This is a genomic window from Streptococcus sp. 27098_8_91 (genome assembly GCF_041432385.1).
Lineage (GTDB): Bacteria > Bacillota > Bacilli > Lactobacillales > Streptococcaceae > Streptococcus.
Window position 1 is genome coordinate 288,357 of the sequence record NZ_JAPVZN010000001.1, and the last position, 112,679, is coordinate 401,035.

92 protein-coding genes and 1 pseudogene (1 of these 93 only partly in view) are annotated in these 112,679 nt (G+C 40.9%); 16 read left to right on the forward strand and 77 right to left on the reverse strand.

The window, feature by feature from the left end:
- From upp to O3611_RS01375, 3 genes are all read right to left on the reverse strand, one after another.
- Window positions 1-31, reverse strand: the start of a protein-coding gene (gene upp, locus O3611_RS01365) for a uracil phosphoribosyltransferase (RefSeq protein ID WP_000517029.1). The gene continues 599 nt to the left of window position 1, outside the view; only the first 31 of its 630 coding nucleotides appear in the window; it begins with the start codon at window positions 29-31; the stop codon falls past the left edge of the window.
- Window positions 32-118: 87 nt separating this feature from the next.
- Window positions 119-586 carry a deaminase gene (locus O3611_RS01370; RefSeq protein WP_000136981.1) on the reverse strand — a complete coding sequence of 156 codons (468 nt, stop codon included), beginning with the start codon at window positions 584-586 and terminating at the stop codon, window positions 119-121.
- 18 nt (window positions 587-604) lie between these two features.
- A complete protein-coding gene (locus O3611_RS01375; RefSeq protein WP_000840874.1) occupies window positions 605-1,162 on the reverse strand; it encodes a TetR/AcrR family transcriptional regulator in 558 nt (185 codons plus the stop codon).
- A 124-nt stretch (window positions 1,163-1,286) separates the two neighbouring features.
- On the opposite strand from O3611_RS01375, the gene O3611_RS01380 reads away from it, so the two are divergent.
- The 4 genes from O3611_RS01380 to O3611_RS01395 are packed head-to-tail and all read left to right on the forward strand — an operon-like array spanning window position 1,287 to window position 4,393.
- Window positions 1,287-2,132, forward strand: a complete 846-nt coding sequence (locus tag O3611_RS01380; protein ID WP_371607574.1) for a DegV family protein — start codon at window positions 1,287-1,289, stop codon at window positions 2,130-2,132.
- A 56-nt stretch (window positions 2,133-2,188) separates the two neighbouring features.
- Window positions 2,189-3,355, forward strand: a complete 1,167-nt coding sequence (locus O3611_RS01385) for an NAD(P)/FAD-dependent oxidoreductase (RefSeq protein ID WP_371607575.1) — start codon at window positions 2,189-2,191, stop codon at window positions 3,353-3,355.
- Window positions 3,356-3,405: 50 nt separating this feature from the next.
- Window positions 3,406-3,927: a DUF1697 domain-containing protein gene (locus tag O3611_RS01390; RefSeq protein WP_075227125.1), complete on the forward strand. Its 522-nt coding sequence runs from the start codon at window positions 3,406-3,408 to the stop codon at window positions 3,925-3,927.
- 49 nt (window positions 3,928-3,976) lie between these two features.
- A complete protein-coding gene (locus tag O3611_RS01395) occupies window positions 3,977-4,393 on the forward strand; it encodes an 8-oxo-dGTP diphosphatase (RefSeq protein WP_371607624.1) in 417 nt (138 codons plus the stop codon).
- A 120-nt stretch (window positions 4,394-4,513) separates the two neighbouring features.
- On the opposite strand, the gene O3611_RS01400 is transcribed toward O3611_RS01395, so the two are convergent.
- Window positions 4,514-5,254, reverse strand: coding sequence for a MerR family transcriptional regulator (locus O3611_RS01400; protein WP_371607576.1), 741 nt, complete (start codon window positions 5,252-5,254; stop codon window positions 4,514-4,516).
- A gap of 231 nt (window positions 5,255-5,485) precedes the next feature.
- Here O3611_RS01400 and O3611_RS01405 point away from each other — a divergent pair, with 231 nt between their 5' ends.
- Window positions 5,486-6,826: a sodium-dependent transporter gene (locus O3611_RS01405; RefSeq protein WP_371607577.1), complete on the forward strand. Its 1,341-nt coding sequence runs from the start codon at window positions 5,486-5,488 to the stop codon at window positions 6,824-6,826.
- A 42-nt stretch (window positions 6,827-6,868) separates the two neighbouring features.
- Here the strand turns inward: O3611_RS01405 and manA are convergent, their stop codons facing one another.
- Together manA and O3611_RS01415 are read right to left on the reverse strand one after the other, a co-directional pair.
- Window positions 6,869-7,813 (reverse strand): mannose-6-phosphate isomerase, class I, encoded by a 945-nt coding sequence (manA, locus tag O3611_RS01410; RefSeq protein ID WP_371607578.1) that lies wholly within the window; start codon window positions 7,811-7,813, stop codon window positions 6,869-6,871.
- A gap of 150 nt (window positions 7,814-7,963) precedes the next feature.
- Window positions 7,964-8,542 carry a DUF3592 domain-containing protein gene (locus O3611_RS01415; RefSeq protein WP_371607579.1) on the reverse strand — a complete coding sequence of 193 codons (579 nt, stop codon included), beginning with the start codon at window positions 8,540-8,542 and terminating at the stop codon, window positions 7,964-7,966.
- 255 nt (window positions 8,543-8,797) lie between these two features.
- Here O3611_RS01415 and O3611_RS01420 point away from each other — a divergent pair, with 255 nt between their 5' ends.
- A complete protein-coding gene (locus O3611_RS01420) occupies window positions 8,798-9,142 on the forward strand; it encodes a lipopolysaccharide assembly LapA domain-containing protein (RefSeq protein ID WP_049503129.1) in 345 nt (114 codons plus the stop codon).
- A 177-nt stretch (window positions 9,143-9,319) separates the two neighbouring features.
- Here O3611_RS01420 and O3611_RS01425 read toward each other — a convergent pair whose 3' ends face one another.
- The 6 genes from O3611_RS01425 to lctO all read right to left on the reverse strand — a co-directional run bounded on the left by O3611_RS01425 (window position 9,320) and on the right by lctO (window position 16,189).
- Window positions 9,320-9,667, reverse strand: a complete 348-nt coding sequence (locus O3611_RS01425) for a glyoxalase/bleomycin resistance/extradiol dioxygenase family protein (RefSeq protein WP_020901924.1) — start codon at window positions 9,665-9,667, stop codon at window positions 9,320-9,322.
- A gap of 110 nt (window positions 9,668-9,777) precedes the next feature.
- Window positions 9,778-11,553: a pyruvate oxidase gene (gene spxB, locus O3611_RS01430; protein WP_371607580.1), complete on the reverse strand. Its 1,776-nt coding sequence runs from the start codon at window positions 11,551-11,553 to the stop codon at window positions 9,778-9,780.
- A gap of 217 nt (window positions 11,554-11,770) precedes the next feature.
- Window positions 11,771-13,993 carry a heavy metal translocating P-type ATPase gene (locus O3611_RS01435; protein WP_371607581.1) on the reverse strand — a complete coding sequence of 741 codons (2,223 nt, stop codon included), beginning with the start codon at window positions 13,991-13,993 and terminating at the stop codon, window positions 11,771-11,773.
- A 9-nt stretch (window positions 13,994-14,002) separates the two neighbouring features.
- The gene (locus tag O3611_RS01440; RefSeq protein WP_315639682.1) at window positions 14,003-14,374 is read right to left on the reverse strand and encodes a cupredoxin domain-containing protein; all 372 of its coding nucleotides are present in this window, start codon (window positions 14,372-14,374) and stop codon (window positions 14,003-14,005) included.
- 10 nt (window positions 14,375-14,384) lie between these two features.
- Complete coding sequence (locus O3611_RS01445; protein ID WP_315639683.1) at window positions 14,385-14,780, reverse strand: CopY/TcrY family copper transport repressor; 396 nt, start codon at window positions 14,778-14,780, stop codon at window positions 14,385-14,387.
- 272 nt (window positions 14,781-15,052) lie between these two features.
- Window positions 15,053-16,189, reverse strand: coding sequence for an L-lactate oxidase (gene lctO / locus O3611_RS01450; RefSeq protein ID WP_075232218.1), 1,137 nt, complete (start codon window positions 16,187-16,189; stop codon window positions 15,053-15,055).
- 217 nt (window positions 16,190-16,406) lie between these two features.
- Between lctO and O3611_RS01455 the strand changes: the two genes are divergently transcribed.
- The 4 genes from O3611_RS01455 to O3611_RS01470 are packed head-to-tail and all read left to right on the forward strand — an operon-like array spanning window position 16,407 to window position 19,368.
- Window positions 16,407-17,087: an amino acid ABC transporter permease gene (locus tag O3611_RS01455; RefSeq protein WP_000384100.1), complete on the forward strand. Its 681-nt coding sequence runs from the start codon at window positions 16,407-16,409 to the stop codon at window positions 17,085-17,087.
- Entirely contained in the window at window positions 17,047-17,724 is a 678-nt protein-coding gene (locus tag O3611_RS01460; RefSeq protein WP_075232219.1) for an amino acid ABC transporter permease, read from the forward strand. Before O3611_RS01455 ends, O3611_RS01460 begins: the two co-directional genes overlap by 41 nt.
- Window positions 17,725-18,483, forward strand: coding sequence for an amino acid ABC transporter ATP-binding protein (locus tag O3611_RS01465; protein WP_004252334.1), 759 nt, complete (start codon window positions 17,725-17,727; stop codon window positions 18,481-18,483).
- 18 nt (window positions 18,484-18,501) lie between these two features.
- Window positions 18,502-19,368, forward strand: coding sequence for a cysteine ABC transporter substrate-binding protein (locus O3611_RS01470; RefSeq protein WP_371607582.1), 867 nt, complete (start codon window positions 18,502-18,504; stop codon window positions 19,366-19,368).
- A gap of 60 nt (window positions 19,369-19,428) precedes the next feature.
- On the opposite strand, the gene pyrE is transcribed toward O3611_RS01470, so the two are convergent.
- From pyrE to miaA, 15 genes are all read right to left on the reverse strand, one after another.
- Window positions 19,429-20,061: an orotate phosphoribosyltransferase gene (gene pyrE / locus O3611_RS01475; protein WP_248034757.1), complete on the reverse strand. Its 633-nt coding sequence runs from the start codon at window positions 20,059-20,061 to the stop codon at window positions 19,429-19,431.
- Between the two features lie 39 nt (window positions 20,062-20,100).
- On the reverse strand, window positions 20,101-20,796 hold the full coding sequence (pyrF, locus tag O3611_RS01480) for an orotidine-5'-phosphate decarboxylase (protein ID WP_371607583.1): 696 nt from the start codon (window positions 20,794-20,796) through the stop codon (window positions 20,101-20,103).
- 240 nt (window positions 20,797-21,036) lie between these two features.
- Entirely contained in the window at window positions 21,037-22,311 is a 1,275-nt protein-coding gene (locus O3611_RS01485; protein ID WP_248034755.1) for a cell division protein FtsQ/DivIB, read from the reverse strand.
- A 9-nt stretch (window positions 22,312-22,320) separates the two neighbouring features.
- Window positions 22,321-23,379 (reverse strand): UDP-N-acetylglucosamine--N-acetylmuramyl-(pentapeptide) pyrophosphoryl-undecaprenol N-acetylglucosamine transferase, encoded by a 1,059-nt coding sequence (locus tag O3611_RS01490; protein ID WP_371607584.1) that lies wholly within the window; start codon window positions 23,377-23,379, stop codon window positions 22,321-22,323.
- 1 nt (window position 23,380) lies between these two features.
- Window positions 23,381-24,733, reverse strand: coding sequence for a UDP-N-acetylmuramoyl-L-alanine--D-glutamate ligase (gene murD / locus O3611_RS01495; RefSeq protein ID WP_371607585.1), 1,353 nt, complete (start codon window positions 24,731-24,733; stop codon window positions 23,381-23,383).
- A 95-nt stretch (window positions 24,734-24,828) separates the two neighbouring features.
- A complete protein-coding gene (locus O3611_RS01500; RefSeq protein ID WP_371607586.1) occupies window positions 24,829-27,534 on the reverse strand; it encodes an FtsX-like permease family protein in 2,706 nt (901 codons plus the stop codon).
- Between the two features lies 1 nt (window position 27,535).
- Window positions 27,536-28,237 carry an ABC transporter ATP-binding protein gene (locus O3611_RS01505; RefSeq protein WP_371607587.1) on the reverse strand — a complete coding sequence of 234 codons (702 nt, stop codon included), beginning with the start codon at window positions 28,235-28,237 and terminating at the stop codon, window positions 27,536-27,538.
- Between the two features lie 350 nt (window positions 28,238-28,587).
- Window positions 28,588-36,096, reverse strand: a complete 7,509-nt coding sequence (locus O3611_RS01510) for an SIALI-17 repeat-containing surface protein (protein WP_371607588.1) — start codon at window positions 36,094-36,096, stop codon at window positions 28,588-28,590.
- 409 nt (window positions 36,097-36,505) lie between these two features.
- On the reverse strand, window positions 36,506-37,063 hold the full coding sequence (locus O3611_RS01515; protein ID WP_371607589.1) for an SMI1/KNR4 family protein: 558 nt from the start codon (window positions 37,061-37,063) through the stop codon (window positions 36,506-36,508).
- A gap of 14 nt (window positions 37,064-37,077) precedes the next feature.
- Window positions 37,078-38,826 carry a glycoside hydrolase family 13 protein gene (locus O3611_RS01520; RefSeq protein WP_371607590.1) on the reverse strand — a complete coding sequence of 583 codons (1,749 nt, stop codon included), beginning with the start codon at window positions 38,824-38,826 and terminating at the stop codon, window positions 37,078-37,080.
- Between the two features lie 166 nt (window positions 38,827-38,992).
- The gene (locus tag O3611_RS01525; RefSeq protein ID WP_075232410.1) at window positions 38,993-39,748 is read right to left on the reverse strand and encodes an SDR family oxidoreductase; all 756 of its coding nucleotides are present in this window, start codon (window positions 39,746-39,748) and stop codon (window positions 38,993-38,995) included.
- Between the two features lie 20 nt (window positions 39,749-39,768).
- Window positions 39,769-40,698, reverse strand: coding sequence for a ribonuclease Z (gene rnz / locus O3611_RS01530; protein ID WP_075232411.1), 930 nt, complete (start codon window positions 40,696-40,698; stop codon window positions 39,769-39,771).
- Window positions 40,699-40,712: 14 nt separating this feature from the next.
- Window positions 40,713-41,336 carry a cystathionine beta-lyase gene (locus O3611_RS01535; protein WP_075232412.1) on the reverse strand — a complete coding sequence of 208 codons (624 nt, stop codon included), beginning with the start codon at window positions 41,334-41,336 and terminating at the stop codon, window positions 40,713-40,715.
- Entirely contained in the window at window positions 41,329-42,567 is a 1,239-nt protein-coding gene (hflX, locus tag O3611_RS01540) for a GTPase HflX (RefSeq protein ID WP_075232413.1), read from the reverse strand. The genes O3611_RS01535 and hflX overlap by 8 nt, the downstream gene beginning before the upstream one ends.
- Window positions 42,560-43,444, reverse strand: a complete 885-nt coding sequence (gene miaA / locus O3611_RS01545; protein ID WP_248034742.1) for a tRNA (adenosine(37)-N6)-dimethylallyltransferase MiaA — start codon at window positions 43,442-43,444, stop codon at window positions 42,560-42,562. Before miaA ends, hflX begins: the two co-directional genes overlap by 8 nt.
- 120 nt (window positions 43,445-43,564) lie before the next feature.
- Between miaA and O3611_RS01550 the strand changes: the two genes are divergently transcribed.
- Window positions 43,565-43,735 carry a DUF3042 family protein gene (locus O3611_RS01550; RefSeq protein WP_060956055.1) on the forward strand — a complete coding sequence of 57 codons (171 nt, stop codon included), beginning with the start codon at window positions 43,565-43,567 and terminating at the stop codon, window positions 43,733-43,735.
- 116 nt (window positions 43,736-43,851) lie between these two features.
- Here O3611_RS01550 and O3611_RS01555 read toward each other — a convergent pair whose 3' ends face one another.
- The 20 genes and pseudogenes from O3611_RS01555 to O3611_RS01650 form a co-directional block, all read right to left on the reverse strand.
- Complete coding sequence (locus O3611_RS01555) at window positions 43,852-44,691, reverse strand: thymidylate synthase (protein WP_248034741.1); 840 nt, start codon at window positions 44,689-44,691, stop codon at window positions 43,852-43,854.
- Window positions 44,692-44,792: 101 nt separating this feature from the next.
- Window positions 44,793-45,752: an ROK family glucokinase gene (locus tag O3611_RS01560; protein ID WP_075232415.1), complete on the reverse strand. Its 960-nt coding sequence runs from the start codon at window positions 45,750-45,752 to the stop codon at window positions 44,793-44,795.
- Between the two features lie 47 nt (window positions 45,753-45,799).
- On the reverse strand, window positions 45,800-46,417 hold the full coding sequence (locus O3611_RS01565; RefSeq protein ID WP_075232416.1) for an alpha/beta fold hydrolase: 618 nt from the start codon (window positions 46,415-46,417) through the stop codon (window positions 45,800-45,802).
- Window positions 46,418-48,139 (reverse strand): aminodeoxychorismate synthase component I, encoded by a 1,722-nt coding sequence (gene pabB / locus O3611_RS01570; RefSeq protein ID WP_075232417.1) that lies wholly within the window; start codon window positions 48,137-48,139, stop codon window positions 46,418-46,420. It lies immediately after the preceding gene.
- A gap of 134 nt (window positions 48,140-48,273) precedes the next feature.
- Window positions 48,274-49,170, reverse strand: a pseudogene (locus tag O3611_RS01575) (ZmpA/ZmpB/ZmpC family metallo-endopeptidase); the annotation flags it as partial.
- A gap of 166 nt (window positions 49,171-49,336) precedes the next feature.
- Window positions 49,337-50,452, reverse strand: a complete 1,116-nt coding sequence (gene msrB / locus O3611_RS01580) for a peptide-methionine (R)-S-oxide reductase MsrB (protein ID WP_371607591.1) — start codon at window positions 50,450-50,452, stop codon at window positions 49,337-49,339.
- Between the two features lie 9 nt (window positions 50,453-50,461).
- Window positions 50,462-51,022 carry a redoxin family protein gene (locus tag O3611_RS01585; protein ID WP_311523737.1) on the reverse strand — a complete coding sequence of 187 codons (561 nt, stop codon included), beginning with the start codon at window positions 51,020-51,022 and terminating at the stop codon, window positions 50,462-50,464.
- A 158-nt stretch (window positions 51,023-51,180) separates the two neighbouring features.
- Entirely contained in the window at window positions 51,181-57,396 is a 6,216-nt protein-coding gene (locus tag O3611_RS01590) for a ZmpA/ZmpB/ZmpC family metallo-endopeptidase (protein ID WP_371607592.1), read from the reverse strand.
- A gap of 1 nt (window position 57,397) precedes the next feature.
- Window positions 57,398-57,961 (reverse strand): TIGR01440 family protein, encoded by a 564-nt coding sequence (locus O3611_RS01595; RefSeq protein ID WP_371607593.1) that lies wholly within the window; start codon window positions 57,959-57,961, stop codon window positions 57,398-57,400.
- Between the two features lie 780 nt (window positions 57,962-58,741).
- Window positions 58,742-59,479 carry an adaptor protein MecA gene (gene mecA, locus O3611_RS01600; protein WP_371607594.1) on the reverse strand — a complete coding sequence of 246 codons (738 nt, stop codon included), beginning with the start codon at window positions 59,477-59,479 and terminating at the stop codon, window positions 58,742-58,744.
- Window positions 59,480-59,847: 368 nt separating this feature from the next.
- Window positions 59,848-61,107 carry a TRZ/ATZ family protein gene (locus O3611_RS01605; RefSeq protein ID WP_371607595.1) on the reverse strand — a complete coding sequence of 420 codons (1,260 nt, stop codon included), beginning with the start codon at window positions 61,105-61,107 and terminating at the stop codon, window positions 59,848-59,850.
- A 238-nt stretch (window positions 61,108-61,345) separates the two neighbouring features.
- Window positions 61,346-63,094, reverse strand: a complete 1,749-nt coding sequence (locus O3611_RS01610) for an ABC transporter ATP-binding protein (protein WP_371607596.1) — start codon at window positions 63,092-63,094, stop codon at window positions 61,346-61,348.
- Between the two features lies 1 nt (window position 63,095).
- A complete protein-coding gene (locus O3611_RS01615) occupies window positions 63,096-64,820 on the reverse strand; it encodes an ABC transporter ATP-binding protein (RefSeq protein ID WP_371607597.1) in 1,725 nt (574 codons plus the stop codon).
- Between the two features lie 49 nt (window positions 64,821-64,869).
- Window positions 64,870-65,808 carry a peptide-methionine (R)-S-oxide reductase MsrB gene (msrB, locus tag O3611_RS01620; protein WP_281335361.1) on the reverse strand — a complete coding sequence of 313 codons (939 nt, stop codon included), beginning with the start codon at window positions 65,806-65,808 and terminating at the stop codon, window positions 64,870-64,872.
- Between the two features lie 230 nt (window positions 65,809-66,038).
- Window positions 66,039-66,908, reverse strand: a complete 870-nt coding sequence (thrB, locus tag O3611_RS01625) for a homoserine kinase (protein ID WP_371607598.1) — start codon at window positions 66,906-66,908, stop codon at window positions 66,039-66,041.
- Window position 66,909: 1 nt separating this feature from the next.
- Complete coding sequence (locus tag O3611_RS01630) at window positions 66,910-68,196, reverse strand: homoserine dehydrogenase (protein ID WP_371607599.1); 1,287 nt, start codon at window positions 68,194-68,196, stop codon at window positions 66,910-66,912.
- Between the two features lie 140 nt (window positions 68,197-68,336).
- Window positions 68,337-69,059 (reverse strand): peroxide stress protein YaaA, encoded by a 723-nt coding sequence (yaaA, locus tag O3611_RS01635; RefSeq protein ID WP_371607600.1) that lies wholly within the window; start codon window positions 69,057-69,059, stop codon window positions 68,337-68,339.
- Window positions 69,060-69,138: 79 nt separating this feature from the next.
- Window positions 69,139-69,303 carry a DUF3953 domain-containing protein gene (locus O3611_RS01640; RefSeq protein ID WP_075231422.1) on the reverse strand — a complete coding sequence of 55 codons (165 nt, stop codon included), beginning with the start codon at window positions 69,301-69,303 and terminating at the stop codon, window positions 69,139-69,141.
- Between the two features lie 159 nt (window positions 69,304-69,462).
- Entirely contained in the window at window positions 69,463-69,873 is a 411-nt protein-coding gene (locus O3611_RS01645) for a peptide deformylase (protein WP_075231423.1), read from the reverse strand.
- A 107-nt stretch (window positions 69,874-69,980) separates the two neighbouring features.
- Window positions 69,981-72,665, reverse strand: coding sequence for a cation-translocating P-type ATPase (locus tag O3611_RS01650; RefSeq protein ID WP_371607601.1), 2,685 nt, complete (start codon window positions 72,663-72,665; stop codon window positions 69,981-69,983).
- Between the two features lie 266 nt (window positions 72,666-72,931).
- Here O3611_RS01650 and O3611_RS01655 point away from each other — a divergent pair, with 266 nt between their 5' ends.
- Complete coding sequence (locus tag O3611_RS01655; protein WP_371607602.1) at window positions 72,932-74,122, forward strand: cation diffusion facilitator family transporter; 1,191 nt, start codon at window positions 72,932-72,934, stop codon at window positions 74,120-74,122.
- Window positions 74,123-74,162: 40 nt separating this feature from the next.
- On the opposite strand, the gene scrK is transcribed toward O3611_RS01655, so the two are convergent.
- Window positions 74,163-75,050, reverse strand: a complete 888-nt coding sequence (gene scrK, locus O3611_RS01660; protein WP_371607603.1) for a fructokinase ScrK — start codon at window positions 75,048-75,050, stop codon at window positions 74,163-74,165.
- A gap of 140 nt (window positions 75,051-75,190) precedes the next feature.
- Complete coding sequence (locus tag O3611_RS01665; RefSeq protein ID WP_000185532.1) at window positions 75,191-77,071, reverse strand: sucrose-specific PTS transporter subunit IIBC; 1,881 nt, start codon at window positions 77,069-77,071, stop codon at window positions 75,191-75,193.
- Between the two features lie 364 nt (window positions 77,072-77,435).
- Here O3611_RS01665 and O3611_RS01670 point away from each other — a divergent pair, with 364 nt between their 5' ends.
- Both O3611_RS01670 and O3611_RS01675 read left to right on the forward strand, forming a co-directional pair.
- The gene (locus tag O3611_RS01670) at window positions 77,436-78,890 is read left to right on the forward strand and encodes a sucrose-6-phosphate hydrolase (RefSeq protein WP_049528003.1); all 1,455 of its coding nucleotides are present in this window, start codon (window positions 77,436-77,438) and stop codon (window positions 78,888-78,890) included.
- Entirely contained in the window at window positions 78,871-79,836 is a 966-nt protein-coding gene (locus O3611_RS01675; RefSeq protein ID WP_049528006.1) for a LacI family DNA-binding transcriptional regulator, read from the forward strand. Before O3611_RS01670 ends, O3611_RS01675 begins: the two co-directional genes overlap by 20 nt.
- 244 nt (window positions 79,837-80,080) lie before the next feature.
- On the opposite strand, the gene O3611_RS01680 is transcribed toward O3611_RS01675, so the two are convergent.
- The 27 genes from O3611_RS01680 to O3611_RS01810 form a co-directional block, all read right to left on the reverse strand.
- On the reverse strand, window positions 80,081-80,254 hold the full coding sequence (locus O3611_RS01680) for a hypothetical protein (protein ID WP_371607604.1): 174 nt from the start codon (window positions 80,252-80,254) through the stop codon (window positions 80,081-80,083).
- 253 nt (window positions 80,255-80,507) lie between these two features.
- The gene (locus O3611_RS01685) at window positions 80,508-81,782 is read right to left on the reverse strand and encodes a hydroxymethylglutaryl-CoA reductase, degradative (protein WP_371607605.1); all 1,275 of its coding nucleotides are present in this window, start codon (window positions 81,780-81,782) and stop codon (window positions 80,508-80,510) included.
- Window positions 81,782-82,954, reverse strand: coding sequence for a hydroxymethylglutaryl-CoA synthase (locus O3611_RS01690; protein WP_371607606.1), 1,173 nt, complete (start codon window positions 82,952-82,954; stop codon window positions 81,782-81,784). Before O3611_RS01690 ends, O3611_RS01685 begins: the two co-directional genes overlap by 1 nt.
- Before the next feature lie 176 nt (window positions 82,955-83,130).
- Window positions 83,131-83,580 (reverse strand): threonine/serine exporter family protein, encoded by a 450-nt coding sequence (locus O3611_RS01695; RefSeq protein ID WP_049503410.1) that lies wholly within the window; start codon window positions 83,578-83,580, stop codon window positions 83,131-83,133.
- Window position 83,581: 1 nt separating this feature from the next.
- On the reverse strand, window positions 83,582-84,340 hold the full coding sequence (locus O3611_RS01700) for a threonine/serine exporter family protein (protein ID WP_075230622.1): 759 nt from the start codon (window positions 84,338-84,340) through the stop codon (window positions 83,582-83,584).
- An 88-nt stretch (window positions 84,341-84,428) separates the two neighbouring features.
- A complete protein-coding gene (gene pknB / locus O3611_RS01705) occupies window positions 84,429-86,312 on the reverse strand; it encodes a Stk1 family PASTA domain-containing Ser/Thr kinase (RefSeq protein WP_371607607.1) in 1,884 nt (627 codons plus the stop codon).
- Window positions 86,309-87,049, reverse strand: coding sequence for a Stp1/IreP family PP2C-type Ser/Thr phosphatase (locus O3611_RS01710; protein ID WP_371607608.1), 741 nt, complete (start codon window positions 87,047-87,049; stop codon window positions 86,309-86,311). Before O3611_RS01710 ends, pknB begins: the two co-directional genes overlap by 4 nt.
- Before the next feature lie 15 nt (window positions 87,050-87,064).
- Window positions 87,065-88,378 carry a 16S rRNA (cytosine(967)-C(5))-methyltransferase RsmB gene (rsmB, locus tag O3611_RS01715; RefSeq protein WP_371607609.1) on the reverse strand — a complete coding sequence of 438 codons (1,314 nt, stop codon included), beginning with the start codon at window positions 88,376-88,378 and terminating at the stop codon, window positions 87,065-87,067.
- The gene (fmt, locus tag O3611_RS01720; RefSeq protein ID WP_371607610.1) at window positions 88,371-89,306 is read right to left on the reverse strand and encodes a methionyl-tRNA formyltransferase; all 936 of its coding nucleotides are present in this window, start codon (window positions 89,304-89,306) and stop codon (window positions 88,371-88,373) included. The genes rsmB and fmt overlap by 8 nt, the downstream gene beginning before the upstream one ends.
- 12 nt (window positions 89,307-89,318) lie before the next feature.
- Window positions 89,319-91,715: a primosomal protein N' gene (locus tag O3611_RS01725; protein WP_371607611.1), complete on the reverse strand. Its 2,397-nt coding sequence runs from the start codon at window positions 91,713-91,715 to the stop codon at window positions 89,319-89,321.
- Between the two features lie 84 nt (window positions 91,716-91,799).
- Complete coding sequence (rpoZ, locus tag O3611_RS01730; protein ID WP_006146546.1) at window positions 91,800-92,114, reverse strand: DNA-directed RNA polymerase subunit omega; 315 nt, start codon at window positions 92,112-92,114, stop codon at window positions 91,800-91,802.
- A 24-nt stretch (window positions 92,115-92,138) separates the two neighbouring features.
- The gene (gene gmk, locus O3611_RS01735; protein ID WP_248035250.1) at window positions 92,139-92,765 is read right to left on the reverse strand and encodes a guanylate kinase; all 627 of its coding nucleotides are present in this window, start codon (window positions 92,763-92,765) and stop codon (window positions 92,139-92,141) included.
- 136 nt (window positions 92,766-92,901) lie between these two features.
- Entirely contained in the window at window positions 92,902-94,515 is a 1,614-nt protein-coding gene (locus tag O3611_RS01740; protein ID WP_371607612.1) for a ribonuclease Y, read from the reverse strand.
- Between the two features lie 342 nt (window positions 94,516-94,857).
- Entirely contained in the window at window positions 94,858-97,605 is a 2,748-nt protein-coding gene (locus tag O3611_RS01745) for an SIR2 family protein (protein ID WP_371607613.1), read from the reverse strand.
- A gap of 338 nt (window positions 97,606-97,943) precedes the next feature.
- Window positions 97,944-98,198, reverse strand: a complete 255-nt coding sequence (locus O3611_RS01750) for a Txe/YoeB family addiction module toxin (protein ID WP_371607614.1) — start codon at window positions 98,196-98,198, stop codon at window positions 97,944-97,946.
- A 3-nt stretch (window positions 98,199-98,201) separates the two neighbouring features.
- Window positions 98,202-98,456 carry a type II toxin-antitoxin system Phd/YefM family antitoxin gene (locus O3611_RS01755; RefSeq protein ID WP_371607615.1) on the reverse strand — a complete coding sequence of 85 codons (255 nt, stop codon included), beginning with the start codon at window positions 98,454-98,456 and terminating at the stop codon, window positions 98,202-98,204.
- A 130-nt stretch (window positions 98,457-98,586) separates the two neighbouring features.
- The gene (locus O3611_RS01760) at window positions 98,587-99,684 is read right to left on the reverse strand and encodes a nucleotidyltransferase (protein ID WP_371607616.1); all 1,098 of its coding nucleotides are present in this window, start codon (window positions 99,682-99,684) and stop codon (window positions 98,587-98,589) included.
- 9 nt (window positions 99,685-99,693) lie between these two features.
- On the reverse strand, window positions 99,694-100,434 hold the full coding sequence (locus tag O3611_RS01765; RefSeq protein ID WP_281335341.1) for a class I SAM-dependent methyltransferase: 741 nt from the start codon (window positions 100,432-100,434) through the stop codon (window positions 99,694-99,696).
- Between the two features lie 110 nt (window positions 100,435-100,544).
- Window positions 100,545-100,898, reverse strand: coding sequence for a ribosome silencing factor (gene rsfS, locus O3611_RS01770; protein ID WP_281335340.1), 354 nt, complete (start codon window positions 100,896-100,898; stop codon window positions 100,545-100,547).
- 12 nt (window positions 100,899-100,910) lie between these two features.
- Entirely contained in the window at window positions 100,911-101,411 is a 501-nt protein-coding gene (locus O3611_RS01775; protein ID WP_281335339.1) for a cysteine hydrolase family protein, read from the reverse strand.
- Window positions 101,412-102,005: a bis(5'-nucleosyl)-tetraphosphatase (symmetrical) YqeK gene (gene yqeK / locus O3611_RS01780; protein WP_281335338.1), complete on the reverse strand. Its 594-nt coding sequence runs from the start codon at window positions 102,003-102,005 to the stop codon at window positions 101,412-101,414.
- Entirely contained in the window at window positions 102,005-102,634 is a 630-nt protein-coding gene (locus O3611_RS01785) for a nicotinate-nucleotide adenylyltransferase (protein ID WP_000963691.1), read from the reverse strand. The genes yqeK and O3611_RS01785 overlap by 1 nt, the downstream gene beginning before the upstream one ends.
- Before the next feature lie 51 nt (window positions 102,635-102,685).
- On the reverse strand, window positions 102,686-102,997 hold the full coding sequence (gene yhbY, locus O3611_RS01790; RefSeq protein WP_000060171.1) for a ribosome assembly RNA-binding protein YhbY: 312 nt from the start codon (window positions 102,995-102,997) through the stop codon (window positions 102,686-102,688).
- A 210-nt stretch (window positions 102,998-103,207) separates the two neighbouring features.
- The gene (gene yqeH, locus O3611_RS01795) at window positions 103,208-104,314 is read right to left on the reverse strand and encodes a ribosome biogenesis GTPase YqeH (protein ID WP_248035260.1); all 1,107 of its coding nucleotides are present in this window, start codon (window positions 104,312-104,314) and stop codon (window positions 103,208-103,210) included.
- Between the two features lie 2 nt (window positions 104,315-104,316).
- A complete protein-coding gene (locus O3611_RS01800; protein ID WP_248035262.1) occupies window positions 104,317-104,844 on the reverse strand; it encodes a YqeG family HAD IIIA-type phosphatase in 528 nt (175 codons plus the stop codon).
- Between the two features lie 16 nt (window positions 104,845-104,860).
- Window positions 104,861-105,766 (reverse strand): magnesium transporter CorA family protein, encoded by a 906-nt coding sequence (locus O3611_RS01805; protein ID WP_075231455.1) that lies wholly within the window; start codon window positions 105,764-105,766, stop codon window positions 104,861-104,863.
- Window positions 105,767-105,817: 51 nt separating this feature from the next.
- Window positions 105,818-106,384 carry a mechanosensitive ion channel family protein gene (locus O3611_RS01810; RefSeq protein WP_001154834.1) on the reverse strand — a complete coding sequence of 189 codons (567 nt, stop codon included), beginning with the start codon at window positions 106,382-106,384 and terminating at the stop codon, window positions 105,818-105,820.
- 150 nt (window positions 106,385-106,534) lie between these two features.
- On the opposite strand from O3611_RS01810, the gene sstT reads away from it, so the two are divergent.
- Window positions 106,535-107,740 (forward strand): serine/threonine transporter SstT, encoded by a 1,206-nt coding sequence (sstT, locus tag O3611_RS01815; protein ID WP_371607617.1) that lies wholly within the window; start codon window positions 106,535-106,537, stop codon window positions 107,738-107,740.
- Window positions 107,741-107,953: 213 nt separating this feature from the next.
- Entirely contained in the window at window positions 107,954-108,928 is a 975-nt protein-coding gene (locus O3611_RS01820; RefSeq protein WP_371607618.1) for an aromatic acid exporter family protein, read from the forward strand.
- Window positions 108,929-109,058: 130 nt separating this feature from the next.
- Here O3611_RS01820 and O3611_RS01825 read toward each other — a convergent pair.
- Window positions 109,059-112,679 (reverse strand): ZmpA/ZmpB/ZmpC family metallo-endopeptidase (locus tag O3611_RS01825; protein WP_371607619.1); only part of this gene is annotated, 3,621 nt, incomplete at its 5' end.

The window sequence follows — 112,679 nt, forward strand, 5'->3', positions numbered from 1 at the left end:
GTGGATGATTAATGACTTCAAGTTTTCCCATTTTCTGAATTCCTTCTTTCAATTTATTCTTCTTATTATATCAAAAAATGGTTTAAAAATCCTTCTAAACCATCTTTTTTTTTAATTTTTAAATCAAGTTAGCTTCTTGAAGAGCTGCTTGTACTGTCTCAAGTGGTAAATGGGTCAACTCGGTCCCTTTTTCACGATAGAGATACTGGGCGTAGTCGTCCATACGGTACTGGTTAATATAAACGACACGCTCACATCCTACCTGAAGCAATTGCTTGGTGCAGTTGAGACAAGGAAAATGAGTAACGTAAGCTGTAAATCCTTTTGGAACGCCACGTTCGGCTCCTTGTAAAATAGCATTAACCTCAGCATGAAGAGTGCGGACACAGTGGCCCTCAATCACCAAACAGTCATGGTCAATACAATGCTCCGTTCCTGATACAGAGCCATTATAACCTGTTGAAATAACCTTATTATCCTTGACTAAAACAGCTCCTACCTTGGCGCGTTTACAGGTTGAACGATTGGCAATCAATAAGGCTTGAGCAGCAAAATACTCATCCCAAGCCAGTCTTTTTTCTGTCATAACTTCTCTCCTTCTGATCTATTTTTTGAAAAATGGTAGGCGTAAATCTGCGATTTTTTCAGCAGGAACCTTCATTCCATCCTTGATCCATTTAAGCAAAACTGATACGATGGCAGAACTCCAAAAAGAATGCAGGTAAGAGCTGACTCCTTTTGATTTTCCATAGTATTTTTCTAAAAACTCTTGCATGGCTTGCACAAAGATTTTTTCCAAGTGGTAGTCCAAGGCAAGCTGAATAACCTTGGCTTCTTTTCTGGCTTCACGAAAGAGATGAACCCAAACCAGATAGAGATCTGTTTTGACATCATAATGACTGAGCTGCTCCATGATATTATGGACACTGCGTTTAAAGACGCTTTCTAAAATCTCTTCTTTGGAGTCATAGTTTCGATAAAAGGCGGCACGAGAAACACCAGCTCGTTTTACCAATTCGGAAATGCTAATCTTTGTCAACTCCTTTTTCTCCAAAAGTTGCAAAAGAGCTGTTTCGATAGCTTCTCTGGTCAGTAAATTGGATTCTTTGTTTGATTTTCTGAGATTTTCAAGTGAATTTTCAGAAATTCTTCGTTCGGCCATAACACTTCCTTTCTACTTGTGACAACAGAGTGACGAGACTTTTGTTTTAAGATTTTTCATGATATAATTGTAAAAAAAGACAGAACCTTTGTCAATGTATAAGTGATAAAGATGGAGAATTTCTATGACTTGGAAGATTGTAGCTGACTCTGGTTGTGATTATCGTCAACTGGCAAATCCAGCAATTGATACTGAATTCATCAGTGTTCCCTTAACCATTCAAGTAGCTGATCAAGTCTTTATTGACGATGCTAGTCTTGATATTGACAAAATGATGGAAACCATGTATGCAACTTCTGAAGCTTCAAAATCAGCTTGTCCTAGCCCTGATGATTACTTGCGAGCATTCGAAGGTGCAAACCATATTTTTGTAGTGACCATTACCGGAACTCTTTCTGGTAGTCAAAACAGCGCTCAATTAGCTAAGAATCTCTATCTCGAAGAACATCCTGATACTCAGATTCATGTCATTGATAGTTTATCTGCTGGTGGGGAAGTTGATCTAATCGTAGAGAAAATCAATGATTTGATTGACCAAGGACTTTCTTTTGAAGAAGTGGTTAAAGCTATTACTGCCTACCAAGAAAAAACTAAGTTACTATTCGTCCTCGCTAAGGTTGATAACCTCGTTAAGAATGGTCGCTTGAGTAAGCTAATCGGTACAGTTGTTGGGCTCCTTAATATTCGTATGGTCGGGGAAGCAAGTGAAACTGGAACCTTGGAACTCCTCCAAAAAGCCCGTGGTGCTAAGAAGTCCCTCCAAGCTGCTTATGAAGAGTTAATCAAGGCTGGTTACGCTGGTGGGAGTATCGTCATGGCTCACCGCAGTAATGATAAATTCTGCCAACAACTCTCAGAACTCTTACGTGAAAAATTCCCACAGGCTGAAATTAAGATTATCCCAACCTCTGGGCTCTGCAGTTTTTATGCAGAAGAAGGTGGACTCCTCATGGGATATGAAATTGACTAATAAATCAAACAGGAGATGACTTATCATCTCTTGTTTTTTTATGGTACAATACTTTTATGAAACATTTTGACACTATTGTAATCGGGGGAGGCCCTGCTGGTATGATGGCTACCATTTCCAGTAGCTTTTATGGGCAGAAAACACTTCTCACTGAAAAGAATCGAAAACTCGGAAAAAAATTAGCTGGTACTGGTGGTGGTCGCTGTAACGTGACCAACAATGGAACTCTAGATGACCTATTAGCTGGCATCCCTGGGAATGGTCGCTTTCTATACAGTGTCTTTTCCCAGTTTGATAACCATGATATCATCAACTTTTTTACTAAAAATGGCGTAAAACTCAAGGTCGAAGACCATGGCCGCGTCTTTCCAGCCAGCGACAAATCTCGGACCATTATCGAAGCTTTGGAAAAGAAAATCACTGAGCTAGGTGGGCAAGTTGCCACTCAAACAGAGATTGTTTCTGTTAAAAAGATTGACGACCAGTTTGTCCTCAAGTCAGCAGACCAAACCTTTACTTGTGATAAACTCATTGTCACAACAGGTGGAAAATCCTATCCTTCTACTGGCTCTACTGGTTTTGGTCATGAAATCGCCCGACATTTCAAACACACTATTACCGAACTCGAAGCTGCTGAAAGTCCATTGTTGACTGATTTCCCGCATAAGGCCTTGCAGGGAATTTCCCTAGACGATGTAACCCTAAGCTATGGCAAGCACGTCATCACCCATGACCTGCTCTTTACCCACTTTGGTTTGTCAGGTCCTGCTGCACTACGCATGTCTAGCTTTGTCAAGGGTGGGGAAACTCTCTCTTTAGATGTCTTGCCACAACTTTCTGAGAGAGAATTAGTTGACTTTTTAGAAGAGAACCGTGAAAAATCCTTGAAAAATGCCTTAAAAACCTTGCTCCCTGAACGCTTGGCAGAATTTTTTGTCCAAGGATATCCTGAAAAAGTCAAACAACTAACAGAAAAGGAACGCGACCAACTTGTCCAGTCCATCAAGGCTCTTAAAATCCCTGTAACTGGCAAAATGTCATTAGCTAAATCCTTTGTAACTAAAGGTGGCGTTAGTCTCAAGGAAATCAATCCTAAAACGCTGGAAAGTAAGCTAGTGCCTGGACTCCACTTTGCTGGCGAAGTACTAGATATCAATGCCCATACGGGGGGATTTAACATCACTTCCGCCCTCTGCACCGGCTGGGTGGCAGGCTCAAACTAGAACTATAAATGATATAGTATCTAAAGATATTGGATAAGAAAGGAGCTATTTTGGAACATATTATTTTACTGAGAGGTGTTACACCGAATGGACAAAATGCTATCCCTAAAATGTCTTATCTGGTAGATATCTTAACAGAGGTTGGTTTTCAACACGTTCGAACTTATATTCAAAGTGGAAATATTATTCTTGAAAGCGACTTAGCCATAGAAGAAATACGAGAACAAGTCCATACTCTAATAAAAGAAAAAATCGGAGCCGACTTGAAAATGGTCATTAAAAATAAGAGTGATTTTACAAAAATTGTCCAAGAAAATCCGTTTGGAGAACACTATCTTTATGACCGTATACATATAATTCTTTTCCAGAATGCTATCCAAAGTCTACCATTAGAAAAATTGAATATTGACTATGGTGAAGAAGAAATTTGTATCGGCAACCATTGTCTTTACCTCTATCTCCCTAGAACTGCAAAACGAAAAAAGCTTAATACCAACTATCTCGAAAAGCTGTTCGGCGTTGATCTGACCATGCGAAAGTTAAACGTGGTAGAAAAATTACTAACAAAATAGGAAAAATAAGATGAACAGAAGATAATCAGTCGAATTTGTCAATATGTGCATGATTAAAAATGGAGACATGATTCTGGTCCAAGACCGAGTTAGTCCTGACTGGCCTGGCATTACTTTTCCTGGTGGTCATGTTGAACGTGGCGAGTCCTTTGTCGATGCTGTCATTCGTGAAGTGGAGAAAGAAACTGGTCTTACCATTTCTAAACCTCAACTCTGTGGTATCAAAGATTGGTATGATGATGCAGATTATCGCTATGTCGTCCTCTTATACAAAACTGAACACTTTACTGGTGAGCTCCAATCTTCAGACGAAGGAAAAGTCTGGTGGGAAGATTTTGAAAATCTATCTCATCTTAAACTGACTACTGAGGATATGTCTGATATGCTTCGTGTTTTTTTGGAAGAATACCTCAGTGAGTTCTTTTACTATAAGGATAGGGAAGACTGGTCTTACCAACTCAAATAACAGTAAATCGGCAGAGGTCTCTCCGCCGATTTTTAGCTTGTCTAATCTTCAAGCTAGGTCTGTGTCCTCCAATTAAAATTCTGTTACTGGCTTTGTCAGTCCTAGCTTAGTCTTTGAGTTTTATCGAGTTTGTGTGCCTACATAGTGGGCAATGACGTCTGAAGTGTACTGGGCTGTTCCAGGTCCAAACTTGTCAATGTTTTCCTTAAACTCTGGATTATAGACATAGCCTTGGCCGATATGACCGAAGACTTCCATAGAGCAGTCAAATCCATAGGTACGAATGGCTTGCAAGAGCTTGGCTGCTTCCTCTTGGTTTTCAGATGCTGTTATCGGCAGATCAGATTGTAGATTTTGAGCCAAGGCTTGAAAGACTTGATTAAAGGCTGTTGTAGCTTCATCCTCTCGTCCTTTTTGACGCTCGAGAGCCTGGTCCATGACTTCTTGGCCATATTTCTCTACTGCCTCTTGGTGGTATTTTTGATTGTCTTGATAGCTAAATCCAGTGAATTTTTCTTGAATGGTCATTTTTATTTCTCCTTTTTGTTCTTGGATAGTTTTCTGTAAGGTTGAAATTAAGGTATCCAGATGTTGTCTTTCTCGAGTCAGGTAATCCAACTGTCTCGTCAAATGTGGTAACAAGTTCATCTTTTCTTCCTTCAATAGCTCTGCTATTTTTTCTAAAGAAAAGCCTAGATACTTGTAATAGAGGATAATCTGTAGTCGTTCCAAATCCTCTTGGCTGTAGGTTCGATAGCCATTTTCTGACTTTAATGGGACCAAGAGTCCTATCTTATCATAATGGTAAAGGGTCTTGATAGAGACGCCTGAAAGCTGCGCAGCTTCTTTGATATGGTACATGATTTCCTCCTCACATAAATAGTATATACCCTCCCCTTTGGGGAGAGTCAAGTATTTTATCATATTTTTTATAAAAACATGAAAATCGCTTTCTTGACAGACTTGAAAAAACATGATAGGATAATCAAGTCTATCAATCAAATAAAAAGCTCATAAAGAGCCATTGAGAGAAGGCTATTTGACAACTCAAGTAGCCTTTTCTTATTTTAAAAAATAGATCGGAGTTTAACAATGTCTGAAAAATCGCAATGGGGATCTAAGCTAGGCTTTATCCTTGCATCTGCTGGTTCTGCTATTGGTCTTGGGGCCGTTTGGAAATTCCCTTATATGACCGCTGCCAATGGTGGTGGAGGATTTTTACTGGTCTTTCTCATCTCAACGATTTTAATTGGTTTCCCGCTTTTGCTGGCGGAGTTTGCCCTTGGTCGGAGCGCTGGCGTGTCAGCAATCAAAACCTTTGGAAAATTGGGCGATAATAAGAACTACAATTTTATCGGTTGGATCGGTGCCTTTGCCCTTTTCATCCTCTTATCCTTTTACAGTGTTATTGGAGGATGGGTTTTAGTCTATCTAGGTATCGCTATTGCTAAAGCCTTCCAGGTTGGGATTAGCAGTGATTATGCCCAGCTCTTCACAGACATTATTTCAAATCCATGGATTGCCCTCGGTTCCCAAGCCCTCTTCATCTTCCTCAACATCTTTATCGTATCTAAGGGAGTTCAAAAAGGGATTGAAAGAGCATCGAAAGTTATGATGCCCCTGCTCTTTATCATCTTTGTCATTATCATTGGGCGCTCTCTCAGCTTGCCAAATGCCATGGAAGGTGTAGTTTATTTCCTCAAACCTGACTTTTCAAAACTGACAAGCGCCGGACTCCTCTATGCTCTGGGACAATCTTTCTTTGCTCTATCCCTCGGGGTTACAGCTATGTTGACCTATGCTTCTTACTTGGATAAGAAAACCAACCTAGTCCAATCAGGTATGTCCATCGTTGCCATGAACATCTCTGTATCCATCATGGCAGGATTAGCTATTTTCCCAGCTATGTCAGCCTTTAACATCCAGTCTGAAGGTGGTCCAAGTCTCCTCTTTATTGTCTTGCCACAACTCTTTGACAAGATGCCTTTTGGAAGTATTTTCTACATCCTCTTCCTCTTGCTCTTCCTCTTTGCTACGATAACTTCTTCTGTCGTGATGCTGGAAATCAATGTAGGCAACATCACCAATCAGGACAATCGTAGACGTGCTAAGTGGAGTATGATTTTAGGTGTTTTAACTTTTGTATTTGGTATCCCTTCAGCCCTATCCTACGGAGTCATGGCAGACGTTCAAATCTTGGGGAAGACCTTCTTTGATGCCATGGACTTCTTGGTTTCTAATCTCCTCATGCCATTTGGTGCACTCTGCTTGTCTCTCTTTACAGGCTATGTCTTCAAAAAAGCATTGGCTATGGAGGAACTCCAGCTTGATGAAACACCGTGGAAACAAGGACTTTTCCAAGTCTGGCTCTTCCTTCTTCGTTTTATCATCCCAATTATCATCATCGTGGTCTTTATCGCCCAGTTTATGTAACTATAAAAATGGACTTGAGTTTTTTCCTCAAGTCCTTTCTTTTTACGGATGACTAACAATCAATTCTAGACCTTGACCTTCCAGAGTCCATGCTTCAACATCACTTGGTAGGATAAAGTGGCTACCTTTTTGGATTGGATAGTTTTTCCCATCAACAGTTAGTTGACCTTGACCAGCCAAGACACTCAACAGGCTGTAATCAGCTGTCTTTTCAAAGTCAACTTTTCCAGTGATTTCCCACTTGTAAACTGCGAAAAATTCATTGGATACAAGGAGAGTTGAACGCAAATGATCTGCTTTAACAGTCACAGGACGGCTATTTGCAGGCTCACCGATATTTAAAACATCGATGGATTTTTCAAGATGAAGCTCACGCAAGTTGCCATTATCATCTCTACGGTCAAAGTCATAAACACGGTAGGTCGTATCACTAGACTGTTGCGTTTCAAGAATCAAGATTCCCGCACCGATGGCATGCATAGTTCCACTTGGAACATAGAAGAAATCCCCAGCCTTAACAGGAACCTTTGTAAGCAAGGCATCCCAGTTCTTGTCTTCAATTTGCTGGCGGAGTTCTTCCTTAGACTTGGCATTGTGACCGTAAATAATCTCTGAACCTTCATCTGCGGCGATGATGTACCAGCACTCTGTTTTTCCGAGTTCGCCTTCATGCTCTAATCCATAAGCATCGTCTGGATGAACTTGGACGCTGAGCCAGTCATTGGCATCAAGGATTTTGGTCAAAAGTGGAAATACTGGCTCTGGACGATTGCCAAATAATTCACGGTGTTCCTCATACAAAGTAGCGAGGTCTGTTCCTTGATAGCGGCCATTGGCTACCTTAGACACACCATTTGGGTGAGCTGAGATTGCCCAATACTCACCAATCTTTTCATTTGGGATGTCGTAGCCAAACTCATCACGAAGTTTAGTCCCACCCCAAATTTTTTCTTGCATTACAGAATTTAAAAATAACGGTTCTGACATCTTGATCTCCTGTCTGATTTTTCTCCCCTCATTATAGCAAAAAAAGAGTTCTAGTTGAACTCTTTTTCATATCTTATAAAGTAGGGAGAAGATTTTGTAAAAATAGTAACGATATGGATTTCATACTTTTGATAAATCTACAAGAAACTATTATTTCATAAGATTTGGAAGAATGAACATGATAAAGAAAGCTAGAGCAACCATAATAAAAACATTGAGATAGATAAAACATTTTGCCAACCATGCATATCGCCCAGGTCTTAGTGGTCTTTCTACATAGGAATGTTTTGGTTTTTTAGGATCATAATAAACAACAACTTTTCCACCAATTGGAAAGCGTTCCTTAAGAGGAGATTTTGTATAAGACAAAAAACTATTACCCTTAACTTTGTATCTTAAAACTTGTGGAATTTCACCATTTTCAAAATTATCCGTTTTTACATCAGATACGATTGAACCTAAGGGAGTACTGATTGTATTTGAAATAGCAGATAGAAATTTAGGCCCTACGACCTTGTATTGGTTTCCATCAACAGTGTATTCAACAACTGGGAGACTAATCCCATTATAAAGAGCATAGGAATATCGGATAATAACTCCTTCCGTTCTTTCGGTACACCTCTTGGCATTGCTATAATTACTAAATATAAAATAGGAAAACATAAAATAGGTGAAGGCAGCAAATCCTAAAATCATTAAGCCAATTAATAGAAAGAAAGTTGTTGGCATATTTTTCTCATTAGAACATTGTTATGAAGCTATTTTAACAAATTTAACAGCAAAGACAAGAAAAAGACTGGATTGCTCCGATCTGTTTAGTCAATCAAATATTAGAAAATGAATACTCCTTTTCAATGAATCGATTGATGGTAAATAAGCTGTTAGAAATTATTGACAGTATCGAAATTTTCTAGTAAAATGAATTTTGTTAATACCTAAATGGTGTGTAATTTTCTATCAACATAGTCAGGAGAAAAGGAACTTATGCTAAAAAAATTTAATGAATTGTCACTGAAAGATAAGGCTTATCTAATTGGCGGTTTGATCTTATTAGTCATTGTGATCTCCTTTGGTCTGCTCAATCGTCAAACAGTAACTGTCAGTCTTGTCTTTACACAACTATCTGCTCCCTTGATTTTGGTGATTTTTACTTGTCTAGTAATCGGGATCATTGTTGGTAGTGCTATTGGTTTTAGCTATCACCATGGCAAGACTCAAGAGCTGAAAAGCCGCATTGCTGAAGCAGAAACGACTATCCATAAAAAAGACAAGGAGCTTCTCCAGTACAAGGAACAGGTGCAACAATTAAAACAGGAAGCCAAACAATAAGTGTAGAAATCATAACCACCCGTCAGCGGGTGGTTTTTTGTCTCGCACCTAATGGAACGAGACGGACTGAAAATCGCATAACAGAAAAAAAACCGGATTGCTCCGATCTTTCAATAGTTCATATTCTCACATTCTGTTTTAAGAATAGTTAAGGTTATCTTCAAATGACTAAGCCCCTTATTTCATACGATAAAAATCAAGCACTAGACCAGCAGGACCTTTAACTAATAAGGACTCTGTTCCCCAATCCGTTTCACAAGGACCGTGTAAAATCTCGACACCTCTCTCTTTTAAACGTTGGTAATTCTGCTCTAGATCCTCAATCTCAATGTGAAGAATGATACCTGACTGAAAATCTTCCAAAGGAATCAAATGATTTTGGGACAACATTAGACAATGACTGCCAATCGTGAACTGAGCAAAGCCTTGATCAACATAATCTGCCTGTTTATCCAAAATACGCTCCAAGTCAGCACAGACTTGAGGAATACTTGAAACGATGATATCTAATTGATTTAAATTCATTAACTATCCTCCAGAAAAAGACCGGATTGCTCCGATCTTTTTAAGTTTCACTCTATGAAAATCAAAGAATAAATTCTACAAATTTAAAATTTGATTTTCGACGAGAGAAATTATTTAATTGCGCGTGATTGCAATCCTTCTTCTTCCAAGAAGAGGCGGAATGGTACGAGTTCTTCTGCTTCGTATTTTTCCTTGAAGGCTTTGATAGCTTCTTCTGAGTGAAGTTTTGGATCGAGTTCAAGTACTTCTACTGGAAGTGGACGGTGTTGAGTGATGTGAGCATCGATAACAACTGTTTTACCTTCTTTGTTCAATTTAACAGCTTCTGCAACAACTGCATCGATGTCTTCGATACGGTCTACTGTAAATCCAACAGCACCTTGCGCTTCAGCGATTTTCGCATAGTCAGCATTAGGGAAGTCACAACCAAACAAGTGTTTGTTTGTGTCTTCGTATTTGTCCTTGATGAAGGCATATTTACCATTTGAGAAGACAACGTTGATAACTGGAAGGTCGTATTGAACGTTTGTGATAACGTCTGGGTAGCACATGTTGAATGCACCGTCACCCATGATGTTCCATACTTGGCGATCTGGATTGTCTTTCTTAGCAGCGATACCACCAGGAAGGGCAATACCCATTGTCGCAAAGAGTGGAGATGTACGCCACATGTTCTTAGGTGTCATGTGAAGGTGACGAGTAGATGTTTGAGTAGTGTCACCTACGTCGATTGAGTAGATAGCGTCTTGATCAGCATGTTTGTTGATTGCATTGTAAACTTGATACAATTGCAATTCACCCTCAGTTTTACCTTCGAGTTTGTTCATGTAATCACGCCAGTTTTGGTTGTTCTTAACGTTTGCACGCCACCATGGAGTAGATTCAACTGGGTTCACTTTGTCGAGGATAGCTTTAGCTGCTTGGCCTGCATCACCAAGGATTGAAGCGTCAAGGGCATGACGTTTACCAAGTTTGTAAGGGTCGATATCCACTTGGATGAATTTTTCAGTGTTCTTGAATGCTTGGTAAACTTCAGCAAATGGGAAGTTTGAACCAAGGAAAAGAACTGTGTCTGCTTCAAAGACCACTTCGTTGGCTGGTTTCCAACCAACACGGTAAGCAGAACCTGTCAAACCTTCGTAGTTCCATTCAAAAGCTTCAAAGTTTTTACCAGTTGTGATGATTGGTGCTTTGATTTTACGTGACAATTCAGTGATCACTTCACCAGCTTTCACACCACCGTAACCAGCGTAGATAACTGGACGTTCAGCGTTGTTCAAAATTTCAACAGCTTTGTCGATTTCAACTTCGTTCAAAGCAGGAGCGATGAATGAACGTTCGTATGAACCTGAACCGTAGTATGAGTTTTCGTCGATTTCTTGGAAACCGAAGTTTACTGGGATTTCAACAACAGCTGGACCTTTTTTAGAAACTGCAGCACGGCAAGCTTCGTCGATTACTTTTGGCAATTGCTCAGCGTAAGCTACACGTTTGTTGTATACAGCGATACCGTTGTACATTGGGTTTTGGTTCAATTCTTGGAAAGCATCCATGTTCAATTCGTTAACTGGACGTGATCCAAGGATCGCTAGGAATGGAGTGTTATCCATAGCTGCATCGTAAACACCGTTAATCAAGTGAGTCGCACCTGGACCACCTGAACCAACTGCAACCCCGATTGAGCCGCCGAATTTAGCTTGCATAACCGCTGCAAGAGCACCTGTTTCTTCGTGGCGAACTTGCAAGAAGCGGATATCTTTGTCTTCAGCCAAAGCGTCCATCAATGAGCTGAGTGTTCCTGATGGGATACCGTAGATTGTGTCTACGCCCCATGTTTTCAATACATTAAGCATTGCTGCAGATGCAGTAATTTTCCCTTGAGTCATAATGATAACTCTCCTTCAAAATAATTTCATATATTTACAAAAAACGCTTTTATATGTTATTTGAAAACGATTCAGTAAATTTACAATCCTAATTTATCACATTTGATTTTAGATTTCTAAGTATATGCTCAGAAACTTTCATTCTCTATTACAGTACAGTTTGGAAGCGTTTTGAAAATCTGTTTTAGAATAGAAAAAAGCGGTTAAGACCGCCTTTTTAATCGACTTTAGTAAAATTAAGCATGAGAGAGCTGATTAAAACAGATACTGAACTAAAGGCCATGGCCAATCCTGCAAGTTCTGGATTGAGTACCAAACCAAGACCAGAAAACACTCCTGCTGCAATCGGAATACCAATGAGGTTATAGATAGAAGCCCAGAAAAGATTGAGTAGAATACGATTAAAGGTCTTCTTACTCATATCAAAAGCACGTGCCAATCCTAGTAAATTGTTGGTTGTAAGGACAAGATCTGCTGATTCAATGGCAATATCTGTCCCAGAGCCCATGGCAATTCCGACATCCGCTACACTGAGGGCCGGCGCATCATTGATACCATCTCCAACAAAGGCCAATTTGCCATTCTTTTGAAGCTTGTGAATTTCATGTGCCTTTTCCTCTGGCAAGACATTTGCGATCACTTCTTCGATTCCAATTTGCTCTGCAATCGCATGGGCTACTCCAGCATTATCTCCAGTAAGCATAACCGTTCTAAGACCACGTTTTTTCAATTTAGCAATAGCTTCTCGAGCATTTTCCTTAGGGACATCCTGCAAGGCAATTAAGCCTTTTAACTGACCATCTACGGATAGGAAGACAACTGTTTTTGCTTCTTTCTCAAGCAAATCAAATCGTTCTTGATAATCATGTGGAATAGCAAGGTCAGCTAAGAGCTTAGCATTCCCAAGCAAGACTTGTTTACCATTAATAATCCCAGTCACACCTTTTCCATGCAAGGCTTGGAAGTTTTCCACTGGGTAAAGGCTAATTCCTAGTTCAGATGCACGATTAACAATAGCTTGAGCTAGCGGGTGTTGAGATACATCTTCCAGTGAAGCAGCCAAACTTAGCACTTCTCTTTCATCACCAATAACATCTGTCACTACTGGCTTCCCTTCGGTCAAGGTTCCTGTCTTATCAAAAACAACCGTTTGGACCTTTTGGATTTCCTGTAAAACTGTACCATTTTTGAGAAGAATCCCCATCTTGGCACTTCGTCCTGTTCCAACCATGAGTGCTGTCGGTGTCGCGAGTCCTAGTGCACAAGGACAGGCAATTATCAAAACAGCAACTCCGTAGAGAAGTGAAGTCACAAAGCTATCTCCAAGTAAAACAAACCAGACCCAAAAAGTAAGAAGTCCTAAAATGACAACTGCTGGTACAAAAATCCCTGAAATCTTGTCGGTCAAATCTTGAATAGGAGCACGACTCGTTTGAGCTTTCTTCACAAAGTCCACAATCTGAGCCAGCATAGTCTCAGAACCAACTTTTTCAGCTCTAAAGATGATCGTACCACTATTATTGATAGTTGACCCAATAACAGCATCTCCAACTGATTTATCGACTGGAATACTTTCCCCAGTCACCATTGATTCATCAATACTCGTTTCACCTTCTAACACAGTCCCATCAACGGCAATTTTTTCACCTGGTCGAACGCGAATGAGATCCCCAACTTTGACTTGTTCTAGAGGGATTTGAACATAAACATCATCACGCAAAACCTCTGCTGTCTTTGCTTGTAGGTCTAATAATTTTTCGACTGCCTGCGAAGTATTTTTTCGCATTTTTTCCTCAAAAACTGCTCCCAAAAGAATGAAGAAGAGGATAAATGCAGCACTTTCAAAGTAAACGGGCAGACCAGTGAAGAGGGCAACTAAGCTATAGAAATAGGCCACTAGGGTTCCCAGAGCAACCAAGGTATCCATGTTGGAATTGTGCTTTTTAAAACTAGCCCAGGCGCTTCTGATATATGGAACTCCAGCTACCAGCATAATGGGTGTTGTGGCTAAAAAGGTGCCCCAACGCATGACTTGGTGACTAATTCCTCCTGTAGACATCCCAATCATGAGAATCACAAGAGGCACAGTAAAGATACTAGTAATCCAAAAACGCTGAAAAAGACTGAGAGACTTTTTAGTTTTTTCAACAACGGTGTAGGTCCCCTTTTGCATCTTCATGCCGCATGAAAATTCATGCTCGCCCAAGTCTTGAGGCGTAAAGCGAATGACTTTTTCCTCGTCTTGAGCGATTGGTTCTAGGATTCCTTCTTCTTCGAAGAGAATCTCTTTATAACAGTTTGAAGGTGTCACACGATGAAAGGTAATCTCAGCAGGAATCCCTTTTTGCAGTTGAATGTGGGCTGGATGGTAGCCTTTGTCTGCCGTGATACGGATTTTTTGAACGCCATTTTCAAGGCTTGCTTTTACAATTTCAGTCATAATATTCTCCTATTCTACAATCATCTTACCGTGCATCATGTTCATGCCACAAGAGAAACCATACTCACCTGCTTCTTCAGGAGTGATTTCAACCACATATTGGTCTCCCATAGGCAGATTTGCATGCACTCCAAAGTCTGGAAAAACGATTTGATCCAAGCAAGGTGAAGGATCTTTTCGATCGAAAATAATGCGAGCAGGTTGCGATTTTTTGAGGATAATGGTTCCTGGAGTGTAGCCCCCCATGACCTCCACTCGAATCTCCTGATAGCCATTTTTTTGCTGGGCTCTCTTAGCATCTTCTTGCGGTTTTTTGAAAAACCAAAAGAGGATAAAAGCAATCATTCCTAAAACAACAATAGATACAAATAGATTTAACATAGCGTCTCCTTTACATACAATTACATCTTACTTCTGCCACAGCACTTGCTTTTTTCTCAGCAATCACTTCCTCCAAAACTTCCAAGTCAGCTAGGGTAAAGTCACATTCTTCAATCAAATCAGCTAGCAAGAGCTTTATTCTGCGAGAACAAAGCTTGTCTTTGATATCCTGAACCATTAAGCCCCTACTATCATCTAGCGTTAAAAGGGCCGAATAGACAAAGGACTTGCCCTGTTTTTCTCGAGTCAAACATTCTTTCTCCACCAAACGAGCCAAGAGTGTCTGGATCGTGGATTTGGACCAACTGAACCTTTTCTCTAATACTTTTATAAGATCAGTGCTTGTCTGTTCTCCCTGCATCCAGATAATCTTCATGACCTGCCATTCTGCATCCGAAATCTGCATCAGCACACCTCCAAAATCTACATTTGTCAATTACAATTATCAGTATACTCTTAAAATCTACATTTGTCAATTATAAAATTCAAATCTTTCTCTTTTTTTATTCTTCATGACAAAAGTGATTAATACTCAATGAAAATCAAAGAGCAAACTAGGAAACTAGCCGCAGTCTGTACTTGAGTACGGCAAGGCGACGTTGACGCGGTTTGAAGAGATTTTCGAAGAGTATAAAACACAAGCAAAAACCTCCACATTAGTGGAGGAAATTTCTTTTATCAATACAATTTTAAGTCACGTGGGTCAACTGGGAAGGTTGGGTTGTATGGATTGTGACGGAGCTTGAAGTGTTTGACATCCTCAATAGTCTGAGTTCCGGATAACTGCATGACTGTCTTCAATTCTGCATTCAAGTGCTCAAATACTTGACGAACACCAACACTACCACCAAGAGCCAAACCATAAATAGCAGGACGCCCAATTGCTACCAAGTCTGCTCCTGAAGCCAAGGCTTTAAAGACATGTTGACCACGACGAATACCAGAGTCAAAGACAATCGGTACACGTTTGTCAACTGCTTCAGCAACTTCTTGAAGTGAGTCAAAGGCGGCTGGGCCACCATCGATTTGACGTCCACCGTGGTTGGTTACCCAGATACCAGATGCACCTGCAGCAAGAGAACGTTCAACATCTTCACGGCATTGGGGACCTTTAACGTAAACGGGTAGGCCTGAGTATTCAGCGATGAATTCTACATCTCGTGGAGACAGGCGTTGTTTAGCTGATTTGTAGACAAAGTCCATTGACTTACCAGCACCTTCAGGTAGATATTCTTCTACGATTGGCATACCAACTGGGAATACAAAGCCATTACGCTTGTCCACCTCACGATTGCCCCCTACAGTAGCATCTGCTGTCAAGACAATCGCTTTATACCTCTCAGCCTTCACACGGTCCATGATATGGCGGTTGATACCGTCATCCTTACTAAAGTAAAATTGGAACCAGTGAGGTGTCCCTTGAAGAGCTTCTGTAATTTCTGGAAGATCTACAGTAGAGTAAGAGCTGGTTGTATAAAGAGAACCAAACTCATGTACACCACGCGCAGTAGCTACTTCACCTTGTTCATTTGCCAATTTATGAGCCGCAACAGGCGCCATAATGATTGGTGAAGACAATTTTTCACCTGCAAATTCAATCTCTGTACTTGGATTTTCCACATCACAAAGCGTATGCGGAACGATGAGTTTGTGGTTAAAGGCACGGATGTTCTCCCGTAAAGTAAAGGTATCTTCTGCTCCACTAGCGATATAGCCAAATGCTGCTTTAGGAATAACTTGTTGCGCCATGGGCTCTAAATCATAGGTATTTATGAAATCTACATGACCTTCTGCATTGCTTGTTTTATATGACATAAAATATCCTCCTTAATAAGTAAGCGCTTACTTTGTATATTACAAAAACATCTTAACTCTTTTTTCAAAACTTTTCAAATATTTTGTTTGGAAATTTCAGAAATTTTATGTCTATGATAAAAAATCCTTATAACGGCAATAAAAAATACATATTATCCAAAGCTCTCTTTTAATGCTACAATAACTGTATCATTTTTCTAGATGGGAGGTTCTACTTTTGGATTGGTCCATTGTTGAACAATATCTACCACTCTATCAAAAGGCATTCTTTCTGACCTTGCATATTGCAGTTTGGGGAATTCTAGGTTCTTTTTTGCTGGGGCTCATCGTCAGTGTCATCCGGCATTACCGCCTTCCTGTTTTTTCCCAGTTGGCAACAGCCTATATCGAACTTTCACGAAATACACCCCTTTTGATACAACTTTTCTTTCTCTACTTCGGCCTACCTAGAATAGGGATTGTTCTTTCTTCAGAAGTCTGTGCAACAGTCGGTCTCATCTTCTTAGGTGGTTCCTACATGGCAGAATCCTTCCGAAGCGGGCTAGAAGCCGTCAGTCAAACCCAGCACGAAATTGGCTTAGCCATTGGCCTTACACCATTTCAGGTTTTTCGCTACGTGGTTCTGCCACAAGCGACAGCGGTGGCTCTACCATCCTTTAGTGCCAATGTCATTTTCCTCATCAAGGAAACTTCTGTCTTTTCAGCGGTTGCCCTTGCTGACCTTATGTATGTTGCTAAGGATTTGATAGGACTCTACTATGAGACAGATATTGCGTTAGCTATGTTGGTGGTTGCTTACCTTATCATGCTTCTACCTATTTCGCTAGTCTTTAGTTGGATAGAAAGGAGGCTCCGTCATGCAGGATTCGGGAATGCAAGTACTCTTTCAGGGAAATAATCTCCTGAGAATCTTACAGGGATTGGGCGTCACGATTGGTATTTCTATCCTGTCTGTCCTCTTATCCATGATTTTCGGAACGGTGATGGGAATTATCATGACTTCTCATTCTAGAGTGATTCGCTTCTTGACACGCTTATATCTAGAATTTATCCGTATCATGCCGCAGCTAGTGCTCCTTTTCATCGTTTACTTTGGCTTGGCTCGAAACTTTAATATCAATATCTCTGGTGAGGCTTCTGCTATTATCGTTTTCACTCTTTGGGGAACAGCTGAGATGGGGGACTTGGTTCGTGGTGCCATCACTTCCCTTCCCAAACATCAGTTTGAGAGTGGGCAGGCGCTTGGCTTAACTAAAGTGCAACTCTACTACCATATCATTATCCCTCAAGTTTTGAGAAGGCTTCTACCGCAAGCCATCAATCTTGTCACTCGTATGATTAAAACAACTTCCTTGGTTGTTTTGATTGGGGTTGTTGAAGTTACCAAGGTTGGACAACAAATCATTGATAGCAATCGCTTAACCATCCCAACCGCTTCCTTTTGGATTTACGGAACCATCCTAGTCTTATATTTCGCAGTTTGCTTCCCTATTTCCAAACTATCTACTCATCTAGAAAAACATTGGAGGAACTAAATGTCTGAAACTATTTTAGAAATCAAGGAACTAAAAAAATCCTTCGGAGACAATCCTATCCTCCAAGGACTTTCTTTAGATATTAAAAAGGGGGAAGTGGTCGTCATCCTAGGACCATCTGGTTGTGGGAAAAGTACCCTCCTTCGTTGCCTCAATGGTTTAGAAAGTATTCAAGGAGGAGATATCCTGCTGGATGGCCAGTCCATCGTTGAAAATAAAAAAGATTTTCACCTGGTTCGCCAAAAGATTGGTATGGTCTTTCAAAGTTATGAACTCTTTCCTCACTTGGATGTCCTTCAAAACCTCATCCTAGGCCCTATCAAGGCTCAAGGGAGAGACAAAAAAGAGGTTACTGAAGAAGCTCTACAACTACTGGAACGAGTTGGACTTCTAGACAAAAAACATAGCTTCGCTCGTCAATTATCTGGTGGACAAAAGCAACGGGTTGCGATCGTCCGTGCCCTGCTCATGCATCCAGAAATTATCCTCTTTGACGAAGTAACTGCTTCACTGGATCCAGAAATGGTGCGTGAGGTTCTAGAACTCATCAATGACTTGGCCCAAGAAGGTCGTACCATGATTTTGGTAACCCATGAAATGCAGTTTGCCCAAGCCATTGCGGACCGCATTATCTTTCTAGACCAAGGAAAAATTGCTGAAGAAGGAACTGCTCAAGAATTCTTCACAAATCCACAAACCAAACGAGCACAAGAATTTTTAAACGTCTTTGACTTTAGCCAGTTTGGCTCATATCTATAATCAATAAAGGAGATTATTATGAAACTACTTAAACCAATTCTAACTGTTTTTGCTCTAGCATTTGCGCTTATCTTCGTCACAGCTTGTAGTTCAGGCGGAAGCTCTGATGCTTCATCTGCTAAGGCGACTGCCAAAGCTCGTACTATTGATGAAATTAAGAAAAGTGGTGAACTTCGAATCGCGGTATTTGGAGACAAAAAACCATTTGGTTATGTTGATAATGACGGTTCTTACCAAGGTTACGATATCGAACTAGGGAATCAATTGGCACAAGACCTTGGTGTGAAAGTTAAATACGTTTCTGTTGATGCTGCCAACCGTGCTGAATACTTGATTTCAAACAAGGTTGATATCACCCTAGCTAACTTTACAGTTACTGACGAACGTAAGAAACAAGTTGACTTTGCCCTTCCTTACATGAAAGTTTCTCTCGGTGTTGTGTCACCTAAGACTGGTCTAATTACAGATGTTAAGCAACTTGAAGGCAAAACCTTGATCGTTACAAAAGGAACGACTGCTGAAACTTACTTTGAGAAAAATCACCCAGAAGTAAAACTTCAAAAATATGACCAATATAGCGATGCCTATCAAGCCCTTCTTGATGGACGCGGAGATGCCTTCTCTACTGACAATACTGAAGTTCTAGCTTGGGCCCTTGAAAATAAAGGATATGAAGTAGGAATTACTTCTCTTGGTAACCCAGATACCATTGCACCAGCAGTTCAAAAAGGTAACCAAGAACTACTCGACTACATCAACCAAGAAATCGAAAAATTAGGTAAGGAAAACTTCTTCCACAAAGCCTATGAAAAAACACTCCACCCAACTTACGGTGACGCTGCTAAAGCAGATGACCTGGTTGTTGAAGGTGGAAAAGTTGACTAATACTTTCCGAGAATAAAAAGAAATCAGGTAATCCTAGTGACTACCTGATTTTTATATACCTTAAGCTTTTTGCCAATTTTCTTGGTCTTCTTTAAAACGTTTTAGGAGGTCAAGTCCTTCTGGTGTGATGTAGCCTTCTTCTTGAGCCAAATGAATCAGTTCGCTGTAGTTTGAAAGGGTTACTAGTTTAACACCAGCATCCGCAAAGTTCTTATCTGCTTTTGGCAATTGATAGCTGAAGATAGCCACAACTCCAAGAACATCAGCTCCTTCACGTTTGGCTGCTGCAACAGCTTCAAGAACTGAACCACCAGTTGAAATAAGGTCTTCGACAACTACCATTTTTTGACCCTGAGCTACACGGCCTTCGATTTGGTTTCCTGCACCGTGGTCTTTTGGTTTGCTGCGGATATAAGCAAATGGCAGATTCATCTTGTCAGCGATGATAGCACCGTGAGGAATACCTGCAGTCGCTGTTCCTGCAATCACTTCTACTTCTGGGAATTCTTCCTTGATGGCCTCCACAAAACCATTTTCAATCAAGCTACGAGTTTCTGGATAAGCAAGTGTCACACGGTTGTCCGTATAAATCGGTGACTTGATACCTGATGCCCAAGTAAAGGGTTCTTCTGGCTTGAGGTAAACGGCTTGAATTTTCAATAGATGGCTAGCAATATCTTTAGCAAGTGTCATGGTCTACTCCTTTTGTTTTTATAATCTAGTTCTTTAATTTCAGTCTTGGTTCCACTCATCCTTGATAGCATGATAAGCTGCTACTGGATCAGTGGCTTGAGTGATTGGGCGGCCGACAACGATATAGTCACTACCAATCTGATAAGCATCTGCAGGTGTCATAATTCGTTTTTGGTCTCCAACTGCAGCCCCTGCTGGACGAATACCTGGTGTCAGGCAGATAAAATCTTTGCTTGTCACTTCTTTGATGAGTTTCACTTCCTGAGCCGAACAAACCACACCATCTAAACCGGCTTCAGCAGTTTTCTTGGCATAATGAATGACTGATTCTTGAAGACTGGTTTGAATATTTCGAAAGTCTCTCATTTGTTCTTCAGAAGTTGAAGTCAACTGGGTAACAGCAATCAATTTGGCTTCTTTTCCAAGACCTTCACGCGCAGCCTTCATCATTTCAACACCACCTGCTGCGTGAACGTTGGTCATGTCAACGCCCAGATTAGACAAAACCTTCATGGCTGACTTGACTGTATTAGGTATATCATGGAGTTTGAGATCTAGAAAGACGCTATGTCCCAAGCCTTTCAAATAAGAAACAATCTCCGGACCTGTAGCATAATAGAGCTCCATACCTACCTTTAAATAGAGGCTCCCTTCAGCTGGAAAAAGAGCTAAAAATTTCTTGACTGCCTCAAAACTTGGAAAATCAAGAGCAATAACTGGACGAGATTCGCGCATACTTTTCTCCTTTTACCTTTGTCAGCAAGAGAGCATGAAAAAAGGAACCTGCCTACAGCAAGGTTCCACGAAAAATAGGTAGAATTCACCCTTTCACCGTCTAACCTTAGCTGCCTCTCTGGACCGCTTTAAAGGTTTTTTACTATTCTATTATTTAAAGCTGTACTTGTCAAGTAAAAAACAGTAATTGAACTTGTAGAAAACAGGACTCATCATCAAGTCAACAGAATCATCTCAAGCTTAACGACTCTGTGATTGTTGAGTTGTTTGATTTTGATTACCCTGTTCCTCTTGTTTTTTCTTTTCTTCCTCCTGCTTTTTCTTCTCCTCTTCTTTGGCCTTGATTCTTTCGTCCTCAAGTGCCTTATCCGCCAAACTATAACTATAGATCCCAACTTCCATATCAATACCACTTGGTACTGTCAATTGAGGTTTAATCTTACTGTAGTAAGGCAATTTTTTACCTAGTTCTGATAGAGGAACCAAAACTTCATCCGTATCATACATGGTAATCTTAAGCATATCACTAGTTACACTAGTTGGAGCCAATTCAATCGTTTTGATCGCTTGCTTAATCTCTGGGCTGATTTCAGCCAGTTGTTCAATCAAGGTTTTGACTTGCTGTTCATCGTTGAAGAGAACAGATAGATAGGTTTCTGGAAGACTGACTAGGCTAACTGGACTAGTTTCCACCGTCCCACTAGAAAGAATCGGATAATGGTCCTCTCCAGAAACATAATAGGCTACAATCCCGTATTCCTTGACCTGGATGGTGAAATTGGTCGGAAATTGATAGTGAATGCTAGCAGATTCAATCCAGTGATTGGACTTAATCATCTCAGCATGTTTGTCTTTATTGAGAAGTAGACTAAAGGTATAGTCACTATCACGAATCCCTGAAGCCTCTTTGATTTGGTCTGCATTGGTCTCTACCGTACCAGTAACCTGTATGTTTTTCAGAGTTGAGTATGGCGTCAAAAGATAGATGGAAAAGATCAAGACAAGCAAACTTGGGATTAGAATCGTAACAGCACGCCAGATATGAACACTTGGAATAGAAGGATTAGCAATCTTTTTCTTAGACTTAGATCTCTTTTCTTCTACTTTTGTTTCTTCAGATGTTTCGTCCTCTTCTTCTACTTGTTCTGTCTCAGTAGTTTCCTCCTCATTCTCAGGAGAGGACTGGTCTTCTGCACTCTCCTTCTGCTCTTCAGGATTAGAATCTGAGGTCTCTTCTGCCTCAGTATCTTCAGATAAGTCTGACTCTTGTTCTTCCTTTGTCTCTTCTTCAGCCTTTTTGCGCAGATATTCACGGTTCTGCTTCTGCCACTCTGATAAGGTGGTTTCTTCTTCCAGAGTTTTTGCAACTTCTTTTTTATTGGTATCTGCTTGGGCCTTTTCTTTGGCTAGTTGGGCCTCTTCTTCAGCTTTTTTTTGAAGATATTCTTGATTTCGTTTTTGCCACTCTGACAATTCCTTGCCTTGAGTTGGCTCTTGTTTCTTATCCTTTGACATCGATTTTCCTTATGATAGATCTTTTTTTAGTAGCGCATAAAAATCCGCCACAGATTTTAATTCATGAGAATTCTTCATCGTGATCTGGTAGTCTTCTTTGTGGTTCAAAAGCTTGCTTACTTTTTCTTCTAAAGTAGACAAGGTCAAATCGCTCTCTTGCAACTCCTCTGCATAGCCTTTTTTCACAAAGTAAGCTGCATTTTCAATCTGATCTCCACGGCTAGCTTCACGCCCTAGAGGGACAATGATATGCAATTTAGCCATGGCCAACAGTTCAAAAATCGTATTGGCACCACCACGAGTGATGACCACATCAGCCTGATTCATGAGTGGTTGATAGAGTTCCGTCACATAGTCAACACGGTAGAGGTTTGAACTTAGTTCATTTAAGCTAGCATCCCCTGTTAGGTTGATGATATTATAACGACTAGTCAGCTCTTCCTTATGGTCTGTAACTAATTGGTTAAAGACACGCGCACCAGCAGAACCTCCGACGAAAAGAAGGGTTGGTAGTTTGCTATCAAAATATGTTCTGATGTCCACCATTTCCTCAGGTTCTTCAATAACAGGTCCAGAAACCTTGGTCACGGCTCCTACATGCTCTACCTTAGTGAGGCTAGACGCTTGCTCAAAAGTAGAGTACATTTTAGTCGCAAATTTATAGGCGATTTTATTGGCCAAGCCCATAGAGAGGTCAGACTCGTGGATAAAGACAGGTACTCTGCATACTCGAGCTGCGATAACAGGCGGAACAGATACAAATCCCCCCTTAGAAAAGAGGGCTTGTGGACGAACTCGAAGCATGATAAAGAGCGATTGAAGAATTCCAAAAGCAACCTTAAAGACGTCAACCATGTTTTGCCATGAGAAATAACGACGTAATTTCCCAGTTGCAATAGAATGGAAGGTGACATCTAAACCTGACTTGAGAATTTCATGATGCTCAATCCCATTTTTATCACCAATATAGTGGACTTCCCAGCCATCTTCGATGAACTTAGGCATTAACAAAAGGTTGAGGGTAACGTGTCCAACCGTTCCCCCACCAGTAAATACTATTTTTTTCATATTATCCCTTTAACTCCGCTACAGTGTCGATGAAAAGATCTCCACGTACTTCAAAGTTGGCATACATATCCCAGCTTGCATTGGCAGGACTGAGGAGAACCACATCTCCTTTTTCTGCAAGTTCATAAGCCTTGCGAGTTGCATCCGCTATGTCCGTTGCATCCACATAAGCCACACCAGCCTTATCCGCTGCACGTTTGACACGCTCTGCAGACTGACCGAGGATGACCATTTCCTTGAGTCCTTTAATATCCGGCACTAATTCATCAAACTCATTTCCACGGTCCAAACCACCAGCAATCAGGACGACCTTACTATTGTCAAATCCAGACAAGGCTTTTTGAGTTGCCAAGATATTGGTTGACTTACTATCGTTGTAGAATTTCACCCCATTGATTTGGTCTACAAATTGGAGACGGTGTTTGACACCGCCAAAGGCTGACAAGGTTTCCTTGATGATTTCATTGTCCACACCACGAAGTTTAGCTACAGCAATGGTTGCAAGAGCATTCTCCACATTGTGGCTACCTGGAACACCGATTTCATCAGCTGCCATGACTTTTTCACCACGGAAGTAGAGAAGACCATCTTCAAGATAAGCACCGTCAACCTTTTCAAGGGTTGAGAATGGTACTACAGTCGCATTTGTCTTTGTCGCAAGCTCTTTAGCTAATTCCTGGTTGAAGTTCAATACTAGGTAATCAGTTGCTGTCATATTGCTTTGGATATTCCACTTAGCTTCAACATAAGATTCAAAAGAACCGTGATAGTCGATATGTGTTGGCATCAGGTTCGTAATAACGGCAATTTCAGGATGGAATTCCTGGATTCCCATTAATTGGAAAGAAGAAAGTTCCATGACAAGGGTATCCTTATCTGTTGCAGTCTGAGCTACCTGGCTTGCGGGATAACCGATGTTACCTGATAAGAGGCCATTTTGCCCAGCTGCAGTCAGAACTTCTCCAATCATAGTTGTCGTCGTTGTCTTACCATTTGAACCAGTAATACCGACGATTGGTGCTTCTGAAATCAAGTAGGCCAACTCAACCTCTGTCAAGACTGGAATGCCTTTTTCTAGTGCTTTTTCAATCATAGGATTGCTATAAGGAATACCAGGGTTTTTCACCATGAGGGCAAAATCTTCATCTAATAATTCCAAAGGATGGCCACCAGTTACAACCTTGATGCCCTCTTCCAAGAGACTTTGCGCAGCTGGATTTTCCTCAAAAGGCTTGCCATCATTCACCGTTACAATGGCACCCAACTTGTCCAAGAGACGAGCTGCTGACTCACCTGATTTAGCCAAACCTAGGACTAATACTTTCTTATTTTCAAATTGATCAATTCGTTTCATATCTAGAACTCCATTTCTACTCTTACTATTTTACCATTTTTATGAAAATAAAAAAGCCACAAAGGGCTTTCTTATTTGTTTTTGTCCTCTACCAATTATTCTACAGACTTGAGAGCTTCTAACATATCCACCTTTCGGAGATAATGATTGACAAAAACTCCTAGGATGGTCAAAATGACACTAACGGCTAGAACTGGGATGAGATAAACTTCCCAGCCGACCTTCGGTTGAAAACGGAAGGTACCGGGTGCGATCATCTGAATGAGAAATTGATGGAGATAAAAGCCTGATACCAATCCTACAATCATTCCAATTAGTGACAATAGGATGGTTTCCCGATAGATGTAAAAGGTAACTTCTTTGTTATGAAAACCAAGAACCTTGATGGTTGAGAGTTCCCGAATCCGTTCAGCAACATTGATATTGGTCAAATTATAGAGAATCACGATGGCTAGTAGCACCGATACCAGCACCAAAATCGCCATGGTATGATTCAGAGAATTAGCAAAACTTTCAAAGAGCTGAATGGTTGAGGCATTTTGAACGAGGCCACTGACAGCAGCTAGATCCATAAATTCTCCTGCGATGGTTTTAGTATTCCCTTCACTTTTATCCTTGAGTTGGACCAGATAGGTGTTCATCTTGGGAGCTTGACCGTAAATTTTTTCATAGGTCGCCTGATTCATATAAACAAAATGGCCTACGTAGTGTTCGGTAATGGCTCCAACCTTAAAGGTTTTCCCATCTATTGTAAAGTTGTCACCAAGGGAAACTCCTGCCAACTTGGCTAATTTTTCAGTCAGAACAAGTCCGTTAGCTAAGCTCAGTTTTTCCCCATTTTTTTCTAAATGGACAAAGGGATCCAGGTCATCTTGATCCGTTACCATCATGGTCACGGTTTGAACACCTGCCTTGCCAGCATACTTTTCCTCAACCTGTTTGGAAGAAATTAAACGATAGTTTTCAACTTCATCACTCTGCAATTTTTCTTCTAGCTTTGCCTTATCAGAATCTGAGGCTCGAGAATTGACAGAGAGAATCATCTGATATTGTTGCAGATCCTTAAACTGCCTGTCAGCAACTCCTACCACAGAGGATTGAATACCAAGCCCTGCAAAGAGGAGGGCTACTGAACCTGCAACCCCAAAAATGGTCATCAGCATGCGTTGTTTGTAACGGAAAATATTGCGGGCAGTTACCTTTTGGGTAAAGCTCAAATGAGACCAGACAAAGGTTATACGCTCCAAGAGAATCTTTGAGCCCTTGACTGGTGGCTTGGGTAGTAATAATTGTGCTGCTTCTTCATGCAATTCTCTGCGAGATACAAGGTAGGCAGGTAGGACACTAGCTACTAAGCTTAGTCCCAAAGCCAAGCAACTATAGGTCCAGTAGAAATACTGCTGACTTTCTCCAACGATCATTCGCTCAGTAATGATATGCGAAATAGTAGGTGCTAGGATGTAGTGACCAAGCAAAATTCCTAGAAGGGTTCCAAGAGTTCCAGCAACCAGACCGTAAATCACAAACTTAGCAATGATATCCTTGCTATGGTAGCCTAAAGCCTTAAAGATACCAGCATTGGTCCTTTCCTCGTCTACAAATCGTGTCATGGTGGTAAAGGTAACCATGGCTGCAACGGCATAGAGAACAACTGGAAAGATATTCCCTACGGCACGAATACTCATAGCCGAGTTACTATACATAAGGTAACCTTGGCCAGTAGGAGAACTCTTGCGATTGTAGACATGATAGGTTGGCGCTGTCAGAGCATTGACCTCATCCTGACTGGTCTGCCACTTAGCCTTTTCACTCGCCAGATCTGTTTCGGCTTGACTCAGCTTTTCCTTTTCTTGCTTTAGTTGTTCTTTTGCTTCTTCTAACTGACTAGATGCTTGACTTTTTTGTGGTTCTGGTAGTTGGCTCACTTGATTTTCTTGAGCTTGTAAACGCGTTTCGACTTCCTGCAGGCGTTTCTTGCCAGCTGTCAAGTTGCTTTCAGCCTCGTCTAGCTGTTTCTTGCCCTCATCAAGGGACTCTTGAGCGTCCTTTTTCATTTTCTCTAGTCGCGCTTGTCCATTATCAGCAACTAGTTCCTTGAGAGTTGCCTCTTCTTCCTCTAGCTTCTTTTCGTAATCACTAGAGAAGGGATTGACATTTGTTAAACTAGCAAAACGCAGGCGGGCAATCGTGTAAACAGAGCTCTTGAAATTTGCTTCAGTTACGACACCATAGGCTGCTAAGTTCCCATTACCACTGGCTGAACTCCCCATATCCGTTTTTGAGAAAATATCTGGAGAGTGGACGAAGCCTGTAATGGTATAACTATCCCGCTTCAACTGAGAATTGCTGCCCTTCTTTTGACTCAACTGAATGACTTGACCAATCTGATAACGGTCTTTCCAAAAGTCCGCCAAGGCCAATTCATCTTCTTTTTCAGGCAAACGACCTTCCGTTACTTGAAATTTTGAAATCTTTTCAGTATTTGAAAAGATTCGTATGGCATCTTCACTATTTGCCAGAGTCAAATCTGTCATATAACCAAACTCAACATCTGCTCCCGTATTGTTTTGCAATTCTTCCTGGTCTGCCTGATCTAGACCATAATCTGCTATCACGGTCATATCTGCCGCATTAGTTTCTTTCAGATAAGCCCAAGCTGTTCGCTCCATATTAGGACTAGCAACCTTGAGACCAACCACGGCTAAAGAACCTAACATCATCAGAGTTAGGATGGATAAAAACCGTCCCTTTGAACCTGTGAAAGACTGGAGCAGGTCTTTCCAATATGTCTTTCTTTTCATCTTAGTACTCCAAATCATCAATATCCTGTGGTTGAGGATTGAGGACAACACTCTTGACACTGGCATCATGCATCTGAATCACCCGATCAGCTATTGGAGCTAGGGAGGCATTATGGGTCACAATGATGACGGTAGCCCCCTTCTTACGTGACATATCTTGAAGAATCTTTAGAACCTGCTTACCAGTCTGGTAGTCCAAAGCTCCCGTTGGTTCATCACAAAGGAGAATTTTAGGATTTTTTGCCACCGCTCGAGCAATGGATACCCGTTGTTGCTCACCGCCTGACAGCTGAGCTGGAAAGTTATTAAGACGATGCCCTAAGCCTACATCCTTGAGAACCTGCTCAGGATCCAAGGCATCAGCAACAATTTCTGAAGCTAGCTCAACATTTTCCTTGGCAGTCAAGTTAGAAACCAAATTGTAAAACTGAAAGACAAAGCCAACGTCATCTCTACGATAGTTGGTTCTCTGATGGGAGGTATAGTCAGAAATGTTAGTCCCATCAATCCAGACTTGCCCTTCATCGTTTGTATCCATACCACCAAGAATATTTAAAACGGTTGACTTCCCTGCACCAGATGCCCCAAGGATAATGACTAGTTCTCCCTTTTCAATCTCGAAGTTGACATCTCGATTGGCTACGATTTCTGTATCACCAGTATGATACCTCTTATAGCTATTTTTCATTTCAATATAAGCCATCCTATCTCCTCCTCTTCTCCTACTATTTTCACCTTTATTATAACTCTTTTGAGGAGATAAAGAAAGCTTATCCCTGTAGACTTTAAAGAGATTTTCAAAGTCCTCAGATGCGCTGAATCCAATTCAGTATATCCATTCCTTACTCACCATGCTTCTGAGACAAGTCTACTTAGCTTGCTCTCTATTTTTAATCGAATATCATCTCTGATTTTCTTTTAGCAATTGATGTGTGAGCAAAAATAGCGAACAAGACCAGATTCTGTTTATCAGAAAACTAGTTTTGTCCGCTTTTTATATTCGAGATTAGTCTCTTGATCCAATCTCTATGACTTAGATGCTTTTACATCATCTTATTCGTCGTCTTTTTTCTTTCCCATAGCAAACATACCAAGAAGTGCTCCTACAACACCAACGGCTGCAAGGCCAGCATTTTCTTTAGTGCCTGTCTCTGGGAGTTTGTATTGATGACTTGCAGGTGCTTGGTAGGTCTTATCTTGTGACATAGCAAGAGCTATTTGTGACTGCTCATCTTTGAATTCTGGAACCTCATGGATAGCTCCTTCTGATCCATTGACACCACCTGTGTATGCTGGAACTTGGTGAATAGTCCCTTCTCCACCAGAAACGCCACCAGTGAACTCAGGTACTTCATGAACAGTTGCTTCTGCTCCATTCACACCACCTGTGTATTCTGGGATTTCCACTACTGGTGCTGCTTCATCGCCTACTGTACCAATAGCTCCTGTGTATTCTGGAACTTCATGAACAGCTGCTTCGACTGCGTTAACGCCACCCTTGAATTCTGGGACTTCTACTACTGGTGCTGCTTCATCACCTACTGTGCCAATAGCTCCTGTGTATTCTGGAACTTCATGAACAGCTGCTTCGACACCATTTACTCCACCAGTAAACTCTGGGACTTCTACTACTGGAGCTGGCTCGTCACCTGCTGTGCCAATAGCTTCAGTGTATTCTGGAACTTCTACTACTGGTGCTGCTTCATCGCCTGCTGTGCCAATAGCTTCAGTGTATTCTGGAACTTCTACTACTGGAGCTGGATCGTCGCCTGCTGTGCCAATTGCTCCTGTGTACTCTGGAACTTCTACTACCGGAGCTGGATCGTCACCTGCTGTTCCAATTGCTCCTGTGTATTCTGGAGCTTCTACTACTGGAGCTGGCTCGTCGCCTGCTGTTCCAATTGCTCCTGTGTACTCTGGAACTTCTACTACCGGAGCTGGCTCGTCACCTGCTGTTCCAATTGCTCCTGTGTATTCTGGAGCTTCATGAACAGCTGCTTCTGCTCCATTGACACCGCCTGTAAATTCTGGAACTTCATGGATAGCTGGATCTGTTTTACCAGATACTTCTTTCTTAGTTCCGACTAAGACAATCTCATCTTGCGGTGCTTCAATAGTTTCGCGAAGTTTTTCAGTACGGCTTCCATCTAGTGCTACTTCAGTCAGGATACGTTCTTTACCTTCACGACCTGCTTGACTCACACGAATTTCACCTTCTGCTAGAGTTGGATCTTCTTTCTTCACTGTCTTGAAGCTGAGAGCTTCTTCAACAACTTCAAGGCTAGGAAGTTCTTCCTGAACTGCTGGGGCAACTTTTCCAGTTTCAACCTTTTCTTTGGTCAACTGGATACGGTATTCCTTGACGTGTTTACCACTTTCTGAAACGAGACGTACCAAGACTGGGAGTTTATCATCACCACTATCAACAACTGTCGCCGCTACGTTTTCACCAGCTTCCACTGTCACTTTAGGACGGTTTCCACTATAGGTTACTTGGTAGTCAGCACGATCTTCTGAGAAGTCAGCAAGCTCTTTACCATCTACTAGAAGTTTAGAAGCTGTATTGTCTTTTGGTGCTTCACTTGGTGCGATAAAGGCCATTTCAGTGATAGCCACACCCTTCTTGTCTGCTTTTCTGTCCATGCGCCATCTCATAGCTTTAGCTTTGACTGGTGCAAAGGTTACATGGATGTCAGTTCCTGCTTGAACTTCTTGATCCGCACGGTATTCAACTTTCTCCCAGTTAGAAGGAGTGTTGAATGGATGTTCTGGATCGTATGGTTGGTAGTTAGAGTAATATTCTGGTGAATCAAATTCTGGTCCCACATAGCGTTCTAGAACGAGTTTAGAAGGTGCATCTGTTCCACCATCTGCAAAGAAGCGAATGCTTCCTTCAGCTACTGTACGTTCAACAATCTTACCATTTTCTCTGAAGATAACCCCTACTGAAACTTCTGGATTTTCAGATGGAGTTGGAGACCAGTTGGTCCAACGACGGCTTTCATCATCAGAACCATCATTGACATAGTCCACACGGTCACGAGAGTTTGGATCAATATCGTTAGTTGCTGAGGCAAATGAGCGGTTGCTGTCATCATCGAAGTCTGGGTTGTCTGATAGGTTTTCACCGAGTTTATCAGTCACACGTACAGCCACTTCAGCAGTTAAATCAGTACCCAAAACGCGACCATGAACTGTAAATTCACCTGCTTTTGTTAGATCTTCTGCTGGGACTGCTTCCCAATCAACAGCCAAGTCTTTCACTTCATAGTCAGATTTTCCTGTGAAGTAGACAGGAACTTTTGCTGGTAGCTCAAGGGTTTGTCCTTTAGCAACCAAGCGAGAGGATTTGGCAACAGCAACAGGTTTACTTGCGAGCAAATCTTTATCATTTGTGAAGTGTAGACGATATTCACCCAGGATATCACCGTTTTCAGCCTTGACAACAACACGAACTGGATCTCCTTCACCTACGCTTGGTACAACTGTTGCAATACCATTTTCAGTGACACTTGCTGTTACAGTTGGAGCTTTTCCTTGGCTTGCTTCTAGATAGTAGTCAGTCAAGCCTGGGTTAAAGTTTGGCAAATCTTTTCCATCTACTTGGATTTGTGCTTGAGCTTTCTTAGCTGCTGCTACCTGTTTAGAGAAGATTTGCATTTCTGTAATAGAAGTACCCCATTTACCATCTGGTCGAACCATGCGGATACGAACTGCGTAAGTGTTGACTTTATCAAAGCTAAAGTGGGTCATTTCTCCAGCTCTGATTTGATCTGGAGCCTTGAGATTTGTTACTTCTTTCCAGTTTTTATCGTCATTAAAGACATGGTCTTCGCGTGCTACGAAGCTTGGATTCTTAGGAACTGTTGGAGTTGCTGAACCGACATAGTATTCGATGACATAGGATTTAGGTGCACCAACACCGTGGTCTTCGTGGAAGGCGACATTGAGGTTATCCACTGAACGTTTAGACATGATACCAGAGTCACCAAAGAGAATCCCTACGGATGCTTCACTTGTACGGTTCCAGTTTGTCCAGCGGTTTGCTGGTTGGTTGTTATATGAAATTAGTTTGTCATTGACATTGGCTACTGGGTCACTTGGATTTGAGTCTGATGCAAAGGCAAGTGGCAATTCTGAACCAGTCCACTGGTCAGAAATATTTGCACCAGTTTCTGTCTGAGCAGACACACGAACATGAAGTTTAGTTGGTAGTTGAGTACCTTCGACATGTCCTGTCACAGTAAACTTGCCTTCTTGTGCGTATTGGCTTGGTTCAATTGCGTCCCAAGTTACTTTAGCTGAAGAGACTTGGCCATTTGAGTGGTAAGTACGAACGCTCTCTGGTAGTTGAGGAGCTTCTGCAACTGGAGTTGTTACGCTCACTTCTTCGACAGCAATAATACCTTCTACAGATACCTTAGCATGTGCTTCTTTCTCAATTCCTTCAACTTTACCTAGGACTTCAAAACTATGGTATTTAGCAAGATCTTCCTTAGCAACTGCTTGCCAAGTCACCTTGTGAACCTTCGGAAATCCTTTGTCATACTCTACAGTTACAGTAGCAGGTAGACTTGGTTCTTGGTTCAAACCTGTCACGACACTAACTGGACGGATGGCTTGGACAACTTTGCTTTCAGTATTTGCTTGAATGTTCAAGTCAATCTGACCTTCTGCTCCTTCAAATTGAGCTTTCAGAGTTACTTGACCAGGTTTATGCAATTCAAGCATACCTTTACGAACAGCTACATCTCCTTCACCTGTAGTGGAGAAGGTAACCTTATCAGCTTTCAAGACTGCTTGTGTACCGTCTTGATAGTGAGCCAAGACCTTGATACCGACAGTTTGGTCTTCTTTCAAAGTAGCTGCATTTTCAACTTCTAGGCTCAAACGTTCAATTTGTGGAGCTTCTTGTAGGAATTGGATAGCATAGGTTTGTAGTGGGCCACCATCGTTTGGTTGAACATGGATGCTTGCACGCATACCATTTGCTTCATTAGCTTGAATAACTGTCACTTGAGCATTTTCAGCTGTAGCTTTGACCTCTGGCAAGGCTGCTCCATAAGCAAGCTTGTAATATTTTACAGGTTGGTCTGTTGAAAGACCTTCAACCGCTTGATCTGCTACAGTTACACTTGGAACTACTGGATTAGCAGCTTCCCCTTCTGCAACTACCAAGGTCGCAGCGATTTCTTCATCTTCTAAAATACCTTTTGCTGGGATGCGAGAGCCTGGGATTGCTAGTTTAGCTTGGTCTTCAGCTGCAATTTCCCACTTATTAACATCATAGCTTGCTACAGTACCATCTGACAATACGTAGGAAACAGATTTGTCAACTGAATTTAGGTCTGTATTTGGAGCGATTCTCTTAACGACAGGCAGTTCTGCTTCGAGAGCCAAGACTTCAACACGCGCTTCGACGTTTCGTCCATCTGCTACACCTTTAACAGTCACAATTCCTGGTTCATTGACATCAACTGCTGACCATTCTACTGGAAGTTTTGTACGGCTACCATCACTGTAGATAAATGCAACCTTCTTAGGCATTTTCGGTGCTTGACCGATAACAGTACGGACTTTAGCAACTTCTGTACCCAAAACTGTTTTTTCAGCTTGGTCTTTCTTACCTGTGAAGATAGTAGTTTGATCAGATTTCAAGAGATCAGAATGAGCAGTCAAGGTAAATTTACCAGCTTGCTCAGTTGATTTGACAATGACAACACCCTTACCATTGAAAGCTTTACGAACCCATGAACCGTCAGCTTGCTCTTTGTAACGTTCACGGCTTGCTTGTTCACCGTTATCCACACCGACAATCTGACCTTGGCCATGTAATTGGAAGCGTACAAGATTATTAGCAGTTGGTACTACATTGCCATCACGGTCTACAATTTCGTAGTAGATATAAGTGAGGTCTTTTCCATCAGCTGCGATAGCATTTTCTTCTTTGACTAGGCGAACACCCGCAGGCTCACCAGCAGTCGTAACCTTATCACGAGCGATTTCATTACCAGCCTCATCACGAGCTACTGCTTCCAAGGTTCCAGGTTGATAAGCAACCTTCCACTCAAGGTAAAGTTCCTTGGCATTGGCACCTTCTTGGTAAGTACGGCCGTCACTAGTTTGTTTCTTGTTAAAGGTTTTCTTACCTAGAGACTCGCCATTCAAGAACAGTTCCACACTGGCAGCATTTGAAAATGCACGAACAGGAATCTTACCATCTGCGTCAGCTACATTTGCTTTTAGACTAGAATCTTCCCAGTTCCAGTGAGGAAGCAGGTGAACCATTGGTTTCTTCTGAGCAGAAACCCATTGGCTTTGGTACAAGTAATAGTCATTCTTAGGAATTCCAGCTGTATCTACGATACCAAAGTAAGAACTCTTAACTGGTGTGTTGTTTTGGTTGTGCCATGGAGTAGGCTCACCGATATAGTCAGTACCTGTCCAGATAAACTGACCAGCATAGCCAGCATTGTCACGGTCAAAAGTCCACGATGCAGTGGCTGTTTTACCCCAACCAACACGGTCATTACCGTAGTCTGACTGCTCATAGTGTCGGTAAGCTTGGTTGCTATGAACTAGCTCACTTTCTGGACGGAAATAGCTACCACGAGTACGAGTTGCTGAAGAAGTTTCTGAACCATAAATCAACCAATTTGGATGCTTCGCACGAAGCTTCTTGTAGTTGTCTTCTGAATAGTTAAATCCAACCGCATCAAGTTCGTTCGCAATCTTTTCATGATCACCACTACCATCACCAAAACGGAACTTGTCTGCTCCCATAGTGACATAGCGTGTCTTATCAACAGCCTTGATCACTTGCACCAAACGTTTAACCGTTGCTAGAGAACGAGCTTTTCCGTCTGCTTCACCGATTTCATTACCGATAGACCACATGACGATAGCAGGGTTGTTCTTGCCTCTTTCGACCATTGTACGTAGGTCAAAGTCAGACCATTTTTCACCTTTTTTAGCATCTGGGTGAGTGGCGTCTTTGTCAAAGAAACGTCCGTAGTCATACTGTTTCTTCCCACCGTACCAAGTATCGAAGGCTTCTTCTTGCACCAACAAACCAAGCTCGGCAGCGATCTGCAACGTTTGCTCACTAGCTGGGTTGTGGGTTGTACGGATAGAGTTCACACCCATATCCTTCATTTGTTTCAGACGACGGTATTCTGCCTTATAATTTTCTTCAGCCCCTAGAGCTCCGTGATCGTGGTGAAGAGAAACTCCATGGAATTTAATGCGTTCACCATTCAAAGAGAAGCCTTCATTTGGTGTCCAGTTATAGTAACGGTAACCAAACAAGTCCTTCTTAGCATCGACCAATTGACCATCACGATAAACACGAGTCACCAACTCATAAAGGGCAGGCTTGTCATTAAGAACTGTCCAAAGTTTTGGTTTCTCAACTTGTAAAATAGCATTTAGGCTAGTTGATTGATGAGCTTTCAAGACTTGGCTATCTGTACGAACTACGTCCGTTACAGCCTGGCCATTTCGTTCAATAATTTGGTATTCAGCAACAATTTCATGATCTTTGTCATCTGTATTGACAATCTTACTTGTTACATGAGTATCAACCTTACCATTTTGTTGTTTTTCAAGGTCTGGTGTTAAGATAGTTGTTCCGTTTTTCTCAGCATGAACCTTATCTGTGACTTGAAGGGTAACATCGCGGTAAATACCACTTCCTGAGTACCAACGGCTACTTGGTTGTTTGTTGACCGCATGTACAGCCACAACATTCTCACGACCATCTTTATTGAGATAATCAGTGATGTCATAAGAGAATTGGTTGTAACCATTTGGATAGTGACCAACTAGCTGACCGTTTACATAGACTTGCGAATCCATATAAACTCCATCAAAGACCAGGCGAACATTCTTGTTAAGGTCTTTTTCATCAAGTTTAAAGGTCTTGCGATACCAAGCATCACCACCATTGAGTTGTCCACCCTCATTTTGGGCAGGAGAATCATGATCGAAGTCATTGTAGATACTCCAGTCATGAGGAAGGTCTAATTTCTTCCAGCTTGATACATCTGCATCTGGTTTGATAGCGTCTTTGGCATTAGCATTGAGTTTAAAATGCCAGTTTTGGTTAAATTCTACTTTACGGTCCTCAACCAATTGATTTACCTCCTCACTAGTAGCCGGTTTTAGGTCCGGTTTTTCCGTTTGAGAAGATTGATCTTGAGTAATTGCTTGAGGTTTCTTATCTAAGATGGAATCCACTTTTTTATCAGAATCTGATTGTACAGTTTGGTCGTCCTGTGCCTTTTCAACCGCATGAGCTGGTGTAGCAACTTCACTTGCAGCTGATTCAGTTGATGCTGGCTGTTCTGGACTTCTTGTTTCACCAAGTTCCTCTTTATGAGAATCATCCGCTACTTTTTCTGCAGCAACTGCAATTGGAGTTTCATCAGCTGAAACTGGGTTTGCACCAGCTACACTTGCTCCAAATAAGACTGAGCAAGTACCGATGACTACAGAGCAAGTTCCAACGGTAAATTTTCGGATACTGTACACTCTTTTTCGATTCCAATGATCTTTTCTCATAAGATCCTCCTTATATTCGTAACCGCTTCCAATTTTATGTAAGCGCTCTACTTTTTCAGTAGTATTTTGCTTCTATTTTATAAAATAATATAAGAAACTTCAATACTGGCAGCATAAAAATCATACTTTTGATTCTTTTTTCTATAATTTGTAGAAAAGTTTAAAAATCTGAATGTACATTTAGTGAATGATTTTACTAAAAAAGGCGGTGGGACAGAAATTGATAGACAAAGTCTCGATTTCGTAGTCCCAGCCCCGCGAGGATGATTAGGACCTTTTTGGAGTCTAAAAGACGAACAAAAAGTTCAATCAGCTACCGCGTCAAAGTTTGATGGCTAATAAAAAGTGAGGTCGGGATCTTTTATCCCAACCTCTTTTACGGACTATCAAACTGATATTTCCTTATAGATTATTGACTAGATTTCCCCTTTTCCAAAAGCTTGATCATCTCATTTTTACGTTCTTCAAGCTCGGCAATTTGCTGAAGCAAAAGCTCTGAAAAATCACATTCAAGCTCTTCAGTTTCGCCACTATTATACCAATCTAGAGCTACTATATGATTGTCCTTATCAAAGCAGAAAATCACATCTCCATCCCCGATGATAGATAGAAATGGAATATAGTCAACAAATTCTAAATCATGTAATTCCTTAGTTTTTATTCGAATGTCTAGGAAGTCTGGGATGCCATTTGCAATTCCCAAGACCTTGATACCTCGGCAGAAGGTCCAAAAAGGGGCTACATCGTAAGCCTTGGCTCTTGGCCATAGCTCTTCCCTGACTTCCATAAAGAGACCTCCCAGAGCTGACATGGTGAATTCCCTGAAATCTTCTGGCAGACGAATGCCGTATTGATTTTCAAAATCCTGAACATCTTCTTCCGATGGTTCATTGCCCATGCAGGCGACAACTTGATAAGTTTCCTTATCATAGTGACGAAAATAATCATAAACTTCCTTGAGTGCCATCATTTTATTCCTTTTTATTCAGAAACAGTAACTACAAATCCAGCTGGTAAGATAACCTCTTGTTCAGCTTTAAGCTGGCAATGACTAGCTAAATCAACAGAGTCTCTTTCTAAAACAAAATTCTCTTTAGACTGGTTAAAGATAGCCTGAACTTCTTTCCCTTCGTAGTTCCAGGTTAATGACAGAACATCTGGCTTCACTTCTTCTAGCTTATTGGTTCCATATTGAATAATGCTTGAAATTTCCTTACGGACCTTGATTAATTGCTTCATGAAATTCAGCATATCATTGTCCTCAGAAACACGGTCCCAAGGCATGACACGACGACAATCAGGGTCTGGTCCCCCTTTAAGTGCCAGCTCTGTTCCGTAATAGATACAAGGGGTCCCTTTTTGAAGGTAGAGGAAGGCAAGGGCTGCCTTGACATGCTGCACATTTCCTTTGGCAGTCGTGAGGATACGCTCTGTATCGTGAGAGTCTAAAAGGTTAAACATGACCTCTGAGATTTGTTGCTTATAGTACATAGACTGGCTATTGATTTCTGAAATGAACTGCTCCGTCTTTTTATGCTGACGCAAGAAATAGTCTTTGATACTTTCAGAAAGAGGGTAGTTCATAACCGCATGGAACTCATCCCCTTTCAGCCAAGGTTGTGAGGTATGCCAGATTTCACCTAAGATATACAAATCAGGCTTTTTAGCGAGAACTGCCTTTCTGAAATCTCTCCAGAACTGATGGTCAATTTCATTGGCAACGTCCAAACGCCAAGCATCGATATCAAAATTCTCAATCCAATAGGTCGCAACACTTAAAAGATAGTCTTTGACTTCAGGATTGGCTGTATTTAACTTAGGCATATAGCTAGCAAAGGCAAAAGTATGATAAGGGAGTTGTCTTGGATTCTGAAGTTTATCCTCAGTAACTGGGAATTCTTGGATATGGAACCAATCTTTATAAACTGAGTTTTCTCCATTTTTTAAGACATCTTGCCATTGGGCAGACTGATCTCCGATATGGTTAAACACTGCATCTAACATGATTTTGATGCCCCGTTTATGGGCTTCCTCTACTAGATTACGAAAGACTCCCTTGTCTCCAAAGTGACGGTCAATTTCAAAATAATCCGTAGTATCGTACTTGTGATTGGTTGTAGCTTCAAAAATCGGACAGAGATAAAGTCCAGTGATTCCCAAATCTTTAAGATAGTCTAAATGGTCGATAATCCCTTGCAAGTCTCCACCAAAAAAGTCATCCCTTTCAGGAGAAATCTTTGCATCCCACTCGCGAGCTCCATTTGGAGTTAAGCTAGGATTTCCATTAGCAAAGCGTTCTGGAAAAATCTGATACCAAACAGTATTTGAAACCCAACTTGGAACTTGGCAACCGTCAATTTCATGAATGTAAGGTAGCTTGAAACCATTACCCTCAGCATCCAAATTTTCCTGAGTATATTCTACACATCCCTTATCACCATAGTAGACACCATGATCTTCCTTATCAAAGAGTTCAAAAAGATACTGTATCCGTGCAAAATTAACCGACACTGTAACCTGCCAATAATCAAACAAGGCGTCTGAGGTTACTTTGGTCATTTCCTTCTGAGCTTCATATTTATCCTCAATGAAAATAAAGGGGTCCCCATAGTGTAAGATGACCTTCTCGATATCATTTTTCTTGGTTCTGATTCGGATATGCAGCTGGTCTTCTTTGTAAAGATATGCATACTCTGATTCTGGTCTATGATAAATGGCCGTTAATTCCATAGTTTATCTCCTAAATAATCTGCCACAGTTCTTGCGTAAACGTTTTCATAATTGCTAGTTCTAGTATACTATTTAAAGATTCGATTTGCAATACTTGGTCAAGATTCATAATAAAACACCCCAAAAGTTAATGTATTAGATTAACTTTGGAGGTGCAACTATGTTTTTATTTATAATTAAAGGTTTCCCCAGCTAACTTATCTGCCAACTTGGGAAAGAGGGTGTAAAACTTATGGGCTAGATTGAGCAAGATTGGAAGATTGAGTTCCCGTTTGTTTTTTCCTATGGTTTTGACAATCTTTCTAGCTACTGCATCTGGCTCGAGTAGGAAACGGTCAACTGACTTAAGGTAGGTTCCATCCGGATCAGCCTGGTCAAAAAATCCTGTACGAATCGGACCTGGATTGACCGTTGTCACATAGACTCCATAGGACATAAGTTCGAGACGTAAAGCATTTGAAAAACCAATAGCCGCAAACTTAGTCGCTGAGTAAAGACTGGACTTGCCAGTCGCTATCAAACCAGCCATACTAACGATATTGATGATATGGCCTTTTCGGATCTCCTTCATACGAGCTGCAACCAAACGAGACAGATTCATTAAAGCAAAGGTGTTAACTTCAAACATCTGATGAATATCTTGATCAGAAATCTTGTCAAAATCTTCAAAGATCCCGTAGCCAGCGTTATTAATCAAAACATCAATCTTTCCATAGCGCTGGTAGAGTTCAGCTACTAGGCATTCTAGGGCTTGAGCATCGGTAATATCAATCTCAACCAATTCAGCCTGTGGATGATTTCCGTATAGTTGAGCTAATTTTTCTCTATTTCTACCCAGCAAAATCAATTGATCATTGGGCAAGAGTTTGACCATTTCTTGAGCTAGACCACCACTAGCACCCGTAATGAGAATCGTAGACATATTTATCCTTTCTCGAGATCCTAGATTTCCACTTCTTCTAGGTCTTTAACCACATGGACATTTTCAAAAATTGTTGCCGCATCTTTCTTTAGCTGGCTGATATCTTTTGAAAGAAAGCGTGCACTGATATGGTTGAGCAAGAGTCGTTTGGCTCCTGCTTTTGCCGCTACCTGAGCAGCTTGCATATTGGTTGAGTGACCGTGGTTGCGGGCAATCTTTTCGTCTCCCTTGCCATAAGTCGACTCATGGACAAGAACATCTGCATTGACACCAAGACGCACACTGGCATCTGTTTTTCGAGTATCTCCCAAAATGGTAATAATCTTACCAGGTCGCGGTGCTGAAATATAATCTGCTGCCTTGATCTCGGTGCCGTCTTCTAAGACGACATCCTGACCGTTTTTAATTTTTCCAAAGAGCGGGCCGAATGGGACACCAGCAGCCTTTAGTTTCTCAGCATCCAAGGTACCTTCTAAGTCCTTTTGCATGACACGATAGCCGACACAGAAAATAGTGTGATCCAACTCTTCTGCATACACAGCGAATTTATCCGTTTCAAGGATTTTCCCAAGAGAATCTTGGTCAAACTCATGGAAATGAATCTTGTAGGGCAAACGTGATCCAGACACACGTAGACTAGTCAAAACAAAAGACTTGATACCTTGAGGTCCATAGATTTCCAAATCTGTCTGCTCTTCATTTGCTTGAAAAGCACGACTGGAGAGGAAACCTGGCAAGCCAAAGATATGGTCTCCGTGCAAGTGTGTGATAAAGATTTTGCTGATTTTTCGTGGTCGAATCGTGGTTTCCAGAATGCGATTTTGCGTTCCTTCGCCACAGTCAAAGAGCCAGACTTCGTTAATCTCGTCCAAGAGTTTCAGGGCGAGACTTGAAACGTTGCGGGCTTTAGAGGGCTGACCAGCCCCTGTTCCTAAAAATTGAATATCCATTCGATACTTTCTAATTAATTAAAATATAACATAGCGGTGCGGTTTTCTGAGCGATAATAAAGCTTACCAGTAAAGGCTTTAGCTTCTTGTAATAAATCTTCTTGACTATAACCTTTGAGACGCTTGCGACCATCTGCCAAGCTTTCCAAGTCAGTTAAAGCTGTTAAGCTTTCTACACTAACTATTTCCTCATCCCCGACAACCTTCATGTAAATTTTTCCAGACTCCTCAAAGACTAGCTGATGGGGGAAAATTTGCGCAATTTCAAAAAGTAAGTCAGCTGTGATTGCTTCCTCATATTCAGAGAAAATGCGACCAAGGCCTTCTCTCTCATAGCAAAAACCAAAAGATTTGCCTGATAGATTCAGACGAATAAAGGGCTTGCTTTCTTCCGTGAAACTTGGCTCAGCATTGTAGAGGTTCAGTTCCTGGCTGACTTCCGCAAAATAATCTGTCGCAGCTTGAGGACTTTTTTTCTGGTAAAGTTCTGCAAAGTAGGCATTAACTACGCTGGGGGGAGGGGTGATGAGGGCTAACTGCTCTTGGTCAGACCTACCAGCTAAAAGCTGATCCAGATAGACCTTGTCTAGACTTGTATAGCCGCCATATTTGAGAGCCAATGATTTGATGTCAGTCATAAAATTCTTCTAATCTCCATTTGTTTTTCTCAGCAATGTAGCCTGTGATGACCTCGCCATCATCTTGGTAGTCATGCTCTTCAAGAATCGCAACACTTTCTAAATCATGAATCTTGTAGGACTTAGAAAAAGGCACGCGCAAAGTAAAGGGTTCAAAAATTTCCTTGATCTTATCTAGCAATAAAGCTTGCAACTGTTCTCGACTATCTTTAGACTTGGCAGAAATCAATGCATAAGGCGTTTGAGTAGGCGTGAAATCTTCCACCAAATCCGCTTTATTATAAAGGGTCAAGCGAGGAATATCCTCCATGTCCAAGTCTTTCATGATGGAAAGAACTGTTTTTTCATGTTCCTCATGATAAGGATTGCTGGCATCGATAACATGAACCAGAAGATCTACATGCTTGCTTTCTTCCAAGGTCGACTTGAAACTAGACACCAACTCTGTCGGCAAATCTTGAATAAACCCAACGGTGTCCGTTAAAGTCACCTGTAGATTGCCACCAAGATGGATGCTTTTAGTTGTCGCATCCAGAGTCGCAAAGAGCTCATCTGCCTCATACTGGGTCTTGCTAGTCAGAGTATTCATAATAGTTGACTTACCAGCATTGGTGTAGCCAATCAAACCAATCTTAAAGGTACTTGACTCCAAACGTTTTTCTCGAACTGTCGCTCGATTTTTCTCAACGACCTTGAGTTGACGCTCGATATCTGTGATCTGGTTGCGAACACTACGACGATTAAGCTCCAGCTGACTTTCACCTGGACCACGAGAACCAATTCCCCCTGCCTGACGGCTAAGCATAATCCCCTGACCCACCAAACGAGGCAAGAGGTACTTGAGTTGGGCTAGATGAACTTGGAGCTTCCCTTCATGGCTTCGAGCTCTCATGGCAAAGATATCTAAAATCAACTGCATACGGTCAATGACTTTAACACCCAAGACTTCCTCTAAATTGACATTTTGTCGAGGTGTCAGACGGTTGTTGACAATGACAGTTGTGATTTCTTCTGCATCCACCATTTGAGCAATTTCTTCCAACTTACCAGATCCGACAAAGGTCTTAGAGTCGTATTTTTCACGTTTTTGTCTGTAACTATCGACTACAACTGCACCAGCCGTCTTAGCCAGACTAGCCAGCTCTTCCATGGAGAGGTCAAAATTATCCATGCCCTGGAGTTCAACTCCAATCAGCAGGACCCGCTCCTCTTTTTTCTCAGTTTCAATCATTTAAAAACTCCTCAATCTGGTTTAAAATACGGTCTTTTACACCAGATTCTCCTATCTGATAAAAGGTCACCTGCATGCGATTACGGAACCAGGTTAGTTGACGCTTGGCAAAACGACGGGTCGCCTGTTTGAGACTGTCACTGGCCTCCTCCAAACTCTGCTCCCCTCGAAAATAAGGAAAGAGTTCCTTGTAGCCAATCCCTTTAGCAGCCTGCACATCTGGATAATGGTCAAACAGCCACTTGGCTTCGTCTAGAAGTCCAGCTTCAAACATCAGGTCCACTCGATGGTTGATTCGCTCATAGAGTTGACTCCGCTCATCATCCAAGCAAATAATCAGCGGATCATATAAACTTTCTTGATTTTTCAAATCTTGACCGAAATGGGAAATTTCTAAAGCACGCATGGCACGACGACGATTAAACTGGGGAATTTCAAGGCCTGTTTGCTCTACAAGATGGGCTAACTCCTCATCTGAAAAAGGATCTAGACTAGCACGATAAGCTAAAATCTCCTCATGAGGTGTCTCCCCACCTAAATGATATCCTTCTAGCAGACTCTGGATATAAAGTCCTGTCCCACCTGCAATAATAGCGAGCTTACCTCGACTTTGAATATCCTCAATGGCTGCCTTAGCTTCTGAAACAAAATCAAAAGCCGAGTAAGACTCGGTTACTTCTCTCACATCAATCAAGTGATGAGGGACAGTTGCCTGCTCCTCCGGACTTGCCTTGGCTGTCCCAATATCCAGTCCTCGATAGACTTGTTGGCTATCTCCACTAACTACTTCACCATTAAAATGCTTAGCAACTTCAATGGCTAGAGCTGTTTTTCCAACTGCAGTCGGTCCAACAATCACAATTATTTTTGTTTTCATCTTTTTTCCTTGAAAAATTCCCATTTTTTCGTTACTATTATTATATCACAAAAAGGTCAGTCAGAAAAATGCGACCTCTTGAGGTAGCTGGCTGATTTATAAGTTAAAGGAGGAATACTCATGGCTAAAGGATTCGCTAAAGGTCTTGTAACAGGTGTCGCAGGAACTGTTGCTGCAGTTGCAGGTGCAGTATACGCAGTTAAAAAGAAAGTGATCGAACCAGAAGAACAAAAAGCAGCTTTCATCGAAGAAAATCGTAAGAAGGCAGCTCGCCGTCGCGTATCACGTTAATAAACAAAAGAAGTTGGGATTTTTTCTCAACTTCTTTTTTTTCTATTCTTTTATACTCAATAAAAACCAAATAGGAAAAGGAATCTAGCGTGGTTTGAAGAGATTTTCAGAGAGTATTAAATGGCCAAGTCAAACTTCAATTGCGGTTTCACAGGATCATAGTCAACCAACTCAAAGTCCTCCGCTTTGATGTCAAAGAAATTAGTCTTGTCTGGTACATTCAAGACCAAACGTGGTTGGCAATTTGAAGGCTCACGACGAAGCAATTCCTGAGCTTGTTCAAACTGATTATCATAGATATGGAGGTTGTTGATGAAGTAGAAGAACTTTCCAACTTTCCAACCAAAGTGTTTAGAAATCATCATTTGAAGAGCTACATACTGCATGGCATTGATATGGTGGGCCACCAGCATATCATTAGAACGCTGGGTCAAGGTCGCATCCAAATAGATTTCCCCATCTACACGACGGACATCAAACATAGTCTGAAAGGCACATGGAAGAAGGCCGTCTGTCTCCTCAAAAGCCTGATAATCCCAAAGTGAAATGATATTACGACGGTTCCAAGGATTGGCTTCTAACTGTTTGAGAATCTTGTTAATGATGTCATGCTTCTTAACAACAGCCCCATAACGTTCCCCAATAGTCCCTGTATCTCCAACTTCCCAGTCATTCCAGTAGTGAACATTGTACTTGCCATTGAGAACTTCTAGGCTATTGGACTGGTCTTGGTAGATCCAAAGCACTTCTTTTATAGCTGATTTGATAGCAATTGGACGTAGGGTTGTAATGGGGAATTCCCCCTTAAACAAATCATACTCTGCAAAGGCCCCTGTGATGTACTTGGAGTTAGCAACAGTCCCATCCTTGTACTTGGGACGAGCTTGTTCTGAAAAGACTCCTTCCTTAAGGATTCGCTCGATATTTTCTTTAAAAATCGTGTCTGCTTTTGTCATTTACTCTCACCTCAATTATTGTCTTAACTAGTATAGCATAAAAAAAGAAAGGAGGAAAATCACTCGCTTACAGAAAGCAATTTTCTCCTTTTTATGTTTATTTATTGCAAGACAAGTGATGCTGCTCCGATAACTCCAGCGTCATTTCCTAGAGTTGCAAGAGCTAGCTTAGTTGTTGTGCGTACTTGTGGGAAGGTATTTTCGTCATAAACCTTTTGTACACCTTGGAGAAGGAAATCTCCAGCAGCTGATACCCCACCACCGATAACAATCGTTGATGGATTTAGGATAGAACCGATGTTGGCACATGCAATACCCAAGTAACGTGAGAAGTTACGGTAAACGATCAAGGCAAGGTCGTCTCCTTCTTTTGCCAAATCAAAGACAGTTTTAGCTGTTACTTCTTCTCCGTCATCAATCAAGCGTTTTAAGGCTGCATCACCTTCATACTCATCTGCGTAACGACGAGTCAAGTTGACAATACCTGTTGCTGAAGCTACTGTCTCAAGACAGCCTTTTTTACCACACGTACATGCGATTGGTTGGTCAAAGTCAACTGTGATATGTCCAAGTTCACCTGCAGCACCTGCAACACCGTGAAGTAATTTTCCTTCTGCCACGATACCGCCACCAACACCTGTACCAAGTGTCATAAAGACAACGTCTGGTTGGTTTTCACCAGCACCCATCCAGCGCTCACCAAGAGCTGCCACGTTAGCGTCATTGTCAATGAAGAATGGAATACCCAAGGCTTTTTCCATTTTTTCTTTGATTGGTTGAAGAGTTTTCCAGTTCAAATTGTAGGCACCGATAACAGTCCCTTTTTCACGGTCAACCACACCAGGTGACCCCATACCAATTCCACGAAAATCTTCAGCAGACAATCCAAGCAAGCCCAAACGATGTTGAATAGTTTCAATCATATCGTCTACGATATGGCTTCCTTCATCCAAAATGTTAGTCTTGATAGACCATTTTTCTTGGATTTCTCCTTCTTGCGTTAAAATAGCGAACTTGATAGAAGTTCCACCAAGGTCAATCCCAATAATCTTTTGACTCATTTTTATCTCCTTTATGATTTATCACTTTCATTATTATTTTATCAAACTTATTTCAGCAATTCAAGAAAACTTCTGGTTATTTCTACAAACTCTTTTGGTTTTGCCTTATTCAAGACATGAGGGCCATTAGGGATAATCTCAAACTGCGAATTCGTCATCAGTTCTTGAATAGCTTTCATTGAACTGAGATTAGGCTTATCCTGACTACCACAAATTAACAAGCTTGGATAGGGACAATTCTTTGCATTCTCTCTTAAATCAAGTGTTTTTAATTCTTCGGAAACTCCAACCATAAGAGCCTTATCTGCCCCCTGCTTCTCATATATCCTCTTAGGAAGCAATTTGAATATCAGCAACTGAATGTAAAAAGGAATGTTACCTGCTAATTTCAGTGGACATCCTGACAAAACCAAGGCCTGAAGATTTGGTATCTCAAAACTTGAAAGCTCCAATGCAAGTGCAGCCCCTAAAGATAAGCCAACTAAGACAAAAGGTTCTGTTTCCTTTGATAAGTGCTGATAAATGCATTCCTTGGCTTCTTGGTAGGTCCCAACTCCTGAAGGAAATAAGTCCAGGGCTTCAGAGGGATAATCTGCCAGCAAATCCTGAACTTCTTTCCAACTATCTGCTGACTGTCCCAAACCGTGTAAAAATATGAGTTTCAATTAGTTCTCCTTTACTGACAATTCATACAAGCCTCTGACGGCATTACAGCCATAGATAGCTTCTGCTTGATTCAAATCTGCTAAAGTCAGAATTTTCTCTTCTACTTGCCCATTTTCAAGCAAATGTTGACGATAAATCCCTGGTAAAAGACCAAGAGTGCTAGGTGGTGTATAGAGCTTGCCATTAATTTTTAAGACCAGATTGCCAATAGAGGTTTCAAGCAATTTTCCATCAGCAGTGTGATAGATGATTTCCTGCTCTCCCACTGTCAAATGTGGTCGGTGTGTCGTCTTAAAGTAGGTAAAGGCCTGGTCCAAATCAGCTTCTTGCAGACAAAGTTTAGCCTGACAGAAGCCAGAACTAAGTGGTGTCAATACTTGTCGATCAATTTCTATTTCTCCAGACTTATTGAGACTGATTCGCAAACGATAGTCTTGGTGGAGATCACAAGCTCGACACTCTTCATCTATCCTTTGTCTCAAACTATCTTCATCAAATGGAAAGGCAAAGTAACGACTAGCCTTTTGCAATCTTTCTAGATGTTGATTTTTAAAGAGCAAAGTTTTCTGGCTGATTTTTCCTGTCGTAATCAGCTTAAAGCGAGGCTGTTTGCGATAAAGAACAGCAGCCTTTTGCTGGACTTCACGGTATTCTGACTCCCAAGTACTATCCCAAGTGATGCCTCCACCGACTCCATAGATGGCTTGCTCTCGATGCAGTTGAATGGTTCGAATAGCTACGTTGAAAATCCGTCTACCATTGGGAAGTAAGAGTCCAACAGTTCCACAGTAAACTCCTCTTGGTTGGGGCTCGAGGTTCTTGATAATTTCCATAGTCGCTATCTTGGGAGCTCCTGTGATGGAGCCACATGGAAAGAGCGATCGAAAAATTTCAACTAGGTCAACATCCGGTCGTAACTGACTCTTGATGGTTGAAGTCATCTGCCAAACAGTCGAATACTGCTCCACTTGACACAGACGCTCTACATGCTCACTGCCCACTTCAGAAATACGGTTCATGTCATTGCGCAAGAGGTCCACTATCATCATATTTTCAGAGCGATTTTTGGGATCCTGCTCCAACCAAGCTGCTTCTTTCAAATCTTCAGCATCAGTCAGACCACGTTTAGTCGTCCCCTTCATAGGACGAGTTGTCAGTTCACGATCATTTTGTTCAAAAAAGAGTTCTGGACTCATGGAAATCACTGCCATGTCGTCATGTTCAACATAGGCATTGTAACCTGCCTCCTGCTCTACCACCATGCGATTGTAGATAGCAAAAGGGTTAGAAGTCAACTCCTGCTTGAGTTGAACGGTGTAGTTGACCTGATAGGTATCTCCCTGCCGTAAATGATGGTGAATCTGGGCAATCGCCTTTTCATAGTCCTCTGCAGAAGTTACTTCCTGCCAGTTTGATGGCAAATCCACCTCCTCATAAGTCAGAGGAATGCTGGATGTTTCAACTTTGTCATGAACAGTAAAGTAAAGCAAATACTCGCCCAGTAGAGGAACCTTGTGAACTGCTAGTTTTTCCTCAAAAGCAGGTGCAGCCTCATAACTGACATAACCTGCTACATAAAAGCCTTGCTCTTGGTAGTTTTCCACTTGAGCTAATAAGTCTGCCACTTCTGCTAAATCTCTGGTTCTTAACTCTTTGATAGGCTGGGTAAAGGTGTACCGCTCGCCCAAAGCCCTAAAATCAATCACTGTTTTTCTATGCATGTCCTAAGTATACCATAAAAGCCAGACCCCAAACAGGAGATCTGGCAATTTTATTCTTTGAGAATGATAAAGTAGATGTCACTTTCTAAGAAAATCTGAACATAGCATTCTCTTTTATCACACCGACTTTTTATCTATCCTTTAGGAAAGAGTTCAGATGAAAAGGCATCTGTAACCTGTAATAGTTTTTGGAAGACTTTTTTCTTCAGAGCTACTGTATAGTTTGCAACTGAGCCTCCATACTTAAAGTTTCGGTAATCCGTTTCTACTGCTTGGTCAAACAAATCTTGCAATTTCTCGTAAGAATCAATTTGCTGGCCATCAATTTCAAAACTATGAATTCCTCGTTTTGCCTTGGCAATAATAGCGTCAAACCAGGCCTTCTTCCATTCTTCCAAGTTCTGGAACTTGCCCTTCGAAACCTTCTGGATGATGAAATCATCTCCAAGGGTGTCACGTCCCTCGCTTAACGCCTCATCCTTGTATTTATTAGAAGCATAGCCTAGGAAACCATTTTCGTAGCCATAATAACCCCACATACGGAAGGCATTATGCTTGAAGGATAGGGCTCCTGGAGCTCCCTGACTTGTATTTCCACCATAAATAGCATCCACCATCTTGACATTGACATAAGCTGTCTTGAGTTCTTCTGGTCGGTAAGTTCCTTGGTAATGCCTATTGGTGATGATGTTATGTTTGATTAAGTCATCCACAGAATTTAGCTGAGTCTTGGCTTCCTCATCTGTCAATGGACGGACATAGTCCCACTGGTTTGGAGCAAGGAGTTTATTATCTTGGTCCTGATGACGCATTTGCTTGGTCATCTTGCTGAACCAAGCCTTCTTCAAAGCCAGATCATTCTTAGCAAGAACGCGGTCCCCTTCCAGATAATCTAGAAGCATCAAGGTCTCATTATAACCTTTCATGTAGTGGTCAATCTGCTGGCGTGTTTGCAACTTGGTTGGATCTGGATTGTACCACTGATCCCCATCATTTGGTCGCATGTAAGTCATATTGAGCCCGAGAGCGCCATATTCACCCTGATGGCCTTCACCTTACTTGTTTTCAAAATCAAAAATTTTCAGGAGTGATTCCACCACGTTCGATTAAATTGCCCAACCGCTTCTAAAATTCAAATTCTACACTTCTTATGAATTAAAATATATTTCTAGTAAACACTTTTTAATAATCTCAAAATCACTCAACATAATCCAACAAATATCCATAACCCTTTTCTTCCATTTGATCCTTAGGAATAAAACGGATGGACAGACTATTGATACAATAGCGTAGACCTCCCTTGTCCTGAGGTCCATCTGTAAAGACATGTCCTAGGTGGGAATCCCCTGTTCGACTTCTGACTTCCGTTCTGACCATATTGTATGACTTGTCTTCCTTATAGGTAGCAACATCTGGACTGATCGGCTGGGTAAAACTTGGCCAACCACAGCCCGATTCAAATTTATCTTTCGAAGAAAAGAGAGGTTCGCCAGTCGCAACATCCACATAAAGACCTGCTTCAAATTTATCCCAGTAACGATTTGAAAAGGCACGTTCTGTTTGACCATTTTGAGTCACGGCATACTCCTCTGGAGACAGGAGTTTTTTCAATTCATCGTCGCTCGGTTTTGGATATTGACTTGCATCAATAACAGGATAGGCTGCTTGATTGACATTGATATGACAATAGCCGTTAGGATTTTTCTGGAGATAATCTTGGTGGTAGTCCTCAGCCACAATAAAGTTTCTTAAGGCTTCCTTTTCAACCGCCAGAGGCTGGTCGTACTTCTTAGAAACTTGGTCAAAAACTTGATTGATGACTTCTAGGTCCTGCTCGTCCTTATAGTAGACACCAGTCCGATACTGAGTCCCCACATCATTTCCCTGCTTATTTTTGCTAGTTGGATTGATAATGCGGAAATAATGGAGCAAGATTTCTTTTAGAGAGATTTGTTTGGCATCATAGGTCACATGAACAGTCTCAGCATGCCCGGTTTGGCCGATCAATTCATACTGGGTTGTTTCTCCTCTCCCATTCGCATAGCCAGAAACAGCATCTGTCACACCTGCCACTCGAGAAAAATACTCTTCAACTCCCCAGAAACAACCTCCAGCTAGATAGATATCATGTAAGTCAGCATCTTTACTTGATTGAGTTTTTTTCGTGACTTTTTGCCCTTGACTAACTGCTGCCTTCTCGATTTGAGTGGTATCTGTGTAGCTTGCGCTCCTTTTTTCCAAAAGAAATAAAAATCCAATAATAATGCAAATGATGATTCCAATGAATACAATTATTTTTAATTTATCATTCATGATGAGCCTCTAATCTATGCTTTTTAGCATCTGTAAAATAGTTTCTTTGTCCATAAAACCTGGCTGGGTCTTGACTAGTTTGCCTTCTTTATCGATAAAAGCCTGAGTCGGATAAGAACGAACTCCGTAACTCGCCAAAAGTTGTCCCGAAGGGTCTAACAATACTGGTAAATCTTTATAGTCCAAGCCCTGATACCATTTCTTGAAGCCTTCTTCTGCTTGCTCGCCTTTTTGACCAGGAGAAACGACTGTCAAAACAACATAATCATCGCTTTCTTCTTTAGCCAGCTCATCGGTATCAGGGAGGCTGGCTAGACAGATAGAACACCAGGAAGCCCAAAATTTGAGATAGACTTTTTTACCTTTGTAATCTGATAGATGGTAGTTTTTCCCATCAACTCCCATGAGTTCAAAATCTGGAACTACTTCTCCTTTTTTTGCTACCTGAGAGCTAACTTGCGCTTGTTTGTCTCCATTTTGTTTGTCAGTTTCGCTTGTTGTCTGATTTTTACAAGCTGATAGACAAAACAAACTAGTGCAGACCAATACAGTTGCTTGCCATGTTTTCATCTTCATCACCTTCTTTTTTGTTATATGAATATAGATATTCACTTTGTAGTTCTATTATATACCTACCTTGCTAAAAATACTTAGAATCTGTTTGGAAAATTCTTAAAACTCTTGGAAACCAAAAAACTCCCACCTGCTAAGCAGATGAGAGTTTGAGATTATTTAAAGATAGAAGTTTTAAAGCTATCTGTTTGTTGAAGAAGTTTCTTGAAGAGTTTTTCTTTAAGTGATACGGTATTATCAAATTTGACAGATCCGTTACTTAGAGTAGCCTTATCTTTATCAACTGCTTCAGCAAATGCGCGTTTCAAGTCTTCATAGCTATTGTATGTTTTACCATCGATTTCAATAGACTGAATTCCATTTTTGGCACTTGTCACCACTTCTTTGAAGTAAGCTTTCTTCCATTCTTCAAGATTGTTGAATTTTCCTTCAGAAATCTTGCTAATGATGAAGTCATCACCTAGAGTATCTTTTCCAGCTTTTTTAGATTCAGCTTTTAGCATGTTAGAAGCATAGTTTAAGAAGCCTTTTTCGTAGCCATAGTAACCCCAGATTCTGAAAGTATTGTGTTTAAATGACATGGCTCCAGGAGCACCTTCACTTGTGTTCCCACCGTAGATACCTGCAGTAATAGGTACAGTGACATAAGCAGAATCAAAGTCAGTTGGGTTGTAAACTCTGTTGCCTGGACCACGGTTGGTCATGAAGTTGTTCGTAATTAAGTCATCTACTGTGCGTAAAGGAATAGCTTTTTCCTCATCACTTAAAGGTCGAACCTTGTCGAATTGGTTCTTGGTGTTATTTCCTCGGTATTGCTTATCAACCTTCTTGAACCAAGCATTGTTTAAATCTTGATTTGCTTTATCGAGGACAGCCTCTCCTTCAAGATAATCCAGAAGCATAAGAGTGTCGTTGTAGCCCTTCATGTAACGATCAATTTCGTCACGTGACTTCAGATCATTTGGATTGGTGTTATACCATTGATTGCCATCGTTTGGACGTTCATAAGCCATGTTGAGACCTAGGGCTTTGTATTCACCATTTGGATTTGATACTGATGGAGTTTGCAACATTCCTTGTGCAAATGCTTCCAAATCAGTACCTTCACGGTGTCTTGAGCCACCCAAGTATACCATACGGTCATTTACGTGAGTTGTTTCGTGGGTAAAGGCAGAAACCCCAAAGTCACTAATCATATCCGTAACCATGAAGAAGACAGAATCATCTTTATATGGATTCTGATAAACGCGAGCCACAGCTCCCATACGCCAGTCAGTCGCATGATAACGTCCTGTAGGTCCGTATAATTCACGGATAGGCGCCACATCTTTACCACTATTAGTGTGACCGTATTTATCAGTACTAATATCTTTATAGTTTTGGTTATCCAAAACAGGTGTTGGAACCATGTTGTTGCTCTTCAAAAGTTGATTACGAACTTTATCGATTGATAGACGTGACCAGAAGTCTAAATAATTCTGTTGACCTTTTGCAACCTTATCGATTTCAGCTTTAAAGGCATTACGTTCTGCTTCAGTATACTTACCATATTTTTCAAATGAACTATAAGCCATTGTATTGTAAGTTGAAATCAAGAACATATGGGCATCTTTCAAGTTCAAGAGTGGCAAGATCATCTTACCATGCACATCGTTGTTTAAACCTTCGTAGGCTCTGTGTTTCTTATCGGCAAACTCAGGAGTTGTTGTTTTTGGTTCAACGATATAGACATTGTCTTTGGTTGCTTTGATGAACCAATCATTTAGGTCTTTGTCTTCTGTGAATAGACGCATATTATAGTCTAAGAAACTGTTTAACTCGCCGATACCGATAACTCCACCGATAGCTTCACGATAAGCTTCTAGAGTTCTATCACCTTTAATGTTACTTTCCTTAGAACCAATCTGAATCAAGAAGTCTAACACACTTACATTTTTACCATAGAAGTCTGGTTTGAACAACATGAGTTGCTTGATATTGAAGTTATCAAACTTTACTCCGTAATAACGGTTAAGGTAAGATAGACCAAGGAGAACCGCTGCCTTGTTATCATCAATTTTCTTGATCAAAGCACGTTTAGCAGCCTCATCTGTGTTTAATTGATGATCTTCATTTTCAAGCAACTGTTTCACAAATTTAGCCAGATTATCCTTGACTTCTTTGAAGCTTTCTTCTAGGTAAAGATCTTTGATAGCGTTAACTTTATTTGGTCCTGTTCTACCAAGTTTTTGGTAAATTGGATCTGATTGTAGCTCAACTGGACTTAATTTTTCAACGATAGCATTGATAAGATCGCTACGGTCTTTGTCAACCATATTAGGTGTGTAAACAACTTCTCCAAGTTCAGCAATGCTGTACTCTTTCACTTGTTTAACCTTAGATTCTTTCAGAGAAACAGTAAAGATGTCTTTGGTCTTGTCAGCATAATGCACCAAAATGTGGTCAGCATCAGCCAATTCTGTCACAAAGGCATTGCCTTTCATGGCAGTTACAGACAAGATTTCTTTAGTCAAGAGAGGACTGCCTGCAGCCAATTTGTTTCCTTGGTTTACGATCCATTCTTTATTATAGAAAGGTTGTAATTTTTCGATATTACGGTAGGCAAGTTCACGAGAGGCATCGTAATCTTGAGTATCTTTATAAGTATCAGCTTTTACTTTCTTATTATTGAGAGTATCCTCAACAAGAGGTTTAATTTCAAACGTATCAGCAGTGATACCGAATTCAGCGATCTTTTTATTTGCTTCTTCAAGACTGATTTCTTGAATTCTGTTAGTACGAGAACGTTTGAATGAACGTTTACCAGAGCTGACATCTTTAACAACATAGTTTCGCTCAATCCAATCGTTTGTATAGTAACCGTCTTCTTCGTCTAAGTCTTTTGAACCGTAGAACTCTTCACCATTTTCAACTTTCATCATTGAAACAGTATCAGCAACTCTACCCCATGTCCAGTTTTTACTAATGAATCCACCAACCTCAACAGGTGTCTTAACATTAATGGTTCCTTTAGTAACAGCATTACGAACAGAAGCATACTTGTCGATTCCATTAGGATCCGAACCATTATCAGATCTAGCAAGAAGACCACCAACACGAGCTTTATTTGCTGTAATATCAGCATCTACATAAGCGTGTTTGATATTCCCTCTCCAAATTTCACCGGCAATACCACCAATATCCCAGCCTTTGTCACCAACACCAGTAAGTTTACCAATGAATGCGACATTTTTAAGTAGGCCACCAACATCTGCTTTATTGACAATACCAGCAATACCATCTTTACCAAGAACACTACCAGTCACCTTGACATTCTCAACTGTAGCATTTTTAATCGTTCTTGCAAGTGGTGAAATATTTTCAGCCCAAGGCATATTGATATCAACGTTACCTAGGTTAACATTTGTAACCGAGCCACCCTCGATATTATCGAACAATTGACGAGCCATATTGTGGATTGTGTACTGCTTTCCTTCAACACTTGTTAAAGTTCCACTAAACTTACCAGGTACATATTGTTTATTTGGTGTTGGAACATTAGCTGCATTAAGATCAGCACCTAGTTTAAATGTTCCATTTTTATTGTCCTGCATGGCCTTTACAAGATCATTGAAATCGTAATAAACATCACCTTCATGAGCTTTTGGCTTAGCAAAGTAATGGACATATTCTTGACTGAACTTGTTGTCTGAATTACGCTGAATTAAATCAGGGGCTTGGGCAGTTACTTTGTACAATGTTTTACCATCTACAGTAACTTCTTCAATCTTGTCAACAGCTAGTCTTGTAACCTTGTTATCATGAGTTGTCACTTTCAAGTAATAAGGTTTAACATCTGATGGTTTAGCTGACAATAGACTATTATCAGTTTCTACACCTTGGTCATCAACACTGATAAGGCTGGTTTCCTTGATATTTTTGACTTCGACTTTTTTGAGATCAAGTCGCAGTGGTTCTTCCGTGAGAACAACTTCTTCGTTCCCATTTCCACGATCGTAAACCATCTTGGTTGCAATCTTGTAGTCCTTGTAGTATTTCAAGTCTGTAAGATTAGCAGTCAAATCTCCCTCAGACATGTTGACTGTTTGAAGGCTAGTGTCTCCGTCTTTCAAGACAACTTCAAGAGATTTAATGGTTACACCTGTTGGTTTGACCAATTGGTAACGAACCTTGGCACTACGCTCTAATTCTTCTTTATCAATTTGAGTAATTGTCAACGTTGGCGCAGCGAGGACTTGATCACCTTTCTTAATGAGACGATCTTGCGCAGCTTCGACAACTTCCTCTGAAATAGTTGGAGCATCCGCAGTTTTCACGCCCTTAAGAGTCTTATAGACTTTGGTAATCTTTTTCTTACCGTTTTGACCAGCTTGAGCAACAACTTCTGTTCCCTTCGGAAGAGTGCTGTCTACTTCTGTTCTTGTCTCGAAAGGAATTTCTTCAAATGAAACTTCTTCAACTTTACCTTCAATAGCCTTGGTACCACGACTAATTTTTTCGTTTACTGGAGCCTTAACAGTTTCTGTACTCGTGCTGATTGGGTCCCCAACTTTTTGGCCATTGACTGTCTTATAGACACGATGAATCAGCTGACTTCCTGCTTGACCATTTTGAATTACTGTTTCTTCATCAGTGTAGCGAGTATCGTCATTTACATACTCTCTTGTATATGGAACTTCTACAGTTTCAGTTTCTGTGATAGTTGCTTCAGCTACTGTATACTCTGGTAATTCTGGCTGAACTAGGGATTCACCTTCGTGGCCTTCTTCTTGAGTTCCTTTTGCTGTGATTTCGCCGGTGTAGGCGGGGTTTTCTGGCTGAACTAGAGATTCGCCTTCGTGGCCTTCTTCTTGCGTGCCTTTGGCTGTAATCTCGCCTGTATAAGCTGGAGCTTCTGGTTGAACTAGGGATTCACCTTCATGACCTGATTCTTGAGTTCCTTTAGCGCTAAGTTCGCCTGTATAGGCTGGTAATTCTGGCTGAACTAAAGACTCACCTTCGTGACCTTCTTCTTGAGTGCCTTTTGCTGTAATCTCACCTGTGTAAGCTGGGGATTCTGGTTGAACTAAGGACTCACCTTCGTGACCTGCTTCTTGCGTGCCTTTTGCTGTAACCTCGCTAGTATAAGCTGGTTGTTCTGGCTGAACTAAGGACTCACCTTCGTGGCCTTCTTCTTGAGTTCCTTTAGCGCTAAGCTCACCGGTGTAGGCTGGCAATTCTGGTTGAACCAAAGATTCGCCTTCGTGGCCTGCTTCTTGAGTACCTTTGGATGTAATCTCGCCGGTGTAGGCTGGGGCTTCTGGTTGAACCAGTGATTCACCTTCGTGGCCTTCTTCTTGAGTTCCTTTAGCGCTAATCTCACCGGTGTAGGCTGGCAATGCTGGCTGAACTAGGGATTCGCCTTCGTGACCCTCTTCTTGGGTTCCTTTGGCTGTAAGCTCGCCGGTGTAGGCTGGCAATGCTGGCTGAACTAGGGATTCGCCTTCGTGACCCTCTTCTTGGGTGCCTTTAGCGCTAAGCTCGCCGGTGTAGGCTGGCAATGCTGGCTGAACCAAAGATTCGCCTTCGTGGCCTGCTTCTTGCGTTCCTTTGGCTGTAAGCTCGCCAGTGTAGGCTGGCAACTCTGGTTGAACCAGAGATTCACCTTCATGGCCTGATTCTTGAGTTCCTTTAGTACTAATCTCACCTGTGTAAGCTGGCAATTCTGGTTGAACCAGAGATTCACCTTCATGGCCTACTTCTTGAGTTCCTTTAGCAGTAGCAATTTTCTCTGGTTGGTCTTGGAAATCTGATGCTTTAAAGTAACCGACGTATTCGTATCCTTCGATTTGAATGACACCTTTTGCCAAGTCCTCTTGACTACTTGCTGCAATCGTTTGATTGTAGGACACTAGGATTTTATTCTCAAATGCTTGAGCTGACTGAGGGATAAAGTAACTACCACCTAGCGCTCCAATAAAGAGAAGACCCAACATTTTATTGCGGTGTTTTTTAGACATCACCACAACAACCAAAGACGCTGTTGCAAATCCAAGAGTTGCCAGTGCTAACTCCTTGCTTCCAGTGTTCGGCAATTGTTGAGAATTCACTTCCTTCTTTCTGTAAACAAGATAGACAACATCATCTTGCTTTAAATCAGAAGGAAGTTCGCGATGAATCAAAGCCTTTTCTGCTTCTGTCAATTCTTGCTCAGCCAAATAACGGTAATGAACTTGGCTAGGTGTCGCTACTTCGTTAGCTGCAACAGTTTCAACTAAAAAGTTATTTGCCCCCAAAAGAAATGTCCCGATAACCGCAGAACCTACACCAACTGAGAACTTCCGAATAGAGTATTTAATGACTCTATCAAACTGCATTTTTCTGTTTTTCATTTTAAATCTTTCTAATGTGATCTATTGGATATTGAGCACGCGCCCCTCCAATGAGTTTTGGTCGACTAGCAAGTGCTGTCACATGAGCCAGACCAATCTCTCTTAAGACTGGTCGAATGGGTACCTGAACATGTTTGATATGCATACCGATAGCTGTATCACCAATGTCTAGACCAGCATCTGCCCTGATAAATTCGACCTCCACGGGATCCTTCATATAGCGAAAGGCGGCCAATTGACCAGAACCTCCTGCATGTAAGGTCGGGAGTACACTCACAATCTCCAACTGATGTTTTATAGCTACTTCTCGTTCAACAACTAAAGCCCGATTGACATGTTCACAACCTTGAACAGCCAGTTGAATTCCCTTAGCCGTCAACAGTTCCAACATAGTCTTGACAATAAGTTCACCGATTTCCTGACTCGAATCTTTTCCGATGTGTCCTCCCAGCACTTCACTCGAAGACAACCCCAAGACAAATAGTGCTCCCTCCTGTAAAGAAGCCTTGTCTAGTACATCTTCAAGAATCTGCTGTGTTTCTATTTGAATCCGTCTTTGGTCCATATTTCACCTCGCTTTTTTCATTCTATCATATCGTTTTTCATCAATTTTAGCAAGATTGGAAGACATAGGAATACCATTTGCTAGGATTCAAAAACTATATGAGGGCTCTTTTCAAAAACTGATTCAAATTTTATCTATTTTCAAATATAAACTAAAATTATACTTTGAAAACAAAAAAAATATAATAGTTTAGTAAAATCGTTGCTGTAGCAACATTTACACCTAAAAGATTTGTCAGTCAATTCGATTCTAAACTACCGAAAGTAACTTCCTCCATTCTACCCCATTTCTTACTTTTAAGCTACTAATTCACCTTATTTTTTGGACTTTTTTGGACTTTTTTTCTACTTCGTACTAACCTTTGTCCATTCAGAAAATTTTCATGAAATTATGCTAAAATTTTAATTCTGCTATCAAATTATAATATAGCAATTTTTTGAATACAAACTGTATCCAATTTTAAAAAAATAGATTTTACAGAGAAGATAACAAAAGGCGGTGGGACAGAAATCGATAGACAAAGTCTCGATTTCGTAGTCCCAGCCCCGCGAGGATGATTAGAAGCTTTTTGGAGTCTAATACTCAATGAAAATCAAAGAGCAAACTAGGAAGCTAGCCGCAGGCTGTACCTTAGTACGGCAAGGTGACGCTGACGTGGTTTGAATTTGATTTTCGAAGAGTATAAAAGACGAACAAAAAGTTCAATCAGCTACCGCGTCAAAGTTTGATTGCTAATAAAAAGTGAGGTCGGGATCTTTTGTCCCAACCTCTTTTTCTAGATTAAACTTTTTGGAGTCCTTTGACGGCATCGTGGTTGATGATGATTTGACCGTATTCTTGAAGGACTGAGCGACTGATATCACTATCATCCGCAAATTCTCGCATGCGAGCCAGTAACCAAGCAGGATAAAGATTTGGACGATCCTCTACATCCACTAAAACTGTCAAATAGTATTGATCATTCATCTTATATAGCTCTGAAGTCTCCATTTGGTAATCAACTGTTTTAGCGAAAGAAACCAAACTAGATAAATCGTCAAAGCGTAAGATATAGTAGATATAAGGCTCTCTCTTTCCTTCTTCTGCTTCGAGGGCTTCATCAAGCACTGCTTCCTCTTCCTTTTCAACTTGTTCCAAAGATTGAATGGCTTCAATATCGTCTTTAGTTTTTTCTGCCATGGTTTTCTCCAAGGTTTTCAAAAACTCATCTGGAGACATTTTCGCCAACTCATCCATATCTGGAAGGTCTGCCAAATCTTCAAAGTCCAAATTTTGGTCAATCTTTGACTTGGTTACAAAGACATCAACCTTGTCAGGCTTTGGAGTCACTCGAAAGCTAAGCATGCCTGTATCCAAAAAACTATCTGGCATTTCTAGTTCATCCAAAATGGCATAGAAAAACTCTTCAGTTTTTTCTTGTGGAACGAGAAAGTCTGCGATTTCCATTCCACGATCCATCAAATCTTCTAAAGACATCGTGATTTTTAAAGTCGTATCACTGATTTGTTTCATTTTCATAGTTCGTAACCTCATACTTTCAGTTCTATCTATTATACAAGATTTCACAGATTTTATCAAAAGAATGGCGTTGGGATATCGATTACTATCTAGTGTAGAATACTTATTATGTCATCAAACTCTTTATTATCATAGACAAAACACTATCAGATATACTTGACCTAGTTCGTGCAAGGATTAAAAGAGGATAAAGGTCTGTATCCCTCTCAAAAATGTTCAAATTAAATATTATGCAACAAAAAGAAGACTCGCAAAGTCTTCTTTTTTCTATACGGCCTACACAATAAATACTCACTCAATAAACTTGTTAGAGCTAATGAGGTCAAGACAACACCGACCTGGCTTTAAAAAATTAGAAAGAGTATCACTTACAAATCTACTGTTAGTACCTTCCCAGCTCTCACGACTTGCTCACCTGCAATATAGACGTCATCGACATCACTCGACTTGACGGCATAAACCAGGTGAGACAGCATGTTTTTTTGGGGTTGAAGATGAATTTTCCCTTGGGGTTGGATAACGAGAAAATCTGCTTGCTTGCCGACTTCTAAACTACCAATCTCGTCTTCCATTCCTAGTACCTTAGCACCCTCGATCGTCAGTGCCTTGAGGGCAGTTTCGATTGGAAATTGGCTGGCATCACCACTCTTCATCTTCTGTAAGAGTGCTGCAGTCCGCCCTTCCTCAAACATATCCAGGTTATTGTTAGAAGCAACTGAATCAGTTGCAATACCAAATGCTACTCCTGCCTGTTGAAGTTGGACGACTGGTGCAATCCCTGAGGCTAGTTTGAGGTTGCTGATAGGATTGTGGGCGATAGCGACTTGCGAATCTGCCAAGCGGGCAATCTCTGCTTCATTTAACTCAACACCGTGAGCAAATACAGCCTGATGATCTAAATACCCAAGTTCATCTAGAAAGGCTAGTGGGCGTTTGCCATAGCGTTTCAGGATAATTCCTGACTCTTTCTGGGTTTCTGCCACGTGGATATGAAGCGAAATATCTTCTTCTTTTGCTAGGTTCAAGCTAGCCTCTAACAATTCTCGACTACAACTGTAGGGCGAATGAGGGGCCACCATAACCTTGAAATTTGGGTCTTGATAGCCTTTGATTGTCTCGATAACAGCTCGAGTTCTGGCTATGGTTTCATCCGTCGTCTCGGTTTCTGAAGAAAAGAGGGTCGGAGAGAAATAGCAACGCATCTTGGATGCCTTGACTGCTTCATAAATCTCAGCTATATCCACTCCATTAGGATTGTACATATCATTGAAGGTTGTTGTCCCTGATTGGAGCATCTCTGTTAGCGCCTCTTTGACAGCCTTTGTAGTCATCTCTGGTGTGAATTCTGCTTCTGCCGGCCAGATATAGTTCTCCAGCCATTCATGGAGATTGCTATCATCACGAATGCCTCTCAAGCCTGTCATGGCAGAGTGGGTATGGCAGTTAACCAAACCAGGTATGATCCAAGCACCCTGATAGTCTATGATTTGATCTGCTTGCTTGAGAATTTCTTGATTTTCCTGACCGACATAGACGATTTGAGAATTTTCAAGAGCTAAGATACCATCCAGGTAGACATGGAAATCTTGGTCACAAGTCACGATATTTACATGCTGAAAGACTTTCATCAATAGGCTCCTTTTCTAAATTATACTCTTCGAAAATCTCTTCAAACCACGTCAGCTTTATCTGCAACCTCAAAGCCGTGCTTTGAGCAACCTGCGGCTAGTTTCCTAGTTTGCTCTTTGATTTTCATTGAGTATTAGCTTTCATACTAGATAATTTTCTAGCTATTGTAACAAAAAAGTCACCCGAAGGCAACTTTTATTCTGTATTTGCTTATTTGCTTTATAAACGATTAAAAGTCTATTCTGGACTAAAAGCAGCTGCTTCTTGCATTTGATAATATTTACCTTTTCTCGCCATGAGTTCCTGATGATTGCCATGTTCGACAATATCACCATCCACCAAGACAAGAATCAAATCAGCATCCTGAATGGTTGACAAACGGTGGGCGATGATAAAGCTTGTCCGCCCCTTCATGAGTTTGGCAAAGGCGTCCTGAACCAGCACCTCGGTACGGGTATCGATGGATGAAGTCGCCTCGTCTAAGATAAGAATCTTTGGAATGGCTAGAAAGACACGGGCAATGGTTAAAAGCTGAGCCTGACCAACAGACAAGGATTCACCAGCATTTTCAAGCTTGGTATCATATCCCTGTGGCAATTGTTGGATAAAGAAATCTGCATTAGCCGCCTTAGCTGCTGCAATGACCTGCTCTCGGCTAGCATGAGGATTGCCAAAGGCAATATTGTCATGAATGGTTCCTTGCTTGAGCCAAGTTTCTTGAAGAACCATCCCAAACTGCTGTCTCAATGATAATCGGGTATAGTCATAAATCGAATGACCATCTAGCAAAATATCTCCAGAGTTAATCGGATAAAAACGCATAAGGAGATTGATGAGGGTGGATTTCCCAGCACCCGTTGGTCCTACGATAGCAACCTTACTACCAGCTGGAATATCAATAGACAAGTCCTTAATCAAGATTTTTTCTGGAGTATAGCCAAAAGAAACATGCTTAAAGGAAATAGCTCCCTTGACTTGGTCGCTGTTCAATTCTTTAAGGCCAGTTTCTGTAATCTCAGGGCTTTCTAAAACAGTATAAACACGTTCTGCACAAGCCAATGCACTCTGCAACTCGGCTAAGACCGATGAAATATCATTAAACGGCTTAGTGTACTGCTGCACATAGTTCAAAAAGGTCACTAAACGTCCAACTGTCAAAGTAGAGCCCATCATGATACGGAAAGCCCCAACTCCAGCAAGAAGGGCATAAATGAGGGCATTGACAAAACGAGTTGAAGGATTGACTGTCGAAGAATAAAAGATACCCGACTGAGAATATCCTGCATAAGTATCATTTGCCTCATGAAGTCTATCGATGAATTCTTCCTGGGCATTAAACGACTGGATAATGTTCTGCTGGGTGAGCGATTCTTCAATCAACTGGGTTTGAATACCCCTAGTCTCAGTCTGCTTTTGAAAGAGATGGTAGGATCTCTTTGCAATAAAGCGTGAAATGACCATAGACAGAGGTGTTAAGAGCAGAACCAAGAGAGTCATCAAGAGATGAATTTGAAGCATAGCAAGGATGCTGACCAAAATCATCAGAATTCCGATGAAAAATTGGTTGAAAATCATGTTCAGTCCCGCTGCCAACTGCTCGATATCTGTCGTTACACGGCTGACCATTTCTCCGCTCCCCTGTTTGTCTACAAGGGCAATCGGGAGACGATGGAGTTTTTGAATGATTTTTTCACGTAAATCTCTGGTATAGGAGAAAATGAGGCGGTTGTATAGGAGGGGATTGGCCCATTGTACCAGTGTATTTCCTATGACCACCAATATCATCTGGAGGAAAATCTGCCAAAACACCTGAGATGAGCCCGTCACTAAGACTTGGTCAATTACTTGTCCAATCAAGATTGGCAGATAGATTGATAGGGCTACTTGGGCAATGGTTCCCAAGAAAGCCAGAAAAAGAAGGATGGGATGACTTGCTAAATCTTTTGCCAAACGTTTGAGGGTTTGACTTGCATGTTTGCCTTTCATTCTAATCCTCCTTTCCATGTTGGGATGCATTGATTTCACGATAGACTTGACTAGTCTTCATCAATTCCTCATGATTTCCAAGCGCTAATTGCTGACCTTTTTCTAAAAGGAGAATTTGTTCAGCAATCTTCAAGGTCGAAGTTCGTTGGGAAATCAATATTAAGCTAGTATCAGGCAAATTTTCCTGAACAGCTTTGAGAAGATTGGACTCAGTAATGGTATCAAGAGCCGAAGTCGCATCATCGAGGATGAGAAAAGGAGCTTGACGTAAAACTGCTCGGGCAATCGATAAACGTTGTTTTTGCCCACCTGAGAAATTACGGCCACCCGCTTGGACTTCTGCGTCCAGCTGACCTTCCTTTTCACTGACAAAGTCCTTGGCCTGGGCAATTTCCAAGGCCTGCCAGAGTTCTTGGTCCGAGACTGTTTCTTCCATACCTAAAGTCAAGTTGGAACGGATGGTTCCCTTAAAGAGTTCAACTTTTTGAGGGACATAGGCCATCCAAGAACGCCATTCAGAAAGATCGCGAGGACTACGTCCATCTCGATAAAGGGAAATGCTTCCCTTATCTGCCGTATAAAGGCCAAGTAGGACCTGCACTAAGGTTGACTTACCAGAACCAGTTCCCCCAATGATTCCAAGAATTTGTCCTTGTTGCATAGCAAAAGAAAGATTTCGCAAGGATGGTTGAGCAGCATCTGGGTAGGTAAAGCTCAAGTGACTGACTTGTAAAACTTGATTTCCAGAAACCATTCCTGCCTGAAGTTCAGAATGAATATCTTCAGGTTCTTCAGCGAAGACTTCCTCAATACGCTTAGCTGATATATAGGACTGGTTGAGTGAATTGATGAGCATGGCTAGTTTAATCAACTCTACCAAGATTTGTAGAAGATAGTTGATTAAGGCAATCAAGGCACCCTGACTGAGCCAGCCTCCCTGGATAGAAATATAGCCATTCCAGATAATCACCAGCAAGGTCCCATTAACAATCAAATAGGTCAAGGGAGTCAAGAGACTAGACCAGTAGCCTGTTTTCATTTGGATAGCCGTATAGATTTGGTTTAGTACTTGGAAATTCTCGATTTCTCGTTTTTCTTGACCAAAAGCACGAATCACACGCATGCCTTGTATCTGTTGGCGTGTTTCCTGAACCAGCTGATCTGTTTTCTTTCTCAAAATACTATAAAGAGGATTGACCAAGCGTGATAAAACAACAATGACAAGGGTCAAAATGGCAACCATGACCAAAAACCAAAAGGTCAATTCAGGCGAGAGACGATATGCCATGAAAATGGCACCGAAAACAATAATAGGAGCCCTTAAAAATAAGCGCAAGAATTGATTGATTCCCGTTTGAATCTGGTAGGTATCTGAAGTCAAACGCGTCACCAAACTCGAAGTCGTCAAACGGTCTCGACTATCCTTTGGCAAGGAGAGAATATGACGATAGAGGTCATTGGTCAACTCCTTGGTAAATCCGACAGCTGCCTTGGCTGAGTAAAACTGGGCAACTAGGGCAACTAGGACGCCGATAACTGCAAACACAAAGAGGAGACCCATTTGCATCCAGAGATGAGCTTGATCTTTTTGAGGGATGGATTGGTCGACAATCCCAGCTATCACCATGGGTACCAAGAGTTCAAAAACAGCTTCTAGCAGCTTAAACAAGGGTGCTAGAAAAGACTCCTTGAGGTAGGGTTTAAAGTAAGAAAGTAATTGTTTCATATGTCCCTTCTATTTACAAAATGAAGAAGGTGGAAAAACCACCATCTTTTTACTTGTTTAAATATGGAAGCAAGTAGCCATAACCAGCCTCTTCCATCTCATCCTTAGCAATGAATCGTAAAGAAGCAGAATTGATACAATAGCGTAAGCCACCTAGTTCCTGAGGCCCGTCTGTAAAGACATGACCCAAGTGGGCATTACCCAAACGTGACCGAACTTCGATACGCTCCATACCGTGACTCAAATCCTGGTAGTAATGAATGAGCTCTTTAGAAATTGGTCGGCTAAAGCTTGGCCAACCACAGCCTGAGGCAAACTTATCCTTGGCAAAGAAGAGGGGCTCACCAGTCGTGATATCGACATAAATTCCTTCCTCAAAAGTTTGGTCGTAGGCATTGCTAAAGGGAGCTTCCGTCGCAGCCTCTTGCGTGACTCGATAGGACTCTTCAGACAGTTGTTCTCGTAATACTTCCTGACTAGGTTTTTCGTAGTTAGCTGCGTCTATCAATGGTTTCTCTGCATCTCTCACATCGATATGGCAATAGCCACCAGGATTTTTCTTGAGGTAGTCTTGGTGATAGTCTTCAGCTAAGATATAGTGACGAAGCTTCTCCACTTCCACTGCAATTTTACGACCGATGAGTAGTTCTTGTTCGCGGACTACTGTATTGATCGTTGGTAGATCAGCTTCTTCTAGGTAATAAATCCCTGTGCGGTATTGACGACCACGGTCATTCCCTTGTTGATTGACAGATAGGGGATCAATGACTCGGAAATAATAGAGCAAGATTTCACGAAGCGAGACTACCTTTTCATCGTAGACGACTTGCACAGTCTCTGCGTGATCTGTTTCTTTGATTAATTGATAATTGGTGGTTTCAACTTGACCATTAGCGTAACCAACACTTGTTTGCAGCACTCCAGAAATTCTGGAAAAATATTCTTCCAAGCCCCAAAAACAACCACCTGCTAGATATATTTCTGCCATTTCAAATCCTCCTTGACCTTCTATCGGTCATCAAATACGGGAAACCTTTCATACTCTTCGAAAATCAAATTCAAACCACGTCAGCTTCGCCTTGCCGTACTCAAGTACAGCCTGTGGCTCGCTTCCTAGTTTGCTCTTTGATTTTCATTGAGTATCAATTCCCATGTTTCATTTTCAAAAAAAGGACAGGAAGCCCTCTAATAGAGAGTTTCCCCATCCTATTGCTATATTTATTTTTCTTCGATGCGCACGCCTTCTATGTCTACTTGCAAATCATGAAGCTTGCCTTTGAACGGTTGTTTTTCAAGCTCTGCCTTAATCTTCGGCATCTTATCAGGATCAGCTAGAACCATGACAGTAGGACCAGCACCAGACAAGTAGGTCGCATAAGCACCGTTTCTCTTGGCAACTTTTTTAATTGTCGCAAATTCTCGCACCAAATCTTGGCGGTAACGCTCGTGGAAAAGGTCACTCTCGATAGCTTGGCCAGCTTTGACCATATCTCCTGTCAGTAGAGCTGCGATAGCCACATTGGCGATAGAACTTGCTGCAACAGCTTCCTTGTATGAGAGTTTCTTAGGCAAGACACCACGACTATCGCGAGTTCGCAATTCATAGTTTGGAATATAAGCTAGGAAAGCACACTCTGGGAAAGGCGCCACAACAGCTGAAACCTGGTCTTCAACTGAGCTCGCAATGACGAGATTTCCATAGATAGCAGGTGCAACATTATCAGGGTGCCCCTCAATCTTAGTCGCTAATTGCAACTTGTCGTGATCGCTTAGTTTGAGATTTCCTAGTTGATTTGCCAATTCAATTCCTGCAACGATGACAGAACTAGAAGAACCTAGTCCACGCGCAAGTGGAATATCGCTAACCATCTTCAAACGTCTTGGTTGTAGGTCTGGAACAATTTGTAAAGCAATCTTCAGCAAAAGATTACGCTCGTCACGTGGAATCCATTTGCCTAATTGGTGCTCAATCATCCATTCTTCGCGTTCCTCACAAACCTGAATTTCTAGATATTTAGTTACAGCTACACCAACCGAGTCAAAACCAGGACCCACATTGGCACTTGTAGCAGGTACAATAATCTTCATCTTAGTCTCCTAAAACCTTGAAGGTGTTGAGAAGTTCAAACTCAGCTACCGCCTTCAAAGCGTCTGTAATATTTTCAAGTTGCGCCTTGTTGATCTTATGGCTAATGATAACAACACGAGCCTGGCCTTCTTGCTTACCATCTTGCAAGATTTGCTTGAAGGAAATATCTTCTGCATTAAAGAGTTCAGCCAATTTCAAGACTTGACCTTTTGAATCTGGTGCCAAGATTGAGAAATAGTAGTTGGCTTTGACATCTTCTGGCTGAGCCAAAACAAGGTCACGATGATATTCGTTAAAGGCTTTTCCAATGGTACCGTCATTCAAGCGACGAACGATACGAACGATATCAGCTACGACACTCGTTGCAGTTGGTTTTTGTCCGGCACCTGGTCCATAGTACATAGACTCGCCAATCCCGATAGACTCCACAAAGACTGCATTCATGACACCATTGACACTTGCAAGTGGGTGAGCCTTAGGAAGGAAGGTTGGTGTAACCTCGGCAGCGATTCCAGATGGTGTTTCTTCGATAGAACCTACTAATTTAACCACATACCCAAGATCTTGGGCAACTGCCACATCCTCTGGAGTGATGTTGCGGATTCCTTGATGGGCCACATCTTCAAATTTGACATTCATCCCAAATGCAAACTGGCTGAGGATGACCATCTTGTAGGCTGCATCAATCCCGTCAACGTCATTTGTAGGATCACTTTCAGCAAAGCCAAGTCGTTGGGCTTCTGCAAGGGCGTCAGCGTAAGACCAGCCTTCTTCTACCATTTTAGTCATCATGAAGTTTGATGTGCCATTGACAACACCAAGAACACGTGTGATTTTGTCTGATGCTAGTGAGTTAACCAAGGTACGAAGTATTGGAATTCCTCCCGCAACAGCTGCTTCATAGTAAAGAGCAACATTATGAGCTTTAGCAATCTCAAGCAATTCTGCACCATGAACAGCCAAAAGGTCCTTGTTGGCTGTCACAACGTGCTTCCCTGCTTCTAAGGCACGAGTAATAAAAGTTTTAGCAGGTTCGATACGTCCCATCAACTCAACAACAATTGTGATGTCTTTGTCTGACAAGATTTCATCGATATTTGTTACAAAATTAAAATCATTTCCTGCCTCAAGCAAGCGTGCTTTCTCTTCATCGTCTTTGACCAAAACCTTGGCTACTTCAATTTCTGAATGTGCTGCTTGAACAATTTTTTCTCCATTTTCCTTTAGTAAGAATGGTACACCACTGGCTACTGTACCAAATCCAAGTAAAGCAATCTTAACTGACATATTTGTCTCCTCGAAATTTTCTAATAGTCCTATTATACCAAAATTGTGAGAAAATTCCTACCATTCTGAACTAAAAATAGGAGCGTCAAATCATAAAAAAGCCTGCCCTGATACAACCTAGGACAGACTCTATTTTCAATCTATTTCACAAAAGCCAATTCCTTGCCAGTAGACAGGTCTTCTCGATAACGGAAACCTGCAAAGCTGAGCTTTTTGATTTCTTCTACTGAAGTCACCTGATTTTCCGTCAAGGCTGTTAAGAAAGCACCCCTAGCTTTCTTTGAAATGGTTGAGTGGATTTTTAGTTTTCCATCTCGCTCTTCCATAAACTTAAAGGTCACCATTTGCTCGCGAACCTCTTTAGGGAAGACAGTTTCAAATTCCGAAGACAAGAGTGAAAAGATGCAATCTTCCTCCTTCACTGACTCTTCATAAGCTGATTGCCAGTGACTTTTCAGGCTTTTCCCAGCAATTTTAAGCTTCATCAAAAAGTCTAATCTGTGAGGTGCAATCGGTTCAAAGGCTGGAATCACACCATAGAGAGCTGACGTTATCATGAGGTGCTTCTCCAGATAGGTTTGCTCCTCCTTGGTGAGATCGTCCCGTTTGATGTTGCGATACATAAGTCCATCAAAGAGGTGCAAGGCTGGATAGTTTCTAGTCGATCCATTTTTCAAGGCTTGGATATGGTCATACTCCTCTTGCGCTTTTTCGGCAGAAATTTTGTAAAAACTCTCTAGTTCTTGGGCAGAATATGTCGCTAATGCATCCAGAACAGCCTGACTCTCAGGAGACAAAGGTTTTGATTTTACAGTCGGAAGACTGGTGTTCATTTCTTTTGCAGTTGGGATTAAAATTTTCATAGTGTTAGTGTAGCATATTTTCCTATGACTACCAAGGATTTGAGCCTAAAAACCTCGGTTAATACCGAGGCTTCTTTGCTTATTTTGGCAATCCTAACCAGATTGCAAAGAGAACTAGTGCTGTCTCAAGGCAGCTTGTCAAGATAGATGACAGATTAACCTTTTTCTCCTTTAGATGAGAAAATCCTATCTTCAAAGCTAAAAGACCAAGCAACATCGAACCAATCATCAGATAAAATCCCATTTGACTGTCCTCCATTTATTATTCTTTCATCCATTATCACAAATTTTAAACAAGATTACAAGAAAAACGAGGTTGTTTCCTTAAACTTGAAGGTTTTGAGATAGTTAACCTTACCAACTTAACCTTCAAAGGATTGACACTTCTCTTGGAAAAACAAGTCTATATGATAACCCCTTCCAAATGATCCAATTCATGCTGACAGATCTGAGCCGGAAAACCTGTCAGGGTAATTGTCTGTTCTTTCCAATGAATATCTCTGTAGCTTACTGTAATTTTTTCATACCGAGTCGTCGGTCTTACTCCTGTCAAAGACAAACATCCTTCCTCCGTTTCATATGGCCCTTCAAAAGACTTGAGAACGGGATTAAACATGACCATGGGAATCATGCCGATATTAAAAATAATGACGCGCTTTTGCACCCCAATCATATTGGCCGCTAGTCCAACACAGGTCTCACGATTGGCCTGTAGGGTATCTTGTAAATCCTTTGCTAGGGGTAAATCCTCCTGACTAGCAGGCTGAGATACCTGCGATAAAAACATCATATCTTTGACAATTTTCTTTTCCAACTACTATTCCTCCATCTTTATCATTCCACTTGATTATAGCATAAAATCTATCTCTGTTTGTCAAATATAAAAGCAAAAAAGCCATCCGAAGATGACTTTCATAGTGCTTAAATAGCGTTTTTATCTTTTCCGAGTGCTCGTTGGATTGCCTTAACAATTTCAACAAGGACAACAATCATAAGTGCTCCTACAGCAACCACTATCCATTGAGTCAAGCTCAAATGTGAAACGTGGAAGAGGCTGTTAAATCCTGGAACCACAATCGTAGCCATCAAGAGGATGAAGGCAACTGGGATTGACCAGTTAAAGGTCTTGTTCTTGAAGAGTCCAACCGTAAAGATTGATTGGTAAACAGACTTGACGTTAAAGGCATGGAGCAATTGGATCAAACCAAGAGTTGCAAAGGCCATTGTAAGGGCATCTGCGTGGATTTCACTTTGAACTTGATGCTCTGGGAAGAGAATTGCCCAACCATAGACACCAAGAACCAGCATGGTTTGGAAGATACCTTGATACATGATAGAACCGAAGACACCACCATCAAAGAAGTTAGACTTACGTCCACGAGGTTTGTGGGTCATAACGCCTGGCTCAGCTGGTTCAACACCAAGAGCGATGGCTGGAAGAGTATCTGTTACCAAGTTAATCCAGAGAAGGTGCACTGGTTGCAACACATCCCAACCAAAGAGGGTTGCAAAGAAGATGGTGAAGACCTCAGCCATATTGGCAGACAAGAGGTATTGAATAGATTTTTGGATGTTAGAGAAGACCTTACGTCCTTCTTCAACCGCTACGATAATGGTTGCGAAGTTGTCATCTGCAAGGACCATATCAGAAGCTCCCTTAGAAACCTCTGTACCTGTAATCCCCATACCGATACCGATATCAGCTGTCTTAAGTGATGGTGCGTCATTAACCCCATCACCAGTCATGGCAACAACCTTGCCTTCTTTTTGCCATGCTTTCACGATACGAACTTTGTGTTCAGGAGACACACGAGCATAAACAGAGTATTGCTTGAAGACTTTTTGGAATTCTTCATCAGTGAGTTCATTCAACTCAGCACCCGTGAAGACATGGTCTTCGGTGTCATTTGGATCGATGATTCCAAGACGTTTAGCAATAGCTTCAGCTGTATCTTGGTGGTCACCCGTGATCATGATTGGACGGATTCCTGCTTCCTTAGCAACACGAACAGCTTCTGCTGCTTCTGGACGCTCAGGGTCAATCATGCCGACCAAACCAGAGAAGATGAGGTCAGACTCAACGATTTCAGATTCCAAGGTTGGGATTTCGTTGTTTGTCTTATAAGCCATCATCAAGACACGAAGGGCTTGTTTAGCCAAATCTTTGTTGGTAGCAAGGATAGCTTGTTTGTCTTCTTCTGTGATGGGGCGAACTTCCCCATTGACTTCAATACGTGTCACACGTTTGAGCAATTGGTCAGGGGCACCCTTAACAGCGATAAAGTAAGTACCGTCTGCTTCCTTATGGATTGTAGACATAAGTTTACGTTCTGAGTCAAATGGCAATTCTGCCACACGTGGCTCGTCCTTCAAGATTTCACGAACGTCAAAACTGTGATCCAAACCAAACTGTACAAGGGCTGTCTCCGTTGGATCTCCAATCAATTTACCAGATGGGTCCACTTTAGTGTCATTGGCAAAGTTCATGATGCGAAGCGTATTGTTGTTTGCAGCAATTTCAGCTGCAGAGCTTTGCAATTGACCGTTAGTATAAACTTTTTCAACAGTCATTTGGTTCATGGTCAAGGTACCTGTTTTATCAGATGCAATGATTTCTGTTGAACCAAGCGTTTCAACTGCTGGTAATTTACGAACAATCGAATTACGTTTAGCAAGGGTTGTTGTTCCCAAAGAGAGAACGATAGTTACAATAGCAGGGAGACCTTCTGGAATCGCTGCAACCGCAAGAGCAACCGCAACCATCAAGCCTTCTAACGGATGTTCTCCACGAACGAAGACACCAACCAAGAAAGTGATAATCGCAATCACAACGATTAAGTAAGTCAAGGCTTTAGATAATTGTTCCAAGCTTTGCTTCAATGGTGTTTCTGTCTCATCGGCATTGGCCAACATATCCGCAATCTTACCAACTTCAGTATACATACCAGTGTTAGTCACGACACCAATACCACGACCGTAAGTTACGTTTGAGTTTTGGTAACCCATATTGACACGATCACCGATACCAGCAGCTGCTTCCACCACTTGAGTAATATCTTTTTCAACTGGTACAGATTCACCAGTAAGAGCAGCTTCTTCGATTTTAAGAGACGCCGCTTCCAGCAAACGCATATCGGCAGGCACCACATCTCCAGATTCTAGCAAGACGATGTCCCCAGGCACCAATTCTTTTGAGTCAATCTCAATGACATGACCATCACGACGAACACGGGCCATTGGGCTAGACATATTTTTCAACGCTTCAATGGCTGCTTCAGCTTGCCCTTCTTGGTAAACACCAAAGGCTGCATTCAAGACAACTACGGCCAAGATGATAATGGCATCTGTTAAACCGTCCATGCCTTCTGTAATCACAGAAAGTGCGGCTGCCGCCAGCAAGATGATGATCATCAAATCCTTAAATTGATCAAGGAATTTAGCTAGTAGGCTACGTTTTTCGCCCTCTTCTAACTCATTTCGACCATAAGTCGCTAAGCGTTCTTGAGCCTGGGCAGTTGACAAACCTTCAACAGATGAGTCCAAATTCTTTAGGACTTCCTCAGAAGATTGCGTATAAAACAAGTCTTTATTTTGTTCTTTTGACAAAACAGTCTCCTCCTTTTTGGCCTCTTTTTACAAAAAAAGAGACCTGTTTTTTAAAAAAACAAGTCTCGCTGTTTAATATAGTGCCGGAAATAATTCGTAATGACGACACTATCGCGGTTAACCGCCAGCTACTCCCTTGAGTAGTTCTATTATAACAGATTTTCAAAAATTTTCAAGTGCTGGAGTGGAGTGAGTCACCTCCATTTGAATTTTCCTTACAAAACCAGTATAATGATAGAATACAAAAATTCTAGGAAGAGAGTCAGATGAATCAATCAGTTTCAAACTTGAAATTAGCTGAGCGAGGTGCTATTATTAGCATCTTGACCTACCTTTTCTTGTCAGCAGCTAAGTTAGCAGCGGGCCACCTCCTTCACTCGTCCAGTTTGGTGGCGGATGGTTTCAACAACGTTTCTGATATCATCGGAAATGTTGCCCTCCTCATAGGGATTCGATTGGCCCGACAGCCAGCAGATAGAGACCATCGTTTCGGTCACTGGAAAATCGAGGACTTGGCAAGTCTTATCACTTCTATCATCATGTTCTATGTTGGTTTTGATGTCTTACGAGATACGATTCAAAAGATTATCAGTCGCGAAGAAACTGTGATTGACCCACTTGGAGCGATTTTGGGAGTGGTTTCTGCAGTGATTATGTTTGGAGTCTATCTCTACAACACTCACCTCAGCAAGCAATCCAAGTCTAAGGCACTGAAAGCAGCTGCCAAGGACAATCTATCAGATGCGGTCACTTCACTTGGAACCACTATCGCCATCCTAGCCAGCAGTTTTAACTTCCCTCTCGTGGATAAATTGGTTGCCATCGTTATCACCTTCTTTATCCTCAAAACTGCCTACGATATCTTTATCGAGTCATCCTTCAGCCTTTCAGATGGTTTTGATGAGCACTTGCTCGAAGATTACCAAAAGGCTATCATGGAAATCCCTAAGATTAGCAAGGTCAAATCACAACGGGGTCGTACTTATGGAAGTAATATTTATCTAGACATTACTCTCGAGATGAATCCAGACCTCTCCGTTTTCGAAAGTCACAAAATTGCAGATCAGGTTGAATCCATGTTATCAGAACGCTTTGGCGTCTTTGATACCGATATTCATATCGAACCAGCACCGATTCCTGAAGATGAAATTCTAGATAATGTCTATAAAAAATTGCTCATGAGAGAGCAACTAATTGACCAAGGAAATCAATTGGAAGAATTACTGGCTGAAGATTTTATTTATATTCGCCAAGACGGACAAGAACTAGACAAGGAATCCTATAAGGAGGAAAAAGAACTAACCTCTGCTATCAAGGAACTTCACTTGACCTCCATTAGTCAGAAGACAAAACTCATCCGCTATCAGATTGGTGACACCATCCATACAAGTATCTGGCGCAGACATGAAACTTGGCAAAATATATTCCATCAGGAAACGAAAATTGAAAAAGACTAAAGAAAGAGGCCGAGATAAATCTCGACCTCATTTTTTTTACTTATTTTGCTACGCTCTTAGCAAGAACGAAGTTTCCAAGTGTAGCCGAACCATTACCTGCAACAGCTGGTGTCACGATATAGTCGCGTACATCCGGAACTGGTAGGTAACCATTGAGTAAGGATGTGAATTTCTCACGCACACGGTCAAGCATGTGTTGTTGGGCCATAACCCCACCACCAAATACGATAACGTCTGGACGGAAAGTTACAGTTGCGTTTACTGCTGCTTGAGCGATATAGTAGGCTTGAACATCCCATACAGAGTTGTTAAGTTCGATGTTTTCACCACGAATTCCTGTACGAGCTTCTAAGCTTGGACCAGCCGCAAAGCCTTCCAAACATCCTTTGTGGAAAGGACAAACACCGTTGAATTCTTTTTCAATATCCATTGGGTGTTTAGCCACATAGTAGTGTCCCATCTCAGGGTGACCCACGCCACCGATAAACTCACCACGTTGGATAACACCAGCTCCGATACCTGTACCGATTGTGTAGTAAACCAAGTTTTCGATTCGTCCACCTGCGTTATTACGTGCTACTACTTCACCGTAGGCAGAACTGTTTACGTCTGTTGTGAAGTACATTGGAACGTTTAGAGCGCGACGGAGGGCACCAAGCAAGTCCACATTTGCCCAGTGAGGTTTTGGAGTTGTTGTGATAAAGCCATAAGTCTTTGAGTTTTTGTCAATATCAATGGGACCAAATGAACCAATTGCAAGACCTGCAAGATTATCAAATTTTGAAAAGAACTCGATGGTTTTATCGATTGTCTCGATAGGAGTTGTTGTTGGAAATTGTGTTTTTTCTACAATGTTAAAGTTTTCATCACCGACAGCACAGACAAATTTTGTACCGCCCGCTTCCAAGCTTCCATATAATTTTGTCATGATAAACCTCTAGTTTTTATTTTCTCTATTATAGCATAATTCCAGAAGGAAAGTTGCTCTATATTTTAGTTTTTCCTCTGTAAATTTTACGATTCAATCAAAAACGAACAAACATGACATTTGTTCGTTTTTTTGATTTATTAAGCTTTAACTTCGATGATTGCATCACCCTTAGCAACTGTTCCAGAAGCAACTGGATTTACTGAAGCAAAGTCTGCAGTGTTTGTCACGATAACCATTGTTGTGTTATCAAGACCTACAGCAGCAATCTTAGCTGAGTCAAATGTTCCAAGAACATCTCCAGCTTTAACCTTGTCACCTTGAGCAACTTTTTGGTCAAATCCTTCACCGTTCATTGAAACAGTGTCGATACCCACGTGGATCAAGATTTCAGCTCCGTTTGCAGTTTTCAAACCATAAGCATGTCCTGTTGGGAAGACGATTGTCACTTCAGCATCAGCTGGGGCGTAAACAACATCTTGACTAGGTTTTACAGCGATACCTTGTCCCATAGCTCCACTTGAGAAGACTGGGTCATTAACATCTGAAAGGGCAACTACGTCACCAACGATTGGTGTTTGGATTGTTTCGTCTGTTAGCTTAGATGCAGTTTCTACTACTTCTTCGCTAACTTCAGGCTTTTTTACAGTTGATTCTCCATCAGTTTCATCTTCATAACCAAACATGTAAGTAAGAGCAAAACCAAGAGCGAATGATACAGCTACCATAAGAAGGTATTGTGGAAGTTGTCCGTTACCAATGTAAAGCATTGTACCAGGGATGATTGTGATACCATTACCAGTACCAGCAAGACCAAGGATAGATGCCAATCCACCACCGATTGCACCAGCGATCAATGAAAGGAAGAATGGTTTACGGAAACGCAAGTTAACCCCGAAGATAGCAGGCTCAGTAATACCTAGGAAGGCAGAAAGAGCAGCTGGGAAAGCAAGTGTTTTAAGTTTTGGATTTTTAGTTTTAACACCAACGGCTACTGTTGCAGCACCTTGAGCAGTCATGGCAGCTGTGATGATAGCGTTGAATGGGTTAACATGGTCAGTAGCAAGCAATTGAACTTCAAGCAAGTTGAAGATGTGGTGAACACCTGATACAACGATAACTTGGTGAACTCCACCAATCAAGAAACCACCAAGACCAAATGGCAAGTTAAGGATAGCTTTTGTTCCAAGAAGGATATAGTTTTCAACAACGTGGAAGACTGGTCCGATAACAAACAAACCAAGAATTGACATTACGAGGAGTGTTACGAATGGTGTTACCAAGAGATCAAGTACATCTGGAACCACTCTACGAACAGCTTTTTCAAACTTAGCTCCGACAACCCCGATGATGAAGGCCGGAAGAACTGAACCTTGCAAACCAACAACTGGGATAAATCCGAAGAAGTTCATAGCAGTTACTTCACCGCCAGAAGCAACAGCCCAGGCATTTGGAAGTGAACCAGAAACGAGCATCATACCAAGAACGATACCAACAGCTGGGTTACCACCAAATACACGGAAGGTTGACCAAACAACCAAACCTGGCAAGATAATGAATGCTGTGTCAGTCAAGATTTGAGTGTAAGTTGTAACATCTTCTGGAAGTGTCATTCCAAGAGCATTCAAGAGACCACGAACACCCATGAAGAGACCAGTTGCTACGATAACTGGAATGATTGGAACAAAGACGTCACCAAAAGTACGGATGGCACGTTGGAACCAATTTCCTTGTTTAGCAGCTTCTGCCTTCATCTCATCCTTAGATGTCGTTGGCAAACCAAGAGCTACGACTTCATCGTACATCTTGTTAACTGTACCTGTACCAAAGATGATTTGGTATTGACCTGAGTTAAAGAAAGCACCTTGAACTTTTTCCAAGTTCTCAATAGCATCTTTGTTAATCTTCGCTTCATCTTTCACCATAACACGAAGGCGAGTAGCACAGTGAGCTACACTGTTAACATTCTCACGTCCGCCCAAGGCTTCGATGACTTTTTTTGCAATTTCTGTATTGGTCATTTGCAAAAATCTCCTTATAAAAAAATTTGTTCTTGTTTGAAAGCGATTTTACTCGCCCCACGAATATTATTCTATCACGTTTAAAAAATATGTCAAGCGTTTTGCAGAAAAAATTTTGCTATTTTTTATTTTTTGATTGTTTTTGCTATTTTTTTCATCAACACAGCCATAACACCCTCTAAAATCAAGGTTTTTACTTTAAAGTTTTTCAAAAACTTTCATATTTTCATCATTTTCCATAAAATTACGTTTCCAAACTCTGTCAATCGTTTGACATTTTTTTCTTTAATTTAGTGTAAAAGACTTGCTTTTTTATAAGGAAACGTTTACTATTAAGATAGTAGAATTTATGGAGGAAATAGAAATGGAATGGACTACTGAACGTCGTTACAGACGTTATGAAGATTGGACACAAGAAGAAAGAAAAGAAATCCAAGAAAAGATGGTGCAATCCCCATGGCATGTCAGCTATCACATTGAACCAAAGGAAGGACTTCTCAACGATCCAAACGGTTTTTCTTATTTTGATGGTAAGTGGATTGTATTTTACCAAAACTTCCCCTTTGGAGCAGCCCACGGCTTGAAATCTTGGGTTCAACTTGAGAGTGACGATTTGGTGCACTTTACTGAAACAGGTGTAAAAATCTTACCTGATACTCCACTGGATAGCCACGGCGCTTACTCAGGATCTGCTATGCAGTTTGGTGATCAATTGTTCCTATTCTATACAGGAAATGTCCGTGATGAAAATTGGGTTCGCCACCCTTATCAGATTGGTGCCTTGATGGATAAGGATGGAAATATTAAAAAGATTGATAAGATCTTGATTGATCAGCCTGCTGATGCTACTGACCACTTCCGCGATCCACAGATTTTTAACTTTAAAGGACAATACTACGCTATCGTTGGTGGTCAAGACTTGGAGAAAAAAGGGTTTATCCGTCTTTACAAAGCTGTCGAAAATGATTATACAAACTGGCAAGAAGTTGGTGATCTTGACTTCAACAATGACCGTACTGCCTATATGATGGAGTGCCCAAATCTTGTCTTTGTTGGAGAACAACCTGTCCTTCTCTACTGCCCACAAGGTTTGGATAAAAAGGTTCTTGACTACGATAATATCTATCCAAATATGTATAAAATCGGTGTTTCCTTCGATCCTGAAAATGCTCGTATGGTAGATGTGTCTGAACTACACAATCTAGACTATGGTTTCGAAGCATATGCCACTCAGGCCTTCAATGCTCCTGATGGACGTGCTCTGGCAGTTAGTTGGCTTGGTTTGCCAGATGTGTCTTATCCATCTGATCGTTTTGATCACCAAGGGACTTTCTCATTGGTCAAGGAACTTACCATTAAAGATGGCAAACTCTATCAGTATCCTGTAGCTGCTATCAAAGAACTCCGTGCTTCACAAGAGGAATTTTCAAATCGTTCTGAAACCAAAAACACCTACGAGCTCGAGCTTAACTTAGCAGCCAATAGTCAAAGTGAAATCGTTCTTCTTGCTGACAAAGATGGCAAAGGACTCTCTATCAATTTTGACCTTGTCAATGGTCAAGTTACTGTTGACCGCAGTCAAGCAGGTGAGCAATATGCTCAAGAATTTGGAACTACTCGCTCATGTTCAATCGACAACCAAGCTACTACTGTAAATATCTTCATCGATAATTCAGTCTTTGAAATTTTCATCAATAAAGGAGAAAAAGTATTTTCTGGTCGTGTCTTCCCTCACAAAGATCAAAATGGAATCCTCATTAAATCTGGAACCCCAACTGGAACTTACTACGAATTAGAATATGGTCGCAAAACTAACTGATGTCGCAGAACTAGCAGGCGTCAGCCCAACTACTGTCTCACGTGTTATCAATAAAAAGGGCTACCTGTCAGAAAAAACTATTCAAAAGGTCAATGAGGCCATGCGGGAGTTAGGCTACAAACCCAACAACCTTGCTCGTAGCCTCCAAGGGAAATCAGCCAAGTTAATTGGGTTGATTTTCCCAAAAATCAGCCATGTTTTCTATGCTGAATTGATTGACAAACTGGAGCACGAACTCTTCAAAAACGGCTATAAGACCATCATCTGTAATAGTGAGCACGATTCGGAAAAAGAACGTGAATATCTTGAAATGCTAGAAGCTAATCAAGTGGATGGCATTATCTCTGGTAGCCATAACTTAGGGATTGAGGACTACAATCGCGTAACGGCTCCAATCATTTCTTTTGACCGAAACCTATCACCAGACATTCCTGTCGTTTCCTCTGATAACTATGCTGGTGGAGTCCTAGCAGCTCAAACCTTGGCTAAAACTGGATCCAAGTCTGTCATTATGATTACAGGTAATGACAACTCCAATTCACCAACTGGACTTCGCCATGCAGGCTTTGCTTCTATCTTCCCAAAAGCTCCCATCATCAATATTTCCAGTGACTTTTCACCCCTCCGCAAGGAAATGGAAATCAAAAGTATTCTGAAAAAACAAAAACCAGATGCTATTTTCGCATCGGATGATTTGACTGCCATCTTGGTAATGAAGATCGCCCAGGAACTTGGCATCTCTGTTCCAGAACAACTCAAGGTTATTGGTTACGATGGAACTTATTTTATCGAGAATTTCTATCCTCATCTTACTACCATTAAACAACCTTTAGAAGAAATTGCTCGCCTGACAGTTGATTTACTCCTTCAAAAAATCGAAGGAAAAGAAGTTGCCACGACTGGTTATTTCTTACCAGTCAGCCTCTTACCAGGTAAAAGTATTTAAACAAAAAGAGTCTGAGACAAAATAGTTCTCAGACTCTTAATTTAGTATACTATCAATAAATAATATTATAGAAGCAATAATAATTATAATTTTACCTATTTGGATAAGCTTATTTTGAGATTTAAATATATTTTCTAATAAAAATATTTGGATCACACACATTATAGGAATTAAATTTTTTGAAATTGAGAAGTACCCAAACAAATAGACTATAAATAATAAAAATAAAACTATATTGTATTTCTTATTCAAAACAGTTATCACCAATTACCTTAATTCCCAAAATAGTAGACCCCATGTCAACTACAGCATTTTCAAATTTTGTAGCTGAAGCCACCTCATTAGCATGAACAACTGAAACACCTTCTGTAAGTGCTATATTCAATATTACTGTACTAAGTAATGCAACACTCACCATTTTAATTTTTTATTCCTAATCAAAAATCCTCCTCTCTATATTTTTTTGATTAGGAATCTTAATAATTTACAGTTATATTATAATAAAAATCAAAGCGTTATCAATGCATACATCTTGTTTTTTTGAACAAAAACAGAAAAACTGTCAAACACTGTCGTTGAATTAAGAAACTCAAATACGATTCTGTATTTGAGTTTCTTTTATTTGAAAAAACAGTAAAAAGCGCTAAAAATCAAACCAGTCTGAGTTTTTCTTATGATCTTAAGTTTTTCAAAAGAGTTTGGGCTTTTTCTAAATTAAAAGTTTTTTCAGCAATCAAGCTTTCTACCAACTTAGGTACTTCAGCCTCTGTGGCTCCTGCTAGAAGAGCCAAGGATTTTGCTTGTAGTTTCATATGTCCATGCTGAATCCCTGTGCTGACAAGAGCTTTAAGAGCTGCAAAATTTTGTGCAAGACCAATTGACACGATAATTTGGGCCAATTCCTTAGCTGATGGATGACCTAGCAACTCATGGCTAAGAACTACACGAGGATTAAGACCAATTGATCCACCCTTGGTAGCAACTGGCATCGGCATGGTCATCTCTCCAATTAGTTCTTCAGTTTCCAAATCCATAGTCCAACGACTGAGACCTCGATAAGCACCATCATGACTGGCATAGGCATGCGCTCCTGCTTCGATGGCACGCCAATCATTTCCAGTCGCAATCAAGAGAGCATCTATTCCATTAAAGATTCCTTTGTTATGGGTAGCTGCTCGATAAGGATCAGCCTGGGCAAACTGACTGGCCAAAACCATTTTTTCTGCTAGTTCACGAGCCTCATCCTTCTGGCGACTCAAATAACGAAAGGCAATACGACAGGTGGCAGTTACTAGAGAATCTGTGGCATAGTTGGATAGAATCCCCATTAAACTTTGCCCTTGACTGAGAGTTTCTAGACTTGGTTTTAAAGCTTCAAGCATGGTATTGAGCATATTAGCTCCCATTGCTTCCTGAGTATCGACATGGAGGTAAACCACTAAAAAGTCAGACTCACCAGAAATTTTTTCAACTGTTAGCTCTCTCGCTCCACCACCACGTTTGACAATAGAAGGATAGGCTTGGTTTGCTTGTTCGAGTAAATCCGTTTTTTGACTTAGAATAGCCTGGCAAGCTAAGTCCCTATCTGGGACTTGATAGAGAGCCACTTGACCGATCATTTGGCGTTGGTGAACCTGAGCAGTAAAACCGCCTGCTCTTTTGATAATTTTGCTAGCAAAACTGGCTGCAGCAACTACAGATGGTTCTTCGGTCACATAGGGAACGGTATACTCCTGACCATTTACCAGAACTTCTGGAACTACTGAGTAAGGAAGCGAGAAGGTTCCTACCACATTTTCACTCAATTGGTCCGCAACTGCTAGACTGAGATTTTCATTCCGGTCAAGACTTTCTTGGGCTTCAATAGTAGTAAGCGTCTGAGACTTAACTAGCTCTAGGCGCTCTTGAATTGATTTTTTAGCAAATCCATTCCAATTCTTTTTCATTATTTTTCAACCTTGCTGTAGCGACGTTGGTGGTCTACAATCTCAACCAGAGCATAGTCTTGTCCTTCATAGCCTGACATAATTGCAGAACCAGACTCATCTAAGTTTGCTTCTTCAAAGAAGATTCGTTCATAGTCAGCAACACTCAAAGCTTGACGTTGATCTAGCAAGTCTAAGCGATTATTCTGCAATTGTTTTTCATAGCCTTCAACCAATTCCACACTAAAGAACTCAGATACAGCACCACTACCATAGCTGTAGAGGGCAATCTTATCACCTGCTTTGAGACTATCAGAATTTTCAAGAAGAGACAAGAGACCTAAGAAGAGTGAACCTGTATAGATATTTCCAACTTTTTGGCTATAAATAATAGATTCATCAAAGTGCTTTTGAAGCAAGTCCTTTTTCTCTTGAGGCAAGGATTTGTCTAGGATTTTTTTCAATCCTTTGAGAGCTAGCTTCGGATATGGCAAGTGGAAACATACAGCCTCAAAATCGTCCAAGTTACAGTCATAACGCTTTTGGTACTCTTCCCAAGTCGTTTTTAAGCTATCAAGATATTGCTGTGTTGAGTAAACCCCATTTACAAATGGTGTTGTCGAGTAATTTGGACGCCAGAAGTCCATAATATCACGAGTTTGTGCAACATTATCATTATTGAAGACCATAACACGTGGATTTTGGCTAATCAACATAGCAACACATCCTGCACCTTGAGTTGGTTCTCCAGGAGTTTCGACACCATATCTTGCAATATCACTAGCCAGCACCAAAACTTTTGATTTAGGAGAATTCTCTACATGTAACTTAGCATAGTGAAGTGCCGCAGTTGCACCATAGCAAGCTTCCTTGATTTCAAAACTACGAGCAAATGGTTGAATTCCTAGCAAACCGTGTACAAAGACAGCTGCAGCTTTACTCTGGTCAATCCCAGACTCTGTCGCTACGATAACCATGTCAATCTCTTGCTTCTCTTCTTCAGTCAGGATAGAATTACCTGCACTGGCAGCCAAGGTAACAATATCCTCTGTCAAAGGAGCAATACTCAATTCTTTTAAAAGGAGTCCTTTACTCAATTTTTCAGGATCAATTCCTCGGATTTCCGCTAAATCTTGTAATTTCAAAACGTATTGACTGGTTGCAAAACCAATCTTATCAATACCGATTGTCATATTTACCTCTATTTTTATCATTCATTGTAAAAAATCGTTCACCTCTATTTTATCACAATTGAGGTCAAATGAGCTAAAAAAGACTTGATTCACCAAATCAAGTTCATTTTTAAAACCTTATTTCATTTTTAGACTGATCCAACAAACAGAACTTTAGGGCTATAAAAAATCGAGTCTTAGCTAGCTCGATTCTTTTTGAGATAATGATACAATTTCAACAAAACCGTTCCACTTGCCATTCCAATAGAGATAACGAGAGCTAGCATCATGACTAACATGGCACTAGAAATGGCATGGCCGTAATCACCTGTAACGAAGAAGGAAGTGGTTCGATAGGACAGATAACCTGGCACTAGCGGCGCCAATATTGCCAGAGCAAAAACAACCGCTGGTGTCTTATAGAGGATACTCATAATTTGGCTGACACAAGAACCAATCACCGCAGCAATAAAGGTTGCCAAAATAACATTGGTTGGTTCCTTGAGTATCAGATAGAGTAGCCAGATAGACATTCCTAAAACTCCACCAGGGATAAGCATGGAACGCTGGACATTTAAAACGATTAAAAAGGTAATAATGGCAAGCAAACTTGCCAGAGCTTGCAATAAAAATGTTGTTAGTGTCATATTAGTTCATGAGTAAGAGGGCGACTGATGTTCCAGCCCCTAAGGCAAGGGTAATCAGCAAGGATTCAAACATCTTGCTCATACCAGAGTTGATATGGTTGGTCATAATATCTCGAACAGCATTGGTAAGGGCAATTCCAGGCACAAAGGGCATAACCGCACCTGCAATCACTAAATCCGCCGTCGATTGTAAACCAGAATAGCGCGCCCAAAATTGTGCAATCAAACCAAAGACAAGAGCTCCTGCGAAAGCAGTCATAAAAGGGATACGAATAAACTTTTCTACATAGAGAGAGCAAGTAAAAGCAAACAAGGTCGCCACTCCTGCTCCGATTGCATCGTAGACATTCCCACCGAACATGATTGAAAAGAAAGGAGCACTGAGGGTCGCTGCAGCAGTTAGTTGAACATTGGTATAGGGAGATGCCTTGGCATTTAATTCCTTTAGTTGGATAAAGGCTGTCTCCAAATCCAGCTGTCCTGATACAAGCTGCCGTGAAATCTGGTTGACATCACACACCTTCTCAATATTATAAGCAGAGGAGGTCACTCGCTTCATACGAGAGATATTTGTATTTTCAATGGAGAAAAAAATGGCGGCAGGCATGGCTAAAACATTACAATCCATAATGCCCTGTGAATGAGCAATCCGAATCATGGTATCTTCAACACGATAAATCTCAGAACCATTACGAAGTAAAATCGTTCCTGCCAGCATGATGACATCAATAACTGCATTCAGTTTTTTTGATTCTTCCATGTTTCCCTCCTTTTTCAAACTCCATTTTATTTTATCATAATTTCGGAGGAAAAAAAATCTTTGCCACAAAAACTGTGACAAAGATTATTTAGTTATCAGCGTTATGTTCGTCCACATGAGTTTGCGTAGACGAAGATGGTGTCGATGGACTTTGAGATGGCACCGTATTGTCCGTTCTGTTAGTATTACGTTGGCTCGAAGATGGAACCGAAGAAGATGATGGTGGGGTTTTTGGTTTATAAATAGAAATCTTTATACGTGTCGTACTTAGATCAACTTTCGCACCTAGTTTTGGACTTTGATCGACAACAGTTCCTTCAGCAGTACCCTCAGGTGCTGTCGAAACCTCTACTACTTCGATATTAGCTTCCTTGACACCAACAATTTGAATTAAGTTATTCTTTGTAAATTCAAGACTTGAGCCAATATAACTTGGCATGGTCACTGTTGTCACCTTTTTAGCAACAGTCAAAACGATAGAAGTTGCCTTGGTAAGATCATAAGTCGTACCTTCTGCTAAGCTCTGTTTTAAAACCACACCTGGTTCTGATTCACTGGACTCTTCTTCTTCAATCTTAATCAGATTTTCAGGAACTTTTTTCCCTTTCAATTCTGCAATAACATCAGTAGATTTGCGTCCAATATAGTTTCCAATCTTAAATGATTGTTTACCTGAAGATATGATTAGATTAACTTTAGACCCTTCTTTGCGAGCTGAGCCAGCATCTGGATCTGTTCGGATAACCCGACCTTCCTCTACGGTATCACTAGCTTCCGTTTTTTCCTCACCAATTTCAAAATTCGCTTTTTTCAGATTTTCTTTTGCTTCAGCGACAGTTTGACCTGCAACTTTTGGAATCTCAACAGTAGCTGGTGTTCTGGATAAAATCCACACCAAAGAAGCGACAACCAGTACGAAACTTGCTAGTAGAACTAGATAACGTGCTTTAAAACGACGTTTTTTCACTGGTTTTTCCACGGATTTTTTAGCACTTGCTTCTGGACTAGCTTTAGTTGCCTGATGGCTATCTGTCTGTGGTTGCACCTTAGGAATGGAGGTCAAGGTTGTTTGAGGAACCTTTGGCAATGTCTTTGTGTCCGCCTTAGTGGCGTCATCAAAAACACGTTTAGGTTCATTTCTGCGGTTATAAGATAGACTGCTAGACAAATCAACATACATCTCTGAAACCGACTGGTATCGATCTGTAAGCTTTTTAGCAGTTGCTTTGATGACCACATTCTCCAAAGCTTGGGGAACAGATGGATTTTCAGCTATAACCGAAGGAAGTGGTTTTTGAAAATGCTGGAGGGCAATGGTTACTGCACTATCGCCATCATAAGGGATATGCCCTGTCAGCATCTCGTAGAAAATAATCCCCATGGCATAGATGTCACTCTGCACAGTTGCCTTAGAGCCACGAGCCTGCTCAGGTGACAAGTAGTGGACAGAACCCAACATAGAATTGGTCTGAGTCAGACTTGTCTCTGCAAAGGCTACAGCAATCCCAAAGTCCGTCACCTTAGCCGTTCCATCAGGAGTTAAAAGAATATTTTGAGGTTTTAAGTCACGATGGACAATACCTTTAGTGTGCGCCAAGCGCATCGCTAAGAGAATCTGACCCATGATACGGACAGCTTCTTCATTTGAGAGGGGATAGTGTTCTTTGATATAGCGCTTGAGATCAAGACCAGCTACATATTCCATAGCTAGGTACTGTTGACCGTCCTCTTCGCCGATATCCGTTATCCGAACGATATGGGGATGATCTAAGTCAGCCATTGCACGCGCTTCACGCTGAAAACGCGCAACAGCAATCGGGTCAGTCTGGTAGTTAGTCCTCAAGACCTTAACAGCTACCTCTTCCCCGTCTAAAATCAAATCCTTGGCCAGGTAGACATCTGCCATACCTCCACGGCCAATTTGTTTGATAATCCGATACCGCCCGGCAAAAATCTTGCCGATCTGGATCATAGTGCCGCCTCCTCCTTAATCGAAACAAGGGCAACTGTAATATTATCAAGCCCTCCGGCATTGTTGGCAAAGCGTACCAAAGTGGCTGCCTTATCATCAAGCGAAATATCGCTTGTCACAATATCATAGATCTCACTGCCTGAAATCATATTGGTTAGACCGTCACTATTCATGACCAGATAGTCACCTGGTTCCAAGCTGACAATTCCAAAATCAGGTTGAATTTCGTCTTTTTGTCCGATAGATTGGGTGATGATATTCTTTTGTGGATGTGCTTCAGCTTCTTCAGGTGTCAATTGACCTGCCTTGAGCAATTCATTGACCAAAGAATGATCACTTGTCAGTTGACGGTACTCTTCCCCTCGAATGAGACCGATTCTAGAATCTCCGATATGGGCATAAATTGCCTGATTTCCGATAACTGCAAGAGCTTCGAGGGTTGTCCCCATTCCCTTGTAGGCTTCATCTCGTCCTAGTTGATAAATCTTTTGATTTTCAACTTCTAGATGGTGGGCAAACCATTCGCGAACTTCATTAACGGTGTCGATCTGCGTATCAACCCAGGCAACACCTAGGTCCGTAACTGCCATCTCACTGGCAATATTTCCTGCGCGATGACCTCCCATCCCATCAGCCAAGATGATCATCGTGCGACCAGCACGATTGACAAAAAGATTGACATAGTCTTGATTATTTGTACGCTTCTGACCCACATCTGTTAATAATGAAATCTCCATTGTGTCAGTTCCTTCCTAATTGGATATCTTACGAAATTGGCTGATGAAGAATCCATCACTTCCGTATAATTCTGGAGTAATAAGGATACAGCCATCTTTTAGAATATCCTTGCATTCGTGATCTAGTTTAACCTGCTCAAACTCGGGATGACTTTCTAAAAATGCTTGAACCACTTGAAAGTTCTCTTCCGAGACAATAGTGCAGGTACTATAGGTTATTATACCACCTTTTCGTAGTGTTTGACAAACACTACCTAATATTTCCAACTGAATTTCCTGTAATGACGCGAAATCTGCTGTCTCTTTATTATATTTGATATCTGGTTTTCGACGCAATAGACCAATCCCTGAACAAGGAGCATCAACCAAAATTTTGTCAAATTGATCCTTGCCAAAAAACTCATGCACTTTTCGTGCATCCAGTTTTTGCGTTTGAACACGATCTGCTACACCTAAACGCTGAGCATTTTCTTGAATCAAAGTGAGTTTATGATCGTAGAGATCCAGTGCCGTCACCTGTCCCGTAGTTAGATAAGACGCCATATGAGCAGTCTTACCACCAGGGGCCGCACAAGCATCTAAAACCTGCTCATCTCCTTGTAGCTCTAGTGTCGGTGCAACCAACTGACTAGACTCATCCTGGATAGTAATAGCCCCTTCAGCAAACAAAGCGTGACCAGCAAAATGCCCCTGCTCCTTGACCAGACCAGCAGGAGATAAAAGAGAATCACTTGCACCAAGCAGAGCTTTAATCTGCTCTTTTCGACTCAAATCTGTCACACGGATACTGGCTTTATTCCGTTGCAAAAGACCCTCAAAAATCGCTTGCGCTCTCTCTTCACCATACTCTTCCTTGAGCTTCGAAATCAACCAAACTGGTAAAGAGTAGGCAATGGAATCACGCTTATTTTTACGCTTGATAGAGGCAATATCTGGCAAACCCTCACGCAAAATACGACGAAGAACAGCATTGACCAGTTTTTCACTGCCCTTCTTACGAAGTTTTGCAATTTCTACCGCTTCATTGACCACTGCATGGTCAGGAAGCTTATCCAAGTATTGGAGTTGGTAGGTGCTCATGAGAAGTAAAACATAGAGCCAACTGTCCAGCTTGTCTCTATCCTCAATAAAATGAGAAATGTACCACTCTAGCGTGAGTTTTCGAGCTACAGTTCCATAGACCAGCTCTGTCACCAAACCTTTGTCTGCCGCTGATAGTTGACTTCCCTTGAGGTGTTTATTTAAGGCAATATTGGAATATGCTTGATTGACAAAGACATCTTCTAGCACCTCTAAGGCTAAACTTCTAGCCGTTTCTACTTTAGTCACCAAATCGTTCTCCTACTGCCAAAGTTCGTCCCACACCGTTAAGGAAGGAAGCAATGTCCATCTTAGGTTTTCCTGCTGGTTGAACCTGTTTGAGAGATAGAGCCCCCTCTGCTGTTGCTACGATCAATTCTTTCTTGCCAATGGAGAGTATCTCACCCGGAGTCCCTTGACCTTTTACTGGCAGGGTTTCATAGATTTTGAAGCGTTCGCCCTTTAAAAAAGTATGAGCAACTGGCCATGGATTCATCCCACGGATTTGGTTAAAGAGTTGACGATTGGTCTTGTTCCAGTCCAACTTTTCTTCCTCAGGTTTGATATTTGGCGAAAATGTAACCTGGCTTGGGTCCTGTGGTTCTGGTTGAATCTCGCCAGCAATGTATGCAGGCAACGTATCCAAAAGCAGATCACGACCGACAATGGCCAATTTTTCAAACAAAGTTCCAACATTGTCCTCATCTGTAATTGGAATACTACGACGAGAAATCATATCTCCGGCATCCATTTCCTTGACCATTTCCATAATGGTTACTCCTGCCTCCTCATCACCCTGAATCAAGGCATAATGAATAGGAGCACCACCACGGTGTTTAGGAAGGAGGGAAGCATGAACATTGACAGCAAAATCCATGCTATCAAGGAGTTTACTTGGGAGAAATTGCCCAAAGGCGGCTGTTACAATCCCATCAGCGCCCAAGTTCATGATAGTTTCCATTTCTGGACTACTTGATAATTTTTCGGGTTGGTAGATAGGAAGCCCTGCTTCTTTAGCTGCTTGTTTCACTGGGGTTTGTTGGATAACTTTTTTTCGACCGACAGCACGGTCTGGCTGAGTTACAACTGCTAGAATCTCATAGCGATCGTCCGTCAAAAGCCCCTTCAAAACGGTTGCTGAAAAATCGGGAGTTCCCATAAAGATTAATTTTGTCATATCTTCTCCTTCTTATAAAAACTGTTGCGGTTCGTGGTCAATACTGAGACGAAGTTCGCTATTTTCCCGTTCTTGTGTCAAGGCCAAGACCTGGTTAAGGGTTGGACCAAGCTCATCTTCTAAACGGTATTTAATCAATATTTGGTAGTGATAGAGGTTATGAGTACGAGCGATAGGTTTTGGCGTTGGACCAAGAATTATACTAGCATCCGACAAACCTGACCGCAATATCTCCATGACTTCATAAGCACGTTTCAGAACCTCTTCTTCTTTCTTATGAGACAAGGTAATTCCAATTGTGAAATAATAAGGTGGATAACCCAACTGACGTCGGATGCCCATTTCATAGGCATAAAAGCCTTCATAGTCCTGATCCTTGGCGAAGCGAATGGCATAATGCTGAGGATTATAGGACTGAATCAAGACCTGACCTGACTTTTCAGCTCGACCTGCTCGTCCTGCTACCTGGGTCAAGAGTTGAAAGGTTCTCTCAGAAGAACGGAAGTCAGGCAGATTCAAGGCTGTATCCGCATTGAGAACACCAACCAAGGTCACATTTGGAAAATCCAAGCCCTTGGCAATCATCTGGGTTCCCAGAAGAATATCCGCTTCACCCTTGCCAAACTGCTCAAGTAAGGCTTGGTGACTACCCTTTTTGCGAGTTGTATCTACATCCATGCGCAGAATACGTGCCTCTGGAAAAAGTTCAGCTAGCTCATCGTAGGCCTTTTGAGTTCCTGTTCCATAGTAACGAATACTGCGACTCTGACAGTTTGGACAGACATGGGGAATTTCCTTAGAAAATCCACAATAATGACAATTCATAGTCTTAGTATCCATATGCAGCGTCAAGGAAATATCGCAGTTGGGACAGGTATCAACAGTCCCACATTCTCGGCACATGACAAAGCTAGAATAGCCACGGCGATTGAGCATGAGAACAACCTGCTCTTTTTTATCCAGTCGATCTTGAATTGCCTCAATCAGTGGTGGTGTAAAGTTGGACGTTTCATTTTGCCCAATATAATCACGGAAGTCAATCAGTTGCACTTCAGGAATGCTTGCTAAAGGATTGGCCCGTTGCGTCAGGCGTAGATGCTGATAAACACCCTTACCAGCACGCGCACGACTTTCTAGACTCGGTGTTGCAGAACCAAGGACTAATGCTGCTTGATTGTACTGGGCTCGTAAAAGAGCCACATCCCTAGCATGATAACGCGGATTGCTATCTTGCTTGTAGCTGGCCTCATGCTCTTCATCGATAATGATAACACCTAGATTTTTTAAAGGCGCAAAAATAGCAGACCTGGCCCCTACAACTACCTGAGCATCTCCACGCTCCACCTTGCGCCACTCATCATACTTTTCACCATTGGACAAGCCTGAGTGAAGAATGGCTACTTTATCACCGAAACGAGCAATAAAACGCTCCGTCATTTGAGGTGTGAGAGAAATCTCTGGCACTAGAACAATCGCTGTTTTTCCCATATCCAGGGCACCTTGGATAATCTGCAGATAAACCTCGGTTTTCCCACTTCCAGTGATTCCTTGTAGAAGAAAGGGAGGATATTGCTTCCCAATCGCTCCAACAACCGCCTCACAGGCTTGTTTTTGCTCTGGGTTTAACTCTAAGGCTTGATTTGACTCGATTCCTTCAAAGTAGGCGGCTGAGCGTTGAACTTCCTTTTGAAGAATCGTCAAAGCCCCCTGTTCCACAAAGAAATTGACTTGTTCCCGTGAGTAATGTTCTAACAAATCAGCTAAAGGAACTGTTTCAGGATGTACTAATAAATATTCTCGCAGTTCCAATTTCTTCTTGGCACGATTTGAGATTTCTAGCTTTTCTAACTGTTCAAGATGAACTTCAACCCAAGACTGCGTCTTAACTTTCTTCTGATCCACAGCCTGATACTCTAGCTTCAAGATCCCTTTTCGGGTCAAACGCATCATCTCAGCTTGCTTTTCTAGGTCAAGAGATGAAAATGCTAGAGACTCCTGCGAACCAAACAAACGGTCTCTATCTTTCTGACTCAAGCCTTCCAGAGGATAGAGGATCTTATCATAGCTAGAATTCAAAAATCCTGGAAGCATAGCTTTTAGAATAGAAATCTTGTATGAAAAAACTGTCTTACGTAGTTCTTCGGCCAACCAGAGTTGTTCCTCTGTTAAAACAGGAGAAAAGTCCAGCACCTCGGCAATTTCTTTTAAGTCCTCGTCTGCCACATCTGCATCAGATTGAGACTCCAACCCAAGAACAATTCCCTGAATCAAGCGATTGGCCTTCCCAAAAGGTACATGAACTCGCATGCCAACTTCCAGCATCTCTTCAAATTCCTCTGGAATCTTGTAGCTATAGGGCTGGTCTGTCTGCATCAAGGGAACATCCACAATGATTTTTGCAATAGCCATATCCTCACCTCCTTCTCTTCTTAAATCCTTTTAATTGATTGAGTATTCTTGCAATAGAAAAAATAAGATTGAGTCCCCCCAACCTTAAATTTTTTCACCTTCTTCTTTTTCTTTCGCGATTTGCTCTTTAATTTTCTTTTCTTCTTCTTCTTTCAATCGTCTTTCTTCTTCGATACGACGACGAACAGCTTCGCGTTTTCCTTCTGGATCTGGGTGGATGGTTACATTCCCTGATTCAATTTCTTCCAAGGCACGAAGAGTTGATTTTTCAGATTTGAATTCTTGAGTAGCAGGTGCTCCAGCTTCTAATTCATGAGCACGCTTTGCTTCCAAGATAACGAGTGAATATTTTGATGGTACCTTGTCAAGTAAGGTATCAATAGAGGGTTTAAGCATCATTTGTTTGTACCTGTTTTCTAAATTTTATCGAATAGTCGGAGACTTTGGTAGCATATCCTGATAATGACCAATCACGCGGTCTACACGGAAATGTTCTGCTTCAATCACACGTTTAACACGATCGGCCGCTAGAGGAACATGGTCATTTACAATAGCGTAGTCATACTCACGCATCAAAGCAATTTCTTCCTTGGCTTTTTCGATACGCTGAGCAATCACTTCTGCACTATCTGTACCTCGGCCAACGAGACGGTCTTGCAATTCTTCCAAATCTGGTGGTGTTAAAAAAATAAAGACCGCATCTGGAACTTTTTTCTTAACCTGGAGAGCTCCCTGCACTTCAATTTCAAGAAAGACATCGATTCCCTTATCAAGCGTTTCATTAACATAAGTCAGAGGAGTTCCATAATAGTTACCCACATACTCTGCATACTCTAACATTTGCCCTTGACGGATCAACTCTTCAAATTCCTCCCGTGTACGGAAGAAATAATCAACACCATCTACTTCACCTGGACGTTGTGCCCGCGTTGTCATAGATACAGAATATTGAAATTGATTTTCAGAACTCTCAAAAATTTCTCGTCTAACCGTTCCTTTTCCAACTCCTGAAGGACCTGAAAAAACGATTAGTAAGCCTCGGTCTGCCATTATGTCTCCTTTGGATAGTTTGTGAAATGACTTGAAAATTTCTGTAAGATTATATATCTAAAGCCATTTCTGCTCGCTACAATCTTTCTATCTAGTGTAACAAAAAAGCAGTAATTTTTCAACTGCTCTTTCTTATTTATTTTGCATAATCAACTGCACGAAGTTCACGAATCACGGTTACCTTGATATTTCCTGGGTAATCGAGATTGTTTTCGATTTTCTCACGAACTTTATGAGCCAAGATTGTGACCTTGTCATCTTTGATTTGACCTGGATTTACCATAATGCGGATTTCACGACCTGCTTGAAGGGCAAAGCTATTTTGAACACCTTCAAAGCTATTCGCAATTTCCTCTAAATCATGGAGACGTTTAATGTAGCTTTCGAGTGACTCACTACGAGCTCCTGGACGGGCTGCGCTTAAGGCATCCGCTGCAGCAACGATAACTGCGATCACACTTTCAGGTTCTACATCTCCGTGGTGACTTGCAATGGTGTTGATTACAACTGGATGCTCTTTGTACTTGCGAGCTAACTCGGTACCAATCTCAACGTGGCTACCTTCTACTTCACGGTCAATGGCTTTACCAATATCGTGAAGGAATCCCGCACGACGAGCAAGGGTAGCATTTTCACCAAGTTCGCTGGCCATAATACCAGCCAACTTAGCAACTTCAATCGAATGACGCAAGACATTTTGTCCGTATGAAGTACGGAACTGCAAGCGACCCATGATCTTCATCAAGTCAGGGTGAAGGTTCGGTGCACCAATTTCATAGGCTGCTGCCTCACCATATTCACGAATCTTGTTATCAATCTCTTGACGATTTTTCTCAACCAACTCTTCGATACGAGCTGGGTGGATACGTCCATCCTTAAGCAAGGTTTCCATCGTCATACGGGCAATCTCGCGACGGATAGGATCAAAACCTGACAAGGTTACCACTTCTGGAGTGTCGTCAATGATAACATCAACCCCTGTCAAACTTTCAAAGGTACGAATATTACGCCCTTCACGACCAATGATACGACCTTTCATGGTATCATCAGGCAGATGAACTGTAGAGTTGGTAGACTCAGCTACATACTCACCAGCAATTCTCTGCATGGCTTGAGACAAGATATCCTTAGCCAATTTGTCTGAACGTTCCTTAACTTCTTGCTCAGCCTCACGAATGCGACTAGCAATTTCCTTAGTCAAGTCTTCCTCTGTCTGGGCCAAGATAATGTCTTTTGCTTCCGACTGAGTCAGAGTTCCAATACGCTCTAGTTCAGCTTGCTTTTGTTTCTCAATTTCTTCTAGTTGCTCTTCACGTACATCAAGGTTTTTTGCTCTATCAGAAATACTTTGTTCTTTTTGTTCAAGTGTTTTTTCTTTGTTCGTCAAATTGTCATCTTTACGATCAAGACTGCTAGCACGTTCGGTCAAACGACTTTCGATTTGCTTGAGTTCTTGACGTTCTGATTTAAATTCAGCGTCCACTTCTTCACGGTATTTTCTGGCTTCTTCTTTGGCCTCCAATAGTGCTTCTTTTTTAAGAGACTTGCTTTCGCTCTTAGCTTCATTGAGTAATAAATCCGCTTCGCGCTCAGCTTGTCCTCGTAAATTAGTTGCTTCTTGTTCAGCATTTAAAAGCATCAGCTCTGCAGCCTCTTGTGATGATTTCATCTTGACTGAGATGCTGACATATCCAATGACTAAACCAATGATGACGGCAAAAACAACGATAACAATCGCCATAATTTCCATGTTTTTACCTCAATTTATTTGTTTATCCGAATGATATGCATTCTTATACATTCTACCATAAAAAATTATTTTTAACAAACCTTAAATAGAATATGTTTTGGGGAATTTAGCGCGTATTTTAGGATTACAATTCCTTGGTTTTTAAGGAGATAATTCAGTATCGCTATCAAAAAGTTCCACCGAATCTCTATAGCTATGGATTTTCTATTGTTGTGCCAAATAGTGTTCCACTAGATTCAAACATTTTGCTTTCAAGTCTTTGAAAATTCACTTTAGGAAATTACAGCTTATCTTCAAGATCAAATTTGTCATAAATTAACTTTTTTATTTAGTTGTATCAATTTATTTCTTAAGTATTAGTTTATCCTCATCGAGAGCTTTTAAAATATACTCATTAATCAATTTATTATCTTCTTCATTTTTTGAAAAATAAGTTTTAATATTATTGGGAGTTCTATGTTCTAGTAGACGATGGATAACATCATCACTTCTATCATGGAACCAGGTCCAATCTACTTCAGGATAAAGTCCTCGAATATCTTCTTCAATATCTTTTAAAATCTCAAAATCAGAAAAATATCCTTTTCTACTTAAGTTGTATAAATCTGATACAGACTTTTCTCTTGGGTCTGGGAAAGTTTTAACCCCCTCAACTCTTTTATCATTAATTCTTTTAATCAAATAATGGTAGATTTTATTTTGTATCTGAGGAAAATCATAGACATTATAACTCATTAAATCAATTACTTTATGGTAAATAATGTTTTCTGATTCTTCATAAACTTTTAGAGTATCTAGAATGTCATCTTTAATATCCTCTTCAAAATACTTAAATAAGTGACATATCAAGTCAGAATATTCTATGATATTTTTTATATCATCATTTTTATATTTTATTCTTAAAATATCTGTATTAAATTTTTCGAGTACTATTATTGCAGTTTCCTGATCAGTTGAGCAGTATTCTAGTAACTGTGAATAGAGTGGATACACTGAATTATATAAAGAAAAATTTTTCTCCAAAATTTCATTTAAATGTTTATTTACAATCCCAATTATCTTAGATTTCAATGAATCTTTATCAATAGCATCCATATTATCGAGGACAATTTTAATAATTCTCCTAAATTCCTCGCTCCAATTATAATACAGTATTTGATTATTTAAAATTTCTATTACTTTTTCTATGTCAATATCATCAACAAGAGGAAGAAAAGTTAGCATGTTTTTAAGCTCTCGAAGATTTTCATCTTCAGTAATTTCAAGTCTTTCTTGAAGATGGGTAATTCGATTCAACAAATAGTCTTTCGCTTCCTCAGTAACTTTTATTTTACCAAATGAATAGTTTCTAAAATATAAATTTACAACCTTAAAATCTATATTCGGAAGAATTAATTGAACATCATCCAAATCAAGATTTTTAAGCCAAGAAGATGTTCTATCGAAAATACTTGAATCAGGGTTTACATATGAATTATCATAACTGAGTAATAATATTTCTAAATATCTATTAATGATTGATTTATAAATCTTATAATGTTCAACACATAAACAATTTAATTTTAAAAAGTTACAAAGATTTTTTACTGTAAACTCCGCATTAAATAGATAATTATTAGCAGACCATCCTCCTCTTCTATAGCTTTCATGCTCTTCACGAATTTCATCAAATAATTCATTAATAGTTTCTAATTTTCTATATAAAAAATTGAAATTAAGGATTGAATCTCTAAAAAATTCTATAATCTTTTTCTCATCTCCTGTAACCGAGTTAATAATTTGTTCTGTTAATTCGCTTAATTCTCCATCATAAATTGGCTCTGCATAACTAGGTGTTTTTTCGTATCTATCAATTATTTGAATTTGCTGAAAATTAAATTCACAAACTAAGAAATTAAAATAGTCTTTCTGACGAAATGCTATATTAGCTAGTTCTCTAAATTTTGCTTTTGCTAAAGAATATTGTTTTTCTTCATACAACTTAAAAGCCTTACTTAAGAATCGATTCCCCTTTAAATCTCTAGGTTCACCAATCTCCATATCTAGAAAGCGGTTTAATAAAGATTTTTTAGATACCATATTTCGTAATTCTTCATGACCATCAATTTCAAATCTTAATTGATTATTTCCAAACCAGCAATACTCATCATCCCAGTTTAAAGCCCTTTTCTTTAAATCAGAATATCTAGAAAAATCTTTCGCATCAATAAAACTAAGTCTATCTAAAAAAGCCAGTTGATTCCATAAATCATCAGCATTATTTACAACTTGACTTCGGTTTTCTGATAGAACCTCTAAAAAATCTTTTGTCCTGCAATACAATTTGTTCTGTTTTTCGGATGTCTCCTGACCTGGATTCTCTTCATTAGAGATAATGATAATTCCTTGCTTCTTATAATAGTCTCGGATGATCATAGACGGTTCCTCGGGAGTATAAAAATAAGCATTTTTAGCATCCAATTTAAATGTATTTTGAATCATTCTAAAAATTGAATTAAAAGTCGAATCACTTAGAGAATACCCCACAAACAATAGAGTATGATTCATTATCAATGACTGGATTAAAGTAGAAATCATTGGGAAGTTCAAATGATAGTCTAAATAATCATCTTCTTTCAAAACAATATTTTTCTTACTCAAGTCACCATGCATTTTAATCAAGTATCTTTCCGAACTCGTATAAGGGATGTCTTTATCCTCAGCGACTACATTGTACTTTAACAAGCCACTATCAAATTGACTCTCCAGAAGTGAATCATAGTTTGTCGTAATAATATGTTTTGGTGCAATTTTTTCTATTAATTTATGTAACTCATTTGGTTTACTCAATCCCTTCTTAAAGAAAATTTCTTCTATCTTTTTTGTGTACTGATTTTTCCCAAAGGTATCATAATAATACTGAGCAATTCTCAGTGGACTATCTGTTTTTTCTTCTGGTATGTTCAATTCTTTTTTTAATGATTGAATCAATTCTCCCCAAGTTGGTAGATTAGAATTAGCTGATATTCCTGCACCAACAAACAAAACTAAGGAATTTTCTTTAATAGAATTCTTTATTTGAGTTATAGATAAATTATAATTTTCTTCCATATTTTAACCATCCTATCATTAGCTTGTATTACATAAATACAAATTATGCTTATAAATCTTCTTTTTTATTACATAATCTTAAACAAAAGTTTATCATGGTTTATAAATATAAAAATTTATTTGTCTTTTATATTCAATTTATGATTTTTAATATAACCAATTCTCTTCATTATACCACAAAATAAGAGTTATAAAGCGGATTCAAGGATAAACAACCTGGTTATTATACTAAATTTTTTCACTGTCTTTCTAATCTAGGAATTCTATCATTTCTCAAAAAGATTTATCTTCTTACTAGCTAAAATTTCCACAATAAAAAAGCCTACCTTTCAGTAGACTTAATAATGATCTTTAAAGGATAAAAAAGCGATGCTTTCACCATCCATCATATATATCAAGCGATTTTCTGCGTCAATACGACGCGACCAAGCTCCTTGGTACTCATACTTGAGCGGTTCTGGTTTACCAATTCCTGTAAATGGATCACGTTGAATATCCTTGATTAGTTTGTTGATTCTTTTTAGCGTTTTCTTGTCTTGAGTTTGCCAGTAGCAATAATCCTCCCAGGCATCTTCTGTAAACTTGAGTAGCATTCATCACTCCTCAATCACATGAACCTGCGTGCGTCCTGCACGAACTTGGGACATTCCTCGCAAGACCTTGTCAGAAAGTTCCTTATTCTGAGCAATCCTCAAAGTTTCTTGAATACTATCCCACTCGCTCTTTGATAGGACTACAATATCTTCATCTGGATTTTTATTGACTACTGCCAAAGGCTCAAACTCATCGTTTACCTTCTTCATGTAGTCTTTTAAATGATTTCGGAATGTTGAGTAAAGAACTGCTTCCATAACCATACCTCGTTTTACCTCTTTTCAACTATTATACACGAAAAGAAAAAAATTGTCAGGAACTTGTACAAGTTTTCCCGCTTCTATCTATTTATTCGAAAAAACTAAAAAAGCCTACCTTTCAGTAGACTTAGTTTGATTCGATTCTGATTGGCACTCGACCAAAATTTTGTTCTGCGATACTTGGGTGTCCCAGCTGATAAATTTGGTCCGCCTTTTGAGTCATGGCATCCCAGGGCTCTTTGCCGATTCTACTAACTAGATTGACCTGCTCTTTCAGAGACTTGAGATGTTGCCTGCCTTTTTCGGTAAATCCAAGGATATGAATAGCTTCTGGCAAGGCACATTCTCTGGCTTGTACCAAGATATAAGTCAATAAACGACGTACACGTGCCTTGGTGTACCGTTTGGTAGCAACTATCTCGACTAACTCTTCCACAGACCGAGCTGTCTTTATGGAATCCTTGATACGCACTGCCATTTCCTGATTAACCTGATAAATAGTAGTTAGGTCAGGATTTGACAAAATTTGATAGCAGAGCAAGGGAAAATAGTTATCCCAGCTCACCTTACCAGCATTTTTAAAGATTTCAACAGAAGGCATAAAACGTTCTAAGAAATCTTGGTCATTTTGGTGCTGACGAAGAGCTGTCGCTGAGGCAAAGTCTACATCCTTGTCCACAGAATGGTAACCAGCTCCCTGACGTTGAATTGGATGAAGGCTGATGTTTCGCCCTGCTACCGCCTTAGCATAGGCAAGAGCAAGGACATGATTGGGCGTATCACCAGAAAAATCAAGACCTGCAAATTCCTTCCACATAGCTTGGGTTTTCTGGGGATAAGAAAGAGAATCAGGTAAATTATCCACAAATTTCTCCATCTCTTGACCACGCTCTGCATATAAGTCAGCGATTTTCTGATAATCTAGAACTTCTTCTGTCCCAAAGGCTAGGCTATCAATCCCCAGGCGAGCCAAGATATCAACAGCTCCTTGTCCAAAGAAATCCGCTGCCTGAACACTGACTAAAAAGGGCAATTCTATTACCAAGTCTGCCCCATTCTCCAGTGCCATCTGGGTCCGAGTCCACTTATCTACAATAGCAGGCTCTCCACGTTGCATGAAATTTCCAGACATGGCCACAATTTTCAGGCCCTCCGCCTGTTCTAGCAGGTATTTGTGGCCATTATGAAAAGGATTGAACTCCGCGATAATACCTGTGATGGTCATGATGTTCTCCTACTTCTGCGCGACAAAAAACCAACGGGTGCTAGTTTCTGTTGGCTCCTTATCCTCAAAGTCAGCATAAAGTTTGAAGGATTGGAAACCTGCCTGTTCCAGCAGAATATCATAGGTCAAAAACTCGTATGTACGCTCCTCATGCACCTCATCATGACGACTAAAGGACCCGTCTTCTTCCTTGATAAAGAAAGTCAGTTCATGCACGATAGAGTGAGGAGCAGCATCCTCGTATGTATCCCAAAGCATGGCAAAGTCTTCTGCATTTTCATGGTAAGAATAGCCTGGAAAAACCTCATCAGTCTGGTAGATCGAATGCACATCAAAGATAAAAACACCATCTTCATTGAGGGCATTATAGACTTCTTTAAAGACGTCCCCTACTTCCACCTCATCCTGCATGTAACAGATAGAGTCCGAATAACAAGTGACAAAGTCATAAGTTCCTACCTTGGACAAATCCAACATATTACCTTCAATAAAATCAATCTTTTGCTTGGCTGAAGTAGCTCTCTTCTCCGCAATCTTCAACATGTCTGCGCTCAAATCCAGTCCAGTTACATCAAAACCTGCCTGAGAAAAGCGCACAGACTGGATACCTGTACCACAAGCCAGCTCCAAGAGTTTCTTTCTCTCCTTAGTCTTTGGCAAATGACGCAGGGAAAAATCCATCCATTTATCGTATAAACTATCGTCCATCACAGCATCGTAAACAGCCGCAAAGGTTTCATAAGTAGGCATAATTAAGTTACAAAGAGCTTCCCTGGCAAATACCACTCGCTCTTTACCTTTCAATCAATTTTTCTAAAATAAGCAAATAAAACCCAGTTGACTGCAACTGAGTTCATCTTCTAAGCCAGAGTTTCTGAGAGGTCTACTGACTCTGCCTCATGCCAAAGTTTTTCTAGATTATAGTGGGCACGCATTTCTTCTGAAAAGATATGCACAACGACACTGCCGAGGTCTAGCAAGACCCAGCCTCCAGCTGCATCACCTTCGACATGGCTGCCTTTAAAGCCAGCTTCCGCTACTTTTTCACGGATATTTTCAGCGATAGCGTCCAATTGACGGCTATTCATAGAACTAGTGATGACAAAGTAGTCAGTCACACTAGTCAAATCTTGTACATCAAGTGCCAGGATATCCTCCGCACGTTTCTCATCAGCCGCTTTCACGACTAGTTCTAGTAATTCTTTTTCGTTCATTTAGTCCTCTTTCTAGAAAATATGTTTGTAATCTAGGACATCTGCAAAGCGCTCCTCCCAAATGCCCTCATAAAATTCATTTATCGTTTCTGCTGGAATGTCATCGCCATCAAACGTTGTGCAAGTTCCTTCTGGAATAATAAGCTGATAGCCATATTCAAAGGCAACCTTGACAGAGGTATCCACACAATATTCTGTCTGCATACCACATAAAACTAATTTTTCAATCCCCTGTTTATCCAAGTATTCTTTTAAACCAGTTTCTTTGAAAATACTGTTATACTTCTTCTGAAAGACCTTTTCATTAGGTTTTCGACTTAAAAACTCAGATAACTGCCAATCTTCTGATGTTTGAGCTTCAGAGTTCTCAATATGTTGAACATAAATAATTTCGATATTCTTGCTTCTAGCCTGGTTTTGTAAATAAGAAATTTTTTCCAATAGACTTTTTGTCTGAAACCCAGTTTCCACTAAAATATTCTGAACATCAATGATTATAAAAGCCGTCTTCATTTAATCCTCTTTCAAATAGTGCACAAAGGCGTTATAGGTTTCAAGGGTTTGGGGATAGATGGGGAATCCCTGATGAGCTAAATGCTCCACGGTATGAGCTGTCTCGTAAGCTACTGCCTTATTTAGTGATAGTTCAGCAATTTCACGCGCCTCATCTACTCCTGGAAAGGCACGATTGTGCTCGATGTAGTCTGCAACATAGATAACTTTGTCAAGATCCGTCATCTGACTCGCTCCAACTGTATGGATTTCTATTGCACGCAGAATTTCAGGATCTTTCAAATCTAAATCTTCCTGAATCTTGTAAATTCCTACCATCCCATGCCAGACATTATTGCCCCAATTTTTGAAGTCTGGATCTAGTTGATATCGGTCAATCAAGTCTAGAAATTCTTGATCTGATAGCTTTTTAGCATAGTCATGAAGGAGACCGGCTAGACCTGCTTTTTCAACATCCACACCAAAGCGCTGAGCCAATTCTATGGCTGCACGCTCTACACCCAGACAATGGGTTAGACGTTTTTCAGGTAGGAGCTCTGCCATTTTTTCCAACAATTCTTTACGCGAACAGTTGATATAGTCTTGGTATGCCATCAGTAAAGCCCTTCTTTCTCAATATAGTCTAGTACAGGCTTAGGTAGGAGAAAGTTAGGTGTGCGTCCTTGGGCGATGAAATCACGCACCATGCTGGATGAAATATCCATAAGAGGCACATCCACCCAGATGACTGGATAAGAAGTCCCTGCCTTGTAACGTGGACGCTGAACCCCTACAAACTGAACTAGTTCCACCAACTCATCAATTCTATACCACTTAGGCAGATAGTCTACCATATCTGCACCGATAATGAAATAGTAATCTGTATCTGGATTCTTCTCTGTTAGAAGCTTCATGGTGTCGTAGGTGTAAGAAATACCCTTACGCTCTAGCTCAATGGTCTCAATAGCTAGACCTTCAATTCCATCAATCGCCAATTCTAACATCTTGAGGCGGTGGTGTTCAGGAATGGTTTCCTTTTTGTCTACGTGAGGGGGCTGATATTCGGGCATGAGCAGAACCTGATCCAATCCCAACTGCTGGCGCACTTGGTCTGCAACAATCAGGTGTGCATTATGAACAGGGTTAAAATTTCCACCCAAGATACCGACTTGTTTGCGTTTTTTATCCTTGATTTCTGGCTCTAACTCCACTTTTGTAAAGGGAGTTAATAATTCGATTGCCATAGGTTAATCTCCTTTACTCTTCTGTAAAAACAGCTTTTGGGAGTATCGTTCTTAGATTTCTTTAACTTTTTTAGAAATCTTGCGATTTTCTTTCTTGCTTGATTGTTTATACAAAATCAAGATGCGTCCGATTTTTTGGACTGTATCCACACCGATTTCTTCTTCCAAAATTTCAGCTACTTCGTGGATATTTTCATCTGTGTTTTGCAAGAGAGTAACCTTGATCAATTCACGCGCGTCAAGTGCTTGGCGAACGCTGGTTTTAATTTGGTCGTTAAGACCATTTTTCCCGATTTGGATGATGGGTTTGAGGGTGTGTGCCTGGCTGTTGAGGAAGGCACGTTGTTTTGATGTTAGTGACATATTCTTTCTTCCTTTTTTGATAGTTATTTTAGGTGGTGAGGGACGATCGGAACTAATTTTCCAAAGATATCATCTTTGAAAAATGGATTTCCTGACCTCACAATTGAGCCTAGGTCTCAATTGTGCCCCTTGCCAATCTAAAGATTGGCAGGACACCACGGCAATAACTATCTTTTTATGAGCTCACTTTGTTCGCTCGGTGATTTTATTTTAAATAATTGCTTTTCTTGTGACGACGGCGACGCCTTCTGGTGCCCAGACGGCTACTTTGGCAGTTCCTGTTACACGGATCCAGCCTAGTCCTGAGATAACTAGGTCCGTCTTGTCTTTAATATTAAAGACATGTTGGACTAGTTTCGGAAAGTCTTCTTTTTCCTTGCTATTTGGTGGTGTAAGGAGGGTTCCAAGGTGCTTGTCGTAAAAGGCACTAGCTCCCTCTAGCTTGGTACGATGAAGTTTGAGTTCATTGTCAAAGAAGGCTGTAAAACCTTGCTTTTCTCCTGCAATAAAATCAAAGCGTCCCAATCCACCTAAAAATAGGGTTTGTTCAGGGTTTAGCTGATAGGTTTTTGGTTTGATTTCCTTTTTAGGACTGACATACTTGAGGTTTTTAGCAGTCAAGTAGTGAGCCATCTGGTGACGGTGGATAATCCCCGGCGTATCATAAATATAAGAACCGTCATCGAGTGGGATTTCAATCTTATCCAAGGTTGTTCCTGGGAAGCGTGAAGTTGTGATGACATTCTGGTCACCTGTGATCTCCTGGATGATAGCATTGATAAGGGTTGATTTCCCGACATTGGTCACACCAACTACGTAAACATCACGTCCCTTACGGTAGTGCTCAATCTTATCGATTACTTCTCTGATGGCATGCTTATTTTGGGCAGAAGTTAAGACGACATCAACAGGACGCAAGCCTTCCTCGTGAGCACGCTCCATCAGCCACTGGCTAATCTTACCTGGTTTCACTGACTTAGGTAGGATATCTTTTTTGTTTCCAACCAAGAGCACATCATTTCCCGACACAAAGCGTGGCAAACCTGGGATAACAGAGCCATTGAAGTCAAAAATATCAATGACATTGACCACCAAGGCATCACTGTCTCCTACCTCGTGCAAGAGTTTGAGGAAATCATCATCCGTTAACTGAACATCTGTGATTTCATTATAATGACGAAGACGGAAACAACGCTGGCAATAAACTTCTCCAGTTTCCAAACCTTTTTCAAGTGCTGACTGAGGTGTAAAACCTAAACCAGTCTTATCTTCCGTCTGAATGGTTGCTCCACAACCAATACAGAGAATTTCTTCCATAATTAGATTCCTTTTTTATAAGTAATAGGGCCGTACTTTTCAGCGATTTTTCTCATCATACGACGCTCACGAGCTCGGTTAATCTGAGTCTTAATAGAGTCGTGTTGAACTAATGGTTTAACCAAAATCGAGCGAATACCTGCTCGATGGGCTGCTCGAATATCCGTCATTAGCTGGTCGCCAACCATGACCACTTGGTCTTTTTCATAGTGGAAATGTTTCATGGCACGGTTAATTCCTAGAGTAAAGGGCTTCAGTGCCCAGTAAACATAGTCAATATTAAATTTTTCAACTGCTCGTTTGACACGTTTGGGAGTATTGTTAGATACCACAATGATCCGTATGCCAGCATCACGCAGATCATGCAACCATTGCTTCATCTCTACTGTTCCATCTGGATTATTCCAAGCAATCAGGGTATTGTCCAAATCCACCAAAACAGCTTTGATTCCCTGTTTTTGCAGGCTTTGAACTGTCAGATCATAAACTGCTTCCACGGCAAAATCTGGCATATAATTTTCAATCGCCATTCTGTCTCCTTCTCTTTTATTTTCTAGTAATTTTCTTCAGCCATTGAGATAAGGCTGCCCATAAAATCAAACTTGCTATTAAGATATAAATCCAAGCATTGGGCTCTTCTGTAAATGGCAGAGGGACATTCATTCCGAAAAATCCTGTAATGACTGCAAGAATGGCTAGCAAAACTGAGATAATGGTCAAGGTTGTCAAACTATCATTCAGGTTATTGTTTAGGATGTTGTTGTAAGAAGCGGAGAGTTGTTGCAAGACTTGAGAAATCAAATCTGTCATGGACACCAACTGATGAGCTTCAATCATAGCATCATCAAACTGCTCTCTTTCCACTTCGTTAAAGTTCCGATAAAGCGCGTGTCCTTGGATATGTTCCAAGAGGAGGCGATTTTGTTTAGCCGCAGCTGTCAAGTAAACCATACCAGTTTCCAAGTCAGAGAGGGCAAAGAGATTTTTTTTAGTGGTTGTTTGACGTAACAAGGCACTGATTTCATCCTTACTTTTATCCATCTGTTCAATGACGGGATAATAAGCATTGCTGATAAGCTCTAAACCGGCAAATAGAAACTTGTAGATTGAAATGATTTCATGATTTTCAAGATAGCCTAGCATCTGATCAATGACATAAGCGTTCTTATGATTGCTGATGGTAATCATTCGTTGTTTTTCAACGATAAAGGTCATGGGAATGGCTTCATAGTATTCCTTGTCCTTCTCTAAGTCAAGAACGTTGTAGATAAAGGTCACTGTCCCATTTTCACGGTTATAATCCATGTGGGCTCGTTCGTTTCTATCCAGCGCATACTCGATGGTTTCTTTATCCAATCCATAGATTTCAGATAAATCTTCAAGATTTTTGATGATTTCCACATCTAGATTAATCCAGGTACAACCATTTCCTAACTGCTTATCTAAAAACATCGTTTCTCCTTTACCAAACTCTTTCTATTGTACCATAAATCAAGTAAAATTTCAGTTCTCTTCTTTTCTTGAAAAATTGCTAACCACAGTGATATTTCGGTTAGGAACAAAGTGAAGGGCTTGGTCATCACTTCGCAATTGAGTCGTTCGAATTCCGACACTAACTACTTTTCCTGATACAGTAATAGGCCCATTGGTCAAAACAACTTCATCTCCTACATCCAACTGGCGCTCAAAGAGAATAAAGAAGCCATTGATGACATCTGATAGAAAACCTTGTGCTCCCATACCGATAGCCACCCCAGCAATCCCCGCACCTGCAAGCAAGCTAGAAACAGGTAAGCCTAAAATAGACAAGATACAGTAAATCAAGAAGAAATAAAGTGTGTAGTTGAAAATATTCTCAAGCAAACGAGAAATCGTCTTTTGTCTACCTGCATCTCGATTTGAAAACTTAAGTGACGGTTTAACAATCTTTCCTACAGCAACATGGAGGAACTTTTTAGCTATATAAAATAGAAGGATAAGAAGTAGAAGAGAAATCACCTTGGTCAAGAGATTTTCTAAAACAGTTGTTAGATCTAATTTATCCAGATAACGTTGAAAAAATTCTTGCATATAAAACTCCTTTTCTATCCATTATACCATAAATCCTTCCCAGCCATCCTTTTCATAAATATTCATTTATTCTAATAAAATCTATGAGACACTTGCTTTTCAAGTATATTTATACTATAATCATAAACAATACACAAAAAGGAGACCTTTATGAAAAGAATTATTCGTGCTTGGAACAAAACAAATCTGATCAAACGGATCGGGATTGGAATGACCTTGGGGGCTATTCTAGGTCTACTCGTTCCTAATCTAACTGGCATCGGTTTATTGGGAGATTTATTTGTAGGAGGACTAAAGGCCATCGCCCCTATCCTGGTTTTTACTTTAGTCGCTAACGCCCTTTCCCAACACCAGAAAGGTCAAGATAGCAATATGAAAAAAGTCATTTTCCTCTATTTGCTGGGGACTTTTGCTGCGGCTCTTGTAGCAGTTTTGGCTAGTTTTCTCTTCCCTGTTCAGATGGTCTTGAGTAGCGCTAGCACAGAAGTTACTCCTCCAGACGGTATCGGACAAGTGCTAAGCAATCTTCTGCTAAAAATAGTAGATAATCCTGTCAACGCCATCATCGAAGCTAACTATATCGGAATTTTATCTTGGGCTATCGTCTTTGGAGTTGCCATGCGTGAAGCTAGTAAAAATAGCAAGGAGCTACTCAAAACAATGGCCAGTGTGACTTCAAAAATCGTCGAATGGATCATTAATCTGGCGCCCTTTGGTATCCTGGGCTTGGTCTTCAAAACCATCTCTGACCAAGGTATCGCTAGTCTAGCAAACTACGGGATCCTACTCGGACTTTTGATTGCTACTATGGTTTTCGTTGCCCTAGTGATCAATCCTCTGATTGCTTTTCTCTTTATCAAGAAAAATCCATATCCACTTGTTTGGAAATGTTTGCGTATCAGCGGCGTTACAGCCTTTTTCACTCGAAGTTCCGCTGCTAATATCCCTGTTAATATGAAACTCTGTGAGGATCTAGGTCTTAATCCAGATACCTATTCTGTCTCTATCCCACTTGGATCAACTATCAATATGGCTGGAGCTGCTGTTACCATCAACATCTTAACCCTAGCAGCTGTCAATACTCTAGGAATCTCAGTTGATTTTGCAACAGCCTTTGTACTCAGTATCGTTGCAGCCATCTCTGCCTGCGGTGCTTCAGGAATTGCTGGAGGTTCTCTCCTACTTATCCCAGTTGCTTGCAGTCTCTTTGGGATTACCAATGATATCGCTATGCAGGTTGTGGGTGTCGGATTTGTCATCGGTGTTATCCAAGACTCTTGCGAAACAGCCCTCAACTCCTCAACAGATGTCCTCTTTACAGCAGTAGCAGAATTTTCCTCTGCTCGCAAAAAATAATCAAGGGCGGTGGGACAGAAATCGATAGACAAAGTCTCGATTTCGTAGTCCCAGCCCCGCGAGGATGATTAGGAGCTTTTTGGAGTCTAAAAGACGAACAAAAAGTTCAATCAGCTACCGCGTCAAAGTTTGATTGCTAATAAAAAGTGAGGTCGGGATCTTTTGTTCCAACCTCTTTGTCTGGTTTCTATCATTCATTTTAGGAAATGTCTCATGTCTATCACCCAACGTACTTTTAAACTCGTTCTGGCAACCTGTTTGGCCTGTGTTCTAGCCTACTTTCTAGATTTATCCTCAGCAGTGTCCGCTGGTATCATTGCTCTATTGAGCTTATCGGATACCCGTCGAAGCACCATTAAGCTAGCTCGTAATCGTTTATTTTCAACTCTTCTTGCTCTTTTCATTGGTGTCCTTTCCTTTCACCTGACTGGCTACCATATTTGGAGTTTTGGTCTCTATCTGGCCCTCTATGTTCCTCTTGCCTACAAATTCGGCTGGGAAATTGGGATTACCCCTAGTAGTGTCTTGGTCAGTCATCTCTTGGTTCAAGAGTCTATATCACCAGATCTGCTTGTGAATGAGCTCCTCCTATTTCTTATTGGTACGGGATTTGCCTTGACTGTCAACCTCTACATGCCTTCTCGACAAGAAGAAATCCATCTCTATCATCTCAAGGTGGAAGAAAAACTAAAACACATCCTGCAACGTTTTGAATATTATCTTGGAAAGGGCGATGGCCGCAACCGTGCACAACTTGTTGAAGAACTGGACCAACTCCTCGAAGAAGCGCTCAAACTCGTCTACCTTGATCACTCTGACCACCTCTTCCACCAAACCGATTACCATATCCACTATTTTGAAATGAGACAGAGACAGAGTCGCATTCTTCGCAATATGGCCCAGCAAATCAACACCTGTAATCTAGCAGCAAGCGAAAGCCTAATCCTTGCCCAGCTATTTGCTAAAATTGCGGATCAACTCAGTCAGACCAATCCTGCCAACGATTTATTAAAGGATATTGAAAGCTACCTGCAGGTATTTCGCAATCGTAACCTCCCTAAAACAAGGGAAGAATTTGAAACACGCGCAACCTTACTTCAACTCCTACGCGAATTGGAAAACTTTATCCAACTGAAAGTTGACTTCTATCAACGCTATTCTGAAGAAAAAAGCAATCTATCATCATAAACAAAACACCTTTTGAACTGCGAGAACTTGCAATTCAAAAGGTGTTTTTCTGTCTCGAACCTAGCTAACTAGTTAATCTTACCGAGTAGCAAAATTGCTATGAACTCCTAATGATAGACTTATCTTTCCCTTAAGAAGTATAGATGGAATTTCTAAACTCATTTGATTCCTTGAGATATGCTTTGTATATAGCTTTTTTCAACGTCTGAACAGGAGTTTCAATGAAACGGTATTGTTTTTGACTGATATTTCCTGCTTTAATCTGAGCAAGTTCTTCTTTTACCGCTTCTTCCATCAATTGCTTCATTCGTTCAGGACTAGAAATCACTTCCTGCTTACCTTTGTAGTCAATGGTAATCGGTTTTAACTTACTGATATTCGCAATCCGTTCATCCATTTGTTCCTTCTTGAATTGAGCATAGGTCTTACCAGCTAAGATCTTTTCAAAGATGTATTGGTCTGACAAGGGTCTATTCTCTTTTTCAGCATCTTGCTTGTACTGATTAGAGACATAAGGAACGAAACCTTCGTAATAGCCAAGTCCTGCCATGAGTTCAAAGGCTTGTTTTCTAAAGCTGATATCACCACTCATTCCCTTATCATTTTCGTTGACACCATAAATCGTATCAAACATATCAACTGTATAATATCCATTGGCATCTACTTTCCCTGTAGCCGTGAATCCTTTAATGATATAGCGATTTACCACGATATGATTGTCAATCAAACTATGAACATCTCCTAGCTTGCTAGCATCTGCCTCTGTTAAAGCCTTGATTTCCTCGCTCTGGTGGCTTGGTTTGACAGATGGATTTGGATAAGGAACAGGTGTTCTTGAACCACTTGTCGCACTTGGTAAGAGTTGCTTGAAGTAGACTGCCTTATCCGCAGCTGACAATCCTCGACTTGCCTCAGCTTCTAGATAATCTAAAGTATAGAGAACATCGAAACTACCGTGCATATATTCTTTCAAATCTGCGGCTGATTTAAAGCGCTCAGGTGTCTTGTTGTAGAAACTGTCTTTGTCACTCTCATCATAAACAAAGTTCAAGTTAAAGTAGGTATCTGTTTCAGGAGTGTAGGAGTTTTCAAAGATTCCACGTGCATAGAATTCTGCCCCAGTACCATCTCGTCGACCATAATTGTTAAAGAGAACTGTACGATCCAACAAGTGAGTCATTTCATGAGAATAGGTTGCTGACCCTCGATCATCCAAAACTCTATCAATAAAGTAGCGCACACCAGCCCCATTAGCCTCAGCACCTACTGATTGAGGCGGAGAATACATGCCTAACGGAGACATGAAGTCCTTGACTCCCTTATCCGCCTCTGGACCAAACTCCTTAGACCAGGTTTCCTTGATGCCTGCATTTTGCTTGCTAGTATACTTTTTCATAGTATCAACAATCAAACGGTTGGTTACTAGTTTTGATTGATTGTCTTTTTTAGTGATTCTATAAAGCGTATCAACATAAGCAGCCTGACGCTCAGCTGTCAATTCAACCAAAGCCTTCACTTTTTCCAATTCAGCCTTATATTGAGTAGGATTGCTTTGAGCCAGTGAGGTATCCATATAAGTTCCGATATTTCCGTAAGAAACGGTTGCCATATTTGTAATAGCATAAATACTTGGTTCCTTGATATTCACTAGGCCTAGAAGGGTTGCCATGTTATATTGTTTGCGATTATCAATCTGTTGAGGTTCTGCCCCGTACTTGGCAGGATCAGAGGTCAACTTCGTGTAGAGACTGACATTTTCATCTGTCTTCTCTTTGGATTTCTTCTCAACAACGATGGCTTTTGTAGCATCCTTCAACCAAGTATCACCATCCATGATTGTAAAGGTTGTTCGGTTATAGTCAAGAAAGTCTAATAGGGTTGACTTATCGGTTACTTTTCCAAAGTAAGTTTCAAATGTTCGTGGGCTATTGACCAGCTTCATCTCATCATAGTTCATTGAACCCAGAGATGTTAGCCATTCTAATGACGTCACCTTCTTGCCAAAGGAGCTTGGATTGTAGGCAAGAATATCACGGATGTTGGTCTTGCCAAAATCAATATTGTAGAAACGATTGATATAGGTTAAACCTAGGAGAATCTTTTCCTTATTAGCTTCTAAATCTGCCTGAACCTTAGCTCTGCTTTCCGCTGTATTTCCGAGCACACTCAAGGTATGGGCTACAACTTTTTTAAGGTCTGTATCTAGGGTCTTTTTCGTTTCTTCAAGCGCGTCTTTAATAGATAATCTCTCTAGATATTCTTTGCGAAGGACTTCTTTAACCTCTTCATCTGTAATAGTAGGATTTGTCTTTTTGAGTTCAATCTTCTTACTAATCACATCTCGTCCTAGAATATTTGGTCTGAGGGCATTTGTCACATAAGCGTTGGAAAGCAGGTCCACAGCCTTCATTCCTTGGCTAGCAGGTCGTACATCGATAGCATTTTCTAACTCCGTATTCACTGGAAGAAGATGTGGTTTGTTTTCTTTGGTTCCCACCAAGATGACCTTTGGCTTCATTGCTTTTGTCACAGCACTTGTTTCCGTGTGTGATAGCAATTCACCTGTTTGAGAATTTACTTCATAAACTCTGGTAGTGGTGGTCTCCCCAGGCTCTCCCTGACTTTCTACTTTTTCAAGATCCTTATCAAGTGTTGGATCCTGACGACGTTCCTCCTTGATTGGAATTGGTGTCACGACGGTTTCGACATTTCCGACTTTCATAACTTTATCAATCGGAGCTGTTACTTCTTTTTGGTGATTTCTCTCTGTAACCTGACCTGTCTGAGCATCTACTTGGTAGGTGGTAGTCGTTTTTTCGATTCCTTCCTTACCTGAAATAGCAACTTTTTCTGTTTGATAAGGAAGTGTCGGGTCTGCTTCATAAACCGTATTATTTGCGATGACCCTTGTTTCTACACTTGGTTTGGTCCCAACTAGAACAACCTCATCTACCTTTTCCACCAGAGTTTTTGATGTACTAGCCTCTGTAATCTGACCACTGGTTTGATCTCTTGTATATCGTGTAGTGGTTTCTGCTTTTCCATTGACCCCATGTGTTTTCGTCTTTCTAGAACCGACCTCTTGGCTATCATCTGCTTGATAGATTGTTTTATATGGGATTGTTTGGGTGTCAACTTTTGGTTGTGGAACTGGCGCCGACTCTACCTTAGTACCTACTGCTATGATTTCGGAAATTGGCTCCAAAGTCACAGTATTGGATTTGACTTGGCGGACTTCTTTGCCAGCCACAGTCGTCACTTCCGTTAAAATAGTACGCTCACCGGCTACGCCTGATCGGATAAGGCGGGTTTCACCCTTAAGCAAGTCTGGATCGTCCTGATGAATAGTGTCATAGGCAATGGCTTCTGTCGTAACTTCAAGCTCCGGCTTCTCCTCGACCAAGCTCGGAGCACCTTCACTTGGAATTGAAGTGGATTCTACCCTAGTACCTACTGCGATAATTTCGGTAACGGGCGCGGTCGTAACTTCATTAGAGACCTGCTTGCGAGTTTCCTTGCCATCTACAGTCGTAACCTCGGTTAAAATAGTACGCTCACCTGCTACTCCTGCTCTGATGACACGGGTTTGACCCTTAAACAAGTCTGGATCTTCCTGATGGATAGTGTCATAGGCAATGGCTTCTGTCGTAACTTCAAGCTCTGGCTTCTCTTGGACCAAACTCAGAGTACCTTCACTTGGAGTTGAAGTGGATTCTACCTTAGTGCCTACTGCTATGATTTCAGTAACTGG

What these genes read in the sequence shown, in the direction of transcription:
- O3611_RS01370 (WP_000136981.1), bottom strand. Translation starts at nt 586, where the DNA reads ATGACAGAAAAAAGACTGGCTTGGGATGAGTATTTTGCTGCTCAAGCC.
- O3611_RS01375 (WP_000840874.1), bottom strand. Translation starts at nt 1,162, where the DNA reads ATGGCCGAACGAAGAATTTCTGAAAATTCACTTGAAAATCTCAGAAAA.
- O3611_RS01380 (WP_371607574.1), top strand. Translation starts at nt 1,287, where the DNA reads ATGACTTGGAAGATTGTAGCTGACTCTGGTTGTGATTATCGTCAACTG.
- O3611_RS01385 (WP_371607575.1), top strand. Translation starts at nt 2,189, where the DNA reads ATGAAACATTTTGACACTATTGTAATCGGGGGAGGCCCTGCTGGTATG.
- O3611_RS01395 (WP_371607624.1), top strand. Translation starts at nt 3,977, where the DNA reads ATGATTAAAAATGGAGACATGATTCTGGTCCAAGACCGAGTTAGTCCT.
- O3611_RS01400 (WP_371607576.1), bottom strand. Translation starts at nt 5,254, where the DNA reads ATGTACCATATCAAAGAAGCTGCGCAGCTTTCAGGCGTCTCTATCAAG.
- O3611_RS01405 (WP_371607577.1), top strand. Translation starts at nt 5,486, where the DNA reads ATGTCTGAAAAATCGCAATGGGGATCTAAGCTAGGCTTTATCCTTGCA.
- manA (WP_371607578.1), bottom strand. Translation starts at nt 7,813, where the DNA reads ATGTCAGAACCGTTATTTTTAAATTCTGTAATGCAAGAAAAAATTTGG.
- O3611_RS01415 (WP_371607579.1), bottom strand. Translation starts at nt 8,542, where the DNA reads ATGCCAACAACTTTCTTTCTATTAATTGGCTTAATGATTTTAGGATTT.
- O3611_RS01420 (WP_049503129.1), top strand. Translation starts at nt 8,798, where the DNA reads ATGCTAAAAAAATTTAATGAATTGTCACTGAAAGATAAGGCTTATCTA.
- O3611_RS01425 (WP_020901924.1), bottom strand. Translation starts at nt 9,667, where the DNA reads ATGAATTTAAATCAATTAGATATCATCGTTTCAAGTATTCCTCAAGTC.
- spxB (WP_371607580.1), bottom strand. Translation starts at nt 11,553, where the DNA reads ATGACTCAAGGGAAAATTACTGCATCTGCAGCAATGCTTAATGTATTG.
- O3611_RS01435 (WP_371607581.1), bottom strand. Translation starts at nt 13,993, where the DNA reads ATGACTGAAATTGTAAAAGCAAGCCTTGAAAATGGCGTTCAAAAAATC.
- O3611_RS01440 (WP_315639682.1), bottom strand. Translation starts at nt 14,374, where the DNA reads ATGTTAAATCTATTTGTATCTATTGTTGTTTTAGGAATGATTGCTTTT.
- O3611_RS01445 (WP_315639683.1), bottom strand. Translation starts at nt 14,780, where the DNA reads ATGCAGATTTCGGATGCAGAATGGCAGGTCATGAAGATTATCTGGATG.
- lctO (WP_075232218.1), bottom strand. Translation starts at nt 16,189, where the DNA reads ATGTCATATAAAACAAGCAATGCAGAAGGTCATGTAGATTTCATAAAT.
- O3611_RS01460 (WP_075232219.1), top strand. Translation starts at nt 17,047, where the DNA reads ATGCAGGATTCGGGAATGCAAGTACTCTTTCAGGGAAATAATCTCCTG.
- O3611_RS01465 (WP_004252334.1), top strand. Translation starts at nt 17,725, where the DNA reads ATGTCTGAAACTATTTTAGAAATCAAGGAACTAAAAAAATCCTTCGGA.
- O3611_RS01470 (WP_371607582.1), top strand. Translation starts at nt 18,502, where the DNA reads ATGAAACTACTTAAACCAATTCTAACTGTTTTTGCTCTAGCATTTGCG.
- pyrE (WP_248034757.1), bottom strand. Translation starts at nt 20,061, where the DNA reads ATGACACTTGCTAAAGATATTGCTAGCCATCTATTGAAAATTCAAGCC.
- pyrF (WP_371607583.1), bottom strand. Translation starts at nt 20,796, where the DNA reads ATGCGCGAATCTCGTCCAGTTATTGCTCTTGATTTTCCAAGTTTTGAG.
- O3611_RS01485 (WP_248034755.1), bottom strand. Translation starts at nt 22,311, where the DNA reads ATGTCAAAGGATAAGAAACAAGAGCCAACTCAAGGCAAGGAATTGTCA.
- O3611_RS01490 (WP_371607584.1), bottom strand. Translation starts at nt 23,379, where the DNA reads ATGAAAAAAATAGTATTTACTGGTGGGGGAACGGTTGGACACGTTACC.
- murD (WP_371607585.1), bottom strand. Translation starts at nt 24,733, where the DNA reads ATGAAACGAATTGATCAATTTGAAAATAAGAAAGTATTAGTCCTAGGT.
- O3611_RS01500 (WP_371607586.1), bottom strand. Translation starts at nt 27,534, where the DNA reads ATGAAAAGAAAGACATATTGGAAAGACCTGCTCCAGTCTTTCACAGGT.
- O3611_RS01505 (WP_371607587.1), bottom strand. Translation starts at nt 28,237, where the DNA reads ATGGCTTATATTGAAATGAAAAATAGCTATAAGAGGTATCATACTGGT.
- O3611_RS01510 (WP_371607588.1), bottom strand. Translation starts at nt 36,096, where the DNA reads ATGAGAAAAGATCATTGGAATCGAAAAAGAGTGTACAGTATCCGAAAA.
- O3611_RS01515 (WP_371607589.1), bottom strand. Translation starts at nt 37,063, where the DNA reads ATGGCACTCAAGGAAGTTTATGATTATTTTCGTCACTATGATAAGGAA.
- O3611_RS01520 (WP_371607590.1), bottom strand. Translation starts at nt 38,826, where the DNA reads ATGGAATTAACGGCCATTTATCATAGACCAGAATCAGAGTATGCATAT.
- O3611_RS01525 (WP_075232410.1), bottom strand. Translation starts at nt 39,748, where the DNA reads ATGTCTACGATTCTCATTACGGGTGCTAGTGGTGGTCTAGCTCAAGAA.
- rnz (WP_075232411.1), bottom strand. Translation starts at nt 40,698, where the DNA reads ATGGATATTCAATTTTTAGGAACAGGGGCTGGTCAGCCCTCTAAAGCC.
- O3611_RS01535 (WP_075232412.1), bottom strand. Translation starts at nt 41,336, where the DNA reads ATGACTGACATCAAATCATTGGCTCTCAAATATGGCGGCTATACAAGT.
- hflX (WP_075232413.1), bottom strand. Translation starts at nt 42,567, where the DNA reads ATGATTGAAACTGAGAAAAAAGAGGAGCGGGTCCTGCTGATTGGAGTT.
- miaA (WP_248034742.1), bottom strand. Translation starts at nt 43,444, where the DNA reads ATGAAAACAAAAATAATTGTGATTGTTGGACCGACTGCAGTTGGAAAA.
- O3611_RS01550 (WP_060956055.1), top strand. Translation starts at nt 43,565, where the DNA reads ATGGCTAAAGGATTCGCTAAAGGTCTTGTAACAGGTGTCGCAGGAACT.
- O3611_RS01555 (WP_248034741.1), bottom strand. Translation starts at nt 44,691, where the DNA reads ATGACAAAAGCAGACACGATTTTTAAAGAAAATATCGAGCGAATCCTT.
- O3611_RS01560 (WP_075232415.1), bottom strand. Translation starts at nt 45,752, where the DNA reads ATGAGTCAAAAGATTATTGGGATTGACCTTGGTGGAACTTCTATCAAG.
- pabB (WP_075232417.1), bottom strand. Translation starts at nt 48,139, where the DNA reads ATGCATAGAAAAACAGTGATTGATTTTAGGGCTTTGGGCGAGCGGTAC.
- msrB (WP_371607591.1), bottom strand. Translation starts at nt 50,452, where the DNA reads ATGAATGATAAATTAAAAATAATTGTATTCATTGGAATCATCATTTGC.
- O3611_RS01585 (WP_311523737.1), bottom strand. Translation starts at nt 51,022, where the DNA reads ATGAAAACATGGCAAGCAACTGTATTGGTCTGCACTAGTTTGTTTTGT.
- O3611_RS01590 (WP_371607592.1), bottom strand. Translation starts at nt 57,396, where the DNA reads ATGAAAAACAGAAAAATGCAGTTTGATAGAGTCATTAAATACTCTATT.
- O3611_RS01595 (WP_371607593.1), bottom strand. Translation starts at nt 57,961, where the DNA reads ATGGACCAAAGACGGATTCAAATAGAAACACAGCAGATTCTTGAAGAT.
- mecA (WP_371607594.1), bottom strand. Translation starts at nt 59,479, where the DNA reads ATGAAAATGAAACAAATCAGTGATACGACTTTAAAAATCACGATGTCT.
- O3611_RS01605 (WP_371607595.1), bottom strand. Translation starts at nt 61,107, where the DNA reads ATGAAAGTCTTTCAGCATGTAAATATCGTGACTTGTGACCAAGATTTC.
- O3611_RS01610 (WP_371607596.1), bottom strand. Translation starts at nt 63,094, where the DNA reads ATGAAAGGCAAACATGCAAGTCAAACCCTCAAACGTTTGGCAAAAGAT.
- O3611_RS01615 (WP_371607597.1), bottom strand. Translation starts at nt 64,820, where the DNA reads ATGAAACAATTACTTTCTTACTTTAAACCCTACCTCAAGGAGTCTTTT.
- msrB (WP_281335361.1), bottom strand. Translation starts at nt 65,808, where the DNA reads ATGGCAGAAATATATCTAGCAGGTGGTTGTTTTTGGGGCTTGGAAGAA.
- thrB (WP_371607598.1), bottom strand. Translation starts at nt 66,908, where the DNA reads ATGAAGATTATTGTACCTGCTACAAGTGCCAATGTGGGTCCTGGTTTT.
- O3611_RS01630 (WP_371607599.1), bottom strand. Translation starts at nt 68,196, where the DNA reads ATGTCAGTTAAGATTGCTTTACTTGGATTTGGTACAGTAGCCAGTGGT.
- yaaA (WP_371607600.1), bottom strand. Translation starts at nt 69,059, where the DNA reads ATGAAAATTTTAATCCCAACTGCAAAAGAAATGAACACCAGTCTTCCG.
- O3611_RS01640 (WP_075231422.1), bottom strand. Translation starts at nt 69,303, where the DNA reads ATGGGATTTTATCTGATGATTGGTTCGATGTTGCTTGGTCTTTTAGCT.
- O3611_RS01655 (WP_371607602.1), top strand. Translation starts at nt 72,932, where the DNA reads ATGAATCAATCAGTTTCAAACTTGAAATTAGCTGAGCGAGGTGCTATT.
- scrK (WP_371607603.1), bottom strand. Translation starts at nt 75,050, where the DNA reads ATGACAAAATTATATGGAAGCTTGGAAGCGGGCGGTACAAAATTTGTC.
- O3611_RS01665 (WP_000185532.1), bottom strand. Translation starts at nt 77,071, where the DNA reads ATGACCAATACAGAAATTGCAAAAAAAGTCATCGAAGCCTTGGGCGGA.
- O3611_RS01670 (WP_049528003.1), top strand. Translation starts at nt 77,436, where the DNA reads ATGGAATGGACTACTGAACGTCGTTACAGACGTTATGAAGATTGGACA.
- O3611_RS01675 (WP_049528006.1), top strand. Translation starts at nt 78,871, where the DNA reads ATGGTCGCAAAACTAACTGATGTCGCAGAACTAGCAGGCGTCAGCCCA.
- O3611_RS01680 (WP_371607604.1), bottom strand. Translation starts at nt 80,254, where the DNA reads ATGGTGAGTGTTGCATTACTTAGTACAGTAATATTGAATATAGCACTT.
- O3611_RS01685 (WP_371607605.1), bottom strand. Translation starts at nt 81,782, where the DNA reads ATGAAAAAGAATTGGAATGGATTTGCTAAAAAATCAATTCAAGAGCGC.
- O3611_RS01690 (WP_371607606.1), bottom strand. Translation starts at nt 82,954, where the DNA reads ATGACAATCGGTATTGATAAGATTGGTTTTGCAACCAGTCAATACGTT.
- O3611_RS01695 (WP_049503410.1), bottom strand. Translation starts at nt 83,580, where the DNA reads ATGACACTAACAACATTTTTATTGCAAGCTCTGGCAAGTTTGCTTGCC.
- O3611_RS01700 (WP_075230622.1), bottom strand. Translation starts at nt 84,340, where the DNA reads ATGGAAGAATCAAAAAAACTGAATGCAGTTATTGATGTCATCATGCTG.
- pknB (WP_371607607.1), bottom strand. Translation starts at nt 86,312, where the DNA reads ATGATCCAGATCGGCAAGATTTTTGCCGGGCGGTATCGGATTATCAAA.
- O3611_RS01710 (WP_371607608.1), bottom strand. Translation starts at nt 87,049, where the DNA reads ATGGAGATTTCATTATTAACAGATGTGGGTCAGAAGCGTACAAATAAT.
- fmt (WP_371607610.1), bottom strand. Translation starts at nt 89,306, where the DNA reads ATGACAAAATTAATCTTTATGGGAACTCCCGATTTTTCAGCAACCGTT.
- O3611_RS01725 (WP_371607611.1), bottom strand. Translation starts at nt 91,715, where the DNA reads ATGGCTATTGCAAAAATCATTGTGGATGTTCCCTTGATGCAGACAGAC.
- rpoZ (WP_006146546.1), bottom strand. Translation starts at nt 92,114, where the DNA reads ATGATGCTTAAACCCTCTATTGATACCTTACTTGACAAGGTACCATCA.
- gmk (WP_248035250.1), bottom strand. Translation starts at nt 92,765, where the DNA reads ATGGCAGACCGAGGCTTACTAATCGTTTTTTCAGGTCCTTCAGGAGTT.
- O3611_RS01740 (WP_371607612.1), bottom strand. Translation starts at nt 94,515, where the DNA reads ATGGAAATTATGGCGATTGTTATCGTTGTTTTTGCCGTCATCATTGGT.
- O3611_RS01745 (WP_371607613.1), bottom strand. Translation starts at nt 97,605, where the DNA reads ATGGAAGAAAATTATAATTTATCTATAACTCAAATAAAGAATTCTATT.
- O3611_RS01750 (WP_371607614.1), bottom strand. Translation starts at nt 98,198, where the DNA reads ATGCTACTCAAGTTTACAGAAGATGCCTGGGAGGATTATTGCTACTGG.
- O3611_RS01755 (WP_371607615.1), bottom strand. Translation starts at nt 98,456, where the DNA reads ATGGAAGCAGTTCTTTACTCAACATTCCGAAATCATTTAAAAGACTAC.
- O3611_RS01760 (WP_371607616.1), bottom strand. Translation starts at nt 99,684, where the DNA reads ATGACCATCACAGGTATTATCGCGGAGTTCAATCCTTTTCATAATGGC.
- O3611_RS01765 (WP_281335341.1), bottom strand. Translation starts at nt 100,434, where the DNA reads ATGCCTACTTATGAAACCTTTGCGGCTGTTTACGATGCTGTGATGGAC.
- rsfS (WP_281335340.1), bottom strand. Translation starts at nt 100,898, where the DNA reads ATGAACGAAAAAGAATTACTAGAACTAGTCGTGAAAGCGGCTGATGAG.
- O3611_RS01775 (WP_281335339.1), bottom strand. Translation starts at nt 101,411, where the DNA reads ATGAAGACGGCTTTTATAATCATTGATGTTCAGAATATTTTAGTGGAA.
- yqeK (WP_281335338.1), bottom strand. Translation starts at nt 102,005, where the DNA reads ATGGCATACCAAGACTATATCAACTGTTCGCGTAAAGAATTGTTGGAA.
- O3611_RS01785 (WP_000963691.1), bottom strand. Translation starts at nt 102,634, where the DNA reads ATGGCAATCGAATTATTAACTCCCTTTACAAAAGTGGAGTTAGAGCCA.
- yhbY (WP_000060171.1), bottom strand. Translation starts at nt 102,997, where the DNA reads ATGTCACTAACATCAAAACAACGTGCCTTCCTCAACAGCCAGGCACAC.
- yqeH (WP_248035260.1), bottom strand. Translation starts at nt 104,314, where the DNA reads ATGGAAGAAATTCTCTGTATTGGTTGTGGAGCAACCATTCAGACGGAA.
- O3611_RS01800 (WP_248035262.1), bottom strand. Translation starts at nt 104,844, where the DNA reads ATGGCGATTGAAAATTATATGCCAGATTTTGCCGTGGAAGCAGTTTAT.
- O3611_RS01805 (WP_075231455.1), bottom strand. Translation starts at nt 105,766, where the DNA reads ATGTTTTTAGATAAGCAGTTAGGAAATGGTTGTACCTGGATTAATCTA.
- O3611_RS01810 (WP_001154834.1), bottom strand. Translation starts at nt 106,384, where the DNA reads ATGCAAGAATTTTTTCAACGTTATCTGGATAAATTAGATCTAACAACT.
- sstT (WP_371607617.1), top strand. Translation starts at nt 106,535, where the DNA reads ATGAAAAGAATTATTCGTGCTTGGAACAAAACAAATCTGATCAAACGG.
- O3611_RS01820 (WP_371607618.1), top strand. Translation starts at nt 107,954, where the DNA reads ATGTCTATCACCCAACGTACTTTTAAACTCGTTCTGGCAACCTGTTTG.